Consider the following 115343-nt stretch of genomic DNA (forward strand, 5'->3'; position numbering starts at 1 on the left):
TTAAGATAGCTCGCGAGTCTTAAGATAGCTCGCGAGTCTTAAGATAGCTCGCGAGTCTTAAGATAGCTCGCGAGTCTTAAGATAGCTCGCGAGTCTTAATATAGCTCGCGAGTCTTAAGATAGCTCGCGAGTCTTAATATAGCTCGCGAGTCTTAATATAGCTCGCGAGTCTTAATATAGCTCGCGAGTCTTAAGATAGCTCGCGAGTCTTAATAATATAGCTCGCGAGTCTTAATATAGCTCGCGAGTCTTAATATAGCTCGCGAGCGGGGACGCTCGCACTAAAAAAAAATACAAAAATGAGATGCTCCCTGACTGCTCACTAATGACTCCTGACTAATGATAAATATTCTTCTGATTCTGCCAAAAAATTGCGAGCTTGCATAATTGCGTAAAGGTCAACATCAGTTTCCAACAAACAAGCATGACCGCTATTAGCCAGCATCACCATTTCAGGATTCGGAATTACCTTGACTAAAAGCTTCGCTTCTGCCATAGAAGGCAGCAGCCGATCGGCTCCGCTAGCAATTACTAACGTCGGCTGTTCGATCGCACGCAACTGATTTTCATCCACATTAAACGATCGCACTAACGCCAATCTCCACACAGACGTATTTTGCGGTACCGCTTGCATCGCTTCCAGCAAAGCTCGCCGATCGTCCCGCCCAATCTTTCCTAAGGATGCTAATATCGGCAACAGACCGATTACCGACAGCGGATAAAGATTCGCCGGCAGCCACTGAGTCAGGTGAGAACCCCACTGCACCCAAGGCTGTTGTCGGAATGAAGAAGCTGGATTAACTAAAATTAGTCGATCGCACAATTGGGGAGCTTCTAAAACAACTTTTATCGCTAAACAGCCCCCAAATGACTCGCCGCACAGATAAACTGGCCGCTGATTGGCTTTCTTTTCTGCTTCAATTAAGGCAATTGTTTCCTTAACCAGTACCTCCCAGCTAGCCATGTCGTCGGCCGGTATAGCTAAGCAGCGAATGTCGAAATGCGGAGCTAATTTAGGAATTTGCGATCGCAGCAGCAAACCTCCCCCGTCCATACCGGGCAGAAATACAAATAAAGGGCGATCGGGTTTGGGCGGTTTCGGGCTGAGAAAACGAACCTTATTGTTAGCAGTTGGCATGATTAAACTTAATCTGGTAATTGGTAGTTGGTAATTGGTAATTGGTAGTTGGTAATTGGTAATTGGTAATTGGTAATTGGTAATTGGTAATTGGTAATTAGTAATTGGTAATTGGTAATTGGTAATTGGTAATTGGTGATTGGTAATCTTGCTCGCGAAGCCGAAGGGTCGCAATTGGCAATTGGCAATTGGTAATTGGTAATTTATTGCTCATTTTTACAACTGTCAACTGTCAACTGTCAACTGTCAACTATCAACTGTCAACTGTCAACTGTCAACTATCAACTGTCAACTGTCAACTGTCAACTGTCAACTATCAACTGTCAACTGTCAACTGTCAACTGTCAACTGACTTAAACACACCCTCGATCGAGTAATTGTGCAATTTCCCCCTGACAGTGCTCTGTAAGTTCAGCCACAACTGCTTTGGCTTTTTTGCCTCGATACTGCTGCTGTCGATCGACTGTAATCCAGTAAGGGCGGCCGATTAAAATATTAACTCGTTGATAAACTATCACAGGATGCCACCCAGCGCGATCGAACAACGGTTCGGAAGGATCGAACAAACTCAGCAACTTCAGCGGTAAACCCGATCGCACCGACTTTTCCTCCATCGAAGCAATCGCCACCGGCAATACCGCCAAATCCCGCACCGGCGCCCGCAAAGCCAAATGAGCAAATCCCCGCTGAAACTTCCCGATGGTATTGGGTTGAGTAAAGTTCACCATCGGTTCTGCACCCTCAGGAAACACCCCCACCATCTCCCTGTCTTGTAGCAGCGCCGTCGCTTGAGCGAAAAAATGTTGCTGTCGGTGCTCCGGTGCTTCCAAGGGGAAAGCCCCAAAACTCGTGACAACTTCCCGAATCACCGGAACTTGACCCATGTAGTGATGACAAGCAAACCGGATCGATCGACCCAACGCTGCTGTCAGCACCAAAGGATCTAAGAAACTGCGGTGATTGCTCACCACCAGTACCGGACTTTCTTGCGGAATCCGCTGCTGGTGGTGTACAAACATCTGCGTTCCCACACCAGCCAGGAAACAGCGCGAAATCATTAATGTGCGATCGGAAGACATGGGCTAAAACACAGGTAAAACGCTTTCAACAGTTGACAGTTGACAGTTGACAGTTGACCGAAGGAGAGCGACCTCTACCCTTAAGTCCGAGGATTGGAGTAATGAATAGTCTGATTTTCATTTCTCCCGCTCCGGGTTCCGGCTTTCAACCAATTCTTTCTGGAAAAGGTTGATTCCATACCCATGCAGCTTAACATTACTTTACAAAAATCGCGATCGGTCAAAAAGTATACTTTCCCCTTGTGCCTTTCTGTCGTAGTCCTGCACGCACGGGGGGTCAGAAACCAGGTTTTTGCGAAAAGACTCGTTACAGGCGCCAAAACAGTAAAAAACCCAGTTTCTTTGTCGGAGTGCCTAAGTCTGGTTTGGTAAAATTTCCCAGTCAGAAGTAAAATTTTATAAAGTCTTGTTGCAAACTTCTATAAAAATGTTTAAAAGAACGCCAAAACCAAGTTGTAGCAGCTAAAATTATAAATTCACAGTGGGCATTGACGCACTGTCAAAGTATTTTTCGACAAGTCGTAATAGCAATCTCCCGAGGCATCAATGGATAACATTCACAACTATCGCCTTAAATGTACCCTCACCTTTGGCGACATTTACGGTCAAATCATTGTTTGGCTGATAGTCATCTTCCTGAGTCTAGCGTCCGCACTCGCCCTCTGGAGCAGCGCCCGCCAAATCTACGCCTTGGCTACAGTTGGCTTGATTTTAGTGCTGTCTCTGCCATTCTTGCTGTTTGCTTTCGTGACAACTCTACTCAATAACATAGAAGTGCTTTCTGTAGACCCCGCCACCGAAGATCAACCTTCTGCAACGGGAAATCAGTCCCATCAAAGGTCTGTCGAAAGCGTCGGCTAGTCGAATTTGAAATTTTAGATTTTGATTTTCGATTAAAATCAAAAGTTAAAAAACTTCCCGATCTTTTGGTAGGAAGTTTTTTTTTGCGTCACCATAAGTTGAGCAGAACACTCAAAATAATTAAAAAACAATGCTAGAACACGACGTGATAATAGTTGGCGGCGGTTTAGCAGGTTGCCGCGCAGCCGTAGAAATTGCCCGGACTGACCCAAGTTTAAAGGTAGCTGTTGTTGCCAAAACTCACCCGATTCGATCGCACTCCGTCGCAGCCCAAGGCGGCATGGCCTCCAGCCTGCAAAATGTCGATCCAGATGACAGTTGGAAAGCCCACGCCTTCGACACAGTAAAAGGTTCAGACTATTTAGCCGACCAAGACGCCGTAGAAATCCTCACCCGCGAAGCACCCGGTGTCATCATCGATTTAGAGCACATGGGAGTCCTGTTTTCGCGCCTCCCAGACGGCAGAATTGCCCAGCGCGCTTTCGGCGGACATTCCCACCGCCGCACCTGCTACGCCGCCGACAAAACCGGTCACGCCATCCTCCACGAATTAGTCAACAATCTCCGCCGTTGTGGAGTTCACATCTATCAGGAGTGGTATGTCACGCGCCTGATTTTGGAAGCAGGCCAAGCCAAGGGCGTAGTTATGTTTAACCTGATAGACGGCGAAATTGCCGTCGTGCGCGCTAAGGCGGTGATGTTTGCTACGGGGGGTTACGGTCGAGTTTACAACACCACCTCGAACGATTACGCCTCGACTGGAGACGGTTTGGCGATGGCGGCGATGGCTGGATTGCCGCTGGAAGATATGGAGTTTGTGCAGTTTCATCCGACTGGTTTGTATCCGGTGGGAGTGTTGATTTCAGAAGCTGTACGGGGTGAAGGGGCTTATTTGATTAATTCGGAGGGCGATCGATTTATGGCGAATTATGCCCCGTCGCGGATGGAATTAGCGCCCAGGGACATTACATCGCGATCGATTTCCTTAGAAATTCGTGCAGGTAGAGGCATTAATCTCGATGGTAGTGCAGGCGGCCCCTTTATCTACCTCGATTTGCGGCACATGGGACGCGAAAAAATCATGAGCAAAATACCTTTTGCTTGGGAAGAAGCGCACCGCTTGCTAGGAATTGATGCCGTAGACCAGCCGATGCCAGTGCGTCCTACGGCTCACTATTCAATGGGGGGAATTCCAACGAATATTGGCGGACAAGTTCGCAGCAGTGCTGACAGTTTGGTAGACGGTTTCTTTGCGGCCGGCGAAGCAGCTTGCGTGTCAGTTCACGGCGCTAACCGTTTGGGCAGCAATTCGCTCTTAGAATGCGTAGTTTACGGCAAAGTTACTGGCGCAACCATAGCACAATTTGTCCAAAATCGCAAGTTACCCGCAGTAGACGAACAGCGTTATATTCAGGAAACACAAGAGCAAATTCAAGCACTTGTAGACCGTCCCGGACAATACCGAATTAATCAAATTCGGCAAAAGTTCCAAGATACGATGACTGAGTATTGCGGAGTATTTCGCAGCGCCGAATTGATGCAGGAAGGTTTGCATAAATTGGAGGAATTGGAAAAACAATATCAAGAAGTTTACTTGGACGACAAGGGTAAATCTTGGAATACGGAAATTGTGGAAGCTTTGGAATTGCGGAGTTTGATAATCGTGGGAAAAATGATTTTAACTTCGGCTTTGAACCGTCAGGAAAGTCGGGGCGCTCATTCGCGGGAAGATTTTTTGCAGCGGGATGATGAGAAGTTCTTGAAGCATACGCTGGCTTATTATTCGCCTGCGGGGATTGATTTGGCTTATATGCCGGTGGCGATTACGATGTTTGAGCCGCAGGAGCGGAAGTATTGATTTATAGGGTGTGTCAGCCCTAAATAAATTTTGTTTGTTACCTAATTACCAAATGGCTGACGCACCCTACTTACTAAATGGTTAGGGCTTGTAGCGTAAGGCTTTTAGACGTTCTAGCTATACCTCACCTCCCCTAGAAGTGCTATATATGAGTAAAACGACACAGACATCTCAATTCCAGCAAGCTCTTGAAGCTGTAGAAGTTTTATCACTAGAAGATCAAGCCATGCTTCTAGATATTCTTCAAAATCGTCTGCGACAACAGCGACGCAATGAATTACTCAAGGAGGTGGCAGAAGTTCGTCAAGAGTATGCTGAGGGAAATGTTAAATTTTGTTCTGCCGCCGATTTTATGGCGGAGTTGGATGATAGTGAGGAGAAAGTTCATGGCTGATTTGCCCGATAGAACTATTACAATTATCCTAGAATTACAGCGCCGACTGGTGCAGCTAATCAATCAAGCGGGAGCGACTGAACTATCTGTTTTTGAAATATTTGGAGAAACGGAGGCAACTGCTTCTGTGCTAGAACAATTGACAAACATTAGAGAACGAGCTACTTCTTCTTATTCTCGCCTTTCTAACCTGCTCCTGCGAATTTCGGAATTTCAGCCGATCGCTCCTACTGCTACCATAGAACTACTGACTCAAACGATAGAACAAGCTGAAGCTACAGCCGAGGCCGGAGAAGCTACTGTCCGAGAAGCTAAAAGTGATTGGAACCTACTATGACTCAACAACCGCAACCAGAACCCGAAAAAGTAAAGCAGACAGTTGCTAAAATGCGCGAAGTCTGTCGGCAGTTTGATAGTCTTAATTTTGCACTTGATGAACTGATTGCCCAGATAGAAGCAGATATTCGGAATAGTCCTCTCACAGCTTATCGTTTAGGGAGAGCCAAGTCTGTTGCTGGGCCTGCGGAGTCAGAAAGTTAGTGCTACTGTCATTGGTTGCGATCGCTTCCTAGCAAATTCAAGATCGATCGCCCTTTTCCCCAATTTCCCTCCACTATCTCACTCTCCACCATCCTCCCTAACTTCTTCGACAGATAAACTTAACGCCTCCGCCACCTGTTCGGCACTCAAACCCATTCCCAACAACCGGGGAATTGCAGCCCTTCTTGCCTGAAATTCAGCTTGTCGTGCCTGCTCTGCACTGTCAGCTCGCAATCTTTCTTGTTCGGCTCGCAATCTTTCTTGTTCGGCTCTTTCCCGTTGTTGTTCCCCTCGCAATCTCTCCAATTGAGCTCTTTCATCGCCAATCAATAGCAAATTACCTTCCTCATCCCACCAACGCAGCCAAAGCATGGTTTGATTCTGATAACTGCCTTGCCAAAGTCCCAATTCTACGCCTAAAGGTGCGATCGCAAAATGACCCCGCTGATTCAGTTCTAAAAGTTGATAATACCCGTCAATCAACCGATAAACTTCTAATCGCCCGCTGTTAATTTCATAGATGCCGTAATAGGGAATTCGCATCACCCGCTCGTAGGCCCAAAACTTGCCAGGTTTCGTGATTACCCCTTCTTCGGTGCGAGACAACGGAGTGCGATCGCGCTCTTCCTCGCCATTCCCGCTGGCAAATTCTAACGCAATTAACGGTGCTATGTGTTCCCGCCACAGCACGTAAGAACGGCGAATTTGACCGTCAATATTAGGAGGTACATTAGGAACATAAAACCAATCAGGAGCTTCTGCACCTTTTTCCGGTGGCTCGGTTTCTCGCCAGTAAATGCCGCAGTCTTGACCGATCGCATATTGTCCGTCAGGATGCCGCTGCTGCAAAATCGGGTCGATCGAATCTGTTAAAATTAAACTTTGTGGATGCTCCTGGAAATTCTTCACAAAAGTACCATCCGACTCTGGTAATTGAGTGTGGTCTGGAAAAGCAGGAGGTAGAACAACGCGGTCAACGCTTTGGGTCATAATTCCCTCCGAGGTCTGACTTAATTCATAATATCATGTCCTAGGTTCGTAGTGAGGACTTCAGTCCGCATCAATTTCATAAGACTGAAGTCCGAACGATCAGACCTTATAATCATAAGATGATTTCCTAGGTTTGTAGTGAGGACTTCAGTCCGCATCAATTTCATAAGACTGAAGTCCGAACGATCAGACCTTATAATCGTTATTTTTGCGGATACTCTCTAATCTGTAATTCGGAATAAAATAAGAAGTTTTGAGTTAAAAGTATCAAATTTTTCACTCAAAATCGTGGGGCGGAAACTCTTCGTACCGCCCCTACAAATGTCCTTAAGGTTTCGGTAGCGCACCTTCTGGACTGGGAGAACTTGACGGTTCTGGACTGGGAGAAGCAGCAGGATCGGGACTCGCTTTTTCTGCCGCAGGAGAAGGCGAAGGAGTGCCGCTAGCTAACTGATTGATTTGATCTTTATAGTTAGGTGGAGCTAACTCAGTAGCTTTATCAAACAGCGTTTTTGCTTCGTCTGTTTTGCCCTGTTCCTTCAACACGATCGCATGAGCTAACGTCGGACGAAAATCTTTCGGATTCGCCTTAGCCGATTCGTCGTAAATCGCGATCGCCTCTGGGTAGCGCTTCTGCATAGCATAAACCTGTCCCAAAATCAACTGCACTGAAGTTACATCAATACTTCCCGGTTTCGCCTGATTCGCACTCGGAGCAGCCTTCAGCGTATCTTGCAGCAGTCCGATCGCAGCTTCCGGCCGTTGCTGCACCAACAACAAATTCACCAACCCCTGCAAAGCCTTAATTTCCCCAGGCTTAGACGCTAAAATTGACCGATAGGCCCCAGCAGCCCCTTCGCGATCGCCCGTGCGTTCCTTCGCCTGAGCCAGCAAAACCCCGTATTCCGTAGTTTCAGGATTCAGCTTAGCCAACTTTTCCAACGTCGGCACCACATCCTTGATCGCCCCCACTCCTTGTCCGATCAACTCCAGCCGTACCTGCAAAAGTCCCCGCAAAGCCGTTACATTGTCAGGTTCCCGCTGCAAAACCAATTCATACCCTCTCACCTGATCTTGCAGCAACTGCGATTGCTTATCGTTAGATGCGGCTGTCTGAGTTGGCGTTGGAGTCGATCGACTTTGCGCTTGATTGCCCTTGAGAATACTGTCCAAAATTGGAACCAGAGAAAATCCCACAAAAGCGATGAGCGCAAGCACTACCACTACAGTAATCAACCCGCGACCCTTGTTTGCTTTTTCCATAATTCAACTATCCCAACTTAAAATCTACTATTTTCTAAGAATCAACCCATCGCCTAGGGGCGTCTGCGATTTAACCAGATCTATGCAACCATAAAAGTTCTTAAGTTCAAAGTCCCAATTCACAAACCAGTCTTTTGCTTGCAGCTAATATGGTAACAGACCCGCAACTCCACGCTAGCCAAACTATTTTGGACACAAAGACCCGCAGCCCCAAGGAACGTGGCTTTCGTCCAATAAGAGTGCGGTTAAGCTCAAAATTACCGAAAATATGGCGGATCAGCCCGTTAGGTAATTGGATTAAGTAAAATAGGCAAGCTACTCCAGAGAGATTGGAATGGCGCCTTGGGGATTTTCCTCAAATCATTGCGAGATATTGCCGGGTTGGATGCTCAGGTATTCAACACGCTATGTCGGGATATATCCTAGATTGTCCGGACTTGAAGTATCTGAATATCCTAAACGCTATTAGCCAGCAACGCCAGCTTTCGGGCGATCGACCGATTCTTGGGTTAGCAACTCTCAAACTCTTTGCCAACAAGGATTAGAGCAGCCAGCAAATCCGGGATCGCTCGTAGCGCAGTAGAAAGTTGGCGTTGACGGGTCAAAACCAAACTTTCCGGCGCAAGCCTCAAGTCGGGTGCTAGTAGTTTTTAAATCAGTTTCTTCAGTTTATTCCTAATTTCCCTCAAGGGATGTGTCTCCGCTGCAAGGAGTTTTTATGAACCCCTCTCCCAACCGGTCTTCCAAATCGTCCAAATCTACTTCTGCTCGCAAGGCTCAGCCAACCGAGCCCGCCGTGAATCAGCCCGCAGTTACAGCCTCCGTGCCCGAGACACCAGACGAAAGTCCCGTGTCTTCCGCGTCGGCTGCACCTGTTGACGAAAATCAACCACCAGCGCCAACGGACGCCCCAGCGACAACGGACGCCCCAGCGCCAAATGACGCCCTAGCGCCAACGGACGCCCCAGCGACAACAGACGCCCCAGCGCCAAAGGATACGCTGCAACGACCACGCTACAGTTCTGCCCCCGATGGGGACAAAACAAAGCCAAAGCCCAGCGATGCTCCTGCGATCTCGGAGCCAGCAGCGCCTGCGGAATCTGCTGGTAAGACAACTGAACTCACGGTCGTACCTACCCCAACCCCCAAGCCTCCCACTAACGAAACTCAGGTCGATGATGATGACATACCCTCTGTCATGCGCCAACATCCCATTCCCCCTCCCAGTGAACCCAGACAGTACCGAGCTGTTGGTTTAGTGCGGGGCCGCTACACCCAATCTGAAGAGCAATTCACCCGAGGTATGTTGATAGCTGCCGACGGAACTGCCATCGACGCAGTTTTGCTGGGTAGAGTTATGAGTTTAGTCAAAAATCACCTGGATCTCGAACAAGAACACCTGTGGGTGGTCTATCCCCGCACCAGGCAAGAAGACGGCAACTTGCACGCCCAAATTATGGGTGTTTGGGAGCCGGAAACCCTGAAAAAATCTCCCGAAACTTCCTCTGATGAGGAAAATCAGGAAGCAGGGGAGATTGAGCAGGGCGGCGAACCATCGACTGCATCTTTGCCGCCCTCGGAACCTGATGTTGAAGATGGCTATTTTTCGATTCGAGGCGAGGTGATTTATCAACAATCGCAAGAGGAAGAAAAATATCTCATCGTCAAAATCAAGCAAGCTCCTCGCAAGAATGACGACAAGATGAAGTTTTTTAAGTTGAAACTCAAGGGGGATGTAGGAACAAAGGCGATCGGGTTTTTTTGGGATTTCCACGTCAAATTGCAAGCTGACAGTCTGATGATTGAGCAGGCCAACAATATTGGCGCCCTGCCGATTAAAAAGCGGAAATTCCCCCCCGGTAGCAAGCCGCCCGGTGGTGGCTACAAAGGAGGGGGAAACAAGCGTGCCTTTACTCCTAAGCCCAGCGGTGACGGTACTCCTGTAGGGCGTCCTACTATCAAGTCCGCAGCAGCACCGCCTGTCCCCAAGGAACCTCTTCCTAAGCCTGTGAAGAAGCCTAAGCTTGTTGAGGAATAAGACTATTTTAGATTCTTAGATTTTAGATTTTAGATTTTCGGTGAGTGCATCAGTTTCCCATGGGTGCAGTTTTTCACCAGAAGACTTCAATCTAAAATCTAGAATCCTGGACGCACTCGCAAGGATCGGAAACTGAGTTTCTTGACAACAAACCTCAGCTTTCAAGCAACGCCGGGGACAAGAAACCCGGTTTCTAAGACCTTGTGCTTCCACAAAAAAATCTAAAATCTAGAATCTAAAATCTCAAATTGTTTATTCAATCCTGACTTGGGCTCCCCACAAATCTTGGGGAAGAAATACTCGATCGACAGATAGAGGAGCAACTGGGGCCGTGAGGGTAAATAAACCCGCTTCAATTTGCTGCTTCAATTCCAAAGCTACTTGCCGCGAGAGAAACATACTCGCCAGCGGGGCGGCCCGCACGGGTTTACCCTCGATGAGAATGCGACCAGTTTTTAATTGAGCATAGCTAACTAAACCAAATGTGGGACGAACGCGCCGGGGGATAGAGAAATCTACCACCGGCGCTACTATTTTTTTGTCTGATACTGCACAGTGCGCCACGACTGTTTCGTTTAAAACAGGAAAAGGGATGCCGACTCCCAGCATCAAGGATGGGCCGTAGTTTTTGAAGTAGCAGCCGCGCACCCATTTGGAGTTCATCTGTTTGGCGTCGCCGATGAGTGCCAGGGTGGCGGCTGGGCCGATCGGAGTCCCGTTAGGCTGCCGTTTTTGCAGCGGGAAGTGTTGGGTTCCTTCCCAGGTGATGTAGCCCTGAGCACCTCCTAGGAAGATACGGGTGCCGATGCCGATGAGTTGGAGGTGGGGGTCGTTTAGCAGGGGTGACATGGCTCCCAGGCTCGAATAGACGGCGTTGCCGAGGTTCGGTTGCAGGGGGCCGAGGTAGGTGAACAGCGGGCGATCGCCCCCGTTGACTCCTACAATAAAGTTTTGATAGGCGTTCCGGGGATTGAATAAATAAAACTGGTTGATGGTATCGCGGGTAATCGTGGTTTCAAAGGAGGCGCGGGGATAGCAGTCTGTTACTTGCCCTAAAGCCCGCAACTGCACGGGTTTGCCGGCGATTAAGTCTTCGATGACGTGTCCGCCGCCCCGTTCCCGCGATTCTTCGCCGTCTTCGGCTACTTGGGTGGCTCCGAGGTACAGGTCTACGGCGCCGAAGCCGGAGTAGGCTAAAACGCCGTCCAGCCAGCACTGCCGGATTTTGATCGGGGGATCTGTATGGCCGAGGTTGATGATGGCGCCGGAGGATTCCATGGGCTCGAAGGTGCCGGTGGTAATCACATCGACTTGTTTGGCGGCTTCGGTAATGCTGGTTTCTCTGACTCTGGTTTTGAGTTCTTCGATTGTCCAGACTGTGGCTTTGCCTTGGCTGATTTTATCGTTGATTTCGTCGATCGATCTCATAACACTATTTTATTTGGATTTTAGTTTGATAGATTGGCGATCGGGCGATAGTTTGAGATAAAAGAAATGTATTATAACTGAGATGTTACACCATTCTCAATTAGCCTTTTCTGAACAGGCAAGATGCCTGTTCCACAAAGAGTTAATTTTCTTGTGGAACAGGCATCTTGCCTGTTCTTGATAATGATGCAAGATGTGAGTTATAACGCAATACGGTTCAGTTAACACTGTTAATTCCCCGGATATCCCCCTAAATCCCCCCTGATAGTCGGGGGATTTTGAGCAACTTCTTGTCCCCCCCTTGTAGGGGCGGTGCCCCCGTTCCCGCCCTCTTGGCTAGGGGGGATCTGTCTTATCTGAACCGTATTGAGTTATAACGGATATAAGAATAATATCATAAATCAAATAAAGGGCGATCGCCATGACTCAAGCGATATTAAAACCAGTCACTTTCGATGAATTTATTGACTGGTATCCTGAAAATTCGATAAACCGTTACGAACTCCATAATGGAACGATTGTTGAGATGCCTAAAACAACCGGAGAACATTCAGAAGTAGCTGGCTTCCTTTGCCTGAAGCTAGGGATGGAAATCGAGAGGCTGCAATTGCCCTACTTCGTACCCAAAGAATGCGTTGTCAAAGCTGATAACGAGCTATCTGGTTACGAACCGGATGCGATCGTTTTGGACAGACAAGGGACGAACAGCGAACCGAGATGGAAAAAGCAATCTATCATTACAATGGGTAGTTCTGTCCGGCTAATTGTCGAAGTTGTCAGTACCAATTGGCGGGATGATTACGGCTACAAGTTGGTTGACTACGAAGCTTTGGGTATTTCTGAATACTGGATTGCGGATTATTTGGGACTTGGTGGCAGACGCTATATTGGCAATCCGAAACAACCTACTTTTTTTGTTCACCATTTGGTTGATGGCGAGTATCAAGTTAGTCAGTTTCGGGGGAGCGATAGGATTGTTTCGCCCACATTTCCAGAGTTGAATTTAACGGTGCAACAGATTTTCAGCGCTGGACAAGATGCGGTTTAGAGTGCTAGGATACAAGATATAGATTTATAAGAGTCGGCGATTGAAATCGCTTCTATAAAAACAAAGTCCGCCTTCGCGGACTCAAAAATAAACTGCTATTTAAGCCAGATTTGGGATGAGTACAAACCTGAATTACTGATTTCCAGGAACGTCATTTGCGTCATTCTCTGGATCATCGGAAATGTCTGGTTTGTGTTCGGGTAAATTTTCTGATCGGCTTTGTGTGACTCCTATAGATTCGTACTCTTCATGAATAGCCGAATCAATTGCCGCCAACCTTTTAGGATTGGCGTCCCACTGGTTGAGAATGTCTTTAATTAGCACTTCCCTAATCCAAACTTGAGCGACAACTGTGAGGGGAAGGGCTAGCAATAAGCCTAAAAATCCAAAAAATGTGGCGAAGAATACTTGAGCTATTAAAGTTACTGCTGGCAGCAGCGATACTTGCTGTGCCATGACGTAGGGGGTGAGGATGTTGCTTTCAAACTGTTGAATTAGAAAGTAAAGAATGAGGACTAAACCTGATTTTAAGGGAGAGTCTAAAAGTGCGATCGTCATTGGCGGAATGACGCTAATAGTAGGGCCAATATTCGGAATCAAGTTCAGAAATCCTGCTACTACAGCGTGAGCTAACGGTAGGGGAACTTGCAAAACTGACAAACCAATTAAGCTCAAAAAAGCAATCACACTCATGCTAATTAAAGCGCCGATGACCCATCTACCGAGAGCTATTTCGCATTCATCTAAAATACCCTCGATTCGCCGCCGATAAAAAGAGGGAAATAGTTGTGTAAATGCTTTGCGGTAAGATAGGGGATCTGCTAAAGTCATCAAGGTCAAAACTAAGACTAACAAAAAACTCAGGATAACGCCTAATGTATTGCCGACAAATGCTCCTGCACCGCCAACGAGTTGGTTGAATAAAGGTTGCAGTTGCCGCATAATGTCGTTAACATCAAGATTTGGCAGGCGCTGGCCTAGTTGTCCCGAGAAGCGAGTTTCGATTTGATCTACCCAATCATTTAATCTTGCTATTCCTTGAGGAGCTCTTTGGGTAAGTTGTTGGAATTGCAGGGCGAAGGGCGGTACAATTATCAGGAACAAGCCTACGAAGACGAGGAATAAGAAGCTAATTGAGCACAGTACGGCGATCGACCTTTTGAGTCGGAATTTTTTTTGTAAGTAGCGTGCTAGTTTGTTTAAGGCCGTGGCTAAGACGATGGCGGCAAACAGCAGCAGTAGCGCTTGCCTGATTTGCCAGAGGATGTAACAAGATGCGATGAGGGCTAATAAGCCCATCCACTGTCCTAGCTTCATGCGATTTTTAGATATTATAACGGGGAATTGCCGACATTGCTTTAGACGCTTTTGGAATCGCGTCTCTACAAGATAGCTTAAATGCGATCGCCTCTTTACAATATACTCCTACAACGCAGCCTCTTCAATTCCCTTTCGCGAACACCTGCTGCGCTGTCAGATTCAATTTTGGGAAAGTTGGCGACTCAATCACCTCAGCCCCTCGGAACAGTTTAACTTGGTATTCCCCATCAATTAGTTGGTAAACCGAAAAAGTTGGTTGCTTAGGATTGCCGATAAACCGTCTCCCGCCCAATCCTAGATAGTCTATAATCCAATATTCTTGGATGCCCATTGACTCGTAAGCCTCTAGTTTGCGGGCATAATCATCCTCCCAGTTAGTGCTAGTTACTTCTACGATTAGGGGAACTGATGAACCCATTGTAATAATTGATGATTTCTCCCATCGCGGCTCGTTTCCAATGGTTTGTTCGTTGAGTACAATAATATCTGGTTCATAACCAGATTCCTCGCGCATGGGTTTGATGACGGCTTCTTTCGGGATGAAGTAGGGTAAATTAAGACGCTCAATCTCAATTCCTACCTTCAGCGAGGTAAAACCTGCTACTTTAGAATGCTTGCCTGTTGCTTTTGGCATTTCAACAATTTCTCCGTTGTGTAGTTCATAGTGACATCCTGAATTCTCAGGATACCAGTCAATGAATTCATCGAATGTTACTAATTCAGTTATGGTTTGAATCATGGTGAGTGCCTTGAGTTTGGTTGCGATCGTCCTAACGTATATTATATGACTTGTAGGGTGCGTCAGACGAACTTGTAGGGCGATTTTCGAGGGTTTCGGCTCTAAGGTTCGTAGTGAGGACTTTAGTCCTGATTCTGTCAAGGACTAAAGTCCTCACTACAAACTAATTTTATTGTCATCATTCGATCGGACTTGATATAAATCCCATCCAAAAAACCTCGCTGTCAACTGTCAACTATCAACTGTCAACTGTCAACTGTTTAAGTCTTTCTCGAACAACTTCTTGATAAAAACTCTCTAAAGCTGTCACGCAAACTTTATCATCAAACAGATTATCTTGTCGCTGACTCATGCGTCGTGAAATATCTCGCCGCCACTCTGAATCTAAACCCAATTTGACAGCAATTTCAATGTATTCCTTTTCATTTTGGGCAATTGTGTCTGTTACTCCCAGCATCTTGAGAAAGCTATAAGCGTGCAGTCCCCGCATAAATTCTCCCGGACAGGTTACTATAGGTAAATTGCACGCGATCGCCTCCAAAGACGTATTTCCCCCCGACCAAGTGAAAGTATCCAAGAAAACATCGGCAAGAAAGTTCATGGCTATATACTCTTGTCGAGTTGCAATCGCTCGGAATAGACAGTAATCTTCGCTGTCGAGATTAACAGCAGCAAAAGCCCGCTTGAGCCGTTTTCGCAACAGTTCACCGCGCGGAAAAATAAACTGAGCTTGCGGCACGCGGCGGGCAATTTCTGCTAAAATAAAATCATATTGCGGTAAGTATTTGAAAGGAGCTTGGCAGCAAAAGTAAATTATTGCATCTTCTCGAAGGTCAAAATCTAAGCGACTATTGTTTAATTCTCCCACGAGTGGTTTTGGGTAGGAAACACCAATATTAGGCAACTTAACTAAGGTTTCTGAGTAATGCGATTGTGCATTTTCCGGTTCCATCAATTGGCTGGAAATAAAATAGTCAACTGTGGGTAAACCAGAGGTAACAGGATGTCCCCACGCCGAACATTGCACGGGTGCGAGGCGCAAAGCTGCTATTTGGATAGTTGGTGCATCCATGCCAATTTCCGGGAATACAAGAATGTGCAATTTGTCATCAATAATTTGTTGGCATACAGCTTCTAAGTTGTGAGGAATGTGGCGGAATACATGGCTATATTCGCGAAATTGTTCTGTAATCAGATCTGGTTCATTACCCGTGTAGTAACAGTAAATCTCAAATTGTTTTGTATCGGCATACCGCAACCAGCCGGTCAACCATAAAGTGCCGCTGTAAGAATGCAAGTAACTAGAAACATAACCGACTCTAATTTTACCATTTTCCGCCAGTTCTGGCATCTGTCGCGGTTCCACCCACTGGGGATAGTTAGCCGCCATGATTTGATGAACTAAATTGGCATATTTTGATTGCGATTCCACAACATTGTGGGCTTGATAGGCTAGGTAGAAATTAGTGAAACTCTGCAAGCCGAAAAAAGCATTTATTTTTTCTTGTGGAGTTTTCACAGATGTTTGCTGAATCAAGCTTTCTAATTCTCTGACAAATCTCAGCCTATAAAGCTGAATTTCTTCTTTATTATCGTAAATAATCGGCAATGTTAAGTGTTTCAAAAGCTGGAAAACGTATTCATTCGGTAGAATCTTTGCCGCTACTTCTGCATTTGATATAGCTGATTTTGTACGTCCACTTTGCTGGCAAATTTTGATAACTTCAAAATGCAGTTGTCCGGCTTTTGGGTGATTGCAAATTCCTTGTTCGAGGATTGCGATAGCTGCTGAGATTTTATTAATTTTTCGCCAGCAATCGCTGAAGTTCAAAAATAGTGATACATCTCCTACCTGGAATTGTGAAAATCTTTGATACTGCTTAATAGCTTCTTCATATCTTCCTTGATAGTAGAGTGTGTTAGCCAAATTCAGGGCCCTTGATGTTGGTGATTCCAGGGTGATATCGCCAAGTCGATCCAGTTCCAATAATGGGATAATTTCTGCGCCGGACAAGGCTAGTGCTATTTGATTTTCCGCAGTCAACTTAATTCTATATTGAATCTGTGCCAGAAGAGTTTGCCACTGGCTTTGACTGAGGTTTTCTAATAAGATAATTTCCGGTTCGACGCTTGACTCTAAATATTCTTCCATGCAGAGATTCATCATAATCCCGGACAAAATTAAATCAGCATCTAACTCAGAGTCTTCTGAGTTAGATGCTATCTATTAAAAGAGCTAGATTATGGCGATCGCGATGAGTGACAATACTTTTAATAATTGGGGCTAACTCTAAATATAGCAATTCTTCTGGTTGGCTCCAATCGGGGAAAATGAGCAAATTTAAGGGTTTGAGATTCAAGGTGGTTAGATCCATGCGATCGTCTGTCCTGTATTCTTGGGTATTGTGGGGCTTTTGGTGTTGTGTGCGGCTGCTCAACTCCTACCTCGGCTGCTGTTGCCATGCCCGCCAGCCCAGAATCGCAGCTAGGATGATACTGGGGGTAAACACGGCGATCAGGGCGTTGAAGTCGGTTGAGGCTATGGATAGGCTGGGCCCTGCGTACTTGATGGCCAGGGAAAACGCGGCGGAGAAGCAGAATACTTTGAGGATGGGGCTGATGTTGGTGTTCATGGATGTGCTGGTTGGTTGTACGATCTGGTTTGGCGCGGGGGTGGGAAACTTTGACCTTAAGTATTATGGCAAGGCTGTGGTCTTGTTGAGTGTGGGGTTTGGGAAAAGTGCGATCGATCGTGCCGGGAGTGCTGATAATATTTATGATAATTTTGGGTAAGCTTCAGTTTAAAGGTAGATTCGCATCACTGAGATTTCCTACGTTAACCTAACTCCGTAAGAGCAGACCTATTTGCTCGCGATCGTTCAAACACGTAAAGCATCCTACCGGAAAAAGTGATAAATTATCAGTCGTCAACTCAGGGGAGACACAGCCAAAACCGATGATTAGCGTCAAAACACTTTTAGAGCAAGCTCAAAATCCCGACTATTGGAAAAGCCTGAATCCCCAGCTAAGTGTAGGTGAAGATTTTACTTCACTATCTGGCAGCTATCTTACCAGCATATGTATTCTCTGTCAGAGGATATAGCCGAACTCGCCACAGAAATGCCAAAATAGACTCTCCAACCGTCACTTAAACTTCAGGATAATTTTACAATGGACCACCAAAACTTAGAAGTAGTAGATAAAATACGTCAGCAATTTGATACGGCTCCTTATCCTAGAAAGCCTTTAGATCAATCTCCTAAAAATGAGTCAGAATTACTTTATTTTCATGACCTTTCAACAGCTTACTATTTAAGAAATCAAAAATTGATAAAAACAGATGGAAAACTTATTTTAGATGCTGGGTGTGGGAGTGGCTATAAGTCATTAGTTTTGGCAGAAGCAAATCCTGGTGCGAAAATAATTGGCATTGACTTGTCAGAAGAATCTGTGAATTTAGCCAAACAACGCCTGCAATATCATGGTTTTGAAAATGCCGATTTTCATGCAATGCCACTAGAAAATTTACCTAGCTTAGGCTTAGAGTTTGATTACATTAATTGTGATGAAGTTCTTTATCTTTTGCCTGATATAGTAGTGGGGTTACAGAGCCTGAAATCAGTATTAAAGCCTGAGGGAATTATTCGCTCAAATCTTCACAGTTCAATTCAGAGAAATTTTTATTTTTCTGCTCAAAAAATATTTGGATTAATGGGTTTAATGAATAATAATCCCCGCGAACTAGAAATGGAATTAGTTCGAGAAACTATGAAAACCTTGAAAGATCAAGTTATGCTTAAGATGGTAGCTTGGAATGCTCAAGAGGCAGAACAAGACGAATGGATTTTAATGAATTATTTATTGCTGGGGGATAAAGGATATAATATTCCTGAAGTTTTTGCAGCCTTGAGAGTAGCTGATTTAGAGTTTGTTAGCATGGTGGATTGGCGGCAGTGGGAATTGACGGATTTGTTCAAGGAGCCAGATAACTTACCGATGTTTCTAGAAATGAGCCTGCCAGAAATTTCTGTGGAAGAGCGACTGCATTTATTTGAGCTGTTTCATCCTGTCCATCGCCTGATTGACTTTTGGTGCGGTCATCCCAACCAAGGTCAGCCTTTTGTGCCAGTTTCCGAATGGAATCAATCTGACTGGCAGGTAGCGCGAGTTCACCTGCATCCTCAATTGAAGGTTGCCCAGGTAAAAGAAGACCTGCTCAAGTGCATCGCTAAGCAACAATCTTTCACGATCAGCCGTTATATCCCTTCACTTTCCCAAGTTCCGATCGCCGTCGAGAGTATGCTAGCAGCTTGCCTGCTGCCTTTGTGGGAAGGAGCGCAGCCGATCATGTCCCTAGTCGAACTGTGGCTCAAGCTTAAGCCACTGCATCCTGCTACCCTAGAACCCGTGAGCCACGAGACGGCTTTTGCAGAAGTGCGGGAACTCCTAAGTACGCTGGAAGCTTTTATGTACGTGCTTTTAGAGCGATCGGCTGGAGACTGAAAAAAAAATGGGCGGGAGTGATATGAACGCCACGAAAACTGGGTAAGTTAAATTTACGAGTTAGAAATCAATCATCCCACGCCTCTAGGAGAAACAACCCATGAAAACTGAATTAAAAGCTAAGTTCCTGCATCACCTCAATCAAAAAAGACAAGATAAGGGTTTTACCCTGATTGAACTGCTGGTAGTTATCATCATCATCGGTATTCTGTCAGCTATTGCATTGCCTTCCTTCCTCAACCAAGCTAACAAAGCCAAGCAGTCAGAAGCCAAGCAGTACGCAGGTTCGATGAACCGCGCCCAGCAAGCCAAATACGCAGAACTTGGTAATTTTGTAACAGATTCCGTTGACAATCTGGGTATTGGCATTAAAACTCAAACTTCTAACTACACCTATACAGTTAAAGATGGGGGCGCCAAAAACGTTGGCAACCAAGCATTCTCCTTATCTGACTCACTCTTACCCTATACAGGAATTGTGGCTCTGGTAACACCTAAGGAGCAGACTGATGCCACCACTGTGGCAGTATTATGCCAAGCTGGTAAGGCAGCAAAAGGTAACACCATTCCTCTTCCTGCTGGTGGTGGTCAGGCCTTAGCCTGTGATCCTAGTACACCTGAAGTTACTAAGTAGGAAAGGTCTCAGATAGAGCATGGGTCTTGCTAGTCTGAGCTGAACCTATTGAAAGAGTGGGTAGTGTTTCTTAATGCTACCCACTCTTTGAATACAATTTTAATTACACTTTTTTGACCAAACATCTCCTAATATCAAAGCAGGATATACGACTATAAACTTCCGCTCGTCGTTACTACACTTTGCTTCAATATGGCATAAAGTTAGCTTGCTTATATGACTGCTAAATACTTACCTACTAAGCCTACTCATTGGGAGCAACAAGCCCGTCAATGTCTAATTCGAGGAGATTACGCTCAAGCTGCACACCTTTATGAACAGGCGATTGAAGAGGAACCCGATACAAAATCTTACTATTGGCATTTAGGCCTAATATTGCTATTGCATGGGCAAGAAGCAGAAGCTCAGACGACTTGGCTGCTAGGCATGGCAGAGGGGGAACCCGAACAAGTCGAACTCTGGACTTCTGAACTAATACAAGTTCTGCAAGCAGAAGCAGAGCGCAGAGGTAATCTCGGTGATTGTTCGCTCTCTTGGGTGATTCGACAGCATCTACGTGAAATCAACCCCGCAGATATTAACAATCTGTTGCATATAATAGGTCTTTCCATCCTGCTTGAAACTTATACGGGACATGATTTGATTGCTCTAGACTTGTTGAATATACTCAAGTCGGAACCTCCCATCAAGCTAGACTCTGAGCTATTGATGCAAGTGTTAAAGAGCGTTTTAGATTATGACTCCTTGCATCCCTCTTCCTTGGAATTAACGGAGGCCTGTATACCTCATCTGCATAACCCTCAAGTTTTTATTCAAATAGTCGTAGCAGCTTCAGTTCAGATTGCACAACAAATACCAGCACTGGCAGTACGCTTCGCTGAGCTAGCTCGCAGTTTAGATGATAAAAATCTAGGAATATTGCAGCAACTGGCTAATTATTACCCAAATGCTCAGCAATACGATCAGGGCATACAAGTGGCTAAATTGCGCTATTCCTTATCAGATGAGTTAACCGATAAAGTTTTTTCCAACCATCTGATTATGCGCTGTTTGATGAGTGCAGGTGGATACTGGGAAGAGGTTGCTTCAGTTATCGGGCTACATAAATCGCTGCTGAACTTACTGATAGCTGAACAACCAAGAGCCATTCACCCAGTTACAGTTCAAAATTTATTTCTTACATCCTTCTTTTTACCTTACTTTCAGGATGAGCCAAAAAATAATAGGCAAATTCAAAACCAAGTGTCTCAGTTGTGTCAAGCTAATGTTCAAATCTATGCTCAGGAGCAGTCCGAGAAATACCGACAGCGGCAGTCATCTCGTAAAATCAGCGGTAGTGCTACTAAGCCATTGAAGATAGGTTACTTATCTAGTTGCCTGAGAAGGCATTCTGTAGGCTGGTTAGCACGATGGTTGTTTCAGTATCACGATCGCGATAAATTTGAAATTTACGGCTATTTTATAGGTAACAAAAAAAAGCCAGATATTTTACAAGAATGGTATCTAAATCAAGTTTTTAAAGCATCTAAAGATAGCTTTGGAGGTCTTGAAATAGCAGAGCAGATTGCTAACGATGAGATTGATATTCTGATTGAACTTGACAGTATCACTTTAGATATTACCTGTGAAGCGGTGGCACTTAAACCAGCTCCTATTCAAGCTACTTGGCTGGGATGGGATGCTTCTGGGCTGCCGGCGGTTGACTATTTTATTGCAGATCCGTATGTTCTACCGGAGTCTGCTCAAGATTATTACAGTGAAAAAATCTGGCGCTTGCCTCAAACTTATGTAGCTGTAGATGGTTTTGAGGTGGCTGTCCCTACTTTGCGTCGGGATCAGTTAGATATTTCTAGCGATGCGGTGGTGTATCTAAGCGCTCAGAAGAGCTACAAACGCCATCCCTCAACAGCGCGACTACAACTTAAGATTTTGAAGGAAGTACCGAATAGTTACTTTTTGATCAAAGGTGCCGGAGATGAAGAATCAATAAAAAACTTCTTTACTCAAATGGCAGAAGAAGAAGGTGTGGCGGGCGATCGCCTGCGATTTTTGTCAGAGGTAGCAGCAGAAGCCGTTCACCGAGCTAATTTGGCAATTGCTGATGTAGTTCTTGATACCTATCCTTATAACGGTGCTACAACTACCCTAGAAACTTTGTGGATGTGCATTCCTCTCGTGACGCGAGTTGGTGAGCAATTTGCGGCACGTAACAGTTATACGATGATGATGAATGCAGGGGTGACAGAGGGAATAGCTTGGACTGATGAAGAGTATGTCGAATGGGGGATTCGTCTAGGGAAAGACCCGGCTTTGCGGCAGCAAATATCTTGGAAACTGCGGCAGTCACGACAAACAGCTCCGCTGTGGAATGGTGAGCAATTTACGCGAGAGATGGAGAAAGCTTACGAGCAAATGTGGCAGATATATTTAGATAAACATTATTCATAACGGAGATCGGGTGATTGGAAAAGCTAAAAATTCTGGTTGTAAATAATCTATATCCACCCCAAGTGGTTGGAGGCTACGAACGGGCGATCGCAGATTACGCTAAGCTTTTGCAAGAACGCGGTCATCAGGTTCTCGTTATTACCAGCAACACGGAACACTTGCCCACTGGTTACACAAAAGCTGATTCAGATCCTCCGACAGTGCGACGCTGTTTATCTTTATGGGGAACTTGGACAGAGCGAGGGGCGCAGCCTTTTTACCCAGCTCATGTTGCAGCAATTGCCGTACAAAATTATAAAACTCTAGAGGAATTGTTGCCCTTTTTTCAACCTGATGTTTGCTTGACAGGCAATGCAGATTTTTTAGGTTCGCCAATTTTAGAACAGATACTAGCTGCCGGGATACCGATCGCTCATTATGTGATGAATTCACAACCCGGATATAGCTGCGATCTAGCTCCTCAGAGTTCTTTGTATCGATACATTACTGTTAGCGATTGGATTCGAGAAAATTTACAGCAACAAGGCTATCCTACAGAAACGGCTCAGACGATTTATCCAGGCGGAGATGTTGAGGCATTTTACCAAGCCGAACTTCCACCGCGCGATCGCCTTCGCATTGTCTATGCCAGTTTAGTGATGCACTATAAAGGCCCAGATATTTTGATTGAAGCTCTTTACTTGCTCCACAATGCAGATATTGACTTTACTGCAACAATAGCAGGAGGCTCTCTCAATCCTAGTTTTGTTCAAGAACTTCAAGAATTTGTTGAATCAGAGGGCTTACAAGACAAGATTCACTTTGCTGGATTGCTATCCCGGCAGGAACTACAACAGCTCTACAAAACGCATAATATTTGGGTATTGCCCTCTCGCTTTGAAGAACCATTTAGTATTGGTTTAATTGAAGCCATGGTTGCTGGACAGACGATAGTTACCAGCAATACAGGAGGATCTCCAGAAGCCGTGAAGCACGGAGAAACTGGGCTAATTTTCGAGTCAGAAAACCCTATGGATCTTGCCGATCAGTTATCTTACCTGTTGATGAATCCTGCTGAATGGCAAGATATGGTAAGCAAAGGACAGGAACGAGCTTTATTAGAACTCAGTCGCACCCGTACAATGGATAGATTAGAATCCGTTTTGTACGAACTAGCACTTCAAAACAAAAAATAAATCAGTAGAAATTGGGAATTCAGTGTTGAGTTGATACCTCACCTAATTATAATTTTTGAGTGGTATGAACATCGTGTGTGGTGTTCCAGTAATCAACAACTCTTGGCTGGTCTATCAATTTTTTATTTGTACAAATAAAAGTAGCCCTATCGATCCAACGCTCGATCGGCTGAGTCATTGAATAAGTAATTCCTTCGGGTGCCAATGATAGTAAATCGTTGTTGTACAAGAGTTCAATATCTTCCACCACCAAATCGAGACTCAAAAGCGTATCCATGAGTCCTTTCAAATTAAAGAATGTACAACTCGTAGGCTCATACGGACTATCAGAACCTACAGGACAAAACAGCATAGCATTTTGGTTGTCATCCACATATACTGCTGTTTCTATAACTATTTTTCCTCCTTCTTCCAAGACATCTTTAATCAACTTTAGCGACCAGAAGGGATATCGGAGATGATAAAGAACACCGGGAAATAAGATGACATCAAACATTCCAAATGTCTCAGGTTTTAAGTCAAGGAGGTTTAATTGATACATCTTGACTTTTGAATTGAAAAAAGGAATCAAGAACTCGATCGCCCCCATCGATAAGTCATTATCGATACCAATGACTTCCTTTGCGCCCAGCTTTTCTGCCTCAAAACAAAACAAACCATCTCGACAGCCGATATCAAGAACTCGCTTGTCCTTAAGATCCAGTGTTCTTAAAGCCCTAAGAGGCACGTCCTGCATAGGTACAGCGACGTTATTTCCTGATGTTGATATCTTTTCAGTTAATTGAATTATGTGATAGAACTTGTGCTTTTCTAGTTGTTCAATAATTTGATTTTCATCCATGACTGACCTACCTTTTATATGTTGAGTGAAATTCATCAAATGCTAAGATTATCTGCTTTCAAACTGGGGAGATTTGCTGCGCCAGCTTGTGCAACTGCCTGTTCGTTTTCGTTCTCTAAGACTAGCCGATAGTGGATGCAGGGTAATAAAGCTTTCCACTGCATTTCACTGAGATTTCCCAGTAAAGACACTTCTGGAGCGTCTGTCTCATCTAAATCTTCTTGCATAAGAATATCCATTATAACAGAGGATAAAAGTAAATTTGCATCTTCTTCGGAGATGTTGCTGGTGTCTAGAAGCGCAGTTATTTTACTTGGTTCTTTGTGAGCCAATAAAGAAGTAATTACACCTTGTAACTGAAGAAAGATAGACTCTTCAGGTTGCTGCCAATCAGGAAACAGAATTATGTTGAGTTCTCTCAGTCTTAAGTTGTTGAAGAAGTCATCCAATTCCGCTGATAGTGAAATTTCTGGTGAGACAACCAACTCCAACGGTGAACGATCGCGATTCAATAGATTTTCAGCCTTGACCAGCTTTGGCACAATTTTCAAAACAGCTTGCGCTGCTTTTGTGGCTAATTCTCTATTGCCCATTTTTTCTGAGGTTTGCGCTAAATGCCAAAAAGTGCGCCAGTGATTGCAGTCTTGATGAACAGAATCTTCTTTTTGAAACCATACACCCGTGTAGTCGATAACCCGAAGAGCAAATGATTGACCGCAACCCTTTTCAAATTCATGGATTGCTTTTTTACAACCATCCCAGTGACCGTAATCGTCTATCTGGATAAAACCGTTGGGAACAACACTATCGTAAATGTTATTAAATATGTCCATTGTTGACTCATACCAATCGCCATCAGCGTGCAGTAAAGAAATAGTACCTACTGCGGATTTAGATTCAGGTAAGGTTTGAGCAAATAGTCCCTTAACGGGTAGGACAATATCTCTGACATCCAAGGATTGACAAATGACCTCTAAGTTGTCAATAAGTGGAGCTTTGAGAGTTCCAGCACCCCAAGATGTTAAATTAGCAGGAATTCCGTTATGTTTATCGGCTTCAGTGGGTTCTGGCATCCCTTCAAAAGTGTCAAAAGCATAGATAAGTCGCGGGCGTAAACTGTATCGCTTGATAACGACTGCTAGAAGCGCTGCTGACCCTCCCTTATAACTGCCACATTCAACGAAGTTACCTGGTATATCATCTAAACAGATTTGCCTTGCTAGGGAGTATAGCGAGAATAGTCGGGCTTCACTCAATAATGTGTAAGGTCTGATAACTGACAGTATTTGTTGAAATTCATCCGCAATCGTGCTGTCAAGAATTATGTTACTAAATTGTGATAGGATATGATGCTGCAAGCTTTTTTGAACATCTCCTACTTCCCAGTAAAGTATGCTTAGGTAGTTGTGGGAAATTAAAGAGCTTTGATGAGCTGCTACTGCTTGTGTGAAGGTAGCGATCGCCGTCTCTATCTCACCCTTCAGAAAATACTCTTTGCCTTTCTGAATTAACTCAGCAAGTTTTTGCCGATCGCCACTCAAATCAACAGACGAGGGTACTTGAGGTACAGGCTGATACTCTTCAACATAATGAAACAGTTTATTTAAAAATGGATCGCCGGTTGATGAGGATTCTTTTACTTTCTTTAAAAACCCATTAGTACACCAAGTTAGGTTATAGCCAAAGTAGTCACAATAACTGCTATCAATTTCATATTCGCCTTCGCGTTCAGACAAAAATTCTTTCAATGCTTTGTGGGGTCCACTATTACATAAAGTATCTTGAACTAAATCTGAAATAATTCCATCCTCTATAACAATATATTCTCCTTGCTTGAGACATGAATGAAAAAATTCTAAGACGTGCTTGCTAGTTTCGTAAGAGTGGTCTGCATCTTCTATTACCAGTAGAGGACGTGGCAACGAGTTGAGAAAATTTGGTGTCAATGTTGCCTGTAATGCTCGTCCGTTCCCTTCCATGTAAGTGACGCGAGGATGTTGGACTGAAGTAACTTTGACAATATCGATAGAATAGATGTGACCATCAATGCCAAAATTATTTAGCATATCTCCCAACCACACAGCACTCCCACCATCTTTTGAGCCAATTTCAATAATTGTACGCGGTTTTAAATTCCAGATTAATACGGGGTAGATTGCAAAGTCGAAGGGATTTTTCAGCATGGGTACGCCCCTGTATGAATAATTCATAGTAGCGTTTTGAATTGACAGCATATTTTCGCGTGCAAGGGTTGTATGCCACGAGCGTTGCTGTGTGGGGATTGTTATTTCCGATCGCAATAGAGCTTTAGTTAAGTTTTCAACTTGTTCTTGTGCTTGTTGGTGCGTCGGATTAATTGCCAGTTCCTCTTTTGCGGCTGTAAGTGCTTCCTTATGCCGTCCTACATTATTCAAACAAATAGACCGCAGGTAGTGCATTCCTGCCACATTGATATTTAGTAAAACCGCTTGTTCAGCTATTCGCATGGCTTCTACTGGCTGGTTACTATTAACTAATGTAATGGCTTGTTGCATCATTTCTTGCACTTGTCGTACTCCTACTTCTCGATCAAAAAACTGATTATTTGACATACTGCTGACTGTGTACCCTTGTAAATGCGTAGGTAATATCCAGTTAACTTTAGGATCTGGATGATGGACAACTGGCTCAACATTTCCCCGCCAAGCAACTCCCATGATTTGCATGGTTTGATATACCATTGTTTGCCACCCTTTTTGCTTTAAGTAGTCTAAGCCTTGAGTGACATCAGGGGAAGCCAAATCGTGAAATAGAATTAAAGCATCTGCTTCTGCTAATTGTTCGCAAATAATTGCATCATGAAGTGGGCCTGGTGCTTCATGGTTGCCGTCAATAAAAATCAAAGACCATTTACGCTGCAATTGAATCGCTAATTCTTCAACGGCTGGGGGACTGGAACCAGCTACTAAATTAACTGAGTCAAGCACTCCTGCTGATTTTAGTGAATTACTGACACTTTCATAAAAATCCGGTCTAGTTAGTAGAGGATCTATTACATCTAGATATACTCCTGCCAGTGCTAAATGACAGGCTGACCAACCCAGCCAACAACCAATTTCTAATGCTTTTTTCCCTTTAAACTTGAGAGCCGTATTATATATAATATGAGCTTCATCTCTGCTCAGAAATCCTACTGTTGGTTGCCGTCTATCCACGTACCAGTTATGAGGAACATTTCGGCGCAAGTAAGGCCAACTTTGGAGATTTGTATCTCCTACAATCATACCTTGGAAGCATTTATCAGGCTGAATAGTAAAAAAATTTGGCGAAATATAGTCTCGCTTCGGCAAACTTTGTTTTGAAATACCTGGAGCCTTGACAGTCTCCAATTTAAGATGTTCGCCTCCACTTACCCAATCTCGCATTCTAACAACAATCGGTAGTGATTCTAGCCCTTGTTCCACCAGTTCAGGAATTTGACCCAGACTCTCAATGATATTATTTGCAAAATTATAGTTAGGGTCACTGCCATAATTTAAAGTTAGATATTCTAGAATTTCCAGAGCATAATCAGGAAATTTCATCACGTCAGCCAGACAAGCTAGTTTGAGCAGTTTTTCTGGTGTTTTTAAGCTTGGATCTACATTCGATCGCATCAAATCGCGAAAATAAAAAGCGTCTGACCAAATTAAAGCGCCCGGATGACTGTTTGATATGACTGGGATTTCGCGACGCATATCGCGCTGCATATGCCCAAAGTCAAACAGTGTAAGACCTCGGTTCCTGAGATAAATATCTACATCGCTAAATAAAGGTTGACCTGCATACAGTTCGGTGAATTCAACTTCGGTTACTAATCCCAATACACTATTATTTAATATCCCATCAGCTCCTTGTAAAACTTTTAGCTCTGCTCCCTGAACGTCTAGGTGAAGAAAATCTATTTCTTTGATATCTTCAGCTTTACAAAATTTTTCTAAAGTGGTAGTGGATAAATCTACTGTAGACTTTAGCTCGATCAGTTCTGAATTTCCCGAGAAGCGCTTGATATAGTCTTCACTGGGGGGATATAAAGAACTGCATCCGGGATATTTAGTTACATAAAGTGTGGCTTTTCCCTCTGTATTGCTAAGAGCTAAGGGAATATGTTTTTCAGTCCAATTTACTTGTCTAGCTTCTAGGTCAGCATTAGCTTCATTGCAAGCTTCTGCATCTGCATCAAATCCATAGATAGTCAAATTAGGCGCAAAAATTTGCCATCCTTGACTTGCATAATCATCCAGGTCTCCGATTTTACGAGATCCAACAATGCCTACTGTAATGTGAACTCGATCTAAATGACCTGTTTTCTTAAGAATGGGTAAAAAAAGCATAATATTTTTTTTTATTAGTGAGATTGATTGTAAGTCTGCTGTGTTTTGATTTTAGCTTTACCGATCGCCCTTTCCTTACTTCTTCCCCTTCGCCTGCCGCAACAGTGCCTGATAATCAGCCCGATCGCCATTCAACTTCACCAACTTCTCCAAAGGCTCGATCGCCCCCACTCGATCATTCATCTCCAATCGCACATTTGCCAACCCCTCCAGAGCCGTCTGATTCTGCGGTTCCCGCTGCAAAACAGTTACATATCCCCGTTCCTGGGCCGCCAGCAGAGACTCCTGAGAAACCACAACAGCAGCCACGGGTTTTTGTCGGTGCTGGCTGCTCAAACCGCTGCTGAACAGACTCACCATACCAAAAATTGTCGAACCCGCAAAGCCAGCCATTGATACAAACGCAAAAATCTGCTTAATACGATCGCCCTTGCGAACCCCACTATCACTAGATTTTTTCTGTATACTTTCCATTGCTAACCTTTACTGTAGCTGTTTTCCAGGCACTCGCACTCGTACCTATATCTAGATTGCCCAAGTTCGATCGCAAAACGATCAGTTGTAAAATCCGAGATTCTGTTAACACAAAAATTTAGATTTGTCAACACTATTTAACCGAGAATTAGAAGTGCGATCTCGGTGAAGTGCGATCGCACCCTGCATCTTTAGCCATTATCCTGCGGTAATTCTCCAAACTGCGATCGATAACTCGCTAGCAAAGATTCCAGTTCAGTCGCCCGTTGACTTTCAGCCTCAGCCCGTTGACTTTCGGCCTCAGCCCGTTGACTTTCAGCTTCAGCCCGTTGACTTTCGGCTTCAGCACGTTGACTTTCAGCTTCAGCCCGTTGACTTTCAGATTCAGCCCGTTGTCGTTCAGATTCAGCCCGTTGTCGTTCTGCTTTTAAAGCTGAAGCCAATTCATCGGGAATCAATAATTTCTCTCCATTATCTTCCCGATAAAACCCAATCAATTTTCCTTCTATTTCTAACCGCAATTGCAATACATCGCTGCGACTATCTCTAATTAATTCATACCCATCCTCTCCCAATCGATACCCACGCAATTGTTCCGGAATCCATTCACCTCTAGGGTCAAACAACCAATATTCCTCAACTTCTATCCCCTCATACAAGTCTTTTTTATTGATTATATCTTCCGACTTTGTACCCGGTGATGTCATTTCAAAAATCACTTTTGGCACTTGGCCTTCTTCCCAGATTTTGTAATTATCTCTGCCACCTGGTTCTACATCAAAAATCACCATCACATCCGGTGCTACGCGCAGTTTTGGGAATCCTTGAGCGTAGTATAAAAATTGGTTTGCTAAAACAGTAGCTCGACGGTCTGCGAGGTATTGTTTTAAGACTTCTAAAGTGGTTAAAATTGCGTAAAGATGGTCGTAAGTTTCTGCCACTGGTTCTCCATCAGCGCTAGGGTATATGATTTCAGAAGTTTTGAGGGTGGTAACGACTGCTGTCATGGTCGTGCTTCCTGTGAGTTGTATACATATTATAAACTTTTTTGCTGTAATTAAGTAGGTTAATTTAATTAATATCAAATCCGGTAGCATCGGAATGATTATTAGCCGAAATTAGGAGAAGGCAGTGCCGTGTCCCTACCCAAAATATTGTAGGGACACGGCACTGCCGTCTCCTCTATATCATAGGTCGTGTAACCGGAATTGATATAACCTAAAATGCGATCTTTCTTAGAAGAACCCTGACTTCTTTAAGAAGTCGGGGTTCTGGGAGTTCTGTTTTTTAGTTTGGTCTATTTAATACCTCTTATCCTATGACAATTCTCCTTATTCATTCACAATTCCTGCTTCAAACACCTGTTGAGCAGTCAAGTTTAACTCGGGGAAAGCACCGGATTCAATTCTATCGTCTCCCCGGAATTGCGCCAACTCGTATTCCCCGTCAACTAATTGATATACCGAAAGCGTCGGTTGTTTGGGATTGCCTATGTAGCGTCTTCCACCCAATCCCAAATAATCCACAATCCAGTATTCAAAAATGCCCATTTCTTCATAATCTCGCAGTTTGGTAAGATAATCAGTCTGCCAGTTAGTGCTGACTACTTCTACTGCTAAACGTATCGACGAACCCATTGTGATAATTGATTCTGCTGCCCAACGTGGCTCATTTATCACTTGCTGGCGATCGAGAACTATGACATCTGGCTCATATCCTGATTCGTCGCGATCGGGTTTAAGGACACATTCTTTGGGAAGGAAATAGGGCAATCGGGTATTGCGACATATAACGCCAACTTCTATATTGAGAAAGCCAGATATTTCTGAATGTTGGCCAGTTCCTTTTGGCATTTCAATAATTACTCCATTATGCAGTTCGTAGTGATGTTCTGAATTTTCAGGATACCAGGCAATGAATTCGTCAAATGTTACTAATTTTGTTAAAGCTTGAATCATGTCGATTGCTCCTTTATTCTAATTATATTTAATTTTAGTTGACTCTAACTATTTTTGTAGGGGCGATGCCCCGCCCCTATACTATTTATTCTACGGCAATTTTCCAAACTGCTCTCGATAACGCGCTAGCAAAGATTCGAGTTCAGCAGCCCGCTGACTTTCCGATTGTGCACGTTGACTCTCCACTTCTGCGTGTTGCCGTTCCGCCTCAGCCCGTTGCCGTTCCGCTTTTAAAGCTGAAGCCAATTCATCAGGAGTTAATAATTTTTCTCCATTATCTTCCCGATAAAACCCAATCAGTTTTCCTTCTATTTCTAAACGCAGTTGCAATACTTCGCAACGACTATCTGTAATTATTTGATAACCCTCTACCCCCAGTCGATATCCGCGCAATTTTTCAGGAATCCATTCACCTTTTGGGTCAAATAACCAGTATTCCTGAACTTCTAATCTTTCATACAAATCTTTTTTAATCACTTTATCTTCCGACTGCGTGCTTGGTGATGTCATTTCAAAAATCACTTTCGGCACTTGTCCTTCTTCCCAGATTTTGTAATTATCTCTGCCACCCGGTTCTACATCAAAAATTACCATCACATCAGGTGTTAAGCGGACTTTTGGGAAACCTTGAGCGTAGTATAAAAATTGGTTTGCTAAAACAGTAGCTCGACGGTCTGCGAGGTATTGTTTTAAGACTTCTAAAGTGGTTAAGATTGCGTAGAGATGGTCATAAGTTTCTGCCACTGGTTCTCCATCAGCGCTAGGGTATATGATTTCAGAAGTTTTGAGGGTGGGAACGACTGCTGTCATGGTCGTGCTGGCTGTGAGTTGTAGATATATTATAAACTTTTCTGGTGTTAAGCTGGCGCGCATCCAATTTTAACAATCATGTTTCTGGAAACAACGAGTGGGGCGATGCTCCTAGCTTGCCCCAAAAAATTAAATTTTAATGCCGCAACAGCTTACCAATTCTTCAATGATGTCACATACGCTCAATATTTTTGACTAATAATTGAGTTCGATCGCCCTTTTGAATTCCTTAACTGCCTCAACATGACTCGGCATATTAACACACCTGACAAGTAAATCAATATCGAGTTCTGGGAGCAATTGAGAACTCGCAATCTGTTCGTATCCTTCCTCTCCCAGAGCATACAGAGACAGTCGGCTGTTTTCCCAAAACCAGACTTCGGAAATTTGCAGGCGTTTGTAAGCCTCTAGCTTATCAATTCCGCCGCTAGTTACGACTACTTCAATAGCTAAATCTGGACGTTCTCTATCAGCACCCAATTCGTAAGATTTGTCTGCTTCACACTTCACTCGTTCCGATTCATTTTCTAAAGTCAACGAACCCGTTGGAGTGAAATCGATTCCTGCTTTCAGCAAATATGTTTCCAGTAAAGCACCAATTCGTTCTTTCCCTATTTCGTGTTTTCTTCCAGGCATTCTCTGAATCTCCAGTATCCCATCTAAAAATGACAGCCGAACTCCGGGAATATCCAGCATCGGTTCTAAGGTTTTGAATTGTTCCCAGCTTAACCCTGGAAATAGTAACGGCCGATCTAATTTTTCTTCTAATGTTGTTGCAGTCATGGCGCTCCTTTATTCCTAATGTAAAATCTCAAATCGATCGACCTTCAAATGGCATCAGGATCTATACCCTGACTTATCAAGTATGCCATTAGGCGATCGGCACGCTGGCGTTCCTCATCGGCCCGCTGTTGTTCCTGTTCCACCCGTTCCGCACCCCACAGCAACAAATTGCCATTCTCATCCCACCAGCGCAACCAATAACCCGTTCTCTGAGATTTTTTTCCTGACCAAACCCCCAGAAATAAACCCATTGATTCTATCCAAAATCGACTATTAGCATCTGGTTCTTGCTTTGTGTACTGTCCTGAAACCAAAAGGTATACTTCTAATTCTCCCGATTTAGGATCGAAGATTGCATAAACTGGAACTTGCAAAATTTGCTCGTAAAACCGCCACTTGCCGTAAGGATATTTTGATATTGTCGAATATTCACTGCCCTTAGTATCCGATAAAAATTCCATCACTACTGCTGGAACTTATCCCTCAGCAGTGCGCGTATAACTGCGGCGGACTTCTCCTAGTTCTGCTGGTAATACCGAGGGAACGTAGACCCAATCTGGTGCTTTTACTACTGTTTTGTCATTGACTTTGGCGCACAGTCCAAAGTTGGAAGCTATTAGCATTGAAGCTATGATAAATCCTGCAAGTTCCAAGGCTTCTCGCAGGGCGGCTGCTAAAAGTGGTTGGTCGATGTTTTCAACTGGATCGTCCGGTAATTTAAAATCGTCTGGCAATTTTTCCCAAGTTATATTGTACTTGGTTTGCGTTGCGGGCGGTTTTGATAATGTTTGCGTCATTGCTTTTCCTTGTTTCGATTGAAAGAGTTTTTTTAATAAGATTTGCACAACTTTAATCTCGGGGTGCGCGCTGCCAACCTTACTAACTGAAACCTCTATAATGCGTACCTTCCTAACTGTAGGGCGCGCCACGCACCTTACCGACGGTTATTCAATGATACCAGATTTCAAGGAGTATTTTCGGGAGCAACTGGTTCTGCTGATTTTGCAGTTTGAGAAGGAATAACAGGCAATTTTTGCTGTTTGTTAAAACTGGGCAATCCCGGCTTAACAGATTGATTTACTGCCGTTGTACTCGCATTTACTTTCTCTGAAATAGGAGCTAATGTTTGAGCAACTTTAACTTGCTGCCGCAGTTGTTCTGTCGAGCCCAACAAGCCTCCCAATCCGTTAAATAACCTGCGAATGTTGTTGCGGAAAGCCGGGTCTCCCGTCAGTTCATCCACGTCGGAAGTGATTTTCTGCACGTTCTGAAATGTAGCTCGTGCAGAATCTAGGGTTTGTTGCAATAATAGCAAAGTTGCGGGATTGTTTAGCTGGCTGGATAAGTCTCGCAAAGTAGCAGAAGCTTGGGCTGCATTGGCTGAGAGGATTTCTAAATTGTTGAGCAATTGTCCTTGGTTGATTCGATTAATTGTTGGACTCAAACTGCTGACGGCTACCCGCAATTCTTGACTGCTTTGATTGATGTTATTCAGGGTTGAGACTAAACTGGCGCGGTTGGTTATTACTAATGAATTGACTTCGTTAGCTGTTAATGTGATTTTATTTGCTGCTTGAGTTACTGAATTGGCAGAATTTATTGCAGCGGCCGATACGGCTTTTGTGGAAGTGTCCGCTGTAACTGCTACTTTAGAAACATCTGCGGCGACTCCTGATATTTCCCCCTTGAGCGATTGATTCAAACTGCTCGCTTCTCCTTTTAAAGATTGATTCAAACTGTTTACTTCCTCCTTTAAAGATTGGGTCAAACTGTTGGCTTCCCCTTTTAAGGATTGATTTAAAGTTGCCAATTCGGTTTTTACTGACTCACTTAATTTACCAACATCTCCAGTTACAGATTTATTCAAAGTTTTGATTTCTGCTTTTGCTGTTTGAGTTAAACTTGATAAATCTTGAGTGAGTTTAGCTGCACCTTTAGCTGTACTGGCTGTATTCTCTGCAATTGATTTAATATTGTTGAACAGCGCGGGGTCGGTGTATAAATTAGATAGGCGGACTGTGGATCGAATCAGTTCGTCTAGACTGACTCCAGCTTGACCTTTTAAGCGGGAATTTTTGCAGATTATCTCAGGGGGACAGTCGGTACTAATGGGATTGGCGGTAAGTAACGATTCGGGCAAAATTGAGTTGGGGGTAATGTCGATCGACGATTCGCCAATTAAACCCGATTTATTTGCTTCGATCGCCACATCGCGCGGCATGACTAAAGTACCGGGGGCTATCTCCATTGTCACCTCTACGCCGTTGGCGCTGGCTTTGATGGCGGTAATTTTACCGACGGCGACGCCGCGATACCTGACGGGCGTGCCTATTTGCATTCCCTGGGCGCTGGCAAATTCTACGGCGAATTTGTAGCTGCGGTTGCCTAGTTGTACGCCCTGCAACCAGAGCACTAAGCCGCCAAATAAACCGATTCCTACTAAAATCAAGAATCCGACAGAACCTTCTCTTACAGTTCGCGATCGCATATTGCCTCCTTTGGCAATTGGCAGTTGGCAGTTGGCAGTTGGCAGTTGATAGTTGATAGTTGATGGTTGGCAGTTGTTAATTTTTTTCTGATGTGTTGCCTATAGATTTTAGATAGGCGTTTAGTCGGGGTGACAGTTCGTCAATAATTGGCTTGAGTGTTTCTACTTGTGTAGTTGTTAGTAGTTGCCTAGTATAAGCCCGTCTCAACCAGTGCTTTGTTTCATATAAAGAACCTCTGGCAATCTTGATAAATCTCCGATGATCCTGATAGCTGCCTCGACCATCTCCTTCAGCAATATTAGCACCAATACTATCAGCAGCTCGAATAATTTGCTTGCCGACCGTATCTTTAGCTAGTGCGTCCCATTTTATAACAATATTCCAAATTTCATCAGCTAATTTTTCTGATAATTTATAAACATCTAATTTTTGAAAATTTGTTTGTGACATATCCCATCTCCCAATAATACAAACAATTAACCACTGCCAACCGCTTTCCTAACAACCGCCCACTGTCAACTAACAACTGCCCACTGTCAACTAACAACTAACAACTAACAACTGCCCACTGTCAACTAACAACTGCCAACTGCCAACTGCCAACTGCCAACTGCCCACTGCCAACTGCCAACTGCCCACTGCCAACTGCCCACTGCCAACTGCCCACTGCCCACTGACAATTGACTATCCAATCACTTGAATTGGGCCGGTAACGCTGCCACTAAAAAATTGTTTAATTAACAAATTATCTGTCGATGCAATGTCGCTGACAGTTCCCTCCCACTGCACTTTGCCTTGATAGAGAAACACGATGCGATCGGCAGTCCGGCGAATGGTACTGTCTTGGTGAGTGACGATCGCATAAGTGCTACAAACTCCCTGAGCTCTCTGCAAATCCCGAATTAAATCTTCAATTACCGTCGAAGCGATCGGATCTAAACCCGCCGTCGGTTCGTCATACAGCAAAACCTCCGGATTGTCCCTCGCATTATCGGGATTTGCCATGATGGCGCGGGCAAAACTTACCCGCTTCCGCATTCCCCCAGACAACTGCGCTGGATAGCGTTCGCCAATTCCCCGCAAACCCACCATCTCTAACTTCTCCTCCACCAATTCCCGAATCCGGCGGCGCGGCAGCTTAGAATGCTGGTACAGTAAAAAACCGACATTCTCCTCTACCGTAAGCGAATCAAACAAAGCAGCTTGCTGAAACACCATCCCAATCCCGATCGGATCTGCCACGTCGTCCACCCATCCCATCCGTCGCTGTCCCTGAACGAAAACCTCGCCCGCATCCGGGGCCAACAAACCCGCAATTATCCGCAAAATCGTAGATTTCCCCGTCCCGGAAGGGCCAATAATTGCCAGGGCCTCTCCCCGATATATCCTCAGATCCACTCGATCGAGGATCGGGTTATCCCCGAAGGACTTACTTACCCCCTTGAGTTCGATTAGCGGCTCAGCCATAAGATGCGATCGATTATTATGTTGTCAGTCATCAGTCATCAGTCTAGCTAATGACTAATGACTAATGATTAATGACTAATGACTTAAATTGACTGCCAGAATCAAAACTCTCTTGTATTGTAAATTTGTCAGCTTGAGCTATTCCAATACCATTAAGACTAATTAACCATGTCAATTAGTTCATTTCCTAAAGCCCTGCGAGTCTTTGCCAAAGCTAAGCAGGTTTTTGTCCAATCCAGAAATCCTTACCCTTCTTCTTTGCGGAACGGGCGAGTTCACCAGTGGTTTAAGTGGTTGGCCCCCGGACTGTTGGTGAAACGGTGGCTGCTGATCAGTGCTAGCGGTGTGGTACTTGCCACTTTGGGTTTAGCGATTTGGACTGGGATGACTCCGATCTTTTTGCTGTTGCAATTGTTGAGAAATTTTTTGACTTGGATTGCGGAAGTTATTCCCAATTACGTGTCGGGCCCGATCGTGATTGCGGGCGGGATTTTGTTAATTCTGTGGGGCCAAACTCGCAGTTTGAACTCGATTACCCAAGTGCTGATGCCCGAAGGCAATGAAGAATTGGTCGATCGACTCCTCAACCACCGCCGCTTGCACCGCGGCCCTAAAATTGTCGCCATTGGAGGGGGTACAGGCCTTTCTCATTTGCTTAGGGGATTGAAAGATTACAGTGCCAAAATTACTGCGATCGTCACCGTGGCGGATGACGGCGGGTCTTCCGGGCGGCTGCGGCGGGAAATTGGAGTATTGCCGCCTGGAGATATTCGCAATTGTTTGGCCGCTTTGGCCGATGAGGAAAAGTTATTAACTGAGTTATTTCAATATCGCTTTCAAGCCGGTGACGGTTTGGTTGGTCACAGTTTTGGGAATTTGTTTTTGACGGCGATGAGCGATATTGCTGGAGATTTGGAACAGGCGATCGCCGCCAGTTCTAAAGTTTTAGCTGTGAGGGGGGAGGTGCTGCCGGCTACTCTGAGCGACGTTTCTTTGTGGGCAGAACTGTCTGATGGCCGAAGAATTGAGGGGGAGTCCAGCATCACCAAAGCTAACGGAAAAATCGTCAAAATTGGCTGCAATCCGGCTAATCCTCCGGCTTTGCCCAGGGCCGTCGAAGCGCTGCGGGAAGCGGATTTTATTATTATTGGGCCGGGGAGTCTTTATACGAGTGTGATTCCGAATTTGTTGGTGAAGGAAATTGCTGATGCGATCGCCAATAGTGAAGTTCCGCGCATTTATGTGTGCAATATTATGACTCAGCCGGGAGAAACAGACGGATACAGCGTTGCAGATCACATTCGGGCGATCGATCGGGCTTGCGGCCGCCCCCTGTTCGATGCTGTAGTAGTTCAAGGAAAAGTCCCATCTGCAAAATCTTTGATCCGCTATTCTCAGGAGAATTCCTATCCGGTTGTGCTCGATAGAGAAGCCATAACGCAACTGGGGCGGCGAATTGTCATCGCCAATGTCATGGATGAAGATAAAAATACCGGTTTAATTCGCCACAATTCCCAAAGATTGGCGGGGATGTTGCTGCGTTGGTACAGCCGCGCCCAGAATATTTAAGCTGCTGACTGTTGACTGTTAACTGTTGACTGTTGGGGAGCATCTCATGTTTGTAAAAAGGATTTTTTTATTTGAGTGCGAGCTTAAGAGCTCGCGTATTGTACAATACGCGAGCTCTTAAGCTCGCACTATAAATGAAAAACTGAGATGCTCCCTAACTGTTGACTAATGACTACTGGCTACTGACTACTGACTAATGACTACTGACTAATGACTAAAATGAAAACTTTGCTGCCAGATTTTGAGGCTACGCGCCAGTTTGGTATTGCGTTAGGTCGATCGCTTCCCCCAGGCACTGTAATCTTGTTACAAGGAGACTTAGGCGCCGGCAAAACCACCTTGGTTCAAGGTATCGCCGAAGGTTTGGGAATCTCCGAATCTGTGGAAAGTCCTACTTTCACCCTGATTAACGAGTATTTTGCAGGGCGGATTCCGCTGTATCATCTAGACTTGTATCGACTCGAACCCGAAGAAGCGGAGGCTTTGCACTTAGAGAGTTATTGGGACGGATTAGAAAGGGATTTGGGAATTGTGGCGATCGAATGGGCCGAAAGATTGCAGTACAAACCCGAAAAATATTTGCAAATTTCTTTGAGTTATCGAGATAACGGGCGCCAAATTGAAGTGATGGGAACTGGCGAGTTATTGGATTGGGCGTGGGAAAATTGAGAAAGTGCGATTCACGCTCGGGATAGCTACAGCGCGTACTTACTGCGGCGGGCGGTTGACTCGAATCAATTTGCCCCTCAAAGTTTCCTCACCAGCAATAGCATCATTAATGCGTGTTGCCAATCTTTCTACATTCCGATTTTTAGTGCAGACAATAATACCTGCATGGTCTGGCTTTCGGTTGTGCAGTCCGATAAAATCAAACCGATTTAATGTCAAAATAGCGCGATCGTTACTCACAGCAAATTCTAGCACTTCAGGATCGGGAATGCCCAGATTTGCTTTTCCTGCTTCCTGAACTGTAAGCACATTGTGACCAAAAGCCCGCAGCAATTCCACAACTGGCAAAGGAAATTGTTCGTCTGCATATAATAATGCCATAAGTTATGCTTCCTCATTTTTGCTGATTGCTTGTTCAATTTCCTCTATATGTGAATCAGCATAAGTCCAAACATTGACCAAATCAGCAGCACTTAGATGGGGATAAAATTGGAGAAGTTCGGAATCGCTTGAACCTTCATTGCGAAAACCAACAAGCAGCCACACTGGAATGCGAGTTTTGGCAATACAAGCATCGCCGCCGCACACTTCGGGAGTCTTGGTAATTCCCGGCCAGCTATTGCTTAAACTTTGGGTTAACAGCCGTATTGCTTCAGATTTCTCGGTCGGAGTTAAGGCAAGAAGTTGTGTTTCTAGTTCTTGGAGCATAGGTAATATCGCCTCGATCGTAAGGGAATATACTCTGATAATTTTAGCACAACTTTTGCTGTAATGTTTTAGGTATGTAGTTGCGCTTCAGCGCTGAAGCGCAACTACATACCTTTGTTTATATAAATTGACTACTCAACGTCAAATGTCAAGGCTTTACCCCTGACATTTGTATCTAATTTACCGTTCTCAAAAACAACTTTTCCTCCCACAACTGTCACCACGGGCCATCCAGTTAAATTCCAACCCTCAAAGGAACTCCAGCCGCACTTGCTCGCCATTTCTGCTCCGATCACCGGGCGGTAGTTGTCCAAATCAACTAAGACTAAATCGGCGTCAAAACCCGGAGCGATTGCCCCTTTGTTCGGAATCTTATAAGCCTTAGCAACCGCCCCCGACATCCAATTAGCAACTTGTGCAACTGTACACCTTCCCTCGACTGCTTGCGTCAACATCAAAGGCAAAGAAGTTTCAACTCCGGGCATTCCCGATGGGCTATTTGGATATTCTTGAGCTTTTTCTTCTAAGGTGTGCGGCGCGTGATCGGTGGCGATAAAATCAATTACGCCGTCGAGTAAAGCTTGCCAAAGTATTTCGTTATCGCGGGTGTCCCGCAACGGCGGATTCATCTGGGCTAAACTACCAATCTTCTCATAGGCGCTGGTATTTAACAACAAATGCTGCGGCGTTACTTCCGCCGTTACCCAACTTGGTTTTTCTTGTCGCAAAAACTCAGCTTCGTCGCCAGTTGAAAGATGCAGAATATGCAGTCGGCGTTGATATTTTTTAGAGAGTTTTACGGCTAGCTGAGTTGCTAACAAGGCTGCTTGATTGTCTTGAATTTGGGAGTGCACAGCTAAATCGGTACTGCCGGCAAATTCCTGACGACGCTGATTAATTCTAGTTTGATCTTCGGCGTGTACTGCAATTAATCGATCGCCCTTTGCGAAAACTCGCTCTAAATTTTCCTCTCCATCCATCAACAACTGTCCGTGCATCGAACCCATAAACACCTTAATCCCCGGAGTCGGATTCGCATCCAACAAATCCGGTAAATTCTCCGGCGTCGCCCCAATAAAAAAGCCGTAATTGACCAAACACTTGTCAGCAGCGCGCCTTAGCTTGTCATCTAAGGCCGCTTGGGTTGTGGTTAGGGGGCGGGTATTCGGCATTTCCAAAAACGATGTCACGCCGCCCTTAGCGCAGGCACAGCTAGCCGTAAACAAATCTTCCTTGTGTTCCAAACCCGGTTCGCGGAAGTGTACCTGCGGGTCAATTACTCCGGGTAAGAGAGTTAAGCCGATCGCATTTATTTCGCGATCGCCGGACATGGCAATCTCCGGAGCAACCCGAACAATTTTGCCATCGCTAATTTGCACGTCCCCTACCAAAAACTCACCGTCTGGTAAAAGAACGCGAGCGCGACGGATTAACAAACTTGATGTCGTCTGCATAAGCTATAATTAAATAGGTAATGTACGTAGAAGCCCAGACAAATTTTATCCTCAAAAGAGTTAGAAAAATACTAATAAATATAACTAGCTTTCAGGAAAATTGTAATTTTTACGATCGACCTCGGCGCACTTTACTCAACCAGATAGTACAAAAACTCACGTCTGGGGCGCAGATTTTGCAGATTTCCTCAAAAAACCCCGAAATAAGTTTATAATTTGTATCCAGCCCAGTGACTTAAATACTTATGACTCGTCTAGACAAGTCAGCCGACCAAAAACCCCCGCAAGATACCGAAAATCCTTGGATAGAAGGAATTAAGACGATCGGCTTAGCAGCATTCTTAGCCTTTGGTATCCGCACCCTGGTTGCTGAAGCTCGCTACATTCCCACCGGCTCAATGCTCCCAACCTTGCAAATTAACGATCGATTAATTATAGACAAGGTGAGCTATCGACTTCAAGACCCGCAGCGAGGAGATATTATCGTGTTTATGCCTCCCGATCCGGCGAGTTTGTGCACGGGACAGCCGCCGCCGATCAAAGATGCCTACATCAAGCGAGTGATCGGACTTCCGGGCGATACTGTGGAAGTCAAAGATGGAAAAGTTTATATCAACAAGCAGCCGCTACAGGAAAAATATATTGAAGAAATTCCGCAGTATCCCTACGGGCCTGTAGTTGTATCTCAAAATTCTTACTTGGTACTCGGGGACAACCGCAACGCAAGCTGTGACAGCCATTATTGGGGCTTTGTACCCAGACAAAATATCATCGGTAGGGCGATCGTCCGTTTTTGGCCTCTCAACCGCACAGGCTCGATCGACCCCACACCGATTTATCCCGCTAAAAAATAGCTACCATTCAAATCCTCGGCGGTTGGAAACCGCGTCTATACAAACGATTCAAATCCTCGGCGGTTGGAAACCGCGTCTATACAAACGATTCAAATCCTCGGCGGTTGGAAACCGCGTCTATACAAACAATGTCCGCCTCCGCGGACTAAGAAATATGGAATTTCAGAGCAATGTGCGATGGCTTACGCCCCGCTACGCTACGACTCTTCAACCCGCGGAGGCGGGTTTTGTTGGTATAGACGCGGTTTCAACCGCCGGGTTTGTGGGTTGATCGGTGATATCAATTCCCGTTGCATCAGTATTGTTCAAACCGTCAACTGTCAACTGTCAATTGTCAACTGTCAACTGTCAACTGAATGACGTTTCGCGATCGAGAACTTTCACAACCTTGTTATACATATCCTCAGCTTCTTGTGGCGAATTGCCAATACTCGTCAATCCCAATTTGCCAAACTCCGACAAACAACCCATTAAATGAAACACGCTCCCCGTCTCAGTACCAGTGTCAAAATGCAGTTGATTGTCAGCAATAATATCCATCAAATCATTCGGCAACAATCCCCGATACCGCTCCTTTTTCAAATTATCCGAAGCCACATAATATTTCGGACGCCCCTGCTGGCTGTAAAATAATCCCGTAGTTCGCTCGTACCGACCGTTTGTTAACAGCTTCAAAGCCATAAACGGATGAGTTGTACCTCCTTTACGCAAGTTAATTTCTATTGCTTGAATATCCCATTTCCCGTCCGATTGCTTGACAGCAACATAATCCACTCCAAATCGCTCCAAAGCACCTTTTGCTGCTAAATTTTTTCCCACTTTCCATCCCAATTCTTGCAACGCCAGCCGATAGGATTCATCCGCCGGAAATCGGCAACCCAAGAAAATTTGACCGTCTGGGCCGCCTAAAATCTGGTCGTGGGTTGACAGAATTTCAACTTCGCCACTGGGGACAATTCGACCTTGAACGCTGGGCGATCGCTTTTCTTCTCCTTCGATAAATGCTTCCGCAATTGCCCCTAATTCGGGAATGCGGCTGCTGAAATTTTTCCAGGTTTCGCCTGTTGATTGAAAGCGCAAATTGTGGAAGCAATCGCCAATTGCTTTAACTCTTTCTTGAGGTGCTTTACCTGCGATCGGCTTCAAATCTAAAATTGCATTTCCTTCCCCCGAAAAACCTTCATTTAACTTAATTACCATCCGCTGCAAATCCGGCTGTCTTTCCCACAACGCAGCCGCAGCTTGGGCCAAATCTTCTGCATTCCAAACCAACTCGGAACCGTCAGGATAAGGTACGCCAGCTTCTTGAAAAATTTGCCTGCTGCCGCTTTTTGTTCCCCAATAAAGCAAATCCGGATCGCTAGCCCACAAAGGAATTCCCAATTTAACAGATAACTCGCGCTCTAAGGGCGTCGAGTTGTAACAAACCATATAAGATTTTGTCGGGCGTACTGCTTGGCGAATTCGCTCCATCAAGCGAGGACGTTCTAAAATTTTCTGGGTGAGGGATTTCGCCGATGCATCGTAAGCCGAGAACAGCAAAAGGCGATCGCGCGCGTGAGAAAATGGAATACCTGGGAGCAATTGCAGGTAATAATCTATAATCATGGGGTGCAGCGGCTCCGAGGTGATGTAAATTAAGCGCGTGCGAGGATTTCGCAGGCGAATCAATGAAAATAAATGCCGCTCTTCGTAGTGGTAAGCACCCTCAACTTTCAGAATTTCTTGCTGATCTAAGCTGAGAGAAGGAATGACGATAATATCACAATCTCCGCTGTCAAATTCTTCTATCTCTCGCCAACGTTCGCGTAATTCTGTCTGAAGATTGCGAAATTTTTGCGAGTATTCGGAAGATGAATTGTTAGACTCTTGCATGGCGTTTTCTCCTAATTATTCAAATAATTATTGCTAATGATGTAGGGTGCGTCAGCCCAAATAGTTGAGACAACTCAACTGGCACTCTTATAGGGGTTAATTTTTAGCTACGTTGTTGCGCTTGGGCGCTTACATATATAAAGAGCGCTGAAGCGCAACTACGTACCTTTGAGCGCTGAAGCGCAACTACGTACCTTTGAGCGCTGAAGCGCAACTACGTACCAAGATGGCGCTGAAGCGCAACTACGTACCTTTATTTAAATTGACAAAATTCTCAAATAGTGACTTAAGGTGCGTCAGTTCAAATATTTGAGGCAAATCAAACAGTTTTTTTCAGCGCACCCTACCGGGAACTAAGAAGTTCGCCGCACTCGAAAAAGTTTGGCGTATGCCAATATCGGCTCTAGGCGGCGTTGATTTTGCTTGAGTGCCGATCGCAATTTTTCCGAAGGGCGGAACACCAGAGGAGCCGAATATTTGTTCAGCATCTCGATATCGGGCGACTGACTCAACAGCATAAGTCGTACATCTTTGTCGAGCAAATAACTTAGGGAGAGCAAATCTCCCATGTTAGTAAAGTCATTACCGCGATCGCTAATTACAATTGTATCTTTAATCGAGCGATTAGCCATCGCCTCTTTGTTAATATTTCTCGCAACTTCAGCATTAAAATAGCTCAAGTCTTTGCTCCACCAAGTATCAGCAACACCGCTGACTGTACAGGATGCTATGCTTGCTGTAAATACCCCGGCTAAAACGACTTGCCAAAACCGCTGCTGAGTTTTCACATTATTGGCCAGCAAGCAAGCAACTGCTAGCTGCACCCCCGGAAAGCAGGAAATCAGATACCGACTGACGGCGGAGCGTTTGCCACCTAGAATTATATCCGGTAAAACTAGCATCAAAAACGGGACGAAAATTGATGTTATAATAAACATCAAAGTTGAAATATTTGTGCGGCGGCAGATGTTGTAAACGGCTGCTGCAATTAACAGCAAAAATGGCAATCTTAGCAGATAAGTCCAGATATTGTCAAAGCCGAAGTCGAAGTCAAAAAATAAGGCTGTAAAGCTGAGCGTCCACAATTTTGCCAGGTACAGCCAACCAGGAGATATTCGCGTCCAATCTGTCGTTGCTGAGGCTCGTTCCAGGTTGGTCGCCAGCACGTAAATCCACGGCAGATACAAGATTAAAGCTGCTGTTACTGCTAAGAAAAATTGCGAATTAGTTAAGTGACCTCGCAATTTTCTTTTTTTGACAAACAGCCAGCAAGCAATTATAAAAACTCCATGTCCGACAAGTGTTAACGTGAAGAAAGGGTGAGTGTAGCAACCGATCGCGATCGCGATCGAGTAATACGCCCAATTTTGCCACCCCCGCAACCGCAATGCTCTCAGCAGCAGCCAACTGCTGCCAATCACCGTTGCAGTCAGCAAACTGTACTGCCTTGCTGTCTGAGCAAACAAGATGTCAAAGGGAGATAAAGCCAACAGTGTTGTTGCTACTAAGGCTGCCAAATTTGAAGCGAAAAGTTCCTGGGCTAAAGCGTACATCAAAGGCAGCGACAGCAAACTCAATATTGCTGGCAAACTGCGGGATGCTGCAAGAGAACTGCCAAATTGCTGCATCCACAAACGAGCCATCAAAAAGTACAAAGGCGGATGCTGCGGGTCTTCTAGTGCTAAGGAACGTATTGTGTCTGCTGCTGTACTCCCCGGTTTGATCCGCTGATATTTCTGCAATTCTGGTGCGGGAATAATGCGGTTTTGAAATAGTTCGTCGTCGATTTCTTGCCTGGTGAAACCAGCGGCGCGGATTGATGTGTAAGCTTCGTCGTGCCAGTAAAGTTTGCGATCGATCTCGAAGAACCGAAATCCGATACCTAGTAAAATGCCGATCGCCAATAACCAGATCAGCAACCGCGAATTTTGAGGATTTTTGGGATTAACAGATGTGTCTTGATGTGTTGTAGATGCCATGCTTGTCCTAATTGTAGCGATCGTCCCAGATGCGTACCGATCGACTCCGGGGACGATCGCACCACTACGCTCAGAAACCGGGTTTTTTACCGGGTTCGCCTGCTGCAACCTGTGTATTGCTGTGGAAAAACCCGGTTTCTCTCCACCCCCGTTTGGGCCCTGTAAAAGATCGATCGATACCTGTACAGATCCCAACCGACCATTATTCTACCTTCTGCCGAAAGCCTTCTACCTTCCAAGCAAGAGCCACCTTCAACAGTTGACAGTTGATAGTTGACAGTTGACAGTTGACCGAAGGAGAGCGACCTCTACCCTTAAATCCGAGGATTGGAGTAATGAATAGTCTGATTTTAATTTCTCTCTCGAAGGCGGGCGGGCTTTCAACCAATTCTTTCTGGTGAGGGCGCGATCGGGCCCAACCACCGCAAAATCAAGAATTCTAAACCAAATCCCCCCAGAACCTCCAGACCCCAAAAATAACTGCTAACATACGTGTTGTACAGTTAATCAACAAGCTCCGCAAGGGGTCTACCCGCGTACCGAAAATGGCAAAAAAAGAAGCTTCTACAAAAACTACTGAAAACACAGAAAAGCAAAAAGCCCTAACTTCCGTACTGTCCCAAATCGAGCGCAGCTTTGGCAAAGGAGCGATCGTCCGATTGGGAGACTCCACTCGCATGAGGGTAGAAACCATCCCCACCGGAGCTCTGACACTGGACATTGCTTTGGGCGGCGGTTTGCCAAAAGGCCGAGTAATTGAAATTTACGGCCCCGAAAGTTCCGGTAAAACTACTCTAGCGCTCCACGCGATCGCCGAAGTCCAAAAAACCGGCGGCATCGCAGCCTTCGTAGATGCCGAGCACGCCCTCGATCCCACCTACGCCTCAGCATTAGGCGTCGATATTGAAAATCTCTTAGTTTCCCAGCCGGATACCGGCGAAATGGCCCTAGAAATTGTCGATCAACTCGTGCGATCCGTCGCCGTCGATATCGTAGTCATTGACTCCGTAGCCGCCCTCGTCCCCCGCGCCGAAATCGAAGGCGACATGGGCGACTCCCACATGGGTTTGCAAGCCCGCTTGATGAGCCAAGCACTGCGGAAAATCACCGGCAACATCGGTAAATCCGGCTGTACCGTGATTTTCCTCAACCAATTGCGGCAGAAAATCGGCATAACTTACGGCAACCCCGAAACCACAACCGGCGGTAACGCCCTCAAATTTTACGCCAGCGTGCGGCTCGACATTCGCCGCATTCAAAGCTTGAAAAAAGGTACCGAAGAATACGGCAACCGCACAAAAGTTAAAGTTGCTAAAAATAAAGTTGCTCCGCCTTTCCGCATTGCCGAATTTGACATTGTATTTGGTAAAGGCATTTCTACCTTAGGCTGTCTGACTGACTTGGCAGACGAGATGGGAGTAATCCTGAAAAAAGGTTCTTGGTATAGTTACAACGGCGAGAACATCGCTCAAGGACGAGACAAAGTGATTCAACACATGGAGAAAAATATCGATTTCAAAAATGAGATCGAGCGGCTAGTACGGGAAAAACTTGATACTGGGGCAGTGGTTTCTGCTAATTCTGTCGCTCCTGTGGATGTCGATGCTGATGATGTCGATGCTGATGATGATGAGGTTGTTGATAATGATGACATTCAAGATGTAGGAGACATGGAAGAAATTTAAATTTTGTCGCGATCGGTCATTAGTTCTGTCCGCGAAGAGCGTATTGTATAATATGCTCTTCGCGGACACCACTAAAATCAAAAATGCTTGTTACAAAAATGAGATGCTCTCAAATTAAATGGGTGCATCTCATTTTTGCATCAATACTAGCTCGCTTCGAGTGCGTAGGCGCAAGCCGGGACGTAGCCATCGCCCGAGGAAATTTCCCTCACCGAGAGCTATTGAGGTGCGTCGCTACTCGAAAAGTCGATTTTAATTCACAAATTTTTAATGGCGACACACCCTACGAATAATATTGCTACAGGGCAAGCTGTCAAATGTTTACTTCACCCTGCTTCTGGTCTCTTCACCTTGATTCACTTGGTAGCACTCGCATCACTGCGTTTACACGCTTCAGCTTCTGACTCATTGCAGGTGCAAATACTTAGGAGCAGAATAGATTCATATACGTAAGTAAAGGAGTTCCAATCACCGCTAAATACTGTGGAGTTTACGGTTACTTCCCTCTGGGTCAAGCTGCGGTAACTAACACTAGCCAGATTTTGACAACTGACAGATTTCACCTCTGAGGCTGTTTGTAAAGAAATGTAAAAGCTCCTGAAAGTTAATTGCTGTTACAGAATGTAGGATTTCTGAGCTGAACTGTAAAAAAAAGTTGTCTTGATTCATCGCAAAAATGAACTGGACAAACATGAATTTCATTTTTCAGGAACTTAAATTCTTATCCCAGGAGAATCAATCATGACTGACGGTCAATTAGGAGTTATATTAAAGATGGCTCAAACAATTAATCCTCAAATTGAGAGCGATCGACATTTTGAAATAGACTTGGAAAAATTGCGTCAACTGCCAGCAGGAACATTAGGGTGCTCAGTGGCGCGATTTCTAGACGAACAAGGGTTTGAGCCGATCGCATCTGGAGACTGGATTCAACGAAACCACGACGTTTAACCGGTTCTGACGGGTCTTTCACCTTCTGCCGAAGATGAATTTGTACTTCAAGCGTTTACTCGCGCTCAAGTATTTCGCCCTTCCTGTGCGATTTTAGTGTTAGTTGGATTGCTAAGTGGCAAATGCCCGATCGGACAAATTATCAAAGGTTTAAAACATGGAAAATTAGCCGAGCGGCTAATTGACTGGGACGTTGCATCTGATTGGGAAACTCCCTTATCTGAAGTCCGAGAGAAACTGGGGATTCTACCATTAATTGATTAATTTTTTAACTCGTCACTGCACTGCAAAACTATGCAAAGCACAATTTACAAACCGGTAATCAGCCTGAGCCCGCGAGAAAGAGCGATCGCCCAATTAGTAGCGCAAGGTCTGCCCAACAAATGTATTGCCAAAAATTTAAATATCAGTCACTGGACGGTTGCTACTTACGTAAGGCGGATTTTTATCAAACTCGGTGTTTGTTCTAGAACTGCGATGATTGCACTGTTGATGCAAGAAAATATGCTCTGGGACTCATGAGTCGATTTTAGATTTTAGATTTTACGTTGACTCACCTTGATGAATCAGGGAACTTGAACTATGGTCTAAAATTTGGGAATCGATTTTGACCCTCGTGTCGGGCATTTATACCTGTTTTTGAGGCGGAATAAGTTAGATATAGCGGTTCTCAGAAAGATGCGGTACGTAGTTGGGCTTCAGCCCTCTTAGTTTAATGGTTATAGAAGCTGTCAACAGTTGACAGTTGACAGTTGACAGTTGACAGTTTGAGAGCGACCTTTACCCTTAAGTCCGAGGATTGGAGTAATGAATAGTCTGATTTTAATTTCTCCCTCAAAGACTTGGGGCTTTCAACCAATTCTTTCTGGTCAATCATACCTCATCTCTTTGAGAAAGGCTATAGTAGGGTGCGTCAGCCTGATTTAATTCTCTGGTAACTCAGAAATTCTCTACTGACAAGCGAATTTCTTGATGGTACCCGCCACATGATTTATCCGTGGAATCAATCCCAAATCGAAAATCGAAAATCCTCTCTTCCCCCGAATTTATCCGTGGGGTCGCCTCTAAAATCTAAAATCTAAAATCGACATACTCGGAGAAAAATAAAAACCCAGTTTCCGTGTGAAACCGGGTTTTTATTTGCAATATTTAAAACCTTTTATGCCAAAGCCAAAGAACGAGAAGAATTTCTCAAAAAATTCAGCAATTCTCGATTCACCGTTTGCGGCGCTTCCTGCTGAATCCAGTGACCACAATTAGGGATTAATTTTAACTTAAACGGAGCGCTAATTAACCGATCCAAACCTTCTACAAGTGTGTGGCTCAAAAACGCATCTTCTTCTCCCCAAAGCACCAAAGTAGGCACTGTCACAGGATCTAACTTCTGCCCCCAATGCCAAAGACGCTGCGGGTGAAACATCTGCTGGTAATAATTCATCGCCGCCGCTAACACTCCTGGCTTTTCTAAAGCGGTTTGATAAATCTGAGTTTCCTCAGCGCTAAAAGCTCCTTTGCGAACAGCTTGTCCTTGCAAGATATTTTGCACAAAATCTTTCAAATTTTGCCGGATTAACCATTCGGGGATACCGGGAACTTGAAATGCCAAAATGTGCCAACTGCGGCGGAGTTGGTCTAAATTGCTTGCCATTTCCTGCACGAATCGCTGCGGGTGCGGAGCGTTTAAAATTGCCAAGCGGTTGAGTTTTTCGGGGAATTTTTGAGCTAAATGCCACGCGATCGCACCACCGCAATCGTGACCGACAATGTGCGCTTTTGTATAGCCCAGCCGATCGATCAAACCGCGAATATCAGCACTCAGCGTATCCAAATCATAACCGCTTTCCGGCTTGTCCGAATCGTTGTAGCCCCGCAAATCCGGCACCACAACCTTGAAATGACGCGCTAAGGCAGGAATTTGATGGCGCCAAGAGTACCAAAACTCAGGAAACCCGTGCAGGAGGATCACGAGCTCGCCTTCTCCTTGGGAAACGCAGTGCAAGCGGATGTTGTTGGTTTCGACAAAGATGTGTTGCTGTTCGGAATCTAAAGACTTCATAGTTGGAAAGTTAGACTTATTTTCGGGCTGTACAGAACTCGCCGACTGATAGCAGGTTCAAACAGCCCAATGGTTTTAATTCTTCTGTTTTTATTCTAGCTGCTTTTCGATCCCCGCCGCTGCAATCTCATTAAACTTAAAACTTGTAGAGTTTTTCGCCGAATAGCAAGGGTTTGAAGCCCTTACTCAGGTCGGCAGATTGTGATAAGAACGGAGTTTAAATCTATGTTCTTATCACTTCGCACTCAACTGTCAACTGTCAACTGTCAACTGTTTAACGTCTTGTTTTTTAGGTGTAACTACTTAGATAAACTTTCTCACCTTAAATCTGTGGTTTTAACAGCGGCGCAGGCGGTTTAATAATAGCACAATTTCGTCCGTTGCCGATCGCATTTTTGAAGCAGACAGATCGGATTGATTGATGATAATACTAAACACCAGCGGCTCGTAATTGGGAACTTCGATATATCCCGACAGCGCCGAAACTCCGCTCAAAGTTCCAGTTTTTGCTTGCAAAATTACGCGGTTTGGTGTAGAGTTTATGCGATTTTTCAAAGTACCGCTATCGCCAGCCACGGGCAGTGATGCGCGGTAGATAGATCCAGTAGGTGAATTCGCCATCAATCTCAAAGTTTGCACCAAGGCTTCTGGACTAATTAAATTGTGGCGGGAAAGTCCGGAACCGTCGGCTAATATGTAGCTGTTTGGATTTACACCTAATTGAGTTAAAGCTATTTTTAACTCCTTCAAACCAATTTCACCTGTATCCTCTTGTGGCACAGGCATCTTGCCTGTGACTGCTTGTGAAACAGGCATGGAGCCTGTGACTTTTCCCAACAATCTCAATAAAACTTCTGCATAAAGATTGTTACTTTCCCGATTAGTTTCTTTCACCAATTCGGCCAGCGGTGGCGATTCAACAAACGCTAATTCCTGATTTAAATTGCGAGGAACAGGGGCAACCAAAGCTTGTTTGACAGGGATTCCCTCAGCTACTAAAACTTGCTGAAAATGCTGTAAAAAATTATTAGCGGGATTGACAACTGCGACATAAGCTGATTCAGATTCCGCACCAACTTTCAACTGCCCGCCAACTCGAATGACAGGCCGATCGAACTCCCTGCCAACTTCAATAAACTCCGATTCGTTTTGAGAGACTGTGACTGAATTGTTCAGAATTTGCCACTGATTGGCTAACTTTGGTTCGGCAAAAGTGACTTTCAGAGGTTGCCCGATCGCCTGTGGGGACAAAACAAGCTCGATCGCGTTTTGATTGAAAATTAAACTGTTAACCGGCGCGCCATAGCCAGCTTGGGCGTCTTCCCATTCCCAATTCGGATTGACTGCACTGCCTTGAAAATAGCTGTCATCGCCAATCAACTCATTTATGCGATCGACTCCGCGGCGTTTCAACTGCTGCGCCAAGTCCTTCAACTGAGCCTCCACAATGCTCGGATCGCCCCTACCGGCAACATACAAACTCCCATTTGCGCCGCTGTAAACCGATGTCTTAATCCGAAAATCGGCACCGAGTTTCTGCAAAGCAGCCGCTGTGGTTAGCAGCTTGACATTGGATGCTGGAATAAAATATTTGGTGGCGTCACGGCTGTAGAGAGTCGCCGCAGATGATAGCGGTTGAATCAAAATGCCCCAGCGCGATCGGCTAAATTCAGCACGATTGGCGATCGCATCTACCTTCGCCCCCAATTCCCCAGGACAAATATCCCCAGCAACCGCAGGCGTTTGAGCGACTACCGCCGACGTGCGCCCCAAAATTAGGACTAACAAACTAACCGCAATTCCTTTAATTCTCAAAGCATCACTTCCATCACAATAGACTTCTTAGAAAAGTCCTTTAAATCAAATTTTCGGACGGGCAAGAAGCCCGTCCCACCAAAAAAATCTTTTCTTGTGGAACGGGCATCTTGCCCGTTCCAGGTATTTTTGCAAGAGGTGCGATCGCCATTCAAAATACTTTTTATCAAAATCGTATTTCTCTCTAAAAAATAGGGTACATCTCACTTGGGAAGAGGGCGAAGCATGACCGCATATAAGTTATTAGTTATCATCTCATATTGACTGCGGTCATGCTTCGCCCCTACGGATATATTCGCTTGCATTGAGATTTAAATCTGCGGTTAACCACCAATCAAAGACTTAAGAGAAAAGTCCAAATTAGATGCAAACATATCTGATAAAAATCACCGAGTCAAGACTAATAATAATAACGCATATGAATTCTCGGATTGAACAGCGCCTCTACAGGTTTTCCGCCTTTGAGGTGCTGTTCCACGATCGACTCTACATCACTCGGTTTAACTCGACAATACCAAATTTGGTCTGGGGTGACTCGCACAGTCGGGCCCGTGTTGCACTGTCCCTGACAGCTAGAAGCTTCAACTTTTACTCCTGGGACTGGTTGGGCTTCAAAGGCAGCTAGCACTGCTGCTGAACCATGTCTCAGGCAAGATTGATACTGGCAAACTAATACACAGCGCGTTTCTGGTTGGGTATCTGCTTCTGCGGCGGTAGATTCTGGCATCGCTAAGAATTTATCGGCTGTTTAATTTATCTTAACAATGTTGTGAGGTCGATCGCCCGCGCGCTTGACTGACAAACGGCAGAATTCGTGAGTGCGATCGCAAAAACCTTGATAAATTCTGGCATTCAAACTATTTGAGTCCTTCTAGCTTGTCACGAATCCCTTCTCCCCGGCTGCTTTTCTTCAGTCTGTGTCACGCTTTCCCTATATGATCGGATGTAGAGCAACAACTAAATCAACCGCCAATCATGCCCAAAACAGTAGCCGATGTGATGAGTCGCGATCCGATTTTGGCGCGCCCCGAAACGCCCTTAAACGAAGCGATTAAAATTTTAGCCGATCGACGTATTAGCGGCCTTCCCGTTGTAGATGAGAATGGTTTATTGGTAGGAGTCATCTCCGAAACCGACTTGATGTGGCGGGAAACCGGCGTTACTCCGCCCGCTTACATCATGGTACTCGACAGCGTGATTTATCTAGAAAATCCCTCGCGTTACGAGCGAGAACTCCACAAGGCTTTAGGGCAAACAGTAGGAGAAGCGATGAGTCAAGAGCCCGTTACCATCGAACCAGACAAATCTGTCCAAGCAGCAGCCAAACTAATGCACGATCGCAGCATCCACCGATTGCCGGTAGTCGATAGTGCTGGCAAAGTAATCGGCATCCTCACTAGGGGAGATATTATCCGATGGATGGCAGCCGAGTCTTAATTAATTGTTGCAGTTGAAGGATTGTATCAGAAAATGAGCCGATCGCTCCTTCAATCTCTAAGCTTTTGGCAATCACCAATTACCAATTACCAATTACCAATTACCAATTACCAATTTTAAAATCGCATGAGTATTACCCCTGAATCTGTCGAACAATTGCTAAATTCCGAGGATTTTGGCGAAAGGTTGCGGGCTGTCAACCAACTGCGGCAGCTAGAACCAGCGATCGCCTATAATTTGATTCAAATTGCGATCGGCGACAAAAACGTCCGCGTTAGATACGCAGCCGTCAGCCAAATGTCAACCCTCGGCGAGCAAAATCTGCCGAACGCTTTAGAGGTACTGCTTCACAGCTTGCGAAACGATCCCGAACCCGACGTGCAAGCAGCCGCAGCCGATGCTTTGGGCGCCTTGAAATTAACCGCTGCTTTAGAAGATTTGCAGCAAGTTTACAGCAGTACATCTGAATGGTTGGTGCAACTCAGCATCGTCGCAGCTTTGGGAGAAATGGGCGATCCAAAAGCATTTCCGATGTTAGAAAATGCCCTGGGTTCTGAAAACGAATTGATCCAAACTATTGCCATCAGTGCATTAGGAGAATTAGGGGATAAACGGGCCCTGCCGCTGCTGCTTCCCTACGCTTCCAATGCAGATTGGCAGATTCGTTATAGAGTCGCCCAAGCTTTGGGGCGGTTGGGCGGTGTCGAAGCAGATGCAGCTTTGGAAATTCTTGCCAAAGATGAGGTTGAGCAAGTGTCTCAGGAGGCTAAAGTCGGACAAGATAATATTTTGAAATTGTGAGTTTTGAGCGGTGAATTTTGAATTAATTGAGAATTTTTTGTGAGGATTCTACTAAAAAATTAGTTGGCGCGCGATCGCTAACAAGAGTGAAACCCGGTTTCTTCGTAGATTTTTCGTAACTAAACGCAAAACTCGAAGAAACCGGGTTTCTAGCCCCCAGCCCGCGAACTGGGCGCGCAATATGAACCTTAGTGACGCTCCTACATCAACCGCAAGCGGTATATTGTAGGCATCTGAGTCCTGTTAAGGATATCGAGATCTTCCTTCCCGCGGACTCCAATGGTTTCCCTTTACGGCGTTTTATAGTGAGGAACACGTCCCGCCCCACTTGTCACCTGAATTTTTTGGACTTAGACCCAGATTGTTATTCTTTGATCCAAGATCTAAGTATTTTACCACGACTATTGAACTTTTGTTCATCTCGTCATCCACCCGCCCACTGCTCAAAGCTGCGCTTTGAGATTATGGACAGGTGGAATCGGAGTCTCACACGCCTCTCATCCCACACTAACCTTCGATCGGTATAGTGTGGGGATTCCCGTCTGTTAAGCTAATCAGGAAAAATCTCAAATCTCAAGCTCTATCTCAGATTCCGCACAGGGCGGTTTTATTGTCGTCAGACAAGTTAGGTACGTAGTTGCGCTTAAGCGCTCTTTCCTAATATTATAAAGAGCGCTTAAGCGCAACTACGTACCTCGATCCAGATGCGAGCCGATCTTTGAGCGATACTTAGGGCATGGGGCATACCTCACTTTTTTTGAGAACCGCTATAAATTGTATTGTTGTACGTATATTAACGGTTAAACCTTAAAAAGCAAGTATAATAAATGACTTTAAAAATAATGTTGTGGGTAATTGTTCTGCGTGACGCGCTCGTGGCTGCGGAATCTCGGTTGTATTGATTCCACGGGCGATCGCACTCTTGGCTTTTTTCAACCAGAGTCCGGATATTGACATCCGCAGTTGAAGAATAGGTATAATAACAATAGATACAACAGTGGCAGGGATTAAGACAATTGTTGAAGCCTGCCCAGCCTGCGATCGGGGAAATTATCGTTAAGACGGTAAGCCATCTACCAGCTCAGCCCAGTCTTAAACATTTTTATCATCCCCATGCTTGAACAACTACAAAATTCCGATTCTCAGTCTGCGGACATTTTAACAGGAGAGCGATCGGCTTCTCAACTGTCACAACCCGCACCAGCCACAACCAATCAAAACTTTATTTATAAAGTTTTAGAACTTACGAACATAGAGCGCAGCAAATTGAGTTTGTCCCCCCTAACCTTAAATACTCAGTTGTTGAATGCGGCGCAAAATCACACCCTAAACATGGCAGTGCAAGACTTTTTCGATCACACCGGAAAAGATGGTTCGTCAATGGGAAATCGGATTACTGCAACGGGCTATAAATTCAGCTCGGCAGCAGAAAATATCGCTGCGGGATCGTCTACACCCGACCAAGTTGTATCATCATGGATGAACAGCAGTGGCCACCGGGCTAACATTCTTAATCCGAATCTGAAAGAGATTGGCATTGGTTACTATTTCCTAGCCAACGATACTGGCAGCGTCAATTACAATCACTATTGGACGCAAGTTTTTGCTACTTCGCTTGATGGTAGTGTCAATCCCGCACCACCTCCAACGCCAACTCCAACTCCAACTCCCACACCAACTCCCGTACCAACTCCAACTCCAACTCCAACACCCAGCACATTAGTCTCCATTACTTCGCCAATACCCAATGCTACAGGGGACGGCACCCCGACGACAGCACCCAAGAATACAGCCAGCGGTGGCAATTATTTCCTATCAGATGCTGCTGATACTCAAATACCTGCCAGCGCTGTGGGATTGCAAATTTTTGCCCTTTCCGGGAAAGACAATCTCACTGGAGGAGCAGGCGCTGATACGATTAATGGAATGCAAGGCGCGGATACAATTAACGGCGCAGGTGGTAATGACATCTTATCCGGCGGTAAAGATTCGGATTTAATTGATGGCGGTGTTGGTAATGATTTTATCAGCGGCAACAATGATAACGATCGACTGATCGGAGGAGATGGTAACGATACTCTCCGGGGCGGCAAGGAAAACGATATCTTGATTGGTGGTAACGGCGATGATGTCTTGGCGGGCGATCGCGGGCAAGACATTCTGACCGGCGGTGCTGGAAGTGATACGTTTATCCTAGCAGGAGGTTTGTCTGTTTCGGCTACGTTAGTTGGTGCCGATGTGATTACCGATTTTGTCGCCGGGGATAAGATTGGTTTAACCGACGGGATCGGATTTGCCAACTTGACTTTTGAATCTGTGAGTTTGAAGTTGGATGCAGGTGCAAGCATCGCTTCTACGGCGATTAAGTCGGGGGCTAATTATTTGGGAATCGTGCAGGGTGTAAGTCAAAGTCAGCTTACATCTTCTGTTTTTGTGAGTGCAATTTAGGAAGTAGATCGGGCAGTTGAAACCGCGTCTATACAAACTAAACCCGCCTTCGCGGGTTGAAGATTACTCGTTACCAGGTACAGCGACAAGAACGAGTTAATCTTCTTTCTTCAGTCCGCGGAGGCGGACTTCGTGTGTGTAGACGCGGTTTCAACCGCCGAGTCTTCTCGTATTCTTCTTTCTTCAGTCCGCGGAGGCGGACTTCGTGTGTGTAGACGCGGTTTCAACCGCCGAGTATTCTTCTCGTATTCACGTAAAATCTACAATTGTATTGATGCTACAGCCGATCGCAAATTGCCTTGAAATTCGCCTAACAACAGGTGCGTCGCTTTGAGATTTTCGGTATGCAAGGTGAGGAATTTTCTGGGGCGACGCACCCTACGATCGCAAAAATCTACAATTGTATTGATGCTACTGCCGATCGCAAATTCCCTTGAAACTCGCCCAAAATTCGATCGCACTCTTGCTTCTCCAAACCAGTCCAGTGCATCATCAAAGCTAATTTTACAGACTTGCCGCTTTTTTCCAACAAAAAACCCGCTTCATCCCGGCCCAAATCAGTTAAATCTTGTAACATCCGTACCGCCCGATCGCGCAATTTCTTATTAGTCACCGCCACATCAACCATCCGATTGCCGTAAACCTTCCCCAGCTTGACCATTACGCCAGTCGAAAGAATATTCAAAGCCATTTTTGTCACAGTACCAGCTTTCAAGCGCGTCGAACCCGCGACTATCTCCGGGCCAACCAACAACCGAATATCCACATCAGCCTCAAAATTCACCTGTTCGACGGGTACGCAGGCGATAAACACTGTTTTCGCCCCCCGCTGGCGCGCCGCGTGTAAAGCACCCGCTACAAAGGGCGTTGTACCCCCAGCCGTAATCCCGACAACCACATCGAGATTGTTAATGTGACGGTGGGCGATCGACTCAGCGCCATCTTCAGCCCGATCCTCCAAATCCTCCGAACTCCGCACCAAAGCCCCCGCACCCCCGGCAATTATGCCCTGTACGAGTTCTGGCGGCGTGCAGAAGGTGGGGGGACACTCGGCGGCATCGAGTACCCCCAAACGCCCGGAAGTGCCCGCACCGACGTAAAATAGGCGGCCTCCTTGACGTAGAGATTCGGCAGCAATGTCGATCGCCCGGGCTAACTGTTCGCGGGCACGGGCGATCGCATTTAAGGTTTGGGCGTCTTCTGCGTTGAACAAGTCCACCAATTCGATCGAGCTAAGTTGGTCTAAATTCGCGCTGTTGGCATTCACCTGTTCCGTCAGCAGATGCCCCCGTTCTTCCAAATTCTTCATTTTTTGTCAGTTATTAACGATCCGTTGGCAATTTTTGCTTCTGGTGGGCATAGTCAGGAGACATACAGAGTCCCAGCTTCAGCCTAGAAGCCTGTATCTAGAAATCGAGTCTAGGATTGAGAATGCTGGAAGATATCAAATTTATCCTTCTTCCTTCTTCCCTCTTCCTTCTTCCTTCTTCCCTCTTCCTTCTTCCTTCTTCCTTCGTGATTACAAAAGTCCTTCGAGTCGGCGGCGCATAGAATCCAGTTCGTCTTGAGAAACCTCAGAATCCGACTCCGGCTGTGACTCCGGTTCCGACTGCCCCTCTGCCTGCCACTGAGTCTGTGTTACATTGTCTTCTGGCGGAATCGCTAGTGCGCCCGCCGGCACAAGTTCCCAATCATAATCAACACTGTCGCAGAACTCCTTAATTTCCTCATCGTCGATCGCCTCGACAGCGGGTTCGGGAAAATCCTGAGCTTCCAACATCACGCCAAAGCGTGTGGCGTCGTCTTCTGACTCAAACATCAGAACTTTGTTGCGATCGCCGAGTTGAATGGTGTGAATTCCCTCATTCTCGGTGCGGGCATTGAAGAGTAAGACGAACACTCGCATAAGTTTTAAAGACCTTCTTAACCACCGTTTTTTTATCTTAGAAGCGATCGGGCAATTTTAGATTTTAGATTTTAGATTTTAGATTGACTGTCTGTTGTACGAGGTGTGGCGATTGTAGATTTTAGATTTTAGATTGACTGTCGGTTGTACGAGGTGTGACGATTTTAGATTAAGTTTGGTAAAGATTTCTGGAGTCTGTGCGACATAGGAGGGGGTGAATATTGAAGTTTCATTGTGCGATCGGCACTTCCAAGCTCAGTTATGAGTCTAGCAAAGACAGAAAGCCTTCGTCAGAATCCCAGAATTTTTCCGCTCTACTACTAAATTGTATATTTCAATTCTCGACCAAAACTCGTCAAATCCCCCCTCTCCCCCTCCCCCTCTCCCCCTCCCCCCCTCCCCCTCTCCCTTTCTCCCCCTCTTTCCTCTTCCTCTCTCAAACCGGCTGATTTCCTCAATTCCTGAATTCTCACAACCTTGAGAAATAAGCATGACTAACTCGGACGATGACAAAAAACAACTCGCACCCCGTTCTGGGCGCCACTGGTGGCGTATCTTGCTGCTTAGCGGTACGGGAGTGGGCATTCTCGGCCTGGTTGGGGCGGTAGCCGCACGGGAGTGGGTGCAGAAAAAGTTAGCTCCTTTGGTGGCCTCTGAGGTCAGTCAGACATTGAAGCGGCCAGTGCAAATCGGACGTTTGGAGCGATTTTCTCCGATCGGCTTGCGGTTTGGTCGATCGACTGTACCCGCAACTGCGATCGATCCAGATTACGCTTCCACAGAAGCAGTGGAAGTGAAATTTTCAATTTGGCCGCTGCTGTTCAACCGCACTCTCAAATTAGATATTACCTTAGTTAAGCCGAGCGCTTATATCGAACAGGATGCAGAAGGCCGCTGGGTTGATATTCCCACCCAGGACAAAAAACCTGCGGGTTTATTTAAAACGGAAATTGAAGCAATTCGAGTTGAAAATGCCGCCGCAGTTTTGGTTCCGAGTCCCGAAGTCGGACAAAAAACTTCGGCGCCAATTTCTGTAAGTCTCAAAAATGGCAGCGCTTTATTTCGCGAGCAAAATCAGCGCGTTCTCTACGAACTTAACGGTCAGTTTACCAATAATGACAATTTTGCAGTTAAAGCAGACTCTCTATTGCCTGCGGCTCAAACTAACGTGCTACTGCAATCGCAAAACTTACCTTTGTCCGACATCGCTCGCTTGCTGAAAATTTCCGGAATTTCTCTACAAAAAGGTCTGGCAAATAGCAATTTAACCGTGCAAGTGCGAGATAATAAATTATCTGGAATTACAGGAACGGCGAGTTTTGCTGGAGTGCAAGCAAGTATCAAACCGCTGAAACAGATTATCCAAAATGGTAGCGGTCAATTGCGGTTTCAGGGAACTAATTTAATTGTCGATAGTTTGACTGGTAATTACGGTTTAATTCCCGTTCAAATAGCCGGAACAGTTGCGACTGGAGCTAATTTTAATACCGAACAAGCGAGTTTCAATCTGATAACTAACGTGCAACCGGTAGCTGTGGCAAGTATTGTCAGTGCGGTGGAGGCAGAGTTAGGGCAGAAAGTAGTATTGCCGATCGCAGTTGCCGGAGAAGTTAAGGCGGATGCTAAACTGACTGGAACCGTTGCAAATCCATTGCTGGCAGGTACGATCGCCTCGACAAAACCCGCTACAGTCGATCGCCTGCAATTAAACAATATTAGCACTAACTTTAAATTGGAACGCGGGAGAACAGCTCAAACTCCAACTCCCACCCCGAATTCTCCACCGTCAACTGTGCCGTTGTCCTCTTTAGCTTTGACATTGAGCGATATATTGGTTGTGCCGGCGGCGGGCGGTAAAATTGGTGGCAAAGGTGAAGTCGATATAACGTTGGGAAGTGAGAATTCGCGATCGGGTTTGGTGTTCGATTTGCAAGCGGAAAATCTGCCCGGAGATGCGATCGCCCAAATTTACGCTCTCCCGATTCCCGCTGCTGTTAAAATTGGTAGTGTTTCCGCCAAAGCTCAAGTTTTCGGGCCGTTAAATAATATCCAAGCTAGAGCTAAATGGCAAGCACCACAAGGGACTTTTCCGGCTAGCGGCGAAATTCGCGCCGGAGGTAATACGGCGGATTTGCAAAATACCGTTGTCAAAATTGGCGATGCTACGGTGAATGTGGATGCGGCGATCCAAGACCGTCAGTGGGAAGCTATAATCAAGGGCGATCGCGTGGCAGTCAAAAGTTTGCAGCCACTGATTCCCCGACTTAATTTACCTCCAGAATTAGCAGGTTTGTTCAGCGGCACCGCCGAAGTTGCAGGAACTCTGGACGATTTGAGTTTAAATGGTATTTATGCTAGCGGCAAAGGAACGCTGAATGTTGTTGATAGTATTGTTGATGTTAATGCCAAACTAGAATCAGGCCGCTGGCAAGCTTCTGGCAAAACCGAAAAAGTTGCCATCAATCCCTTACTTGATATTGGCTTGCCATTTTTGGCGATCGCAAATTCTGCCAATCTCGACAATCTAAAATCCAAAATCCAAAATCTAAAATCATTGGATGGCCAGCTAGCAGGAGAATTTCAAGCTGCGGGAAATCTTGACAATTTAACCGCTAGCGGCATCAATCTTAGCACCAACGGTAAACTCAATATTGCCGACAGCAGTGTCAATCTCAAAGGAGAATTGACAGACGGAAATTGGCAAGCAACCGCAGAAACAGATCGCACTTCCATCAGCCGCTTGGTAGATTTAACACTGCCTATTTTAGATGTGGCTTCCGCATTCAATCCCGAAAATCAACCAGATAGCAATCTAAGATCTAAAATCCAAAATCTAAAATCGATCGACGGCCAGTTATCGAGTCAATTTACAGCTTCTGGAAGTCTGGAAAATTTGACGGCTAGCGCAATTAATCTCAACGGTAGCGGCAAACTCAATCTGGGCGGGCAGAAACCGATCGCACTTCGATCGGCAGCCTGGTAAATTTAGGATTGCCACTGTTAGATGTGGGCTTGGCTTTTACGGCTGACAATCCCCAAATAGTCGCCAATATCAACAATCTAAAATCCAAAATTCAAAATCTCAAATCGATTGACGGCCAAATATCAAATCAAATTCAAGCGGCGGGAAGTCTTGACAAATCAAGCATCGCCGATGTTTCTGTTAACAGCAGTGGCAAATTAAATATTGCCGACGGTACGGTTGATTTTAAGGGAAAATTAGATGCTGGACAATGGCAAGCTGTTGGAACAAACAGTCCGCAATCTCCAACTGTTTCCGCTGACGGCGACTTTGCCTAAAGGATTTGACGGCAGAGTTAACGGCCAATACCAAGCATCGGGCAGTTTGGATAATTTGACAGCTAAAGGAATTCGTGCTAGTGGAGAAGGACGGATTTTGGTCGATCGACTCGGGGCGATCGATACTACGGCAAAATTGGAAAACGGCAACTTGGAAGCATCGCTAGCAACCAACGGAGTTACAGTCAGCAATTTAGAACAAACCCTCAAACAAACAGGTTTGCTGACAACCAATTTACCGCGAGAAATTGCCGGAACCCTCGACGGCAAAATCAGAATAGTGGGAAATACAGATAATTTAACCGCCAACGGCATCACAGCCAACGGCGACGGACAAATTCGACTCGCCAACGGTGGCGGAGTTGTCAACGCCAAAGGTAGCGCACAATCGGGGAATTGGCGCGCGTCAATTGAAGGCGACCAAATTGCCCTAAGTCGCTTCCAGAAAGCCTTTGAAGCCCAGCGGCAAAGCTTGCAAGGCAGCGGTTTAGTCTCCCAAGCCCAAAATCTCCCCCTACTGCGGGGACTATTTAACGGGAATGTTGATTTATCCGGCCCGATTGCTGCTGCTTCCCCGCAAAATGTTCGCGCCGGCGGCAGTTTCCGCATCTCGGAATTGCCCTTTCTCAAACAACCTTTTGATGCAATATTTAACTGGGATGGCAAACGGATAGAAGTAGAAAAAGCTGCAACTCGCGGTTTGACAGCCAGCGGATTTGTCGGCGTTGAGTTAGCTGGGAAAGGATTACCGTCAATTTCCAATCTAGATTTGGATGTAAAACTCTCCAACTTTAACCTGGAAGCCTTGCCAGCAGAACAGTTGGCATTTTTGACACCCATGGGTGCCAAAAAGTCTTCAGAGAAAAATCAGCCTGTGCGCGGCAATGTCGATTTCACGGGGCGCCTCACCGGAACATTGGCCGCCCTGAGTTTAGTTGGCGACGTGGAAGTGCGGAATTTAGCAGTAAATCAAGTCGCTTTTGACTCGGTACTGGCGGGAAAAGTGACGGCGAGTTCCGATAAAAGTGTAGATTTGCGTTTGGCTGGCCCCCAAGACAAAATCGAAGTCGCTTTAAATCAGTCGTTTCTGCCGACATCATTCTTAGTTAAACGCGGGGAATCGGTAGCCCGCGGCCAAGCTGAGGGCGAAACTTTGCGAGTAAATTTAAGCGATTTCCCGCTGGCTGCATTGAATCTCTCACCGGGAGAAGAGGCAGGTTTGGGGCCGATAACCGGTACTGTTTCAGGACAAGTCAACGTGCCCGGTTGGAAGATGCCGTTAAATCCAGCGACTTTGCAAGCCAACGGACAAATTGCGATCGCCCAACCGGCGATCGGCTACATTAAAGGTGACAGTTTCCAAGCCGAATTCAGCTATGCTAACGGCAGCGCCACTCTCACAAACGGCATCTTCCGGCAAGGTACCGGTCAATACTCCATTTCCGGTAACGTCAAAGCAGGCGCAAACCCCGAATTTGCCGGGAAAGTTAACATCCAGCAGGGGAATTTGCAGCAAGTTTTAGCAGCTTTGCGGTATTTCAATTTAGGAGATTTCGCGAGAGGCTTGAAACCTCCCGTTTACGGTAACAGCGGTGACGTGAAAACAGTCGCAGTCGGAGAACCGGAAGCGCCGTTAATCGAACAGTTGCGCCGCTTGGCAGAAATCGAAGTAATCTTGCAGCAGCAGCAAGCTGTGAAATCATCGGAAAAATTGCCTGCCTTATCTCAATTGCAGGGAACTTTTGGTGGCGAAATTGCAGTCGCAGGTTCTCTGCGAACAGGCGTGCAAGCTCAATTTAACGTCAAAGGCGATAATTGGCAGTGGGGAAAATATGTCGCCGAACAGTTTAGCATTGAAGGCAGTTTTCAGGACGGAATTTTAACCGTGTTGCCGCTGGAAATTCGATCGGGCAAAAGTGCGATCGGATTTTCGGGACAACTCGGACAGAAAGCTCAATCCGGGCAGTTGCGGGTAGAAAATGTACCCGTAGAAGAGTTAGCAAAACTAATCGAATTACCCTTTGTAGACGTAACCGGAAACTTAAATTTGCGGGCAAACTTAGCCGGAAGTTTAGAAAATCCGCAAGCCACCGGCGAATTAAGTTTGCTGGACGGGACGCTAAACGGAGAACCGATTAAAAAAGCCGACAGCAGTTTCAGTTATAGCAACGCCCGCCTGAATTTTGGAGGCAGCGCTTTGGTAACTCAAACCGAACCAATTGAAGTACAGGGAAGTTTGCCTTTCGAGTTACCCTTTGCTGCGGTAAAACCCGACAACAATCAAATAGATTTCAGGGCGAATTTGCAGAATGAAGGATTAGCAATTATTAATGTCTTAACTCCCCAACTTGCCTGGGTTAATGGCAAGGGACAGGTGCAAATTCGCGTTGGAGGAACGCTGCAACAGCCTGTAGCGCAAGGAATTGCGAATTTTGAAAATGCAACCGTCCGGGCGAGAGCTTTCCCAGAACCGCTGACAGGGGTGACTGGGACGGTGCGCTTTGAGGGCGATCGTATTCGGGTAGAAGGAATTCGGGGACAATTGAGTAAAGGGGAAGTTGTAGCCCAGGGCGTGATTCCGCTGTCTGTCCCTTTTGCGGAGGGCGATGTCGATGCAGCGAATCCTTTGGCTGTCAATCTAGATAAATTGGGATTGAATCTCAGAGGATTGTACCGCGGCGGCGCAGTCGGTCAAGTCCAAGCAAGGGGAACAGCTTTGCGGCCGCAGTTGAGCGGTAAAATTGAACTGTACGACGGCGAAGTATTTCTCCCCAGCGCCGGAGGTGGCGGAACTCGGTTAGCTTCTTCCGATTCCCCTTCCACTACGACATCTTCCCCTACGACTCCGACTGAGGTTTCTACTTCTCCTGCGACTCCGACTTCGCCGACATCTTCCCCTTCCTTTGAAGTTGGATTAAACGATTTGGCGCTGAAATTAGGCCGAGGAGTGCGGGTAACGAGTGCGCCGATATTGAATTTTCAGGCGACAGGGGCTTTGACGGTGAATGGAACTTTAGACGATATTCGCCCTGCGGGTACGATTCGGTTGACTTCGGGTGCGGTGAATTTGTTTACCACGCAGTTTAAGCTTGATAAGGGATACCCACAAACAGCTACCTTTGTACCAACACAAGGACTCGATCCGACATTGGACGTGAGATTAGCAACATCGGTACAAGAAGTCTCGCGGTTTCGCACTCCAGGAACATCTGTCGCCTCTGAAATAGCCGATGAACCGACAAGTTTCGGCAGCGTGCGGAGTGTCCGAATTCAAGCATTAGTCAAGGGTAAAGCCTCCCAGTTGGCCGAAAATATCGAGTTGAGGAGTTCTCCAGGGCGATCGCAAACAGAGATTGTAGCGCTATTAGGCGGCAGTTTCGTGCAAACATTAGGACAGGGAGACAGTACACTGGCGATCGCCAATTTAGCCGGTGCCGGATTATTCAACAACCTGCAATCCGTAATTACCAACGCCACCGGATTGAGCGAATTCAGGTTATTTCCCACTCGAATTAGAGGAAACGAAGGACAAACAGCCAGTTCAAGTTCAGGGGCCGCATCCGGTGCAGGTTCCCTCGGTATAGGCTTAGAAGTCGGGGCCGATATCACGCGCAATCTTTCAGCATCAATCATTCGAGTATTATCAGCAAATCAGCCAACAGAATTTAACGTGCGGTATCGTTTAAACGACAAAATATTGCTCAGAGGTTCAACCAATTTCCAAGGAGACAATCGCGTCACCGCCGAATACGAATTAAGATTTTAGTCATTAGTCATTAGTCAACAGTCAACAGTCATTAGTCATTAGTCAGCAGTCATTAGTCATAGTGCTGTCCCCGCTCGCTTTCCAACAGTCATTAGTCATAGTGCTGTCCCCGCTCGCTTTCCAACAGTCATTAGTCAACAGTCATTAGTTTGTAGATGCCCACTGCACTTAGTCTTAAGTTTTACACCCAATTACCAATTACCAATTACCAATTCCCAATTCCCAATTACCAATTCCCAATTCCCAATTCCCAATTCCCAATTCCCAATTCCCAATTCCCAATTCCCAATTCCCAATTACCAATTCCCAATTACCAATTACCAATTCCCAATTCCCAATTCCGCATTAATTTGCTATAATATAAATAGCAAGTGCGATTCGTTTAGTCGAAACTGAGTAGCAATACTTAGGGGATGGCTAGGGTGACTACATAGTCATCATAACTGGATACACATCTGGGTGCGGTTCATCCCAAGTCCCAGTCCGCAAGTGCAGCGGTAAAAGCATATCCCCTACCTTGTTAAGTAGCAACTAGCAGCGTAAAGCGGGGATAAAAGGCAGACTACTGGTAGCCGAAACTGGTAACTGTTGAGCAAGAGTTCATGTATAGCGAAAGCAAAGATGTGTCTGAACCATCGATAGTATAGATGGTCTAACGGCTGAATCAAGAATAAACCCGTTGAGAAACACGGTAAAGACTGATTAAGACCAAGCCAAAATGGCAAGGCTAGGGCATAGGCGATTTTGCACTCGACCTATAAGCACCGCCCATAAACCCGGTGGATAGCATCACACTAAAAACTCAATCAATGTATATCTGGAACGAAGTAACTCTCGTATATTTCTGGAATCAGGTCGATTATCGGTAAGTAGCTAACGAATAGTATATGGGAGAGGGATTGTATCAGAAGCCAATGCTCTGTTGTAATAACAGGGATATGCTAACGGATACACGGTAACTTCAAGGATAGGAACAAGAATAGCAATGAACAAGTCTAAAACGCGGGATAACCCGACGGTGGAATGGAATCAAATCAATTGGCGGAAAGCCGAAAGATTGACATTCAAGTTGCAAAAACGTATCTATCGAGCAAGTGAGCGTGGCGATGTAAAAGCAGTGAGGAAGCTTCAAAAGACCTTGATTAATTCGTGGTCTAATAAGGTTCTAGCGATACGACGGGTCACACAAGACAATACTGGCGTGCGTACAGCAGGTGTGGATGGTATTAAATCACTAACCCCGAAGCAACGCTTTGAGCTAGTAGGTCAACTCAAAACAACTGGTAAATCACAACCGACACGTCGGGTAATGATACCAAAACCAGGCACTAATGAGTCTAGACCATTAGGTATACCCACAATGTACGACCGCGCCTTACAAGCAGTTGTAAAAGCAGCTCTTGAGCCAGAATGGGAGGCAAAATTTGAGCCAAACTCTTATGGTTTTAGACCCGGTAGGTCGTGTCACGATGCGATTGGAGCTATTTTTGACAACATCAGATATAAAGCCAAATATGTGCTAGACGCTGATATTGCCAAATGCTTTGACCGCATTAATCACAAAGCATTGCTTGACAAAATCAATACCTATCCACGACTGAGAAAACAAATTAAGTCGTGGCTTAAAAGTGGGGTATTAGACCAAGGTGAAATCTTTCCGACCGTAGAAGGTACGCCACAAGGAGGGGTCATTTCCCCGCTATTGGCTAACATAGCCCTTCATGGAATGGAAGAACGGGTTAAACAGTTCGTAGGTAACAACATAAACCAACGAAGAGAAATCAGTTTAATCCGATATGCCGATGATTTTGTGATTATACACAAAGACATTGAAGTCATATTAGCCTGTCAGAAGATAATTGCAGAATGGTTGAGTGATTTAGGCTTAGAATTGAAGCCAAGTAAGACAAAATTAACCCACACCCTCAATAAATACAATGGAAATGTTGGGTTTGAGTTTTTAGGATTCCATGTACAACAACATAAGGTAGGTAACTACCGAAGTGCCAAAAATACACATGGAATACCACTCGGCTTTAAGACATTAATCACTCCGTCTAAACCCAAAATCAAAGCTCATCTTGGAAAAATTGAAGAAATAATAGATACCCATAGCCACTCCCCCCAATACGCCTTAATCCAAAGGTTAAATCAAACCATCCGGGGATGGTCAAACTATTATTCAACAGTAGTAAGTAAGGAAACCTTCTCAAAGATAGATAGGCTTACTTATGACAAGTTAAGAGCATGGGCTAGAAGACGGGGAAAAGGTAGCATCAATAAAGACAAATACTGGAGGACAGTAGGCGATAGAAATTGGTGCTTCAGTACAGAAGAAGGTTTAGAGCTAGCCCAACACTCAGCAACGCCTATCATAAGGCACGTAAAAGTAAAAGGCAATGCAACACCTTTCGACGGTAACTGGATTTATTGGAGTTCCAGACGTGGAGAATACCCTGAAACGCCGACAAGAGTGGCAACACTCCTTAAAGCACAAAAAGGTAGATGTACCCACTGCGGTCTGTATTTCACACCTACAGACATCGTAGAAGTTGACCATATCCAACCCCGCTCATTAGGCGGAAAGGATGAGTATAAAAACTTACAACTGCTACATAAGCATTGTCACGACACAAAAACGGAAAATGACGGCTCCCTTAGTAAGGACTATCATAGCAATCCGTTTTGAGTTGTATCCTTAAAAAAAGGATGAAGATATCGAGGAGCGGAATGAAGCGAAAGTTTCACGTTCCGTTCTGAATGAGAGGTAGGGGTAGAAATGCCCCTATCGACTCTAACAACCAAAACGGTACTGCAAACCCCGCACACAAGGTTATAGGAGTTAAGTCAAATGGCAAACAAACTCCAAGTGAACACACAGGCGATCGGCTACAGCGACTTATACTGGAACCGATTTAGTCCGAGAGTAGCGACTATCAGCAGCATCCGCAACGCCAACCACTGGGACGGCGGATTTATCACCTACATTGCATATCCCACAAAAGTAGAAGCCACAGCAGCAATGAAACATTTGCTACTGAATCAAAAAGCTGCGGATGTTGATATGCGGAAAGCCAAGCGGATGAAAGCAAAAGGCATTCGGTGGGAACTCAAAATTCGGGGTTTAGCTTTTAATGAAGTGTTGAAACTGGCAACAATGGATATAACTGGAAAGCTAGTTATGTCATCTGTAACAACTACTCAAGCCACAGGCTGATAGCTGAATTTAGATAATTTGTAAGGGCGGTGCCCATGCCCGCCCTAACTCCAGATTTTTCTCTTACCTCTACATCTTCCTCAGTGTCATCTGCTGTTCACGAAAAACTATAACTATATGCGTTTCATCAGCCCCAAAACAGACTTTGCATTCAAAAAAATCTTCGCATCTTCAGAACATCCAGAAATTTTAATCAGCTTCCTAAATGCAATGCTGTATAACGGAGAATCCACAATCGAAGAAATAGAAATAATTGACCCTTATTCAGCCGGAAGCGTCACAGGATTAAAAGACACCTACCTGGATGTCAAAGCCAAGATTACCGGAAACAAAACCGTAATTGTGGAAATGCAGGTACTCAACGTCGCCGCCTTTGAAAAACGAGTCGTGTACAACGCAGCCAAAACCTATTCTACTCAACTCAAAGCCGGAGAAGGTTATTTAAGATTAAAACCAGTCATTGCCTTAACCATCACCGACTTCATCTTGTTTGAAAACAGCGACAAACTAATTTCGCACTTTGAATTCACAGAAACCGAAGAAAAATTCGTCTATCCCAACTGCGAAATCAAATTAGTGTTTGTCGAATTACCGAAATTCAAAAAAGAATTGAATGAACTCACAACTCTGCCTGAAAAATGGATTTACTTCATGAAAAACGCACCCTCATTGGAAGTAGTACCAGAGACATTGGGGTCAGTTGCAGAGATTAATGCCGCGATGGGAATTGCCAACCGAGCAAATTTGACCCTCGACGAATTAAATGATGTAGACAAGCGAGAAATGTTTATCCAAGACCAACTAGGTTCTGTGACAAAAGGGATAGAGATTGGTATTCAAAGGGGAATACAACAAGGAATACAACAAGGAATACAACAAGGGATTGAACAAGGGATTGAACAAGGGATTGAACAAGGGATTGAACAAGGGATTGAACAGGGAATCGAAAGGGGTAAAATTGAGGGGGAAATAGGATTAATTATGCGTCAGATTGTGCGGCGGGTGGGTGATGTTACAATGGAAATTCAAACTCGCATCCAGGGGTTATCTGCGGCACAGTTAGATGATTTGGGAGAGGCTTTGTTGGATTTTACAAGTGAAGAGGATTTAATTGCGTGGTTAGATTCTGCGGTTGGATGAATAGCAGTTTGTAGATACCGTAGTTCAGCGGTAGGGTGCGTCAATCGATTTTAGATTTTAGATTTTAGATTTTAGAGGCGATCCCACGGATAAATTCGGGGGAAGAGAGGATTTTCGATTTTCGATTTGGGATTGATTCCACGGATAAATCCGGGGGCTTGTAGCACCTTTGAAATTCTCGATGAGTTTGGTAGTTCTCAATTATCACTAAAAATCTCATTCTGACGCACCATTTATTCCGGGCGTGCGTCAGAATGAGATTGTGAGGAAAGTAGCGAAAATCTCACTCTTCTGACGCACCCTAATTCTAAATAAATCGTATTGAGATATAGCCTTTCTCAGAAAGATGAGGTATGACTGGGAATAGGGCATAGGGCATAGGGCATAGGGCATTAGGGCATACCTCACTTTTTTGAGAACCGCTATATAATTGAGTTTTAACAGAACACAAATTATTGTCCTATGAAAATCGTTGACAAAAGTCAATTAACTGCTCAATTACTCGAATTATTGCAACTTGTCGAGATTGAAGGCGAAGAGATTTTAGTGATGGATGGGAATAAACCAGTTGTGAGAATTTCTCAGTATGAAAAGTCTCTTTCAACTGAAGAATTATTTAAGGATATGCGCGGGAAAGTAAAATATTTTGAAGATTTAACTACGCCAACATTTATTTGATCGAGTATTTGGTAAGGTGCGTCGCTATGAGATTGTCGATTTTTGTTTAGGAATTTTCGAGGCGACGCACCCTACGACTCAAACCATAAATTCGATCCTATAATTTACCCAACTCGAAAAGATTGCCCCATCGCTTGGAATTCTTGAGTCTCCTCTCGCTGCAATTGCTGTCTAATTTTGGCAAATTTCCTAACTGTTTCGACAGAGTACAACCGTTCTCCACAGCTTAGGCAAACTTCAGCCGATACTTTTAAGATAGCAGTATGCTTGCCGCCCCGTAAAAGTTTATCGACTTCTTTGATAACTATTTCACCGCTGCAAATAGGGCATTTTTCTACAGATATCATTGTTAATTTATCCTATGCAAATACTGCTTCTACGGCTTTCGGCAATTCAATCGGCACGAAATACGCAACTGGATACAAATAATCTTCACCTGATTCATCAATAACTCGGATAAATAGATGTTCCGCAGCGCGATTATCCGGTATGATTCGATAGATTTTTCGGACTTCCAAGGATGCTGGATAATCTTGATTGTTAATGCAAACTACAAAATTGGTTTCTAAGTTAAACTTCAACATATTTGCACAAAGTCCTCGGTTCAGGAATAGACGAACCAGCTTGTCGCAACTCTTCCAAGTGTAAGACTATTGCTTCTTTAATTTGCTGTTCTACCTCTTCGAGAGTTGTACCTGTTGCCGCACATCCCGGTAAATCTAGAACGTAAGCAGAATAATTGCTGTTGGCTTTTTCAATCGCAATTGCATAACGTATACTTTCGCGCTGCCGATTTGCGGTGGCGTCAGTCAGCAAAATCGACCCTTCCCTCGTCAATTCCCATCTGTCGCGCGGCGAACCTGTTTCGATATATCGTTTAACCAAGCCATCAGCAGCAAGTTTTTTTAAGACAACCATCATGTCAGGTTCTCGCGGTACATCTCGACGGGAAAGTGCATTCGCAAGTTCGTACCAACTCCACTTTCCTTGACCTTTAGCTACTAATTCAAGGAGCACTAATTCAAGCTGAGTTAATTGAGTTAAGTTTTGCATTAAAAGTCCTCCACGCTAGGATGAAATAAAACGCCAAATCCTTCTTTTAACTTATAATCCTCAAGAGTCGCTGTGTGAGCGTTGTTCCAGAGTTCATAAGCTTCATCGGGATTTTCTGGTTGTCTTGTGGGATAGCCAAGTTTTTTATACCTCAGATACTCGCGCAATTCATGAGTGTAGAAGCGCAAATCAACAGGCTCAGCTACAAGGGTTTGTGCGACTATACTTCTTAACCTTTCTACCATTTTTAGTTCTGCTTCACCCACAGGATTAAATCTGCGAACATGAGCTTCAACTAAGCCAATCCCTTTATCAGTAATTTTAACATTTTGATAAGATAAGTTGAGAATCTTTCCGCCAGCTTTCGAGGGATTGAAGGGTCTGCCACTTATTGCACCTTTTTCTAGCATTGCATTGATATTCCACTGCGCGATTATCCCGTCGTATCATATGAGTTTATAGCGACAATCTCCCTAGCTATCGATCTTAGCTCGCAATGACACGTTTTGCTAAGTGAACCGTATTGAGATATAATAGAGTTTTAACACAACACAAATCATTGTCCTATGAAAACCATAGACAAAAGTCAATTAACAGCTCAATTACTAGAATTTTTGCGACTTGTCGAGCTTGAAGGCGAAGAGATTTTAGTAATGGATGGGAATAAACCAGTTGTGAGAATTTCTCAGTATGAAAACTCTCTTTCAACTGAAGAATTATTTAAGGATATGCGGGGGAAAGTAAAATATTTTGAAGATTTAACTACGCCAACATTTGTTTAGTCAAGTAGTTTGTAAGGTGCGTCGCTATGAGATTGTCGATTTTTGTTGAGGATTTTTCGAGGCGACACACCCTACGACTTGACGTGAGAAAGAAGAGCCCACAACTTGTCGTGGCTAACACAATGTCTTAGAATATCCGCTAAAATCCATGCGAAGCAAATAATAATCAATGCGAAGCAAATAATAACCCCTGCGATACCAACCCCTTCCCATAACGACCATTTAAGGTAGGAATTCAGATGAAAATTCCACGCCAACCACGCCAACCACACAAACCCCACCATCCAACCAGACATACATACTCGACCCCAAAACGAACTATAAATCTTAACTGCGGGGAGGTGTCCTGATGGTGCTTTGATGTTGAATTTTAGATCATTATAAGACAACCAACTTTCTTTCACGCGCCACCCTACGCCATCGCCAAAAGCTTCCCAAATTTTCTCATCATACTCCCTGGTTCCCCCCAGATTTTCATAGATGCGCTTCTGCACCGAAAAGCCAAAACGTCCATTGCTGTATTGTACCCAAAGCTGGTCAATGATTCGTAAGTCTTCGCAGGGAAATTTTTCAAGACTTTTTTTATCCAGCCATAGTTTCTCCCTACCAGCCACCTTCAACATCACTCTAGAAGTTTCCTTATCCGCCTCTTTCCATTTTCCGCTAGCCAAAAGCCGATCGAGTTGACGATAATCGACTCCTTTTGCTGAAATCAAATTTACAAGTTGTGGCGGTGGCTGCGGGCTATGAATTGTTGGCAAAACACCCCCTCTTTGCCCCCAATTGCCAATGGTGGCTTGTGGAAGCATAGCCAACCATTTTTGAACCGACTGAGGGCGTTTTGTCGCATCCATTTCCATCCCTTTCATAATTGCCCGATGCACCCCATCGCTAATATTAGGATTAATCTGAAACGGCGGCTTTAAAGGATGATTTAAAGCCCTCAAATATGCAGGAGTTGGCGGTGTCCTCGTTAGTAAATAGTATAGCGTTGCCGCCAGAGCATAAACATCTGTATACTCAGCAAATCTGCCAATCTCCCCGTACTGTTCGGGAGGTGCAAAACCGTGTGTTAGCCCCAAAGTCATTTGCTGAGTGCGATCGGGAATAAAACCCCGCGCCAAACCAAAGTCAATCAAAACTGCATCTTGATTGTCGCGAACCATAATATTTTGTGGCTTGATATCCCGATGTAGCAAACCTTTTTCGTGAACTACCATTACGGCTTCTCCCACTTTGCGGATGTAGTTTAAAGCTTCGGTTTCCGATAGGATGCCGCGCTTTTCTACTAATTTCCACAAATCTTCCCCTGCCACATATTCCATCGCAATACAGGGCAAATTACCATCAATGAAATAGTTGTCTATTTGCACAATATTGGGATGTTTGCACAAAGATAGCAGTAGCGCCTCATCCCGGAATCTGTCCCGATACCGGGCAAAATTTCGATCGCTCAATAATTCATCTTTCAGCGTTTTGATGACAACCCGCCCCCCGTTTTGCGCCTTCTGCGCTAGGTAGGTGATGCCAAAGCCGCCCTCACCTAACTTGGCTTCAATAATATACCGATCGCCATTTAACCCCTGCCCCGGTGTCCAAACCATTCCCCTCACCGCCAACCAATATCAAGGTTTATCTCAGCCTAGCCTGTATCTTAACTGTATTTTGTAGGTTGGGTTTAGTTCCACCGGCTCAACTTCAGTTCGCCTTCCCGGTGATGGTTGGCTTTTAGTTCGAGAAACCTCTTTGTCCAAACAGGTCATTTCTATGGCAACCTAAAAAACAGGAAACAGAATTTTATAGACCTTGGTAACAGAAAACTAGCAATCAATTATGCAAACTCTGCCCAATCCAACTAAAACCGTATCTAGCCAACCAGTATTCGACACCAGCATCAAACGCCGCAAAACCCGTCCCGTCAAAGTCGGCAGTATCACGATCGGCGGAGGCAACCCAGTCGTCGTACAATCGATGATTAACGAAGACACCCTCGACATCGACGGATCGGTCGCAGGAATTCGGCGACTGCACGAGATTGGCTGCGAAATCGTCCGCGTTACGGTGCCCAGTATGGCCCACGCCAAAGCTTTAGCCGAAATTAAGCAAAAATTGCACGAAACCTACCAAGCCGTGCCCCTGGTTGCTGATGTCCACCACAACGGGATGAAAATTGCGCTGGAAGTCGCCAAACACGTAGACAAAGTGAGAATCAATCCCGGACTTTACGTGTTCGAGAAGCCGAAAGCCGACAGAAGCGAATACACTGAGGCGGAATTCGCGGAAATTGGGGATAAAATCCGCGAAACCCTGGAACCTCTGGTGATTTCCCTGCGAGATCAAGGTAAAGCTTTGCGAATCGGCGTCAATCACGGTTCCCTCGCGGAACGGATGCTGTTTACCTACGGCGACACCCCGGAAGGTATGGTGGAATCGGCCCTGGAATTTATTAGAATTTGCGAATCCCTGGACTTCCGCAACATCGTGATTTCCCTGAAAGCCTCCCGCGCGCCGGTGATGGTGGCTGCTTACCGCTTGATGGCGCACCGGATGGACGAATTGGGGATGGATTACCCGCTGCATTTGGGCGTTACGGAAGCTGGCGATGGCGAATACGGGCGCATCAAATCCACGGCTGGTATCGCACCGCTGTTGGCTGACGGTATCGGCGATACTATCCGCGTCTCGCTGACTGAGGCGCCGGAAAAGGAGATTCCTGTCTGCTACAGCATTCTGCAAGCTTTGGGATTGCGGAAAACTATGGTTGAGTATGTGGCTTGTCCTTCCTGTGGCCGCACTTTGTTTAATTTGGAGGAAGTGTTACATCAAGTGAGAGAGGCGACGAAGCATCTCACGGGTTTGGATATTGCAGTGATGGGCTGTATTGTCAATGGGCCGGGCGAAATGGCTGATGCTGATTATGGCTATGTGGGGAAGCAACCGGGTTATATTTCTCTGTACCGCGGCCGGGATGAAATTAAGAAGGTTCCTGAGTCTGAAGGTGTGGCAGAATTGATTAATTTGATTAAGTCGGACGATCGCTGGTTTGAACCAGAGTAGGCTTGACTGGATATAGTTTTGAGGTTTGGGGCGGGCAAGATGCCCACCCCACAACTCTTGTGGTGGCACAGGCATCTTGCCTGTTGCTTTTGGGGCGGGCAAGATGCCCACCCCACAACTCTTGTGGTGGCACAGGCATCTTGCCTGTGGCTTTTGGGGGCGGGCAAGATGCCCACCCCACAACTCTTGTGGTGGCACAGGCATCTTGCCTGTGGCTTTTGGGAATACAACTCGGCAAAGTTGAATAAATATGTATCCAAAATCCGACCAAGCCTTGCCTGTGTTAGATTGGGCGTGATTATTCTGAACTCTTTTCCTCCCGCGCGTCAGACAAATGGTTATAACAAAACGAGGGCTTGTTCTAAGTGCAGCAGCGGTGTTACTCACTGCTGCAACTCTTGCCAACACTGGTTGCAGTTCTAAATCCCTGGCTTCTTTTAGGGGAAGTCCTAAAGAATTGGTTGATGAAGTTTGGCAGATTATTGACAAAAGTTATGTTGATGGCACTTTTAACCAGGTTGACTGGAAAGCGGTGCGGAATGATTATTTGAACCGGACTTATACTAGCGATGAGGAAGCTTATAAAGCAATTCGAGAAATGCTGAAGAAGCTGGACGATCCTTATACGCGGTTTATGAACCCGGAAGAGTTCAAAAATATGCAGGTTGAAACTTCTGGTGAACTCACAGGAGTTGGGATTCAGTTGACTCAAGATGAGAAAACTAAGAAGTTGGTGGTGATTTCTCCCATTGAGGATACTCCTGCTTTTACTGCTGGTATTCTAGCAAAAGATATCATTACTAAGATTGATGGCAAAACTACTGAAGGGATGGATACGAATCAAGCGGTAAGTTTGATTCGCGGCCAGGCTAATACTGAGGTGACTCTGACTATTTTGCGGGACAAAAAGGAAATAGATTTTAAGCTGAAACGCGCTAAAATTGAAATTCATCCCGTGCGGAAGTCGGTGCAGAAAAGCCCGATCGGCGAAATCGGCTATATTCGCTTAAATCAGTTTAGCGCGAACGCTGCATCGGAAATGCGATCGGCAATTAAGGATTTGGAACAGAAAAAGGTGGCAGGCTATATTCTAGACTTGCGTTCCAATCCGGGTGGGTTGCTCTACGGCAGTATTGAAATTGCTCGGATGTGGCTCAAAGAAGGTACGATCGTCTCTACGGTCGATCGCGTCGGTGAAGCCGATCGACAAACCGCAAACAAAGGAGAGATTACCGACAAACCTTTAGTTGTCCTCGTAGACGGCGGTTCAGCAAGTGCTAGCGAGATTCTATCCGGCGCTTTGCAAGACAACAAGCGCGCGGTTTTGGTGGGAACCAAGACGTTTGGTAAGGGTTTGGTTCAGTCAGTACGCGGTGTGGGAAATGGTGCCGGTTTGGCGGTGACAATTGCCAAGTATTTTACTCCCAACGGCACTGATATCAACCACATGGGAATTAAACCGGATTTTCAGGTTGAACTTACCGACGCTCAAAAACAGGAGTTGCGGCGCGATCGCGATAAAATTGCTACGACGGCCGATCCGCAGTACGCGAAAGCTTTGGAAATTTTGACCAATAAAGTTACTGGTAAAACAGGAGATAGTAAGGCTGAGTCGAAACCGCAGGCGACGCCTTCTAAGCCCGCTGCGGCGCAGTCTAAACCGAGTGCGGCACCTGCTAAATCTAAGTAGTTTTTAGTCACAAAAACTTCAGTAAAGAAGGACTAAAGTCCTCACTACGAACCTGGTTTGAAGGACTAAAGTCCTCACTACGAACCTGGTTTGTAGTGAGGACTTTAGTCCTTCCAAGTTCGTTTATTGCGGTTGACATTTACCAGCGCGAATTAAACCGATGCGTCGGGCGATCGCATCTTCAGCAGAATCGTAAGGGCCCCACTGTTCTATAATAGTGGGGCTTTGCTGTGCGATTTGGGCCGGCAAAATCTCGCAATTACCAGCAGGACGTTTGACAATATAAAATTTATCTGATTCTGTCATAGCTAAATTTCTCACCTAAAAGTTCAATACTAACTAATCGTACCGTTGAAACCGCGTCTGTACAAACGATGTCCGTGCCAATCGGACTAAAGACAATTACCGTCTAATCTTCAACCCCCTCTTAGAGTGCGTGAGTGTCTGTATAGATACAGTTTCAACCGTACATCCAATCTTCAGAATTAAGATAAGAATTAAAAAAAACTAACACTTTCGGAAGATGCCAAAAATTTTATCTATGATAAAAATATAGACATTTGTCTAAACTGTGCATTATATCAATTCTGGTTGTATCGGAATTATTTAACCGCAGAGAACGCAGAGGACACAGAGGGAGAGAAGAGAGAGATGAATAATTACTCGGCTAGACGGAATTGATATAATGCACTTTCTGTTCTCACCAAAATATTCTAATCAATACCGAAAAAAACCAATGCAATTTATTCCCAAAACAGTCCCCGAAAATCAATCACAAATCATCCCAGTTAAAGAATCTCCGCCGCCAGAAGTTGTTACTTTCGATGTCGGTGGGATGAAATGTGCGGGTTGCGCTGCATCAGTTGAACGCCAACTCATGCAGCATTCAGGCGTAATTTCGGCTTGCGTTAACTTGGCCGTAGAAGTCGCAACAATTGAGTGTCAACCGGGGGCTGTCGATGCAGAGGCTTTAGCGAAAAAGTTGACTGATAACGGATTTCCCTCTCAGTCTCGCTTAGGTGAAAATCAGCGGGAAGCAGAAGCGGCGGCAATTGAACGGCGGCGGCAAGAAATTCGACAGCAAATCAATCAATTGTCGATCGCCCTTATTCTAATTATTCTATCCGGTTTAGGACACATACTCGGCACCAAAGCCCCAATTCTCAGCAACATTTGGTTTCACTGGGGACTCGCCACCCTCGCATTGCTGCTACCTGGCCGCCCGATTATCGTTGACGGCTGTCGCAGTTTGTGGCGAAACGCACCAAACATGAACACTTTGGTAGCTTTAGGCGCAGTCACGGCTTACACGGCTAGCAATGCGGCGCTGCTGTTTCCACGCATGGGATGGGAGTGCTTTTTTGACGAACCGGTGATGCTTTTGGGCTTTATCTTGTTGGGCAAAACTCTCGAACAGCAAGCCAGACGGCGCGCTGCATCAGCTTTGCAAGCTTTAATCGCACTACAACCAGCGACAGCCCGCTTAGTTGATTTTAAACTGCCGATTTTAGATTTGGACTCTCAAGAATTGCCTGCAAACTCGACATCTGCGGTCTACAATCCACAATACATTGAAATTCCAGCCGATCGCGTCCGAGTCGGAGAATGGCTGCAAGTTTTACCCGGTGAAAAATTTCCGGTAGACGGCGAAGTCTGCGAAGGTAAAACAACCGTAGATGAATCGATGCTGACTGGCGAATCGATGCCAGTTTTGAAGCAACCAGGAGATACAGTCGCGGCGGGAACTATTAATAAATCCGGGGCAGTTGTGATGCGGGCAACTCGCACCGGTCAGGAAACAACTGTAGCTCAAATGGTGGCTTTGGTACAAGCCGCCCAAACTCGCAAAGCGCCGATTCAACACTTAGCTGATACTGTCGCCGGATATTTTGTCTATGGCGTAATGGCGATATCGGCTTTAACTTTCCTATTTTGGTATTTTGCCGGAACTCATATTTGGCCTTCTGTGCTTTTAGGACACAATATGGGGCATGGGGCATCGGGCATGGGGCATGGGGCATTGGGCATGGGAAATCAATTATCAATTACCGATTACCAATCGCCTTTGCTGTTAAGTTTGAAATTGGCGATCGCAGTTTTAGTCATTGCTTGTCCTTGTGCTTTGGGACTGGCTACCCCAACTGCAATTTTAGTCGGTTCTGGCATCGGGGCGGAGCGCGGACTTTTAATTCGCGGTGGCGATGTTTTAGAACGAGTGCATCAATTAGATACTGTGGTTTTTGACAAAACTGGGACTCTGACAACTGGAAATCTCACACTCACTGATTATTTGCCGATTTTCCAGAATTCAGAGTTGGATTTGAACTCGGATATTAATGTGGGAAACAAACAAGATATCTGTTCCACAATTTCCACAATTTCCACAATTGACTCAAAACTGCTGCAAATTGCCGCAGCAGTCGAAAGAGGCGCTTGTCATCCCATCGCCGCGGCGATTTTGCGGGAATCTCAACAGCAAGGTTTGCCGCTGCTACCTGCTGATGATTTCTACACGGAACCGGGCTTCGGGGTTTCTGCTTTAGTGGAGGGCCAGCGGGTGTTCGCGGGGAATGCTGAGTGGATGAACCAGCAGGGCGTCGCTGTGGCTGCGGAACTTTTGGAGTCTTGCCAAGGCAAAACGGCGGTTTACGTGGCTTCTGGGGGTGTTTTGCTGGGGGTAATCGGGCTAAAAGATACTCTGAGGCCAGATGCTAAGGCGGCAGTCGATCGCCTGCGGGGCATGGGATTGCGGGTAATCATGCTGACGGGCGATACGGCGTCGGCGGCGTTGGTGGTGGCGCAGCAGCTAGGTTTGGCGGCTGCTGATGTTTTGGCCGAAGTGCGACCGGAGGGGAAGGCTCGGGCGATCGCCAGTTTGCAAGCCCAAGGCTGTAAAGTGGCTGTAGTGGGAGATGGAATCAATGATGCCCCGGCTTTGGCTCAAGCTGATGTCGGTATCGGTTTGCACTGCGGGACTGATGTCGCGGTTGAGACTGCTCAAATTGTGCTAATGCGAAATGCTTTGATGGATGTTGTTGAGTCGATCGACCTTGGTCGCGCTACTTTTAATAAGATTCGCCAAAATTTATTCTGGGCTTTTGCTTATAATACTCTGGGAATTCCAATTGCGGCCGGTCTCTTGCTGCCTGCAACTGGAATTTTACTCAGTCCTGCGGCAGCAGGCGCATTTATGGCGTTTAGTTCTGTTAGCGTTGTTACCAATTCTTTGCTGCTGCGCCGGAAGTTTCGAGGTTAAATTTAGACCTTCCAAATAAAAGTCATCAGTAATTAGTCATTAGCCAGGAACTAATGACTGATGACTGATGACTGATGACTAATGATTTATGGCTACAGTGCCATACTCTCCAAAAGCCGCCAGTTATTGTTTTTCATAACTGAACGACTGACTAGCTCGAACATTTGACGGCAGTGGTTATTGGTTTGCAGGGGCAATTCCTCGTTTTTGATTACGAAGTTCATGCGAACTTCTGAGTCACTAGCCGTGTTTTTCTCAATTAGGACTTCGGCGGTGACCAGTTTCGGAATCGAAACTTGACCCGGAAGTTCGCGAGCCATCAGGGAATCTCCTGTATTGTAGATAATATCAAGATTGCATGACTCTAAAATTTCAATCAGGGATTGACGGAGACGGTCGATCGGAACTGCAACGATAAAAAAACCAGTATAGCGAGCCATAGAAAACTCCAACCATGAGGCACTGAGACTTTATTATCATACCGAACCTAGAACAGATATACGGGAGGATTCATATTTATTTTATTGAGGTGCAAAGTTAGGCAATGAAGGGCAAACTTATCGTATTTGAGGGGGTAGAAGGTGCTGGAAAAACTACACAAATGCAGCGATTGATACATTGGCTGCAAGTAAGTTATTTTCAGAAAGTCCGGTTGGTGGCTACTCGCGAACCGGGGGGTACGGAGTTGGGAAAAGGACTGCGGCATTTGTTACTCAAACAAGATCCGGGTGAATCTGTATCTGATGTAGCAGAATTACTCATGTACGCTGCCGATCGCGCTCAGCACGTCGAAACTTTTCTTAAACCCGAGTTATCGAAAGGAACGATTGTTTTATGCGATCGCTTTACAGACTCCACGATTGCTTATCAGGGCTACGGCCGCAATCTTAATTTAAATTTAATTAAGCAGTTGAATGCAATTGCCACCGGCGGCTTGGAAAGCGATCTGACTTTGTGGCTGGATATTAATGTGGAGGCGGGTTTGACAAGGGTAAGGGCCAGAGGAGAGCGCGATCGGATCGAGCAAGCTGATTTGCAGTTTCACAAGCGCGTACAGCAAGGTTTTACGGAGTTGGCCGAGGAACATAAATCTCGAATTTTCCGGATCGATGCCGATCGCCCTGAAGATGCGATCGCCCAGCAAATTCAAGGTATCGTAAGTCACAAGTTAGAAGTTTGGGGATACTAAATAATCCCAATTCGGAAAATTAGAATGACATAGGCGGCCAGAAACCGGGTTTTTTAGGAAATATTTCCTAAAAATTCTCAATATCGATGAAAAACCCGGTTTCTTCCTTTTGTCCCAGCGCCGTGAATATAATTAACCGAAATTAACCGACAAAAAATCCAAGCACTTTACTCGTTAAAACCTGAATACATTCCCATACGCTTGGGTTAAGCTTTTTTGATGATAGGGCTGCCCAGAGATCGATCGCAGTGTCTCTTTTTCACATCCTTGTTATCCGCAAGACAGTCTTATCGCAAGCGTGTTGTCTTGTATACAAGATTCGCCCGTGGGGACAGCACTACCGATTTTTTTTGCTAACCAGATATCTAAACAGAGAGGAAATCTCCAGGGGCGATCGCCTGATTGCCTGCTGAGTCTACAGAAACGCGAGTAATTGCCATAAATCCCCAAGCTAAAAATACCAGTTTAATTGACAGGTATTTGGTCGATCGGGCTCCCAAAGCCTCGCAGAAAACAGATTCGTGGGGTTGAAGGGCGATCGGCTAATAGACTTCTTGCAAAAATATTTAGGACGGGCTAGAAGCCCATCCCACAAAAATCTTTTTTCTTGTGGGATGGGCTTCTAGCCCGTCCCAAAATTTGATTAATAAGGACTTTTGCAATCTTGTCTAATGTTTCGGAATAGTTGCTGCTGTGGTTTCTAGACTGTTATCCCATTTGGGTTGGCTGTTGTTGTCAAAATGTACTCAACTTGCTAACAACCTGCTATACTCATACTATAACCTACATATGTACATTAAATATTGACTATCAGGTGGGAATAAACAGCTAGTTTGATAGAAGCCTGATAGAAATTTAAGCCCTTACAGAACGTTGAAAACTGAATATGCAAGCAAAAAGCAACCACGTCCCTGAGACCATAGGAATTCAATAAAGAATGGTATTAAGTACGTCTACCCTGGTATTGTTTCGGGATTGGCTGATTCTGGCGCGATAAGTTCTCGCTTATCTATCTACCATACCCGCCATACGTTCATCACCCTACAAGCCCACGCTGGCACTGACTTACTTCTGTTAGCTACCGCCTGCGGTAACAGCGTAGAGGTCATCCAACGCCATTACCTAGGGATTGACACAACGGTTCAACTAACTGACATCTAACCCCCCCCAATCCAGCCCGCCCTAATAAGGCGGGTTTTTTATTGTCTATATTCCCATTCGATAGTCCATATGTAATCTGCATATGGGGTTTTCACCCTGAATAAACAGCCAAAACAAACCTACCTACCGCTTCCTGTAGTACACATTCCCCGCAGTAATACAAAATCATTCATTTCCGATAGCATCTCGCGTTTATTAGCCCCGGAAAAGGGTAAAAACAGCCCCTTAAAGCCCGATTACATCGCCAACATACTTGGGGGGGGGGGATTTGCTCACTACCTCTCACCCTACCTACCCACCATCTACCCACACCTTTTTGCCTACATTTACCTAATACTTATTGACTTGAAGTTAATTAACATTATTACACAGGCGAGATGATACGTCTATTCATAAATTCATTGCTTGAATTCATAAAAGTCATAACCCTAATGTCATAAAAGTCATATTTTGAATCATTGGGGAGTTATATCTATCATGCCCGATCGAAAGATGAGGTATGTAGTTGGGCTTTAGCCCTCTTAGTTTCGTCGTTATATAAGCTTTCAGTCATACCTCATATTTTTGAGAAAGGCTGTCTATCATGTCCGCTCGAATTACCTTAGTAAGATTGGTTCGATAGTTGGAAATTCTGTCCTGGGATGGATGCGGACTGAAGTCCTCACTACAAACCTTAGTAAGATTGGTTCGATAGTTGGAAATTCTGTCCTGGGATGGATGCGGACTGAAGTCCTCACTACAAACCTTAGTAAGATTGGTTCAATAGTTGGAAATTCTGTCCTGGGATGGATGCGGACTGAAGTCCTCACTACAAACCTTTTTTGTTTCTGGTAATTGACGGGACAGGATTTTATGCAGTTTCAAGGTGAAGCTGTTGTTTTTTCGTCAAAAGCATCGCTATGTGCTTTTCATAATAAGCAGCTTCGTTAATGAATACAGGGAAAACTGTAGATTCTCCTTGATAGGGGAGCGATTCTCCCGTAAATGTGAGAAACATCGGTTCACCGGGATGTAAGGGTTCGTAATCTTTAAACTGAAGTTGGGGATGGATAGTGGCTTGCATTTCACCTACAGCATTTCTCGGGTAGTCTACGGAAACGATCGCCTGATATGCAGTTAAATATGATGGTATAACTAGCGGATTGCCCCGATTTGTGGCATCGAGATAATCTACAATGGTGCGAACCAGCCTTTCGGTTTGCTGAAACAGATGGGCATTAACGACTCCCTGGGCGATGGGCCCAACTTCTATCGTGCAACCAAAAGCAGATAGCGATCGCAACATTGGCGAATCCTGACCATCCTCATCTCGGAAACAAACTCGAACTGAGCGATCGAGTTCGCTTAAATAGGCTAATAATTGTAAATTGAATGGATGTTTGCTAGACGGTAAAATTGTCAGCCCCATGTTCGCCGTTGTGCTGTGGAGGTCGATAATGAAATCAGCCCCGTTTTGGTCTTTAGGACATAGTTGGGCGGAGATTTCCTTAGCGCGTGTGTCCTCGTAACCCGTCAAGTCTGGGTTAGCCAAATCTGCGCGGCTAAAGCAACGGTTCAAATCGCGATCGACATAACGCCGATTCAGCGCCACCGCTTTCGGGTTGGCTAATAAGGCAACTGTCTCAAAGGTCGATCGTTTCAGCAAGTCTGGGAATTGTTGAAACTTCTTAATCAGGTAAACTCCTGTTAACTCATTTCCGTGGGTTCCTCCGACAACTGCAACTCGTCGAATTACGTGCGACAACATAAATAATCCTCGTTTTGTGATAATTAAAATCGTAATTATTCGCCAAACCTTCTAACTATTAATTCCAGAATAAACAAGTTATTATTAGATGTCAAATACTTTTTTTAATATAAGAATATACTCAAGAAGTATGGCAGTATCTACTCAATAACCGCTATAGTAATTATTCATTTCCAAGTTTAAAGTTTAACATCTAAAATCTATGGAACTTCGCCATCTCCGTTACTTCATTGCAGTGGCAGACGAACTGAGCTTTACCAATGCGGCAAAGCGATTGCACATTTCGCAACCGCCCCTAAGCAACCAAATTAAAGATTTGGAGACTGAATTGGGCGTGCAACTATTCGATCGCAAAAGTCACCCAATTGGGCTAACTCCAGCAGGACAGGCGTTTTTAGAAGAATCTCGTGCAACTCTGGCACTGTTAGAACAAGGGGTACATAAAACCCAGCGCATTCATCAAGGTGAATTGGGTCACTTGACGGTGAGTTTTACGAGTTCGATCGCGAATGGTGTCTTTCCAGAGATGCTGCGAACGTTTCGACAGCGATATCCAGAGGTAAAACTGATTTTACAGGAAGAAAATAGTGCTTTTCTAATTCAGAGATTGCGCGATCGCCAAACTGATATCATTTTTCTGTATCTCTACCACGAAATCTCGGAAGACAATGATTTAGAAACGATGTCTATCACGGAAGAACCACTTGTCGCCGTTTTACCTAAAAACCATCCGCTGGCAGCCAAATCCCAAATTTCGCTTGCTGACGTAAAAAATGAAGAATTTGTCATGCCCCTGCATCAAGTTGTGGCGGGTTTGTCTGAACAAATTTACCATCTATGTTCGCAAGCAGGATTTGTGCCGAAAGTTGTTCAAACAGCCGTCTTTATGGTCACGATTTTGGGGTTGGTTGCAGGCGAAACTGGTATTAGCATTCTGCCATCTCACGTCCAGAATCTTCAACGCAAAGGAGTGGTCTATCGTCCGATTCTGGAACAAACGACAACCACTAACTTAACTGCGGTTTGGCGGCAGAATGATTCATCGACTATTTTGCAGCAATTTCTGGAGATTATTAAAAGCCTCTCAATTTATCAGCCGGAAACATCGATTATTTCAGCGTCAGAAGTAGAAGTAGAAGTAGAAGTAGAAGTAGAAGTAGAAGTAGAAGTAGAAGTAGGGTAGCCTCTAAAATCTAAAATCTAAAATCTAAAATCTAAAATCTAAAATCGATTGACGCACCCTACGGCTAATTTTATCGCCCAAACAGGATAAAATCACTGCGATCGATCGCACTACCAGCCACTGTATTCACAGTAGCCAACAGTTGACCGTTCTGAGAAATCGCGATCGCACCTGCATTAGGGCTTTGGGTAATAGTGAGTTGAGCAAAAGTTAAACCGCCCGCTAACACTAGCAAATCTTCACCTTTAGTGAAATCAGCAATGACATCGCTGCCTTCACCTGCGGTTAAAATAAAGCGATCGCGCCCAATGCCACCACTGAGAATATCGTTACCTAAACCCCCAGTCAAAGTATCATCACCCTTACCGCCGTACAGAGTATCATTGCCCTCATCACCGCAGAGGTTGTCATTACCGCCGTTACCAAACAGCAAATCGTTACCCGCACCGCCACAGAGGGAATCTGGAGATCCGTTTAAGTCGTGAAGCGTAGCTATCCCGTAGGGAATCGCGCGATCGCCGAAAATAGTATCGTCCCCATCGGCGCCGCAAATGCTGTCGCTGCCGCGATCGCCCAGCAACAGATCGTTGCCCGTACCCCCCACCAGAACGTCATCGCCCTTGCCGCCGTTCAGCGTATCGTTGCCCTCTCCACCGCCCAGAGTATCCGCAGCATCTCCTCCATTCAAGAAGTCGTTACCAGCACCGCCAAACAGCAAATCGCGTCCGGTAGAGTCAGGGCTAGACGGGTCAAAACTGCCTCCAAACAAGCAGTCGTTACCCTCAGCCCCCACCAGAGTGTCATTCCCCTTGTCGCCCCAAATCAAGTCATCGTCTTTGCCACCGATCGCCACATCATCGCCTTTACCACCGAAAATGAGATCGTCGCCGGCATCCCCGTTGAGGTAATCATTACCTCTGCCGCCAAATAACAAGTCTTTGTCTGCATTCGGGCCAAGAGGGATATTGCTGGGCCGCCCGCCATAAATATTGTCGTTACCGCTTCCGCCCAGCAGAATGTCGTTCCCGTTGAAACCGTTGATAGCGTCGTTGAGATTGCTACCGATGAGGAAATCGTTGCCCTCAGTGCCGTTGAAAGTGCGATCGACTGAATTCGGCCCTGGAATTGAATCGATCGCAGGTAAGGTAATTTCGTCGCAAGTGCGATCGTCGGCATTACCGCCACCAATGCTGTCAGAGTCAACAGGATTTGGAGTCGGAGTCGGAGTCGGAGTTGGACTTTCCGCCGGAGTTGTTACCGGAGTCGGAGTTGTTAGCGGAGTCGGAGTTGTTACCGGAGTCGGAGTCGGAGTTGTTACCGGAGTCGGAGTCGGAGTCGGAGTCGGAGTCGGAGTTGGACTTTCCGCCGGAGTCGGAGTCGGAGTCGGAGTTGGACTTTCCGCCGGAGTCGGAGTCGGAGTCGGAGTTGGACTTTCCGCCGGAGTCGGAGTCGGAGTCGGAGTCGGAGTTGTCGCCGGAGTTGGAGTTGTTACCGGAGTTGGACTTTCCGCCGGAGTCGGAGTCGGAGTCGGAGTCGGAGTCGGAGTCGGAGTTGGAGTCGGAGTCGGAGTCGGAGTCGGAGTCGGAGTCGGAGTCGGAGTCGGAGTTGGAGTCGGAGTTGGAGTCGGAGTCGGAGTCGGAGTCGGAGTCGGAGTTGGAGTTGGAGTCGGAGTCGGAGTCGGAGTCGGAGTCGGAGTCGGAGTCGGAGTTGGAGTTGGAGTCGGAGTCGGAGTTGGAGTTGGAGTCGGAGTTGGAGTTGTTACCGGAGTTGGAGTTGGAGAGTTGTTGACAACAATACTTGCTGTGACGATCGCAGAATCAGCTTTTCCGTCATTAGCTTTGTAGGTAAAAGAGTCTGTCCCTGCAAAACCAGCATTCGGAGTGTAACCGAAGGAACCGTTAGCGTTGAGGGCGATCGCACCTTTAGTCGGCAGGGCCACCAAAATCGCAGTCAACGGATCGTTTTCCGGGTCTGTATCGTTAATTAAGACTCCCAAGCCGGCCACGTTGAGAGGGGTATTAAAAGAAGTTGTATAGTTGTCAGGAATCGCGACAGGCGGGTTATTGTTGACGTTTACAGTCACGGTAGCTGGTGCAGAGCTAACTATGCCGTCGCTGACTGTGTAGCTAAATGTGTCTGTCCCAGTAAAGCCTGCCTTAGGAGTATAGGTGAAAGAACCGTCTTTGCTGAGGGCGATCGACCCTTTCGTCGGGTTGGCCGCCAACGCAGCAGTCAGCGTGTCCAAGTCCGCGTCGGAATCGTTGGCTAAAACTCCCGGCAATATTTCGCTGAGGGCTTTTCCCGCACTGGTGCTGTAGGTGTCAGGTTGTGCGATCGGCACACTGTTGGTAACATTAATATTCACCGTAGCGGGGATAGTCGCAGCGCCGTCGCTAGCGCTATAAATGAAAGTATCAACTCCGACAAATCCGGGGCTGGGAGTGTAAATGAAGTCACCCTTGGGATTGAGTACGAGTTTACCTTTAGTCGGTTGTGTGACAACAGCAGCAGTCAACGTGTCGAAAATGTCGGGGTCGAAGTCATTGACGCGATCGTGCCTGACGATGTAGGTGTCGGGAATAGCGATCGGCAGACTGTTCGTAACATCAATACTCACCGTACTGGGGACAGTCGCAGCCCCATCGCTAACGCTGTAAGTGAAAGTATCAATTCCAACAAAGCCAGGGTTAGGAGTGTAAGTGAAGTCACCCTTGGGATTGAGTACGAGTTTACCTTTAGTCGGTTGTGTGACAACAGCAGCAGTCAACGTGTCGAAAATGTCGGGGTCGAAGTCATTGAATCCGGTCAACACGCGATCGTGCTCGACTTTGTATGTGTCGGGATTGGCGATCGGCGGACTGTTGGTAATATTAATTACAAATGTCTGGTTTGCCGAAGTATCGATGCCGCCGTTAGCTATACCGCCGTTGTCTCTGAGGTTGAGAGTGATATTAGCCTTGCCAGTTCCACTTGTGGCGGGGGTAAAAGTCAGTTGTCCGAAAAAGCCGATCGCCGGTGGTACGCTAAACAAACCGGGATTGTCATTTCCCACGACTTGAAAGTTGACGGTTTGTGTTGACTCGTTGACCGGCCCTGGAGAAATGGCTATGGCCCATCCAGGAAAGGTTTGCAGGCCAGCACTGTGATTGACAGTGCGATCGGGCCCTTTGACAAACGACGGTGCATCGTTGACAGGATTAACAGTAATTGTTGCAGTCTCGCTGGCCGTACTGAAAGCTGCTAAACCCCCAATACTGCTAGCAGTTGAAATATCAGCCGTCCCCCCATTCGTGAGGGTAGTACCGCTAGAGTTAGTCGTCGTTCCATCCCACGATTGATAGGTGATATTAGCACTACCGTTGTAGTCATTATTGGGAAGAAAGCGGATACTGGCATTGCCTGCTAGCAGTCTCGCTGCTGCTGTTGACGGTGTACCGAATGCCGTCCAAGTCGCACCGCTATCAATAGAATATTGCCAACTGCCGTTAGTATTGTCTGTCGCCGTCACAGCAATTCCTTGAGTGTCGGCGGTGTCGGGATCTGTAACTATTCCTGCAATTAAAACAGAAACTAAGGTGCCAGTGTTGCTGGCAGAAGGTACATCTTCGTTAATTGCTGTTAGTACCGGCGAACCGCTGTTGTTGAGTACGGGTGCGTTGTTGGCTGCAAACGCTGCGAATCTGGTGGGAAGGGCAAAATTGTTGTCGCTGACAAGAATTAGCGTTCGTTTCCCAGTTGCTGTTTGAGGAGGCCCAAATGTCATCCCTTCAAAATTGTCAACCAGTGCCGGAGTGCCTGTACTGAGGAAATAAGCAGAAGTGGCGATCGGAGTTTTCGATACTGGTGTAATGCTAGCAACACCAGAAGCAATCAAACCGGTATTGTTTTGAATATCTGTCGCACCGTTTAAAGAAATTTGATAAAGCTTCAAATCCCCTGACGGCGGTGTTGTCGATAAGTCGAGAAAACGTTCGAGAACCAGCAGTGTATTATCATCAACGGCCAGCATTTCTGAAATGCCGTTGCGCGGATCGGTATTGTAAAGAAATTCTCCGTTTGTGGTGTTTGTACCTAAGTTATATCTGACAATTCGCGATCGCGCGCCAGCCGTTATATCTGAAGCAGGGCTGTCTTGTTCGAGAGCATTTTCTGTTGCTGTAAATAGAAAACTTTGACTGGGAGTAATCGTCAGACTTTCAAAACCTTGATTGTTGCGGATGCCGCTGTTAGGATCTGCTGATACGTCGTATTTGGGAGAAGCAATAGGCAGCGCGAAATTTTGAACTCCTGTTGCAATGGCGAAACTATTAATAAAAGGCTGGGTATTTGTGGAGAAATTGCCTTCAGAAGAGACGAAGACATTGCCGCCGATGAAGCCAATGCCCTCTGTATCCGATGTATCTGCGGCAAAGGGAGGCGGATTGCCAATCTGTGTCACCCCTGTAAAATTCACTTGTCCTGGTACTGGTGTCAAGCTACCGGAACTCACAGTAGGTATAGTGAGGGTGTAAAAGCGAGATGGGCCGGGACTGCCACCAGGAATATTGCGGCCGTCGGAGATAGCGTAGTAAGTGTTGCTTCCCGCGTAGGTAAGGCCCGACAGTCCACCTACCTGAGTTGTTGGTGTTCCAAAAGTTGTATTTGCCGGAAATCCTGCTTGTCCCAAAAGTTGTAAGCCGAACACAAATTGGTAAGCGGCCATTGTGGCTGGGTCGATCGCCATTCCAGCAACAATCCTTCCCGTTGTATAATCTAGCAGCCAATCTCCGCCTAAAGCTGAATTGCCGATCGGCCCCCTGGAAGCAGCGATTTTTGCCTTTGTTAGCTGACTCAGTTGCTGCACGAAGTTAGCGCCCGCATCGCCCGCCGCTACCTCGCACCCGTACAGCAAAATCTCTGCACTCTCTGCCAGCGATCGCGCCCAACGCTGCAATTTTTCACCATAAAAGTTTAAATTTGTCAAGTTTAGATCGATCGCGCCTAGCTGCAAACTCGCCGATCGACCGTGGGAGATAATATGAATACTTTTAATATTGCTGCGACTCCCTAGCACTTCCGTAATTTGTGCTACTCCATCCCGCGCTGCATTAATGATAATTACTTCTATTCCGGCGGCGATACCGTTGCAAAGATTTTGGATATCGGGGAGGGCAGAGTCGAGAAAGGCGATCGAACTCATAACAGAATTGATAAAATTTGGCACAAAACACCTCTGGTTTGATGACCGTCGATAACTTAAATATATGCCAAATATACCAAACTCAGATATTAAATGTCATCCGTAAAATTTCGGGAATGTTGCTGCAACCAAGTCACCAAATCTGAAACACTTTCAAAATCAAACATCGCATCTCCTAAATCATCCAAATTCTCAAGATTCAACTCGCATATCTGTGTCTGAATGTCTGGAGAAATTTCACCAATTAGCCTCCTCATATTCCGGACTATTAATTCTGACTTGCCTCGTTCCATGCCTCGTTCCATGCCTCGTTCCATGCCTCGTTCTAGAGCTTGCTGAGCCGCTAGATCGATCGCCCCTTGTTGATCTTGAATCCAAAACTCTTGTTTTTGCAATTCATCTAAGTCTTTTTGACTCAGATTCGTGTCGTTAGCAATCTGAAAAGCTCTTTCAATTTCTGGCACCGTAACCATTGTATCGGGAACAGTTTCTAGGTTACTGGTATTTTTGACAAAATAAATCCACTTGTCCGTCAGCGTTGTCAACTGATCCAATTCCTTTTTGAATTTTGGCAGTTCGATAAACACCAACTCAATCTCGCTATCGGGATAATCGAATAATCTTTGTGTTTCTTTGAAAGCAAATCTCGAAATTACTTCCAATTGATTGGGAAACATTTCAAAGTCTGTGATATTCAAAGCAATTACTGGCCTGAGTCTGTAATAGCTATCGCTTAGATTTAATTGCATTCCATAAGTTTTAGCAGCATTATATAAAACTCGCTTACGATATTTTGCCACGTTCAAAACTTGGATTGTGACAATCACAGTTTTGCCATCATTAATTTTAGCTTTGACATCTAAATAAGTGTCTTTACTTCCAAAAATCTCAGCAGATAAATAAGGAGGGATGATTTCTAAATCTTCGATCGCAGATTCGCCTGCATAAAGCATAGCGTTCAAAAAACTCATCAAAATTTCTCGGCTTTCGTTAGAACAGAATATCTTCGTGAAGGCCAAATATAGTTTGGGATTGATAAAACCCATAGTTTTTAGCGATCGAGGTTTTGTCTATCATTATAAACTACCAGACTTAAGATTGACTGCCTAACAGTTCCTCTGCTACCAATCCTTTCTGAATAGCGAGCACTGCTGCTTGAGTGCGATCGCGCACTTCTAACTTTTGCAAAATCGCGTGGACGTGCACCCGCACAGTCCCCGGAGCGATGTACAATATTTGTGCAATCTCCTGATTGCTTTTCCCGCCCGCAACTAAGGCTAATATTTCCTGTTCCCTCGGAGTCAGCGGATTGTCTAAAACTTCCCATTTACTCGCGCTTTTGACAGGTTCGGGATTACTAAAAACCGCCCGAATTTCCGCAGTTGCGGCCTTGTCCCACCAAGAAGCGCCCGCCGCTACCGATCGAATTGCCAAAACCAAAGTTTCTGCCGCAATTCCCTTGAGACAATATCCTTGGGCTCCCGCAGCCATCAACCTTTCAATTAACGTTTTTTGGGCGTGAGATGTTAAAATTAAAACCGGAATTTCTGGATGTCTCTGTTTGATTTGGCGGCACGCTTCAATGCCACCAATTCCCGGCAAACCGACATCGAGAACCACCACATCCGGCAAGTGTTCCTGAGTCAATTCTACCGCCGTTTCTCCATCTTCCGCCTCGGCAATTATTTGCAAAGAACTTTCTTGCTGCAATCTGGTTTGCAGTCCCAACCGAAACAGTTCGTCGTCTTCAACTAAGAGAATTCGCAAGGGAGAATTAGGTTTCATTGGCAGAGATAGCTGGTAGTCGGAATCCAAACAAGGCACCTAAAGGCAATTTGTTTTCTGCCCAAATTATACCGCCGTGGGCGTCAATAATTTGGCGAGATAAGTATAACCCCAATCCCGATCCTTTGGCTTGCCGATCGCCATTTCCTTGATAAAAACGCTCAAACAACTGGGGCAGCTCATCGCTAGTAATTCCCAACCCGCTATCGATAACTTTCACCACCTGATCGGTTGCGTAAGATTCCATGACTATTTCTACTTTACCACCTCGGGGAGAATGGTTGATCGCGTTTGTTAGCAAATTAACAAAAACGCGCTGGAGTTGCACTTCATCGCCGTTTACCCACAAAGAACGGCGAAAGTCAGACTCTCCGTAACTTATACTAATATAAACTCGGCGCGCTGCCGATAAATGGATGAGTGTGGCAATTACTTCTTCTGCTAAAGCTGCTAAATTTACGGGCGCAAGTTGCAGTTTTAAACCTTCGGCATCGTTGCGGTAAACATCCAGCAGCGTTTCTACTAATTGTAGTGACATTTTTTGCGATCGCGCCATTGTTTCGAGAACTTTTTGCTGGCTGGTAGTCACTTCCCCAAAGTTTGCTCCCTGAAAAGCTTTGATTGTTTCAATTGCGCCCAGCATCGGCGTTTTCAAGTCGTGACTCAAAGTAGAGACAAAATCCTCTCGGATGCTGGCTAGCTGCTGCTGAGATTGCAACTGCGCTTTGGCGATCGCGATCGCTTCTTGATACTGCTGGGTGCGATCGCTCAAATATCCCGTGACTCCCAAGGCCATAACTGCGATCGCCCTATTTGCAACAGTCGCTAGGGCGATCGTTTCTCCATAGGGAACAAACAAGTTCAACAGCGTCAATGCTGCTGCTAACAGCGTAATTTGCAACTTTCCCAACCGACTCAACCGCGAATTTGCCAGTAAAATCGGCCCTGTATACAAATACCCAAACAGATATTCTGACGGCGTGGTAAATTCCAGTGCTATAACGATCGCGAATAAAATTGCGATCGACCACCTTCCGCGCAAATACTTTTCTTGAAACACCAAAATTTTGGGAATTTTCAATAAGCTGTCAAACATCTCTAATTAATCCATTTTAAGCTTGTAAAATATCAACCAATACAGTTAACTTAAAAACAATCTGATTCATGAAAAATGCCTGCATCGCCTATAAAATCGCGATAGTAAATTCGTCAAAAAGCGTTAAGTAAACCGTATTGAAATATCAACTACATTTTGGCGCAAAAAACAGCGTTTAGACAGCATTTATACCTGCAAGTATAGATTTAATACATTGGCTAAACATTCGCCTATCAGTAAAAGTATAGGTAAAAAAAGCATAATTTATAAACAGTAACTTATACCTTAAGACAGATTATCAACAACCCCAAACCTCAGTAAAGTAATCACTAAACGAGGAATTTTTAACACACTTATGTTACAAGGCTTAATTCAAATTGCATTAACCCTAATCATTTTAATCGCGATCGCGCCCGTGTTCGGCAACTACATGGCACGGGTGTACATGGGAGAACGAACCATTCTCGACCCCGCAATTAAACCACTAGAACAACTCATCTATAAAGCCAGCAATATTCGGTCTGTAGATTCCATGACAGGCTGGCAGTATGCCCGATCGCTATTATACAGCAATGCAGCAATGGGCATATTTGTATTCTTGATTTTCATGCTTCAGGGACTGCTGCCTTTAAATCCCACCAGCCTGAGTGCACCAACCTGGGATACCGCGCTGCATACAACTATTTCATTCCTCACAAATACCGACCAACAACATTACTCAGGCGAGACAACATTCAGTTATTTATCCCAGTTAACCCTGGGTTTTTTAATGTTCGCCTCAGCAGCCACGGGTTTAGCAGTAGGAATTGCCTTTATTCGGGGACTGACAGGTCGCCCCCTCGGCAACTTTTATATCGATTTAATTCAATCTATCACCCGGATTCTGCTGCCACTTTCTTTGATAATTGGCTTGTGCTTACTAATTTCTGGAGTGCCGGAAACCCTAGCCGGCCCAGCAGTTGCGCGTACCTTAGAAGGCGGCACGCAAGTAATTGCTCGCGGCCCAGTAGCTCACTTTGAAAGCATCAAACAACTGGGAGAAAATGGCGGCGGATTTTTTGCCATTAACTCGGCTCACCCTTTTGAAAATCCCAACCCTTTTACTAACCTGCTGGAAACACTAGCAATGGTTTCTATACCAGCAGCACTCATTCACACCTACGGCAGATTTGCTAACAACAAAAAGCAGGGATGGCTGATTTTTGGGATGGTGTTTGCCATCTATGTAATTTTGATCGGCATTGCAGCAGTTGGCGAATATCAAGGCAATCCCCAAATTAATAGTTTGCTCGGTTCCGTGCAACCAAACTTAGAAGGGAAAGAAGTTAGATTCGGTTGGGCAGAAACTGTACTTTGGGCTGTCACTACGACTGGGACAATGTGCGGGGCTGTCAACGGAATGCACGATTCTTTAATGCCGCCAGGGGGTTTTGCTACTTTGTTTAACTTGTTTCTCCAAATTGTTTGGGGCGGACAGGGAACGGGAACGGCTTACTTATTTATTTACTCCATTTTGAGCGTATTTCTCACCGGATTGATGGTGGGGAGAACGCCGGAATTTTTGGGACGAAAAATTGAAAAGCGGGAAATTGTTTTAGCTAGCGTTGTTTTGTTGATTCACCCGATCGCAGTTTTAATCCCCGGCGCCATTTCCCTCGCCTTTACCGACAGCTTGAGCGGCATCAGCAACCCCGGATTTCACGGCATTTCGCAGGTGATGTACGAATACGCTTCAGCGGCGGCTAATAACGGTTCTGGCTTTGAAGGATTGGGCGATTCTCAACCCGCGCCGACAGGACTTTGGTGGAATTTAAGCACTTGTTTTAGCTTGCTGATGGGGCGCTACGTTCCAATTATTGCCTTGCTGCTGTTAGCTGACAGCATGACGAACAAACAACTGGTTCCTGAAACAACCGGAACACTGAGAACAGATTCGATTTTGTTCACCAGCGTCACCGCAGGAGTAATCATCATTTTGGGCGCGCTGACATTTTTCCCAGTGCTGGCTTTAGGGCCGATCGCAGAAGGATATGAAATCAGCAGCGGCAAGTTTGAAGCCGCACCCGTAACTGCACCCACAACACCTTTAGCAACACCAACTGCTCAACCTCAATAGCTAAAAACATCAACCTCACTATTCTCTTTCTCTGCGTTCTCTGCGTCCTCTGCGGTTCATTAAAATTCCAAATTATGGCTACTTCCAATACCCCTGATTCCCCAAAAAATCCCCGTTCCAGAGGCTCTCGCGAGTCTCGCAAACATACGCCAAAAGCAAATACTAAAGGCCTTTATCAAAGAGCTTTCAAAGAAGCTTTTATCAAACTAGATCCTCGGGTGATGCTGAAAAACCCGGTGATGTTTGTGGTATGGGTAGGCACAATTGTGACTGCATTATTAACGATCGACCCCACGCTGTTCGGCCCGGTTCCCGGCAAAAATCAGGTAGTTTTCAACGGTTTAGTCACGTTTATTTTGTTCTTCACCTTAGTATTTGCTAATTTTGCAGAAGCCGTAGCCGAAGGGCGCGGGAAAGCGCAAGCAGATGCCCTGCGATCGACAAAAGCAGATACCACAGCCCGCAAACTCTTACCAGACGGTTCAATTCAAGAAGTTAGTTCGACATCTCTCAGACGCGGCGACCAAATTAAAGTGATCGCAGGCGATGTCATTCCTTCCGACGGCGAAGTGATCGCAGGTGTCGCATCCGTAGACGAATCGGCGATTACCGGGGAATCGGCGCCCGTGCTCAAGGAACCGGGTTCCGACATCGCCAGTTCCGTTACCGGCGGGACGCGCATCCTTTCGGACGAACTGACGCTGCGGGTGATGGCCGACCCCGGTAAGGGGTTTTTGGACAGGATGATCGCGCTGGTGGAGGGCGCTGAACGCTCGAAAACGCCGAACGAGATCGCGCTGACAGTGCTGCTGGCTGTGCTGACTCTGGTGTTTTTGATTGTGGTATCGACGATTCCGCCCGTGGGCAATTATGTCAAAACTCCTGTGGGTGTGGTGACGCTGATTTCGCTGTTGGTGGCGCTGATTCCGACAACGATCGGCGGTTTGTTAAGTGCGATCGGCATTGCGGGGATGGATCGCGTCGCTCAATTTAACGTGATAGCGACCTCTGGGCGGGCCGTGGAGGCTTGCGGCGACGTGAATACGCTGATTTTGGACAAAACGGGAACGATTACGCTGGGCAACCGTTTAGCCGAGGAGTTCATCCCGGTAAACGGTCATTCGCTGCAAGAAGTGGCGCAGGTAGCGCTGACTGCGAGCGTTTTTGACGATACTCCCGAGGGAAAGTCGATCGTCCGTTTGGCTCAGAATTTGGGCGCACAGGTGGATTTCGATCGCACCAACTCCCAAGGATCTGAAGGCATTGATTTTTCCGCAAAAACGCGGATGTCTGGTACGGACTTACCCGACGGTACGGAAGTTCGCAAGGGTGCGGTGGATGCGGTTAAAGGTTTTGTGCGATCGCGCGGCGGCAATTTCGGCCCGGATCTCGATGAAGCTTACGAGCGAGTTTCGCGATTGGGAGGCACACCCTTAGGCGTTTGTCAAGGTAGCGACACCTACGGAATTATCTATTTGAAAGATGTGATTAAACCCGGAATTCGCGATCGGTTTGACCAACTGCGAAAAATGGGAATTCGCACCATCATGCTCACCGGAGATAACCGAATTACAGCATCAGTAATTGCCGACGAAGCCGGAGTAGACGACTTCATCGCCGAAGCAACTCCCGAAGACAAAATCGAAGTAATTCGCAAGCAACAAGCCGAAGGTAAATTAGTAGCAATGACGGGAGACGGAACCAACGACGCACCCGCCCTAGCCCAAGCAAACGTAGGTTTGGCGATGAATTCCGGAACCCAAGCGGCGAAGGAAGCTGCAAACATGGTGGACTTAGATTCTGACCCCACAAAACTGATTGACTTAGTGACAATTGGCAAACAATTGCTAATTACTCGCGGCGCGCTGACTACGTTTTCGCTAGCCAACGACATCGCCAAATACTTCGCAATTATTCCCGCAATGTTTGCTCCCGTCGGCGCTTTAAACATCATGGGTTTAGCCAGCGGTCAATCGGCGGTTTTGTCAGCATTAGTTTACAATGCTTTGATTATTCCCGCTTTGATTCCCCTGGCACTAACTGGTGTCAAATTTAGACCACTAAGTGCCAATCAACTGTTGCAGCGGAACATTTTAATCTACGGATTGGGCGGAGCAGTTGCGCCGTTTATCGCCATCAAAATTATTGATGTTTTCATTACTGCGATCGGGTTAGCATAAAAAACTTCGACTACCGATTCGCAGGGCGGATGTAACGGATGACTCTTCCCGGCTCTGCCTGGGAACGCATATCCAGAGGCTATGCCTCGATTTTCCCACAAAAAATCTAAGAGAAAGACAGATATTTAGTTCCCAACAAAGGAGAATTCATGAAACGGAATGATTTGCTGAATGATGTTTTACCCAGAGACTTTCAAGAAACAATTGAGTTAGCGAAAATGCTGCGATCGCGCCACCCAATCCCGGTGCAGCTATTTCTGGTAATGTGCTTTAACTTGATAATTGCACCCGCGGTTTATGCGGCTGCGGATGAAGGTTTGACCAAAAAAGCGGCGTGGGGTTTAAGTCTTTTGGGTTTAGTAATTATTGGGCTAGCAGTTTATTTGTTTGTCGTGATTTTTCAGCCAGAAAGATTTTAGGCATTTCCATTGTCAACCTTAGAAACCGGGTTTTTTACCGAATCTGGCGGCTAAACCAAATATTTTCGCAAAAATCCGGTTTCGGGCATCCAGTTTTTCATGACATCCGTTACACAATCCGTTACACAATCCGTTGCCGAACTTCCTTCATTGAGGTCATGTATGAGAGAATTAATCAGAGCTATTCGCGTTACTTTAGTTTTGTGGGGAATCACAGCGATTATTTATCCCTTAATCCTGCTCGCAATCGGTCAACTTGCTTTCAATTCCCAAGCAAACGGCAGTTTAATTACCAACCAAGGAGTTGTAGTCGGCTCATCGTTAATCGGTCAGTCTTTCGGCTCGGATAAATATTTTTGGGGTCGCCCCAGTACCACAAATTACAGCAGCTTTGCGGCAATAGATTACGACCCCACAAAGGCAGAAAATTTAAGTCAGAGAACGGGCGTTTCGGGAGCGAGCAACCTGGCTCCCAGCAACTCGGATCTGCTGAAGCGAGGTAATGAAAAAGATGGTTTTCAGGGGGTAGAAGTTGAGTTGGCTCGCCTCAATTTAGTTGGTATCAAACCGACTGCGGATTTAGTTTACACTTCCGGTTCTAGCCTCGACCCGCACATTAGCGTAGAATCAGCTCGATCGCAAATTGAACGGGTAGCAAAAGTGCGATCGGTCAATCTCAATCAAGTCGAAATGTTAGTAGCCAAAAATACAGATAGCAGATTTCTCGGTATTTTCGGCGAACCGGGAGTTAACGTCCTCAAACTAAATGTGGCTCTCGACGGTTTATAATACTCTGTGGTCAGTAGTCAGCAGTCAGTAGTGAATAGTCATTAGTCATTAGTCATTAGTCAGGTAGGGGCGGTGCCCCATGCCCGCCCTCTTAGTAGTCATTGGTAATCGGTAATTGACTGTCAACCGTCAACCGTCAACTGTCAACTATCAACTGCCAACTGCCAACTGCCAACTGTCAACTGTCAACTGTCAACTGCCAACTGCGATGATTCACTCTAGCGAACTCAGTAACAATTCCGACGCAATTTACGCCCAACCAAATCGCGGTTACGATCGCCCTCACCGCCGGGGAAAGCACAAAATCTTTATCGGAATGGCCCCCGGTGTCGGCAAAACTTTCCGAATGCTGGAAGAAGGGCACAGACTCAAATCTGAAGGCATTGATGTCGCCGTTGGACTGTTAGAAACTCACGGGCGGAAAGAGACAGCAGCTAAAGGCGAAGGACTAGAAATAGTCCCGCGAAAAGAAATGCTGCACGGCGAAAAAGCACTTACCGAAATGGATACTGAAGCCCTAATAGTACGCCGCCCTCAACTAGCATTAGTAGACGAACTGGCTCATACAAACGTTCCCGGTTCTCTGCGAGAAAAACGATATCAAGATGTCGAAGAAATTCTGAAAGCAGGGATAGATGTTTTCTCTACCCTCAACATTCAACACATAGAAAGTCTCAACGATTTAGTAGCGAGAATTACGGGAGTTGTAGTGCGAGAGCGAGTACCCGATCGCATTCTCGAAGAAGCTGACGAAATAGTCGTTATTGATGTCACGCCCGAAACCTTAGAAGAACGGTTGCGAGAAGGCAAAATCTACGCTCCTGAAAAAATAGAACAATCTTTAAAAAACTTTTTCCAGCGCCGTCATTTAATCGCATTGCGAGAACTGGCGCTGCGGGAGGTAGCAGATAGTGTTGAAGACGATGCAGCAACTTTAAAAGGTCAATCTTGCAACATTCACGAACGAGTTTTAGTATGCGTATCGACTTTTCCTAATTCCTTGCAACTGCTGCGGCGGGGTGCAAGGCTGGCGAACTACATGAATGCCCCATTTTATGCTTTGTTTGTGGATGCTCCCGATCGCTTCTTAACAAAATCCGAAAGCTTGCACGTTGAAACTTGCCAGAAGCTTTGCCAAGAATTTAACGGCCAATTTCTGCGGGTGGAAAGTCCGAATATCGCACAAGCAATTTCTGAGGTAGCTAAACAGTATCGGATTACTCAAATTGTGATCGGCGAAAGCCAGCAATCACGCTGGAAATTGCTGTTTCGGGGTTCTTTGACTCAACAGTTAGTGCGATCGCTCAAACACGTAGATTTGCACATCATCTCTACGGAAAAAAGTCGGTAGTTATTGGGCATGGGGCATGGGGCATAGGGCATAGGGCATAGGGCATTAGTTATTTGTCTTAGGTTTGGTGTTTGTTGTTGTTTCTAATAACTAATAACTCATAACTAATAACTCATAAATATAACTTTCGGAGGATAGCAGACTCTAGCTGGTGGCGGATGTGCCAGAAGCTTTTATCTGTCAAGATTGCACTTGTTAAAGCTGATTAAAAGTGCGATCGCTATGGTAGATCATTACATTCTAAATTTGCTAGTGATTGGCATCCTCCTGCTCACCGTCACCTTGGGCTCCGGATGGATTTCGCGATTGCCGGTATCTTATGCCTTAATTTATCTAATTGTCGGTATCGGATTGGGGCCCTACGGCGTCAAGCTGGTTGAATTGCGCCCCGATGCTCAATTTTTAGAAAGACTCACAGAATTTGTAGTTATTGTGTCTCTGTTTAGTTGCGGCTTAAAAATGAATCGCCCGCTACAACTTTGGGCCTGGAATTCCACCGCGCGGCTGCTCGGTTTTTTAATGCCGATTTCGATTTTTGCTGTTGCTGCGATCGCTCATTGGTTTGTGAAATTAGATTGGGGCCCTGCCATTTTACTAGGAGCAATTCTGGCACCCACAGATCCAGTTTTAGCCTCAGAAGTTCAGATAGCTGATATAGAAGATCGCGATGAATTGCGCTTTGGCTTAACATCGGAAGGTGGATTAAACGATGCTTTAGCTTTTCCCTTTGTTTATTTTGGCATTTATGCGCTAAAAGATAACAATTGGCCGAACTGGTTTTCGCAGTGGGTAGCTATTGACTTGCTTTGGGCGGGTTCCGCAGGTATCGTCATGGGCATTTTAGTAGCCAAAGCCGTCACTTGGATCGATCGCCGATTGCAACGCTACAGGCCCGCCGACGAACTAATGGAAGATTTCATCGCTCTCAGCACAATTCTGCTCACATATTCCCTCACCGAAGTAGTCAACGGCTACGGATTCCTCGCAGTTTTTGTAGCAGGAATTGTAGTGCAGCGCAGTTACCGCGACCCCGAAAAACCGCTTTCCCAACTGCACTTTACTGAGCGCATAGAAAAGTTAATGGAAGTAGGAACAATTTTAATATTGGGTTCCATGTTGCGCCTAGAAGCTCTCGTTGCACATGGAAGCTACGCCCTTTTAATAGCTGGATTGTTAATCTTTTTGATTCGGCCTGTGGGAGCTTGGATTAGTACGATTGGCAGTCGCTTGCATCCCGCCAGCCGCTGGCTCTGCGGTTGGTTCGGCATTCGCGGCGTCGGTTCAATTTATTATCTTACCTATGCTTTCGGTCACGGTTTGAAAGGCGAAACTGCCGAGAAAATTGCCTGGATTACTTTTACTACGATCGTAATTTCTGTGATTGTGCACGGCATTAGCGCCACCCCGTTAATGAACTGGTACGAGCGGCGAATTAAACCTAAAGTACCGGATTTAATTTAATTCACAGGACTAACACACCAAGCAGATGAAACTGGTTCTTAGTGAGGACTTCAGTCCTCAAAAATCAGGACTAAAGTCCTCACTACGAACCAGTTTTATTAAAGGATACAGGAGATGATCGAAGTCCTAACCAACTAATTTTCTCTGTATTCTCGGAGCAACTAAGCGGAGCATCATTGCTGCAACTAGCAACACTGTCAAAGGTAAATATACGATCGCCGATTTAACAATCTTGATACCGAATTCAAAGGTAAAAGCCAGCCAGAAATAGTGCATTCCAGCATTGTGTAGAATCTTCCAGGCCCGTTGACCGATCCATGCTGCCGATCGCTCAAAAGATGTTACAGTCATTGCAAACAGGAACACGTAGCCCAAGATCCCCAGAGGGTCAAACCCGGGCGACGCGCCAGAAGTGGCCCACCACAAGCCAGTCCAGGCGATCGCGTGATACGTATGCGACACAGCCATCGATAGCCCCAAATAGCGGCGATTTTTTAACAGCCACTGTGTAAATATATTGGGCCACAGCCTGCGAAGTGACGAAGCCACAAAAGCACATAGAAATAAGATACACGAAGTACGAGCAGTTGCTCGAATCGCCAACCGCATCGCTGTCTCATCAACACCGTAAATCAGCCAAATCACAGCAAGCATAATCCCAATTGTCAGCGCCGACAAACCAACAATGCTCCATCCTTCCACAGCAAATTTACTACCTTTCATCCGTGATGAATCCTTACAATAAATTCTCATATCCTGTCCGATCGAACACCATGAAAAAATTGCTTCGTAGTGAGGACTTTAGTCCGCATCAAAGAGAGGGCTAAAGTCCTCACTACGAACCAAACCTTATGATTGCCAGTAATTAACAGGACACGAACTCAGTACATACTAAATTTAGCGATCGCCCGTGGCCGCTGTCTTGCCAAATCTTCCCAAAAATGTCCTAATCTTCCCAACCTTCAAAGCGCATCTCTATAAGCCTTTGGAGTAGTTTTAACCTGTTGGCGAAACACTCTGGTAAAATGACTTTGACTTTGAAATCCGACTTGGTGGCAGATTTCTACAAGTGTCAACTCCCGCAGCCGAAGCAACTGCTTTGCTCTCTCAATGCGGCATTTCATCACATACTGATGGGGTGTAAATCCTGTAGATTGCTTGAACAAACTTGCAAAATAATGCGGACTAATCTGCACAGCACTGCTCAGATTTTCCAAACTCAAATTACCATCCAAATTTTGCTCAATATAATTGAATACTTGCCTTAGTTGATACTTGCACAACCCGCCCGTATAGTTTTTAATTTCAGGAGTAAAAGAACAATAACGCCTCAGCAAATGCACAGCAAGCGCTGTTGCCATTGACTCTGCATACAGGCGACTGTCTGCGCCTCCGGCTGCTAATTCTTGCTTCAAAGCCAGCGCCATATGCTGAATTAACGGATCGCGTAGATGCAACTGCGGCACCAACTCAATTTTATCTGCATCCACAGAGTCAAAAGCAGCGCGCGCCAGCATTTCAGGGGCGAGAAACAGCTCAATTAATGGAACTTCGCGATCGACAAATGTTCTCGGAATAGTTTGAGTAGCAGGAATAATCGCAATATCGCCGCTGGCGTAATCTACCTCTTGCAAACTTCCATTCAACATAAAACTCGCCCGAAAATCATTTTCAGCGATGAGAATAAAGTGGTGTTCTAAATCAGTTTCCGGCATTTCGTCAGCAGGTTCTAGCTCATAAATCAGATTCAAACCATTCCATCCCAATTCAAAGCTAGAAAGGAGGTGCAAATGCGGTGCAGGTTCATTATCAGACACAGCGAGTCTCGACTTCGAGCGACAAAAACGGTTTGTAGTGAGGACTTTAGTCCGCAGATTTAGAGGACTAAAGTCCGAACAGTCGGGTGCATCTGGTTTTTGAAGAGGGCGAAGCATGACCGCATATAAGTTATTAGTTATAATCTCATATTGATTGCGGTCATGCTTCGCCCCTACACGCATATTTGCTTGCAGATGCACGCCTTACTATCGAACTAATATTATTGCGATGCGATTGGTTTCACCCCAATTAATAAAGCGAGTTCCCGCCACTTCCAATAACAGTCTACATCGTCAAAACCAATTTCTCTAAACCAGCGCAGTTGTGTTTCCACATCCAGCAATTTATTAGAAGGATCTTCACCCTCTTTGCTGATACCGAGTGCCTCTCGAAACTTCTCATGCAAAGCCTCTGTTGGGGACGCTACGTGCTCCAAATTGCAAAAAATGCCTCCGGGTTCCAAAAGCTCGAAAATCTCGGCGTAAAGCGAACGTTTGCGATCGTCCTCTACGTGATGGATGGCAAAACTAGAAACGATCGCATCAAACTTGCCCAAATCCGGCAGAGGTGCGTCAAAATTGTGCTCGATTACCGTGACAGTATTGTCATCAGCAAAGCGAATGCGGGCTTTTTCCAGCATAGTTGGCGAAAAGTCGATCGCCACAGATGCAACATTCGGGCGATCGCACTTCAGCAAACCCAACAACCGCCCATCACCCGTACCCACATCCAGAATCCGCTTGACATCTTTCGGCACTTCCTCCAACAAAACCGCCTCACCCTCAGTGCGGTGAGGAATACCATCAGCCTTAGCAAGATACCACAAAGCGTGTTCCGCAGAACTCCAAAGATTAACTTGACTCATAAACAGTTGACAGTTGACAGTTGACAGTTGACAGTTGACAGATGAGTGCGAGGTTTTTAAGACGGGGATTTAAACCTCTCCATAAAAACAATCCGCCCGCACCTGAAGGGGGCTAATAACCCTTGATATTTAGTAAATCTCGCCGTTTTTATGCGTAAAAATCCAACCATTATCGCCCGCTTTCGCGATTAAGTCATCATCGGGATAACTTGCTGAATCATCAGGAGTGCGATCGCCAATTTCCAGATAAACAACATCAGCATTCGAGCGATTCACCAAATGATGCCCGTCAGCATCTCCAGCCGGAAAACCTGCCGCCATACCCGATTTTAGCAATTGCTCACCCAAATTTGTAATCAGAGTAACTTCCCCTTCCAGAACATAGACTAACTCATCTTGACGAGAGTGCCAATGTCGAAGAGCAGAGCAACTTCCCGGCGCCAACCTCACCAAATTTACCCCAAAATTCTGCAAACCCGCAGCATCACCCAAGCGTTTTTTAACTCTTCCCGCAACAGCAGATTTAAATTGCTGAGGATAATTTGAGCCTGTACTTTCTGGGACATTATTAGGATGAATAATCATACAAAACTCCTTCTCTTCTTTCTCTTCCTTCGCGTTTTTCGCGCCTTCGCGGTTCATTTCTCTATTCCAAAGGTTTCAAAGTAGTAGGATTTTCACGAATCGGTTTAACAAAACGGCTGTTCGCCCGCACAAAACAATTACCCTTATCAGTGGAAATCGGCAACCAAGGCTTACCCTGAGAGTCAGCAATCATAATTTGATTAGCATTATTTCCAGTCACCGCTTGCAAGCGCTGTCCCCGCCGAAAAGTGGTCACCACAGGCCACTGCGAAACATTATGTTTATTTTTTTCAAATAACTCATCTGGTGCATCAAGAGCATCTACAGAAACAGATCTAAATCGCTGAGCCATCCGGCAATTTAACCCTTGAGAATCCGAGTCAACAACCACCCAATTCACCTGCCTGTTGCCCCGCTGTCTCGCCAGCAGCCCCGTATAATCTCCTTGCTGATTAGCAACAGGTAAAGCCAAGGCTAAATGAGCCCCCGCTCCTAAAATCCAAGTTACTGCCAGAGAGAAAATTCTGATTTCTGCTTTCATTGATACAAAAAATCCTTAAATTCAGATTAATTACAATCGTAGCAAGCTCTCCTGGCGATCGTCCAAGTGCTAATTGCTGAAACCCTTGCTTCCCTTGGACTTCTGTCAACCGTCAACTGACAACCGTCACAACCGTCAACTGTCAATTCATTAAGAATGTGTTATAAATATTGAGATTCATTAAGAAATATTGCTCAAATGCTCCTTTCCCCCTCTGGCGCCAGCAAACTCAAAGAATCCTTAAAAGAAAAAGTATTCTTCGGGAATGAGCCAACCCCGGAACTCATAGCCATCTTACTGATTTATTTCGTCCAAGGCATCCTCGGACTAGCCCGCTTAGCCGTCAGCTTCTTCCTCAAAGACGAACTCGGCATGACTCCCGCCGAAGTCTCAGCCATGCTGGGCGTCGTCGCCATACCTTGGATTATCAAACCCTTGTTCGGCTTCATGTCCGACGGGTTGCCCATATTCGGCTACCGCAGACGGCCTTATATCGTCCTCTCGGGGCTGTTGGGAACGGCAGCATGGGTGGGGATGGCCACAGTCGTACACACGCCCTTAGCGGCCACAGGGGCGATCGCCCTAAGTTCCGTTTCACTAGCCGTCAGCGACGTAATCGCCGACTCCCTAGTAGTAGAAAGAGCGAGAAAGGAAACAGTTAGCGACGCCGGTTCCCTGCAATCCTTGTCTTGGGGCGCATCAGCCATTGGCGGACTAATTACCGCTTACCTCAGCGGTTCCCTGCTGCAACACTTCAGCACCCACACCATCTTTTTAATCACTGCATCTTTCCCGCTAATCGTATCAACAACAGCCTGGTTAATTACCGAAGAAAAAGTCAACAAAAGAACCGACTTTGAAACAGTAAAAGACCAACTCAAACAACTGCGGCAAGCTGTTGCCGAAAAAACAATTTGGTTGCCCACCGCCTTTCTATTTCTGTGGCAATCCACACCAAGCTCGGACTCCGCCTTCTTCTTTTTTAGCACCAACGAATTAGGCTTTCAGCCAGAATTTCTCGGACGAGTGCGCCTCGTCACCAGCATAGCCGCCCTCGTTGGCATTTGGCTGTTTCAGCGCTACCTCAAAGCAATTCCATTTCGAGTCATTTTCGGCTGGTCAACAGTCATTGCAAGTGCCTTGGGCATGACTACATTATTATTAGTAACTCATGCCAACCGAGCATTAGGAATTGACGACCAATGGTTCAGCATCGGAGACAGCCTGATCCTGACAGTAATCGGACAAATTGCTTATATGCCCGTGCTGGTACTATCAGCGCGGTTGTGTCCTCCAGGCGTCGAAGCAACCTTATTTGCAGTGCTGATGTCTGTCACCAATTTAGCAGGAATTATTTCCTACGAAGGCGGTGCAATTTTGACACACTGGCTCGGAATTACCGATCGCAATTTCGACAACCTCTGGCTGCTAGTAGTCATCGCCAACCTCTCCACACTGCTACCCCTCCCCTTCTTAAACTGGCTCCCGGCAGAAAGCACAGAAAGCGGCGATCCAAACTACCAACAATCTCTCCCAGTATTAGAACCCGAACTGGGCTGTGCAAAACCGGGCGGACAGCATTTCATGCCCGAATACTTTCCCGACTTAGTACCGACATCAATTCCCGAAACCCGCACCGTAGAAAGCAAATGAAGGAAGAAGAAAGAAGAAAGAAGAAGGAAGAAGGAAGAAGGAAGAAAATAGACTGCGAATATCTTGATAGTTTTCTTTCTGCTATTTTTCTCTCCTTTATTTCTTTCTTTCTCTCTGCGCTCTCTGCGCCCTCTGCGGTTAAATCAATAAAAGCTTATTCTACCAATGCAAAACTTACAAACTTCCCCAGCCAAAACAGTAGCCCCAAACTTATCATACGATCGCAAAGACTGGCAGCGTGGCTACGAATCCCAACCCAACGAAGCCGACTACTGGATTGACAACATCGAAGGCGAGATCCCAGAAGGCTTACAAGGCACATTCTTTCGTAACGGGCCCGGATTATTGGATGTCAACGGATCGCGCATCCACCACCCCTTTGACGGCGACGGCATGATTTGTGCGATCGCAATTTCCCAAAAACGCGCCCACTTCCGCAACCGATTCGTGCACACCGAAGGCTACCTCGCCGAACAAAAAGCCGGAAAAATCCTGCACCGAGGCGTATTCGGCACACAGAAACCCGGAGGCTGGTTAGCCAACATCTTTGATGTCAAAATCAAAAACATCGCCAACACCAACATCATTTATTGGGGCGACAAACTGCTAGCACTCTGGGAAGCAGCACAGCCCTACAGACTCGACCCCCGCAGCCTAGAAACCCTCGGATTAGACACCCTAGACGGCATCTTACAACCCGGTGAAGCCTTCGCCGCCCACCCCAGAATTGAAAAAGGGAAAAATGGCAAAGGAGACAGATTAATCAACTTTTCCGTCAAGCCCGGTTTGTCAAGTACAATCACGATTTACGAACTCGACGAAACTGGCAAACTATTGCAGAAACACGCCCATGCAATCCCGGGTTTTGCCTTCCTACACGACATGGTAATTACCGAGAATTACTGCATATTCTTCCAAAATCCTGTCAGCTTCAATCCCCTACTTTTCCTGTTAGGATTTCGGAGTGCAGCGCAGTGCATTAAATTTTCGCCAAACAAGCCCACCCAGGCAATTTTAATTCCGCGCAACGGCACTGACGAGGTAAAAATATTAGAAACCGAACCTTGTTTTGTGTTCCACCACTGCAACGCCTGGGAAGAAAACGGCGAAGTTTTTGTAGATTCAGTTTGCTACGAATCATTTCCCACTGTCGAACATGACGGCGATTTTCTGGAGATTGATTTTGACACCATTCCAGCGGGCGAGTTGTGGCGGTTCAAGTTAAATCTGCAAGACAAAACCGTGCAGCATCAAGTTGTGGAAACTCGGTGTTGCGAGTTTCCGACTTTGCATCCGAATAATGTCGGACAACCTTACCGATATCTTTATATCGGCGCCGCTGACTCTGCCACTGGGAATGCTCCTTTGCAAGCTATTCTTAAAATAGATTTCCACACGGGTGAAAGGCAAGTTTGGAGTGTCGCGCCGCGCGGCTTTGCTGGTGAACCAGTTTTTGTTCCCCGTGATTCAGCCGTCTCGCCTGAGGCTGCAAGGGCTGAAGATGACGGTTGGCTGCTGGTTTTGATGTATGATGCGGCTAATCATCGATCGACCTTAGCGATTCTAGATGCCCGCGACATCACCAAAGGCCCCCTAGCGCGCCTGCATTTAAAACAGCACATTCCCTACGGTTTGCACGGCAGCTTTACACCAAACGTACTGCTTCCCGAGAACTAAGATAAAATAGGTTTGTAGTGAGGACTTTAGTCCGCATCCGTCAGAGGACTAAAGTCCTCACTACGAACCTTTTGTATTGCGGGGAATACTAACAACAAGTCAATACATAAAATATCCCTAATTAATGCAAACTGTCAACAAATCAAATATCAAAAAAATACTTATTTTAATTTGCAGCCTCGCCGTAAGTTTGGCAATTATCTTATCTATTTACTCTCACAATGCTAATGCCCAAGAGCCTTACAGCCCCTCTCCAGATACCGCTGTAGCCCCCAAAGGCTTGGTTGAGGTCAAAATGACCGTAATTGGCGTAGACCCGATTAAAAACGAATTAGAAACCCGCTTGCAGTTCGAGCTTAAAGGTATTTATAAAAAAGGGCCTACTTACCCAGCTCAAGACTTGTTAATGACAGTTAACGGCGCGAATGTAGAAGATTCGGAAATTAGCTTTAAAGAAGGCAAACCGATGATTGTCCCGGCATTAAAGTTTAACTTAGTCAAGGGAAAAATCAACAATTATCCGTTTGACACGCACATTGCTAAAGTAGCTATTTCAATTGACCCGCTGGCTTCAATTGGCAAACAGTTTGCTCCCTTCCAACTAAATCCTGTGCCGCTGGAATTTAAATTTAATGCCGATGTTCCCGGCTTCGATATCAGTTATAAGCCGATGGAAGAGAATTCATCTATATTTATTTATATCGATGTTTCAGCCACGCGATCGATTCCGGTAAAATTCTTTTCCTTGGTGATTATTGTGATCATGTGGGTGCTGTCAATCATGGCGCTGTTGCTAGCATTAAAGGTGATGAAATCTGGCAAGTTGCCGGAAGTCGGAATGTTGAGTTGGACAGGTGTGATGCTGTTTGCTTTTCCCGGCATTCGCAACTCTCAACCGGGAGTTCCGCCAGTGGGAACTGCTAGCGATTTCCTGTCATTTTTTTGGACGGAAATGATTGTTGTGGTAGCGTTGGTGATCATCGGTAGCTGTTGGTTGAAGCGCTATCATCCGCCGCTTGATGATTAATACCATTTATGAAAAATATGGCTGCGAAAAAAAATGACTTGTTTCCATGCACCCTAAGTATCAGGTGCGTCGCTGTGAGATTGTCGATTGGATTTAGGGATTTTTTATGGCGACGCACCCTACAAATACTAATGACTACGGCTTGTTTCCTCAACTCTCTTTGTCAGGTGCGTCGCTGTGAGATTGTCTGTCAAATTTAGAGATTGTTAAGGGCGACACACCCTACAGCTACTTCTTTCCTTCTTCCTTCTTCCTTCCTTCTTCCTTCTTCCTTCTTCCTTCTTCCTTCTGCTCAATTTTTCACCTGCAAATTTTCAATATCCTTAGCGGGTACTCCCAAACCGCGCAATATAGTAAAAGCAATGATTCGATATCCCGATGGATTCGGATGAACGCCATCGGCTGCTAACAAATTTAGAGTTTTTCCGGCGTGTTTTTGATAGGTGCCGATAACTTCCCGAAATGGCGCATTCAAATCGATAAATAAACACTGGTGTTGCTTGGCAATTTCTCGCATCGCCACAACATATTCTTGCAACCTGCGATTTTCTGGGCCGTCTAGAATCTCGCGAATCGGAGTAGGAGAAAGCAGCACGACTCGAATTCCTGCGGCTTTTGCTGCCAGTACCATTTGAGTTATTTTGTCTATATATTCTGCCAGCGGTAATCCCGCAGCTAAGTTGCCTTGCGGATGAAACTGAAGTTTTTGGAAGTCGAAAAAAGCGTGCCAAACGTCGTTGACTCCGGCGTTGATCGTGATTAAATCTGGCTTTTTGTCGATCGCATCTTTCTGAAAACGCGCCTGCATATCACTCGCCTTGTTACCGGAGATTCCCGCGTTGACGATCTCGATTTTGCGATCGGGATACAGGGCATTTAGATAGCGTTGGAGCAGCCAAACGTAACCTCCGGGGTATTTCGCCGCTTCGGTGATGCTGTCGCCCACAGTCACAATTCTGCGCTTCCCGGCGAGCACGTTTTGGATTTCGGGCGGCGGCGATGCTTCGGATACAGGTTCTTTAAACACGGGAATTAAGGAGTGAGGAATGTTGAACGCGATAACAGCAGCAATTACGGCGAGGACAAGTCTGATTAACACTTGCTTCAGCGGGGATTTGGGACGGGGCGATCGCACATTTGGAGACATGACACAGTTTTTGAGGAAAAGTTTAAGTTTTGAGCTTGGGATTTCCGGGCAAGATTTTCAGTGATTAAGAATATCCTAACAGTCTTGGCAGTTGCTATATAATTATATTAAGGGCTTTTTTGACACTCCTGATGTGAACGCGCGGGGCTTCCACGAATGGATCTGTAAGCCTGTAAAGTTTCAAATTAAATTGATGCTTGAGGAAATCCTATGCTGAAGTTACAATAGTTATTAAAGTCCAAGGGCGAGGATATCCTGGCGGTGGCGCTGCGACATCGGGCGTTTAATGTATGGGTGTTTGGTTCGGTGGCGCGGGGTGTTGTCGATGAGAGTAGTGATATTGACCTTTTGGTGGATTATAACGGAATAAGGATTAAGCCGTTTGATTAAGGATTGGGTTTTGGTGGAGGCGAAATATTTCGTTGATTTTAGTTTAAAGGAGGCTGTATGATGACTGTACAAGAAATTATTGCTCAGGTCGAAAGTTTATCAATAGAAGATCAGGATCAGTTGTTTGAGCTAATCCGCAAGCGACGGATTGAAAATCGGAGGGATGAAATTTTGGCTAATGCTCAGGAAGTTTTGAAGAGTTGAAGTCATATTTATTGGAGGAGGAATGATTTTAACAACAGATCCGAGTTTCAAAAGAAGTTTTAAGCGATTAATCAAAAAAAATAAGCAATTACAAGACCAGATATTAGAGGTTTTAGAATTGTTGGGCGATGATCCTTTTAATCCGGCTTTAAAATCTCATAAGTTAACGGGGAAATTGGACGGTTTATGGTCTTGTTCAGTGGCCTATGATTGTCGAATCATTTTTGCTTTCAAAAAAGATGCTACAACAGGTGATGATTTAATTGTCTTGGTTGATATTGGAAGCCATGATGAGGTTTATTAATATGTAGCTGCGCCTTGACCTTATGCCCTACGGCTTCAAGCCCCTTGATTTCGATTACGATAGAAATAGGACTTACCCATTTCAAAGTAATTCTTTTTTTGGCCTATGAGTTCCGACCTGCCGCGCCGGTGCCTTCTGCATTGACGCGATCGCCGTTTGGATACCCAGTTTGCTTCTCGGTACAAATCCGATCGCCCAAACCTTTCTTTTTGTCCTGCTGTGGATGATAATGCGCGTAGCCATCGTCAGGAAAAACCAAGGTCAAAGTCTCGGGCGCTGGGCCCTGGACATGAAAATTTTCGATCCTAGATTCCAACGGACTCCCGGAGTGCAAGAATTGTGCAAGCGCGAGGCATTGCTGGGCTTTTGCGCCGCCCTAGCCTTCGCAGGTGTAGGTGGGCTCACCTCCACTAACGCGGGCGTCTTGCTGCTGATGTTACCACTGGCGATCGACTGTAGCGTTGCTTTCACCGACGCAGAAAGGTTTCCCCAAGCTTTTCACGATCGACTCGGTAGGACGATCGTCATCGGAACCAAGCGCGGCTACTCGCTTGACATCAAAGTTAGAAGATTGCTTGACCAAGTGCAGACAAATGTGAGACGATAATAAATTGTGTTTAAATTAGTCGAAATTTATTTAGAATTATGGCTAAAGGCGTCCGCATCATAATTACCCTAGAGTGTACTGAGTGCCGAACAAACGCGAGCAAACGCTCCAAAGGCGTGTCTCGGTACACCACGACCAAGAACCGTCGCAACACGACGGCACGGCTGGAACTCAAAAAGTTCTGCCCCCACTGCAACAAGCACACTACTCACAAAGAGATCAAGTAGGGAATGGGGCATGGGGCATGGGGAATGGGGCATGGGGCATGGGGAATGAGTAGTATTTAAGGATTAATGGCTAATAGTTTCTACTATCGCAGTCATTTAAGAATCTTTTAAGAATTACTGATTACCGATTGCCAATTACCAATGACCAATGACCGATTACCAATGACCAATGACCAATGACCAATGACAGATTACCAATTACCAAAGAACCATGACTTACTTTCGCCGGCGCGTTTCGCCAATCAAACCAGGAGACCCGATCGACTATAAAGATGTCGATTTGCTCAAAAAATACGTCACAGAACGCGGTAAAATTTTGCCCCGCCGGATTACCGGTTTGACGGCAAAACAACAGCGCGACCTGACCCGCAGCATCAAAAGAGCAAGAATTGTAGCTTTGATGCCCTTCGTAAACCAAGAAGGCTAATTGGATTTTGGATTTTAGATTTTAGATTTTGGACAAAAATAGGACTTACGCGAAAACAACGTCTTTTTGTCGCAAGCGATGGTAGCTAATAGCTGGCAATATTTGGTATTGAGTCGCTGGTGCGTAAGTCTTAATCAAAATCTCAAAAGTTAAAAATTAAAGCACAAAAAGCAGAACTTTTTAGATGTTAGTTTTGACAATTGATTTAAAAAATGTAAACATCCAAAATCTAAAATCGGAAGCAAAGAAACTCGATAAGTGGCAACTGTAAAAATCCAAAATCTCAAATATAAAGCGGGCAAGTGGAGAAGGGAACGTTAGTAGAATTTAGAGTGCACGGCGACCGCCGCCTGGCCGTTGCCGATCGCCCTGACGGCAAGAAAAACTGGGTAGTGGTAGACGAAAACGGTCAACCGCACAGCATTCCGCCAAAACAAATCAGCTATGAAGCAGTCGGAGAAACTTACAAACCCTCCGACATTTCCAAATTTCTTAAAGAAGTAGAAGCTTACTCAGATCCGTCGAGTCTAGAAGTAGCTTGGGAACTTCTAGTGGGCGACGGAGAAAATACAGATCCAGAAGCCCTGGCTATGCTGCTATTTTCCGATCGCACTCCGGCGCAATGTTATGCAGCTTATTGTTTGCTGTCCACAGATAAACTGTATTTTAAACAAAAGGGCGATCGCTACGAACCGCGACCAGTTGCCCAAGTAGCCGAAATCAAACACCAGCAAGAAGTAGAACAGCACCGACACCAAGAATCCCAAGGATTTTGGGATCGAGTTAAACGGCGGCTGGCTGGGGAAAATAATGTAGATTGGGCAACTAGCGATCGAACTCGCCTCGATGCCCTAGAACGCTTTGCTACCCTCGGAGAAGAAGCAACTCACCGCACGCCGGCATTAGAAACTTTAGCCAGCTTACAACGTCCCGAAAACCCTGAAGCAGCATTTCAACTCCTAGTCGATCTCGGCCTGTGGAGTCCCCACGAAAACCTGTTTTTGCGGCGAAGCCAAATTCCCCTACAACTATCGGCAAAGGTATTAGAAGTAGCGCAAAGCTGCCTAGAAGAACCCTCAACCGACTCAGACACAGATCGTCTCGATTTAACTCACCTCAAGGTTTACACGATCGACGACGAAAGCACTACGGAAATCGACGACGGACTCAGCCTAGAATTCCTCGAAAACGGCCAGCAGCGTCTGTGGATACACATAGCAGATCCGACCCGCTTGCTTTCCCCCGGAGACGAACTCGACCTCGAAGCCAGAAAGCGCACCACTACAGTGTATCTGCCCACGGGCATGATCCCCATGTTTCCCCCAGCTTTGGCAACCGGGCCGATGAGTTTAATTCAAGGTAAAGAGTGCAGCGCCCTCAGCTTTAGTGTCACCTTAGATGAAATCGGCGCGGCCCAAGATTACAGCATCCATATCAGC

103 protein-coding genes and 1 pseudogene (1 of these 104 running past the window's edge) are annotated in these 115343 nt (G+C 45.7%); 52 read left to right on the plus strand and 52 right to left on the minus strand.

Annotated elements, in window-relative coordinates:
• Positions 1 to 322 precede the first annotated feature (322 nt).
• Positions 323 to 1138, minus strand: coding sequence for an alpha/beta fold hydrolase (locus JGK36_RS02945; protein WP_293186563.1), 816 nt, complete (start codon positions 1136 to 1138; stop codon positions 323 to 325).
• A 353-nt stretch (positions 1139 to 1491) separates the two neighbouring features.
• On the minus strand, positions 1492 to 2217 hold the full coding sequence (locus tag JGK36_RS02950; protein ID WP_293186561.1) for a 1-acyl-sn-glycerol-3-phosphate acyltransferase: 726 nt from the start codon (positions 2215 to 2217) through the stop codon (positions 1492 to 1494).
• 546 nt (positions 2218 to 2763) lie between these two features.
• Here JGK36_RS02950 and JGK36_RS02955 point away from each other — a divergent pair.
• The 5 genes from JGK36_RS02955 to JGK36_RS02975 all read left to right on the plus strand — a co-directional run bounded on the left by JGK36_RS02955 (position 2764) and on the right by JGK36_RS02975 (position 5870).
• The gene (locus JGK36_RS02955) at positions 2764 to 3078 is read left to right on the plus strand and encodes a hypothetical protein (protein WP_293186559.1); all 315 of its coding nucleotides are present in this window, start codon (positions 2764 to 2766) and stop codon (positions 3076 to 3078) included.
• A 130-nt stretch (positions 3079 to 3208) separates the two neighbouring features.
• On the plus strand, positions 3209 to 4936 hold the full coding sequence (locus JGK36_RS02960) for a succinate dehydrogenase/fumarate reductase flavoprotein subunit (protein WP_293186557.1): 1728 nt from the start codon (positions 3209 to 3211) through the stop codon (positions 4934 to 4936).
• Between the two features lie 148 nt (positions 4937 to 5084).
• Positions 5085 to 5330 carry a hypothetical protein gene (locus JGK36_RS02965; RefSeq protein ID WP_293186555.1) on the plus strand — a complete coding sequence of 82 codons (246 nt, stop codon included), beginning with the start codon at positions 5085 to 5087 and terminating at the stop codon, positions 5328 to 5330.
• Complete coding sequence (locus JGK36_RS02970; protein WP_293186554.1) at positions 5323 to 5667, plus strand: hypothetical protein; 345 nt, start codon at positions 5323 to 5325, stop codon at positions 5665 to 5667. The genes JGK36_RS02965 and JGK36_RS02970 overlap by 8 nt, the downstream gene beginning before the upstream one ends.
• Positions 5664 to 5870 (plus strand): hypothetical protein, encoded by a 207-nt coding sequence (locus JGK36_RS02975; protein WP_293127010.1) that lies wholly within the window; start codon positions 5664 to 5666, stop codon positions 5868 to 5870. The genes JGK36_RS02970 and JGK36_RS02975 overlap by 4 nt, the downstream gene beginning before the upstream one ends.
• Before the next feature lie 78 nt (positions 5871 to 5948).
• Here JGK36_RS02975 and JGK36_RS02980 read toward each other — a convergent pair whose 3' ends face one another.
• The gene (locus JGK36_RS02980; protein WP_293196182.1) at positions 5949 to 6860 is read right to left on the minus strand and encodes a Uma2 family endonuclease; all 912 of its coding nucleotides are present in this window, start codon (positions 6858 to 6860) and stop codon (positions 5949 to 5951) included.
• 327 nt (positions 6861 to 7187) lie between these two features.
• A complete protein-coding gene (locus JGK36_RS02985; RefSeq protein ID WP_293196184.1) occupies positions 7188 to 8123 on the minus strand; it encodes a tetratricopeptide repeat protein in 936 nt (311 codons plus the stop codon).
• Positions 8124 to 8841: 718 nt separating this feature from the next.
• Between JGK36_RS02985 and JGK36_RS02990 the strand changes: the two genes are divergently transcribed.
• Positions 8842 to 10161 (plus strand): hypothetical protein, encoded by a 1320-nt coding sequence (locus JGK36_RS02990; RefSeq protein ID WP_293200779.1) that lies wholly within the window; start codon positions 8842 to 8844, stop codon positions 10159 to 10161.
• 252 nt (positions 10162 to 10413) lie between these two features.
• On the opposite strand, the gene JGK36_RS02995 is transcribed toward JGK36_RS02990, so the two are convergent.
• Positions 10414 to 11589 carry a homocysteine biosynthesis protein gene (locus JGK36_RS02995; protein ID WP_293186547.1) on the minus strand — a complete coding sequence of 392 codons (1176 nt, stop codon included), beginning with the start codon at positions 11587 to 11589 and terminating at the stop codon, positions 10414 to 10416.
• A gap of 421 nt (positions 11590 to 12010) precedes the next feature.
• On the opposite strand from JGK36_RS02995, the gene JGK36_RS03000 reads away from it, so the two are divergent.
• Positions 12011 to 12637 carry a Uma2 family endonuclease gene (locus tag JGK36_RS03000; protein ID WP_293186545.1) on the plus strand — a complete coding sequence of 209 codons (627 nt, stop codon included), beginning with the start codon at positions 12011 to 12013 and terminating at the stop codon, positions 12635 to 12637.
• Between the two features lie 132 nt (positions 12638 to 12769).
• Here the strand turns inward: JGK36_RS03000 and JGK36_RS03005 are convergent, their stop codons facing one another.
• From JGK36_RS03005 to JGK36_RS03020, 4 genes are all read right to left on the minus strand, one after another.
• Positions 12770 to 13954, minus strand: a complete 1185-nt coding sequence (locus JGK36_RS03005; protein WP_293193372.1) for an AI-2E family transporter — start codon at positions 13952 to 13954, stop codon at positions 12770 to 12772.
• 124 nt (positions 13955 to 14078) lie between these two features.
• Positions 14079 to 14696, minus strand: coding sequence for a Uma2 family endonuclease (locus JGK36_RS03010; protein ID WP_293193371.1), 618 nt, complete (start codon positions 14694 to 14696; stop codon positions 14079 to 14081).
• A 238-nt stretch (positions 14697 to 14934) separates the two neighbouring features.
• A complete protein-coding gene (locus tag JGK36_RS03015; RefSeq protein WP_293196186.1) occupies positions 14935 to 16863 on the minus strand; it encodes an O-linked N-acetylglucosamine transferase, SPINDLY family protein in 1929 nt (642 codons plus the stop codon).
• Positions 16864 to 16909: 46 nt separating this feature from the next.
• On the minus strand, positions 16910 to 17134 hold the full coding sequence (locus tag JGK36_RS03020) for a hypothetical protein (RefSeq protein ID WP_293196188.1): 225 nt from the start codon (positions 17132 to 17134) through the stop codon (positions 16910 to 16912).
• Positions 17135 to 17237: 103 nt separating this feature from the next.
• On the opposite strand from JGK36_RS03020, the gene JGK36_RS03025 reads away from it, so the two are divergent.
• The 5 genes from JGK36_RS03025 (at position 17238) to JGK36_RS03045 (ending at position 23456) form a co-directional block, all read left to right on the plus strand.
• A complete protein-coding gene (locus JGK36_RS03025) occupies positions 17238 to 17489 on the plus strand; it encodes a hypothetical protein (RefSeq protein ID WP_293200781.1) in 252 nt (83 codons plus the stop codon).
• 378 nt (positions 17490 to 17867) lie between these two features.
• On the plus strand, positions 17868 to 19199 hold the full coding sequence (locus JGK36_RS03030) for a methyltransferase domain-containing protein (protein WP_293196192.1): 1332 nt from the start codon (positions 17868 to 17870) through the stop codon (positions 19197 to 19199).
• 100 nt (positions 19200 to 19299) lie between these two features.
• Entirely contained in the window at positions 19300 to 19833 is a 534-nt protein-coding gene (locus JGK36_RS03035) for a type IV pilin-like G/H family protein (RefSeq protein ID WP_293196194.1), read from the plus strand.
• 216 nt (positions 19834 to 20049) lie between these two features.
• On the plus strand, positions 20050 to 22281 hold the full coding sequence (locus JGK36_RS03040) for an O-linked N-acetylglucosamine transferase, SPINDLY family protein (RefSeq protein ID WP_293196196.1): 2232 nt from the start codon (positions 20050 to 20052) through the stop codon (positions 22279 to 22281).
• Between the two features lie 14 nt (positions 22282 to 22295).
• A complete protein-coding gene (locus tag JGK36_RS03045) occupies positions 22296 to 23456 on the plus strand; it encodes a glycosyltransferase family 4 protein (RefSeq protein ID WP_293196198.1) in 1161 nt (386 codons plus the stop codon).
• 46 nt (positions 23457 to 23502) lie between these two features.
• Here JGK36_RS03045 and JGK36_RS03050 read toward each other — a convergent pair whose 3' ends face one another.
• From JGK36_RS03050 to JGK36_RS03100, 11 genes and pseudogenes are all read right to left on the minus strand, one after another.
• Complete coding sequence (locus JGK36_RS03050; RefSeq protein ID WP_293196200.1) at positions 23503 to 24297, minus strand: DUF1698 domain-containing protein; 795 nt, start codon at positions 24295 to 24297, stop codon at positions 23503 to 23505.
• Between the two features lie 35 nt (positions 24298 to 24332).
• Positions 24333 to 28649: a CmcI family methyltransferase gene (locus tag JGK36_RS03055; protein ID WP_293196202.1), complete on the minus strand. Its 4317-nt coding sequence runs from the start codon at positions 28647 to 28649 to the stop codon at positions 24333 to 24335.
• A gap of 75 nt (positions 28650 to 28724) precedes the next feature.
• Positions 28725 to 29123 (minus strand): tetratricopeptide repeat protein, encoded by a 399-nt coding sequence (locus JGK36_RS03060; RefSeq protein WP_293196204.1) that lies wholly within the window; start codon positions 29121 to 29123, stop codon positions 28725 to 28727.
• 191 nt (positions 29124 to 29314) lie between these two features.
• Positions 29315 to 30130, minus strand: coding sequence for a Uma2 family endonuclease (locus JGK36_RS03065; RefSeq protein WP_293196206.1), 816 nt, complete (start codon positions 30128 to 30130; stop codon positions 29315 to 29317).
• A gap of 324 nt (positions 30131 to 30454) precedes the next feature.
• Complete coding sequence (locus JGK36_RS03070; protein WP_293196208.1) at positions 30455 to 31081, minus strand: Uma2 family endonuclease; 627 nt, start codon at positions 31079 to 31081, stop codon at positions 30455 to 30457.
• A gap of 90 nt (positions 31082 to 31171) precedes the next feature.
• Positions 31172 to 31891: a Uma2 family endonuclease gene (locus tag JGK36_RS03075; RefSeq protein ID WP_293196210.1), complete on the minus strand. Its 720-nt coding sequence runs from the start codon at positions 31889 to 31891 to the stop codon at positions 31172 to 31174.
• A gap of 195 nt (positions 31892 to 32086) precedes the next feature.
• Complete coding sequence (locus JGK36_RS03080) at positions 32087 to 32674, minus strand: Uma2 family endonuclease (RefSeq protein ID WP_293196212.1); 588 nt, start codon at positions 32672 to 32674, stop codon at positions 32087 to 32089.
• Positions 32675 to 32718: 44 nt separating this feature from the next.
• Positions 32719 to 33471, minus strand: a pseudogene (locus tag JGK36_RS03085) (Uma2 family endonuclease).
• Positions 33472 to 33638: 167 nt separating this feature from the next.
• Positions 33639 to 35162 carry an MlaD family protein gene (locus tag JGK36_RS03090; RefSeq protein ID WP_293196214.1) on the minus strand — a complete coding sequence of 508 codons (1524 nt, stop codon included), beginning with the start codon at positions 35160 to 35162 and terminating at the stop codon, positions 33639 to 33641.
• A 76-nt stretch (positions 35163 to 35238) separates the two neighbouring features.
• Positions 35239 to 35613, minus strand: coding sequence for a four helix bundle protein (locus JGK36_RS03095; protein ID WP_293196216.1), 375 nt, complete (start codon positions 35611 to 35613; stop codon positions 35239 to 35241).
• A 234-nt stretch (positions 35614 to 35847) separates the two neighbouring features.
• On the minus strand, positions 35848 to 36630 hold the full coding sequence (locus tag JGK36_RS03100) for an ABC transporter ATP-binding protein (protein WP_293192047.1): 783 nt from the start codon (positions 36628 to 36630) through the stop codon (positions 35848 to 35850).
• A 168-nt stretch (positions 36631 to 36798) separates the two neighbouring features.
• Between JGK36_RS03100 and yvcK the strand changes: the two genes are divergently transcribed.
• Together yvcK and tsaE are read left to right on the plus strand one after the other, a co-directional pair.
• The gene (yvcK, locus tag JGK36_RS03105) at positions 36799 to 38199 is read left to right on the plus strand and encodes a gluconeogenesis factor YvcK family protein (protein ID WP_293182670.1); all 1401 of its coding nucleotides are present in this window, start codon (positions 36799 to 36801) and stop codon (positions 38197 to 38199) included.
• A gap of 219 nt (positions 38200 to 38418) precedes the next feature.
• Positions 38419 to 38868 carry a tRNA (adenosine(37)-N6)-threonylcarbamoyltransferase complex ATPase subunit type 1 TsaE gene (gene tsaE / locus JGK36_RS03110; protein ID WP_293182812.1) on the plus strand — a complete coding sequence of 150 codons (450 nt, stop codon included), beginning with the start codon at positions 38419 to 38421 and terminating at the stop codon, positions 38866 to 38868.
• A 39-nt stretch (positions 38869 to 38907) separates the two neighbouring features.
• Here tsaE and JGK36_RS03115 read toward each other — a convergent pair whose 3' ends face one another.
• From JGK36_RS03115 to JGK36_RS03125, 3 genes are all read right to left on the minus strand, one after another.
• Positions 38908 to 39249, minus strand: coding sequence for a DUF5615 family PIN-like protein (locus JGK36_RS03115; protein WP_293182672.1), 342 nt, complete (start codon positions 39247 to 39249; stop codon positions 38908 to 38910).
• 3 nt (positions 39250 to 39252) lie between these two features.
• Positions 39253 to 39576: a DUF433 domain-containing protein gene (locus JGK36_RS03120; protein ID WP_293182674.1), complete on the minus strand. Its 324-nt coding sequence runs from the start codon at positions 39574 to 39576 to the stop codon at positions 39253 to 39255.
• 131 nt (positions 39577 to 39707) lie between these two features.
• Entirely contained in the window at positions 39708 to 41030 is a 1323-nt protein-coding gene (locus JGK36_RS03125) for a dihydroorotase (protein WP_293196218.1), read from the minus strand.
• Positions 41031 to 41275: 245 nt separating this feature from the next.
• Between JGK36_RS03125 and lepB the strand changes: the two genes are divergently transcribed.
• On the plus strand, positions 41276 to 41884 hold the full coding sequence (gene lepB / locus JGK36_RS03130) for a signal peptidase I (protein WP_293196220.1): 609 nt from the start codon (positions 41276 to 41278) through the stop codon (positions 41882 to 41884).
• A gap of 348 nt (positions 41885 to 42232) precedes the next feature.
• Here the strand turns inward: lepB and JGK36_RS03135 are convergent, their stop codons facing one another.
• Together JGK36_RS03135 and JGK36_RS03140 are read right to left on the minus strand one after the other, a co-directional pair.
• Positions 42233 to 43759 (minus strand): peptide ligase PGM1-related protein, encoded by a 1527-nt coding sequence (locus JGK36_RS03135; protein ID WP_293182680.1) that lies wholly within the window; start codon positions 43757 to 43759, stop codon positions 42233 to 42235.
• A gap of 353 nt (positions 43760 to 44112) precedes the next feature.
• On the minus strand, positions 44113 to 45933 hold the full coding sequence (locus tag JGK36_RS03140; protein WP_293182682.1) for a glycosyltransferase family 39 protein: 1821 nt from the start codon (positions 45931 to 45933) through the stop codon (positions 44113 to 44115).
• Positions 45934 to 46283: 350 nt separating this feature from the next.
• Between JGK36_RS03140 and recA the strand changes: the two genes are divergently transcribed.
• The 4 genes from recA to JGK36_RS03160 all read left to right on the plus strand — a co-directional run bounded on the left by recA (position 46284) and on the right by JGK36_RS03160 (position 48896).
• Positions 46284 to 47423, plus strand: coding sequence for a recombinase RecA (gene recA, locus JGK36_RS03145; RefSeq protein WP_293182686.1), 1140 nt, complete (start codon positions 46284 to 46286; stop codon positions 47421 to 47423).
• A gap of 741 nt (positions 47424 to 48164) precedes the next feature.
• Positions 48165 to 48374: a hypothetical protein gene (locus JGK36_RS03150; protein ID WP_293196222.1), complete on the plus strand. Its 210-nt coding sequence runs from the start codon at positions 48165 to 48167 to the stop codon at positions 48372 to 48374.
• A 96-nt stretch (positions 48375 to 48470) separates the two neighbouring features.
• Complete coding sequence (locus JGK36_RS03155) at positions 48471 to 48638, plus strand: hypothetical protein (protein WP_293182690.1); 168 nt, start codon at positions 48471 to 48473, stop codon at positions 48636 to 48638.
• 30 nt (positions 48639 to 48668) lie between these two features.
• The gene (locus JGK36_RS03160; protein WP_293148388.1) at positions 48669 to 48896 is read left to right on the plus strand and encodes a response regulator transcription factor; all 228 of its coding nucleotides are present in this window, start codon (positions 48669 to 48671) and stop codon (positions 48894 to 48896) included.
• Between the two features lie 637 nt (positions 48897 to 49533).
• Here JGK36_RS03160 and JGK36_RS03165 read toward each other — a convergent pair.
• The 3 genes from JGK36_RS03165 to JGK36_RS03175 form a co-directional block, all read right to left on the minus strand.
• Positions 49534 to 50430: an alpha/beta hydrolase gene (locus tag JGK36_RS03165; protein ID WP_293182692.1), complete on the minus strand. Its 897-nt coding sequence runs from the start codon at positions 50428 to 50430 to the stop codon at positions 49534 to 49536.
• Positions 50431 to 50766: 336 nt separating this feature from the next.
• Entirely contained in the window at positions 50767 to 52239 is a 1473-nt protein-coding gene (gene dacB, locus JGK36_RS03170; RefSeq protein WP_366025952.1) for a D-alanyl-D-alanine carboxypeptidase/D-alanyl-D-alanine-endopeptidase, read from the minus strand.
• A 406-nt stretch (positions 52240 to 52645) separates the two neighbouring features.
• Entirely contained in the window at positions 52646 to 52972 is a 327-nt protein-coding gene (locus tag JGK36_RS03175) for a (2Fe-2S) ferredoxin domain-containing protein (RefSeq protein ID WP_293196226.1), read from the minus strand.
• Between the two features lie 248 nt (positions 52973 to 53220).
• Here JGK36_RS03175 and JGK36_RS03180 point away from each other — a divergent pair, with 248 nt between their 5' ends.
• Together JGK36_RS03180 and nblB are read left to right on the plus strand one after the other, a co-directional pair.
• Positions 53221 to 53682 carry a CBS domain-containing protein gene (locus JGK36_RS03180; RefSeq protein WP_293182698.1) on the plus strand — a complete coding sequence of 154 codons (462 nt, stop codon included), beginning with the start codon at positions 53221 to 53223 and terminating at the stop codon, positions 53680 to 53682.
• Between the two features lie 126 nt (positions 53683 to 53808).
• On the plus strand, positions 53809 to 54483 hold the full coding sequence (gene nblB / locus JGK36_RS03185) for a phycobilisome degradation protein NblB (protein WP_293182700.1): 675 nt from the start codon (positions 53809 to 53811) through the stop codon (positions 54481 to 54483).
• An 807-nt stretch (positions 54484 to 55290) separates the two neighbouring features.
• On the opposite strand, the gene JGK36_RS03190 is transcribed toward nblB, so the two are convergent.
• Positions 55291 to 55440: a hypothetical protein gene (locus tag JGK36_RS03190; protein WP_293182702.1), complete on the minus strand. Its 150-nt coding sequence runs from the start codon at positions 55438 to 55440 to the stop codon at positions 55291 to 55293.
• 156 nt (positions 55441 to 55596) lie between these two features.
• Between JGK36_RS03190 and JGK36_RS03195 the strand changes: the two genes are divergently transcribed.
• Positions 55597 to 56931, plus strand: a complete 1335-nt coding sequence (locus JGK36_RS03195; protein WP_293196228.1) for a CAP domain-containing protein — start codon at positions 55597 to 55599, stop codon at positions 56929 to 56931.
• A 260-nt stretch (positions 56932 to 57191) separates the two neighbouring features.
• On the opposite strand, the gene JGK36_RS03200 is transcribed toward JGK36_RS03195, so the two are convergent.
• The 3 genes from JGK36_RS03200 to JGK36_RS03210 form a co-directional block, all read right to left on the minus strand.
• Entirely contained in the window at positions 57192 to 57392 is a 201-nt protein-coding gene (locus JGK36_RS03200; protein ID WP_293182820.1) for a hypothetical protein, read from the minus strand.
• On the minus strand, positions 57326 to 58240 hold the full coding sequence (gene murQ / locus JGK36_RS03205; RefSeq protein WP_293182706.1) for an N-acetylmuramic acid 6-phosphate etherase: 915 nt from the start codon (positions 58238 to 58240) through the stop codon (positions 57326 to 57328). The genes JGK36_RS03200 and murQ overlap by 67 nt, the downstream gene beginning before the upstream one ends.
• Positions 58241 to 58450: 210 nt before the next feature.
• Positions 58451 to 58837: a DUF3110 domain-containing protein gene (locus JGK36_RS03210; protein WP_293182710.1), complete on the minus strand. Its 387-nt coding sequence runs from the start codon at positions 58835 to 58837 to the stop codon at positions 58451 to 58453.
• Positions 58838 to 59327: 490 nt separating this feature from the next.
• Here JGK36_RS03210 and JGK36_RS03215 point away from each other — a divergent pair, with 490 nt between their 5' ends.
• Genes JGK36_RS03215 through JGK36_RS03225 form a run of 3 tightly spaced genes read left to right on the plus strand, consistent with a single transcriptional unit; the run spans position 59328 to position 65903 of the window.
• Entirely contained in the window at positions 59328 to 61820 is a 2493-nt protein-coding gene (locus JGK36_RS03215) for a hypothetical protein (protein WP_293200783.1), read from the plus strand.
• 8 nt (positions 61821 to 61828) lie between these two features.
• Positions 61829 to 62137, plus strand: coding sequence for a hypothetical protein (locus JGK36_RS03220; RefSeq protein ID WP_293200785.1), 309 nt, complete (start codon positions 61829 to 61831; stop codon positions 62135 to 62137).
• On the plus strand, positions 62061 to 65903 hold the full coding sequence (locus JGK36_RS03225; protein ID WP_293200787.1) for a translocation/assembly module TamB domain-containing protein: 3843 nt from the start codon (positions 62061 to 62063) through the stop codon (positions 65901 to 65903). The genes JGK36_RS03220 and JGK36_RS03225 overlap by 77 nt, the downstream gene beginning before the upstream one ends.
• A gap of 198 nt (positions 65904 to 66101) precedes the next feature.
• Here the strand turns inward: JGK36_RS03225 and JGK36_RS03230 are convergent, their stop codons facing one another.
• A complete protein-coding gene (locus tag JGK36_RS03230) occupies positions 66102 to 66227 on the minus strand; it encodes a hypothetical protein (RefSeq protein ID WP_293182714.1) in 126 nt (41 codons plus the stop codon).
• 661 nt (positions 66228 to 66888) lie between these two features.
• Between JGK36_RS03230 and ltrA the strand changes: the two genes are divergently transcribed.
• The 4 genes from ltrA (at position 66889) to JGK36_RS03250 (ending at position 70938) form a co-directional block, all read left to right on the plus strand.
• Positions 66889 to 68592 carry a group II intron reverse transcriptase/maturase gene (gene ltrA / locus JGK36_RS03235; protein ID WP_293182716.1) on the plus strand — a complete coding sequence of 568 codons (1704 nt, stop codon included), beginning with the start codon at positions 66889 to 66891 and terminating at the stop codon, positions 68590 to 68592.
• A 162-nt stretch (positions 68593 to 68754) separates the two neighbouring features.
• On the plus strand, positions 68755 to 69120 hold the full coding sequence (locus JGK36_RS03240) for a hypothetical protein (RefSeq protein ID WP_293182718.1): 366 nt from the start codon (positions 68755 to 68757) through the stop codon (positions 69118 to 69120).
• Positions 69121 to 69237: 117 nt separating this feature from the next.
• On the plus strand, positions 69238 to 70260 hold the full coding sequence (locus tag JGK36_RS03245) for an Rpn family recombination-promoting nuclease/putative transposase (RefSeq protein WP_293182720.1): 1023 nt from the start codon (positions 69238 to 69240) through the stop codon (positions 70258 to 70260).
• Positions 70261 to 70722: 462 nt separating this feature from the next.
• A complete protein-coding gene (locus tag JGK36_RS03250) occupies positions 70723 to 70938 on the plus strand; it encodes a prevent-host-death protein (protein ID WP_293182722.1) in 216 nt (71 codons plus the stop codon).
• Between the two features lie 104 nt (positions 70939 to 71042).
• Here JGK36_RS03250 and JGK36_RS03255 read toward each other — a convergent pair whose 3' ends face one another.
• Genes JGK36_RS03255 through JGK36_RS03270 form a run of 4 tightly spaced genes read right to left on the minus strand, consistent with a single transcriptional unit; the run spans position 71043 to position 72401 of the window.
• On the minus strand, positions 71043 to 71285 hold the full coding sequence (locus JGK36_RS03255; RefSeq protein WP_293182724.1) for a YgiT-type zinc finger protein: 243 nt from the start codon (positions 71283 to 71285) through the stop codon (positions 71043 to 71045).
• 12 nt (positions 71286 to 71297) lie between these two features.
• Complete coding sequence (locus JGK36_RS03260) at positions 71298 to 71522, minus strand: hypothetical protein (protein ID WP_293182726.1); 225 nt, start codon at positions 71520 to 71522, stop codon at positions 71298 to 71300.
• On the minus strand, positions 71509 to 71991 hold the full coding sequence (locus JGK36_RS33790; protein WP_366025930.1) for a type II toxin-antitoxin system HicB family antitoxin: 483 nt from the start codon (positions 71989 to 71991) through the stop codon (positions 71509 to 71511). The genes JGK36_RS03260 and JGK36_RS33790 overlap by 14 nt, the downstream gene beginning before the upstream one ends.
• Positions 71991 to 72401 (minus strand): hypothetical protein, encoded by a 411-nt coding sequence (locus JGK36_RS03270; protein ID WP_293182728.1) that lies wholly within the window; start codon positions 72399 to 72401, stop codon positions 71991 to 71993. The genes JGK36_RS33790 and JGK36_RS03270 overlap by 1 nt, the downstream gene beginning before the upstream one ends.
• Positions 72402 to 72557: 156 nt before the next feature.
• Here JGK36_RS03270 and JGK36_RS03275 point away from each other — a divergent pair, with 156 nt between their 5' ends.
• Positions 72558 to 72773 (plus strand): prevent-host-death protein, encoded by a 216-nt coding sequence (locus tag JGK36_RS03275; RefSeq protein ID WP_293182730.1) that lies wholly within the window; start codon positions 72558 to 72560, stop codon positions 72771 to 72773.
• Between the two features lie 71 nt (positions 72774 to 72844).
• On the opposite strand, the gene JGK36_RS03280 is transcribed toward JGK36_RS03275, so the two are convergent.
• Positions 72845 to 74377 carry a serine/threonine-protein kinase gene (locus tag JGK36_RS03280; protein ID WP_293196232.1) on the minus strand — a complete coding sequence of 511 codons (1533 nt, stop codon included), beginning with the start codon at positions 74375 to 74377 and terminating at the stop codon, positions 72845 to 72847.
• A 229-nt stretch (positions 74378 to 74606) separates the two neighbouring features.
• Here JGK36_RS03280 and ispG point away from each other — a divergent pair, with 229 nt between their 5' ends.
• From ispG to ctpC, 3 genes are all read left to right on the plus strand, one after another.
• Positions 74607 to 75830, plus strand: a complete 1224-nt coding sequence (gene ispG / locus JGK36_RS03285) for a (E)-4-hydroxy-3-methylbut-2-enyl-diphosphate synthase (RefSeq protein WP_293192017.1) — start codon at positions 74607 to 74609, stop codon at positions 75828 to 75830.
• Positions 75831 to 75832: 2 nt separating this feature from the next.
• The gene (locus JGK36_RS03290) at positions 75833 to 76078 is read left to right on the plus strand and encodes a hypothetical protein (RefSeq protein ID WP_293192015.1); all 246 of its coding nucleotides are present in this window, start codon (positions 75833 to 75835) and stop codon (positions 76076 to 76078) included.
• A gap of 86 nt (positions 76079 to 76164) precedes the next feature.
• Complete coding sequence (gene ctpC / locus JGK36_RS03295) at positions 76165 to 77520, plus strand: carboxyl-terminal processing protease CtpC (RefSeq protein ID WP_293196234.1); 1356 nt, start codon at positions 76165 to 76167, stop codon at positions 77518 to 77520.
• A gap of 123 nt (positions 77521 to 77643) precedes the next feature.
• On the opposite strand, the gene JGK36_RS03300 is transcribed toward ctpC, so the two are convergent.
• A complete protein-coding gene (locus JGK36_RS03300) occupies positions 77644 to 77826 on the minus strand; it encodes a DDE transposase family protein (RefSeq protein WP_293182740.1) in 183 nt (60 codons plus the stop codon).
• Between the two features lie 430 nt (positions 77827 to 78256).
• On the opposite strand from JGK36_RS03300, the gene JGK36_RS03305 reads away from it, so the two are divergent.
• Positions 78257 to 80776, plus strand: coding sequence for a cation-translocating P-type ATPase (locus tag JGK36_RS03305; RefSeq protein WP_293196236.1), 2520 nt, complete (start codon positions 78257 to 78259; stop codon positions 80774 to 80776).
• Positions 80777 to 80868: 92 nt separating this feature from the next.
• Here JGK36_RS03305 and JGK36_RS03310 read toward each other — a convergent pair whose 3' ends face one another.
• The gene (locus tag JGK36_RS03310; protein ID WP_293158409.1) at positions 80869 to 81216 is read right to left on the minus strand and encodes a hypothetical protein; all 348 of its coding nucleotides are present in this window, start codon (positions 81214 to 81216) and stop codon (positions 80869 to 80871) included.
• Positions 81217 to 81320: 104 nt separating this feature from the next.
• Between JGK36_RS03310 and tmk the strand changes: the two genes are divergently transcribed.
• On the plus strand, positions 81321 to 81965 hold the full coding sequence (tmk, locus tag JGK36_RS03315; protein WP_293196238.1) for a dTMP kinase: 645 nt from the start codon (positions 81321 to 81323) through the stop codon (positions 81963 to 81965).
• A gap of 365 nt (positions 81966 to 82330) precedes the next feature.
• Here the strand turns inward: tmk and JGK36_RS03320 are convergent, their stop codons facing one another.
• On the minus strand, positions 82331 to 82465 hold the full coding sequence (locus JGK36_RS03320) for a hypothetical protein (protein WP_293196240.1): 135 nt from the start codon (positions 82463 to 82465) through the stop codon (positions 82331 to 82333).
• 1511 nt (positions 82466 to 83976) lie between these two features.
• Positions 83977 to 84873: an aspartoacylase gene (locus JGK36_RS03325; protein ID WP_293192011.1), complete on the minus strand. Its 897-nt coding sequence runs from the start codon at positions 84871 to 84873 to the stop codon at positions 83977 to 83979.
• 202 nt (positions 84874 to 85075) lie between these two features.
• On the opposite strand from JGK36_RS03325, the gene JGK36_RS03330 reads away from it, so the two are divergent.
• The gene (locus JGK36_RS03330) at positions 85076 to 86056 is read left to right on the plus strand and encodes a LysR family transcriptional regulator (RefSeq protein WP_293196242.1); all 981 of its coding nucleotides are present in this window, start codon (positions 85076 to 85078) and stop codon (positions 86054 to 86056) included.
• A 70-nt stretch (positions 86057 to 86126) separates the two neighbouring features.
• Here JGK36_RS03330 and JGK36_RS03335 read toward each other — a convergent pair whose 3' ends face one another.
• The 4 genes from JGK36_RS03335 to JGK36_RS03350 all read right to left on the minus strand — a co-directional run bounded on the left by JGK36_RS03335 (position 86127) and on the right by JGK36_RS03350 (position 94116).
• The gene (locus JGK36_RS03335) at positions 86127 to 91259 is read right to left on the minus strand and encodes an Ig-like domain-containing protein (protein ID WP_293200790.1); all 5133 of its coding nucleotides are present in this window, start codon (positions 91257 to 91259) and stop codon (positions 86127 to 86129) included.
• Between the two features lie 65 nt (positions 91260 to 91324).
• Complete coding sequence (locus tag JGK36_RS03340) at positions 91325 to 92281, minus strand: Rpn family recombination-promoting nuclease/putative transposase (RefSeq protein WP_293196244.1); 957 nt, start codon at positions 92279 to 92281, stop codon at positions 91325 to 91327.
• A 46-nt stretch (positions 92282 to 92327) separates the two neighbouring features.
• Complete coding sequence (locus JGK36_RS03345) at positions 92328 to 93020, minus strand: response regulator transcription factor (RefSeq protein WP_293182760.1); 693 nt, start codon at positions 93018 to 93020, stop codon at positions 92328 to 92330.
• A complete protein-coding gene (locus JGK36_RS03350; RefSeq protein ID WP_293182762.1) occupies positions 93010 to 94116 on the minus strand; it encodes a HAMP domain-containing sensor histidine kinase in 1107 nt (368 codons plus the stop codon). The genes JGK36_RS03345 and JGK36_RS03350 overlap by 11 nt, the downstream gene beginning before the upstream one ends.
• 355 nt (positions 94117 to 94471) lie before the next feature.
• Here JGK36_RS03350 and kdpA point away from each other — a divergent pair, with 355 nt between their 5' ends.
• The 6 genes from kdpA to JGK36_RS03380 all read left to right on the plus strand — a co-directional run bounded on the left by kdpA (position 94472) and on the right by JGK36_RS03380 (position 102432).
• Positions 94472 to 96232 carry a potassium-transporting ATPase subunit KdpA gene (gene kdpA / locus JGK36_RS03355; RefSeq protein WP_293196246.1) on the plus strand — a complete coding sequence of 587 codons (1761 nt, stop codon included), beginning with the start codon at positions 94472 to 94474 and terminating at the stop codon, positions 96230 to 96232.
• A gap of 74 nt (positions 96233 to 96306) precedes the next feature.
• A complete protein-coding gene (gene kdpB, locus JGK36_RS03360) occupies positions 96307 to 98412 on the plus strand; it encodes a potassium-transporting ATPase subunit KdpB (protein ID WP_293196248.1) in 2106 nt (701 codons plus the stop codon).
• Between the two features lie 149 nt (positions 98413 to 98561).
• Positions 98562 to 98831 (plus strand): K(+)-transporting ATPase subunit F, encoded by a 270-nt coding sequence (gene kdpF / locus JGK36_RS03365; RefSeq protein ID WP_293182768.1) that lies wholly within the window; start codon positions 98562 to 98564, stop codon positions 98829 to 98831.
• 162 nt (positions 98832 to 98993) lie between these two features.
• The gene (gene kdpC / locus JGK36_RS03370; protein ID WP_293196250.1) at positions 98994 to 99620 is read left to right on the plus strand and encodes a K(+)-transporting ATPase subunit C; all 627 of its coding nucleotides are present in this window, start codon (positions 98994 to 98996) and stop codon (positions 99618 to 99620) included.
• 208 nt (positions 99621 to 99828) lie between these two features.
• The gene (locus JGK36_RS03375; RefSeq protein WP_293182816.1) at positions 99829 to 100971 is read left to right on the plus strand and encodes a universal stress protein; all 1143 of its coding nucleotides are present in this window, start codon (positions 99829 to 99831) and stop codon (positions 100969 to 100971) included.
• 192 nt (positions 100972 to 101163) lie between these two features.
• Complete coding sequence (locus JGK36_RS03380) at positions 101164 to 102432, plus strand: sodium:proton antiporter (RefSeq protein ID WP_366516529.1); 1269 nt, start codon at positions 101164 to 101166, stop codon at positions 102430 to 102432.
• 126 nt (positions 102433 to 102558) lie between these two features.
• On the opposite strand, the gene JGK36_RS03385 is transcribed toward JGK36_RS03380, so the two are convergent.
• The 5 genes from JGK36_RS03385 to JGK36_RS03405 all read right to left on the minus strand — a co-directional run bounded on the left by JGK36_RS03385 (position 102559) and on the right by JGK36_RS03405 (position 106241).
• Complete coding sequence (locus JGK36_RS03385; protein ID WP_293196252.1) at positions 102559 to 103155, minus strand: ferric reductase-like transmembrane domain-containing protein; 597 nt, start codon at positions 103153 to 103155, stop codon at positions 102559 to 102561.
• A gap of 239 nt (positions 103156 to 103394) precedes the next feature.
• Entirely contained in the window at positions 103395 to 104366 is a 972-nt protein-coding gene (locus JGK36_RS03390) for a helix-turn-helix transcriptional regulator (RefSeq protein ID WP_293191895.1), read from the minus strand.
• 104 nt (positions 104367 to 104470) lie between these two features.
• Positions 104471 to 105115, minus strand: coding sequence for a class I SAM-dependent methyltransferase (locus tag JGK36_RS03395; protein ID WP_293196254.1), 645 nt, complete (start codon positions 105113 to 105115; stop codon positions 104471 to 104473).
• Positions 105116 to 105244: 129 nt separating this feature from the next.
• Positions 105245 to 105757, minus strand: coding sequence for a cupin domain-containing protein (locus tag JGK36_RS03400; RefSeq protein WP_293191898.1), 513 nt, complete (start codon positions 105755 to 105757; stop codon positions 105245 to 105247).
• Between the two features lie 4 nt (positions 105758 to 105761).
• Positions 105762 to 106241 (minus strand): hypothetical protein, encoded by a 480-nt coding sequence (locus tag JGK36_RS03405; protein ID WP_293182780.1) that lies wholly within the window; start codon positions 106239 to 106241, stop codon positions 105762 to 105764.
• A 198-nt stretch (positions 106242 to 106439) separates the two neighbouring features.
• Here JGK36_RS03405 and JGK36_RS03410 point away from each other — a divergent pair, with 198 nt between their 5' ends.
• The 3 genes from JGK36_RS03410 (at position 106440) to JGK36_RS03420 (ending at position 110598) form a co-directional block, all read left to right on the plus strand.
• A complete protein-coding gene (locus JGK36_RS03410) occupies positions 106440 to 107894 on the plus strand; it encodes a folate/biopterin family MFS transporter (RefSeq protein ID WP_293182782.1) in 1455 nt (484 codons plus the stop codon).
• A gap of 165 nt (positions 107895 to 108059) precedes the next feature.
• The gene (locus tag JGK36_RS03415; protein ID WP_293191901.1) at positions 108060 to 109571 is read left to right on the plus strand and encodes a carotenoid oxygenase family protein; all 1512 of its coding nucleotides are present in this window, start codon (positions 108060 to 108062) and stop codon (positions 109569 to 109571) included.
• A gap of 124 nt (positions 109572 to 109695) precedes the next feature.
• Positions 109696 to 110598, plus strand: a complete 903-nt coding sequence (locus JGK36_RS03420) for a DUF4436 family protein (RefSeq protein ID WP_293196256.1) — start codon at positions 109696 to 109698, stop codon at positions 110596 to 110598.
• Positions 110599 to 110890: 292 nt separating this feature from the next.
• Here JGK36_RS03420 and JGK36_RS03425 read toward each other — a convergent pair whose 3' ends face one another.
• On the minus strand, positions 110891 to 111745 hold the full coding sequence (locus JGK36_RS03425; RefSeq protein WP_293196258.1) for an SGNH/GDSL hydrolase family protein: 855 nt from the start codon (positions 111743 to 111745) through the stop codon (positions 110891 to 110893).
• A 294-nt stretch (positions 111746 to 112039) separates the two neighbouring features.
• Between JGK36_RS03425 and JGK36_RS33795 the strand changes: the two genes are divergently transcribed.
• The 7 genes from JGK36_RS33795 to JGK36_RS03460 all read left to right on the plus strand — a co-directional run.
• Positions 112040 to 112135 (plus strand): nucleotidyltransferase domain-containing protein, encoded by a 96-nt coding sequence (locus JGK36_RS33795; RefSeq protein WP_293191989.1) that lies wholly within the window; start codon positions 112040 to 112042, stop codon positions 112133 to 112135.
• A gap of 57 nt (positions 112136 to 112192) precedes the next feature.
• Positions 112193 to 112339 (plus strand): hypothetical protein, encoded by a 147-nt coding sequence (locus JGK36_RS03430; protein ID WP_293200792.1) that lies wholly within the window; start codon positions 112193 to 112195, stop codon positions 112337 to 112339.
• 22 nt (positions 112340 to 112361) lie between these two features.
• The gene (locus tag JGK36_RS03435; RefSeq protein ID WP_293182794.1) at positions 112362 to 112643 is read left to right on the plus strand and encodes a type II toxin-antitoxin system mRNA interferase toxin, RelE/StbE family; all 282 of its coding nucleotides are present in this window, start codon (positions 112362 to 112364) and stop codon (positions 112641 to 112643) included.
• Between the two features lie 169 nt (positions 112644 to 112812).
• A complete protein-coding gene (locus JGK36_RS03445) occupies positions 112813 to 113250 on the plus strand; it encodes an RDD family protein (protein WP_367120243.1) in 438 nt (145 codons plus the stop codon).
• Positions 113251 to 113288: 38 nt separating this feature from the next.
• Positions 113289 to 113477: a 50S ribosomal protein L33 gene (gene rpmG, locus JGK36_RS03450; protein ID WP_293182798.1), complete on the plus strand. Its 189-nt coding sequence runs from the start codon at positions 113289 to 113291 to the stop codon at positions 113475 to 113477.
• 211 nt (positions 113478 to 113688) lie between these two features.
• Positions 113689 to 113904, plus strand: coding sequence for a 30S ribosomal protein S18 (rpsR, locus tag JGK36_RS03455; RefSeq protein WP_006631377.1), 216 nt, complete (start codon positions 113689 to 113691; stop codon positions 113902 to 113904).
• A gap of 302 nt (positions 113905 to 114206) precedes the next feature.
• Positions 114207 to 115343: the 5' portion of a ribonuclease catalytic domain-containing protein gene (locus JGK36_RS03460; RefSeq protein WP_293182800.1), read on the plus strand. 873 nt of this gene lie beyond the right edge of the window; 1137 of the gene's 2010 nt are visible here — the first part of the coding sequence; the start codon lies at positions 114207 to 114209; its stop codon lies beyond the right edge, outside the window.

This window comes from Microcoleus sp. PH2017_35_SFW_U_B, from assembly GCF_020737865.1.
Classification (GTDB): Bacteria; Cyanobacteriota; Cyanobacteriia; order Cyanobacteriales; family Microcoleaceae; genus Microcoleus.

Bases quoted from the DNA above. Each gene is read 5' to 3' on its own strand.
- JGK36_RS02945 (WP_293186563.1), bottom strand. From the start codon at position 1,138: ATGCCAACTGCTAACAATAAGGTTCGTTTTCTCAGCCCGAAACCGCCC.
- JGK36_RS02950 (WP_293186561.1), bottom strand. From the start codon at position 2,217: ATGTCTTCCGATCGCACATTAATGATTTCGCGCTGTTTCCTGGCTGGT.
- JGK36_RS02955 (WP_293186559.1), top strand. From the start codon at position 2,764: ATGGATAACATTCACAACTATCGCCTTAAATGTACCCTCACCTTTGGC.
- JGK36_RS02960 (WP_293186557.1), top strand. From the start codon at position 3,209: ATGCTAGAACACGACGTGATAATAGTTGGCGGCGGTTTAGCAGGTTGC.
- JGK36_RS02965 (WP_293186555.1), top strand. From the start codon at position 5,085: ATGAGTAAAACGACACAGACATCTCAATTCCAGCAAGCTCTTGAAGCT.
- JGK36_RS02970 (WP_293186554.1), top strand. From the start codon at position 5,323: ATGGCTGATTTGCCCGATAGAACTATTACAATTATCCTAGAATTACAG.
- JGK36_RS02975 (WP_293127010.1), top strand. From the start codon at position 5,664: ATGACTCAACAACCGCAACCAGAACCCGAAAAAGTAAAGCAGACAGTT.
- JGK36_RS02980 (WP_293196182.1), bottom strand. From the start codon at position 6,860: ATGACCCAAAGCGTTGACCGCGTTGTTCTACCTCCTGCTTTTCCAGAC.
- JGK36_RS02985 (WP_293196184.1), bottom strand. From the start codon at position 8,123: ATGGAAAAAGCAAACAAGGGTCGCGGGTTGATTACTGTAGTGGTAGTG.
- JGK36_RS02990 (WP_293200779.1), top strand. From the start codon at position 8,842: ATGAACCCCTCTCCCAACCGGTCTTCCAAATCGTCCAAATCTACTTCT.
- JGK36_RS02995 (WP_293186547.1), bottom strand. From the start codon at position 11,589: ATGAGATCGATCGACGAAATCAACGATAAAATCAGCCAAGGCAAAGCC.
- JGK36_RS03000 (WP_293186545.1), top strand. From the start codon at position 12,011: ATGACTCAAGCGATATTAAAACCAGTCACTTTCGATGAATTTATTGAC.
- JGK36_RS03005 (WP_293193372.1), bottom strand. From the start codon at position 13,954: ATGAAGCTAGGACAGTGGATGGGCTTATTAGCCCTCATCGCATCTTGT.
- JGK36_RS03010 (WP_293193371.1), bottom strand. From the start codon at position 14,696: ATGATTCAAACCATAACTGAATTAGTAACATTCGATGAATTCATTGAC.
- JGK36_RS03015 (WP_293196186.1), bottom strand. From the start codon at position 16,863: ATGATGAATCTCTGCATGGAAGAATATTTAGAGTCAAGCGTCGAACCG.
- JGK36_RS03025 (WP_293200781.1), top strand. From the start codon at position 17,238: ATGGATAGGCTGGGCCCTGCGTACTTGATGGCCAGGGAAAACGCGGCG.
- JGK36_RS03030 (WP_293196192.1), top strand. From the start codon at position 17,868: ATGGACCACCAAAACTTAGAAGTAGTAGATAAAATACGTCAGCAATTT.
- JGK36_RS03035 (WP_293196194.1), top strand. From the start codon at position 19,300: ATGAAAACTGAATTAAAAGCTAAGTTCCTGCATCACCTCAATCAAAAA.
- JGK36_RS03040 (WP_293196196.1), top strand. From the start codon at position 20,050: ATGACTGCTAAATACTTACCTACTAAGCCTACTCATTGGGAGCAACAA.
- JGK36_RS03050 (WP_293196200.1), bottom strand. From the start codon at position 24,297: ATGGATGAAAATCAAATTATTGAACAACTAGAAAAGCACAAGTTCTAT.
- JGK36_RS03055 (WP_293196202.1), bottom strand. From the start codon at position 28,649: ATGCTTTTTTTACCCATTCTTAAGAAAACAGGTCATTTAGATCGAGTT.
- JGK36_RS03060 (WP_293196204.1), bottom strand. From the start codon at position 29,123: ATGGAAAGTATACAGAAAAAATCTAGTGATAGTGGGGTTCGCAAGGGC.
- JGK36_RS03065 (WP_293196206.1), bottom strand. From the start codon at position 30,130: ATGACAGCAGTCGTTACCACCCTCAAAACTTCTGAAATCATATACCCT.
- JGK36_RS03070 (WP_293196208.1), bottom strand. From the start codon at position 31,081: ATGATTCAAGCTTTAACAAAATTAGTAACATTTGACGAATTCATTGCC.
- JGK36_RS03075 (WP_293196210.1), bottom strand. From the start codon at position 31,891: ATGACAGCAGTCGTTCCCACCCTCAAAACTTCTGAAATCATATACCCT.
- JGK36_RS03080 (WP_293196212.1), bottom strand. From the start codon at position 32,674: ATGACTGCAACAACATTAGAAGAAAAATTAGATCGGCCGTTACTATTT.
- JGK36_RS03090 (WP_293196214.1), bottom strand. From the start codon at position 35,162: ATGCGATCGCGAACTGTAAGAGAAGGTTCTGTCGGATTCTTGATTTTA.
- JGK36_RS03095 (WP_293196216.1), bottom strand. From the start codon at position 35,613: ATGTCACAAACAAATTTTCAAAAATTAGATGTTTATAAATTATCAGAA.
- JGK36_RS03100 (WP_293192047.1), bottom strand. From the start codon at position 36,630: ATGGCTGAGCCGCTAATCGAACTCAAGGGGGTAAGTAAGTCCTTCGGG.
- yvcK (WP_293182670.1), top strand. From the start codon at position 36,799: ATGTCAATTAGTTCATTTCCTAAAGCCCTGCGAGTCTTTGCCAAAGCT.
- tsaE (WP_293182812.1), top strand. From the start codon at position 38,419: ATGAAAACTTTGCTGCCAGATTTTGAGGCTACGCGCCAGTTTGGTATT.
- JGK36_RS03115 (WP_293182672.1), bottom strand. From the start codon at position 39,249: ATGGCATTATTATATGCAGACGAACAATTTCCTTTGCCAGTTGTGGAA.
- JGK36_RS03120 (WP_293182674.1), bottom strand. From the start codon at position 39,576: ATGCTCCAAGAACTAGAAACACAACTTCTTGCCTTAACTCCGACCGAG.
- JGK36_RS03125 (WP_293196218.1), bottom strand. From the start codon at position 41,030: ATGCAGACGACATCAAGTTTGTTAATCCGTCGCGCTCGCGTTCTTTTA.
- lepB (WP_293196220.1), top strand. From the start codon at position 41,276: ATGACTCGTCTAGACAAGTCAGCCGACCAAAAACCCCCGCAAGATACC.
- JGK36_RS03135 (WP_293182680.1), bottom strand. From the start codon at position 43,759: ATGCAAGAGTCTAACAATTCATCTTCCGAATACTCGCAAAAATTTCGC.
- recA (WP_293182686.1), top strand. From the start codon at position 46,284: ATGGCAAAAAAAGAAGCTTCTACAAAAACTACTGAAAACACAGAAAAG.
- JGK36_RS03150 (WP_293196222.1), top strand. From the start codon at position 48,165: ATGACTGACGGTCAATTAGGAGTTATATTAAAGATGGCTCAAACAATT.
- JGK36_RS03160 (WP_293148388.1), top strand. From the start codon at position 48,669: ATGCAAAGCACAATTTACAAACCGGTAATCAGCCTGAGCCCGCGAGAA.
- JGK36_RS03165 (WP_293182692.1), bottom strand. From the start codon at position 50,430: ATGAAGTCTTTAGATTCCGAACAGCAACACATCTTTGTCGAAACCAAC.
- JGK36_RS03175 (WP_293196226.1), bottom strand. From the start codon at position 52,972: ATGCCAGAATCTACCGCCGCAGAAGCAGATACCCAACCAGAAACGCGC.
- JGK36_RS03180 (WP_293182698.1), top strand. From the start codon at position 53,221: ATGCCCAAAACAGTAGCCGATGTGATGAGTCGCGATCCGATTTTGGCG.
- nblB (WP_293182700.1), top strand. From the start codon at position 53,809: ATGAGTATTACCCCTGAATCTGTCGAACAATTGCTAAATTCCGAGGAT.
- JGK36_RS03190 (WP_293182702.1), bottom strand. From the start codon at position 55,440: ATGTCAATATCCGGACTCTGGTTGAAAAAAGCCAAGAGTGCGATCGCC.
- JGK36_RS03195 (WP_293196228.1), top strand. From the start codon at position 55,597: ATGCTTGAACAACTACAAAATTCCGATTCTCAGTCTGCGGACATTTTA.
- murQ (WP_293182706.1), bottom strand. From the start codon at position 58,240: ATGAAGAATTTGGAAGAACGGGGGCATCTGCTGACGGAACAGGTGAAT.
- JGK36_RS03210 (WP_293182710.1), bottom strand. From the start codon at position 58,837: ATGCGAGTGTTCGTCTTACTCTTCAATGCCCGCACCGAGAATGAGGGA.
- JGK36_RS03215 (WP_293200783.1), top strand. From the start codon at position 59,328: ATGACTAACTCGGACGATGACAAAAAACAACTCGCACCCCGTTCTGGG.
- JGK36_RS03225 (WP_293200787.1), top strand. From the start codon at position 62,061: ATGCTGGACAATGGCAAGCTGTTGGAACAAACAGTCCGCAATCTCCAA.
- ltrA (WP_293182716.1), top strand. From the start codon at position 66,889: ATGAACAAGTCTAAAACGCGGGATAACCCGACGGTGGAATGGAATCAA.
- JGK36_RS03240 (WP_293182718.1), top strand. From the start codon at position 68,755: ATGGCAAACAAACTCCAAGTGAACACACAGGCGATCGGCTACAGCGAC.
- JGK36_RS03245 (WP_293182720.1), top strand. From the start codon at position 69,238: ATGCGTTTCATCAGCCCCAAAACAGACTTTGCATTCAAAAAAATCTTC.
- JGK36_RS03250 (WP_293182722.1), top strand. From the start codon at position 70,723: ATGAAAATCGTTGACAAAAGTCAATTAACTGCTCAATTACTCGAATTA.
- JGK36_RS03255 (WP_293182724.1), bottom strand. From the start codon at position 71,285: ATGATATCTGTAGAAAAATGCCCTATTTGCAGCGGTGAAATAGTTATC.
- JGK36_RS03260 (WP_293182726.1), bottom strand. From the start codon at position 71,522: ATGTTGAAGTTTAACTTAGAAACCAATTTTGTAGTTTGCATTAACAAT.
- JGK36_RS33790 (WP_366025930.1), bottom strand. From the start codon at position 71,991: ATGCAAAACTTAACTCAATTAACTCAGCTTGAATTAGTGCTCCTTGAA.
- JGK36_RS03270 (WP_293182728.1), bottom strand. From the start codon at position 72,401: ATGCTAGAAAAAGGTGCAATAAGTGGCAGACCCTTCAATCCCTCGAAA.
- JGK36_RS03275 (WP_293182730.1), top strand. From the start codon at position 72,558: ATGAAAACCATAGACAAAAGTCAATTAACAGCTCAATTACTAGAATTT.
- JGK36_RS03280 (WP_293196232.1), bottom strand. From the start codon at position 74,377: ATGGTTTGGACACCGGGGCAGGGGTTAAATGGCGATCGGTATATTATT.
- ispG (WP_293192017.1), top strand. From the start codon at position 74,607: ATGCAAACTCTGCCCAATCCAACTAAAACCGTATCTAGCCAACCAGTA.
- ctpC (WP_293196234.1), top strand. From the start codon at position 76,165: ATGGTTATAACAAAACGAGGGCTTGTTCTAAGTGCAGCAGCGGTGTTA.
- JGK36_RS03300 (WP_293182740.1), bottom strand. From the start codon at position 77,826: ATGACAGAATCAGATAAATTTTATATTGTCAAACGTCCTGCTGGTAAT.
- JGK36_RS03305 (WP_293196236.1), top strand. From the start codon at position 78,257: ATGCAATTTATTCCCAAAACAGTCCCCGAAAATCAATCACAAATCATC.
- JGK36_RS03310 (WP_293158409.1), bottom strand. From the start codon at position 81,216: ATGGCTCGCTATACTGGTTTTTTTATCGTTGCAGTTCCGATCGACCGT.
- tmk (WP_293196238.1), top strand. From the start codon at position 81,321: ATGAAGGGCAAACTTATCGTATTTGAGGGGGTAGAAGGTGCTGGAAAA.
- JGK36_RS03325 (WP_293192011.1), bottom strand. From the start codon at position 84,873: ATGTTGTCGCACGTAATTCGACGAGTTGCAGTTGTCGGAGGAACCCAC.
- JGK36_RS03330 (WP_293196242.1), top strand. From the start codon at position 85,076: ATGGAACTTCGCCATCTCCGTTACTTCATTGCAGTGGCAGACGAACTG.
- JGK36_RS03340 (WP_293196244.1), bottom strand. From the start codon at position 92,281: ATGGGTTTTATCAATCCCAAACTATATTTGGCCTTCACGAAGATATTC.
- JGK36_RS03345 (WP_293182760.1), bottom strand. From the start codon at position 93,020: ATGAAACCTAATTCTCCCTTGCGAATTCTCTTAGTTGAAGACGACGAA.
- JGK36_RS03350 (WP_293182762.1), bottom strand. From the start codon at position 94,116: ATGTTTGACAGCTTATTGAAAATTCCCAAAATTTTGGTGTTTCAAGAA.
- kdpA (WP_293196246.1), top strand. From the start codon at position 94,472: ATGTTACAAGGCTTAATTCAAATTGCATTAACCCTAATCATTTTAATC.
- kdpB (WP_293196248.1), top strand. From the start codon at position 96,307: ATGGCTACTTCCAATACCCCTGATTCCCCAAAAAATCCCCGTTCCAGA.
- kdpF (WP_293182768.1), top strand. From the start codon at position 98,562: ATGAAACGGAATGATTTGCTGAATGATGTTTTACCCAGAGACTTTCAA.
- kdpC (WP_293196250.1), top strand. From the start codon at position 98,994: ATGAGAGAATTAATCAGAGCTATTCGCGTTACTTTAGTTTTGTGGGGA.
- JGK36_RS03375 (WP_293182816.1), top strand. From the start codon at position 99,829: ATGATTCACTCTAGCGAACTCAGTAACAATTCCGACGCAATTTACGCC.
- JGK36_RS03385 (WP_293196252.1), bottom strand. From the start codon at position 103,155: ATGAAAGGTAGTAAATTTGCTGTGGAAGGATGGAGCATTGTTGGTTTG.
- JGK36_RS03390 (WP_293191895.1), bottom strand. From the start codon at position 104,366: ATGCTTCGCCCTCTTCAAAAACCAGATGCACCCGACTGTTCGGACTTT.
- JGK36_RS03395 (WP_293196254.1), bottom strand. From the start codon at position 105,115: ATGAGTCAAGTTAATCTTTGGAGTTCTGCGGAACACGCTTTGTGGTAT.
- JGK36_RS03400 (WP_293191898.1), bottom strand. From the start codon at position 105,757: ATGAACCGCGAAGGCGCGAAAAACGCGAAGGAAGAGAAAGAAGAGAAG.
- JGK36_RS03405 (WP_293182780.1), bottom strand. From the start codon at position 106,241: ATGAAAGCAGAAATCAGAATTTTCTCTCTGGCAGTAACTTGGATTTTA.
- JGK36_RS03410 (WP_293182782.1), top strand. From the start codon at position 106,440: ATGCTCCTTTCCCCCTCTGGCGCCAGCAAACTCAAAGAATCCTTAAAA.
- JGK36_RS03415 (WP_293191901.1), top strand. From the start codon at position 108,060: ATGCAAAACTTACAAACTTCCCCAGCCAAAACAGTAGCCCCAAACTTA.
- JGK36_RS03420 (WP_293196256.1), top strand. From the start codon at position 109,696: ATGCAAACTGTCAACAAATCAAATATCAAAAAAATACTTATTTTAATT.
- JGK36_RS03425 (WP_293196258.1), bottom strand. From the start codon at position 111,745: ATGTCTCCAAATGTGCGATCGCCCCGTCCCAAATCCCCGCTGAAGCAA.
- JGK36_RS03430 (WP_293200792.1), top strand. From the start codon at position 112,193: ATGATGACTGTACAAGAAATTATTGCTCAGGTCGAAAGTTTATCAATA.
- JGK36_RS03435 (WP_293182794.1), top strand. From the start codon at position 112,362: ATGATTTTAACAACAGATCCGAGTTTCAAAAGAAGTTTTAAGCGATTA.
- rpmG (WP_293182798.1), top strand. From the start codon at position 113,289: ATGGCTAAAGGCGTCCGCATCATAATTACCCTAGAGTGTACTGAGTGC.
- rpsR (WP_006631377.1), top strand. From the start codon at position 113,689: ATGACTTACTTTCGCCGGCGCGTTTCGCCAATCAAACCAGGAGACCCG.